Here is an 85285-nt window from a genome sequence, read left to right on the forward strand (position 1 = left end):
GAAATCCATGCCACCGAATGGATCGTGCGAATAGCGGATGGGCAACCGGAATTCATTCCGCCCAGATACGTCGACCCGGACCGAGTCCCCCGACGAAGACCGCACCATCACGTCCAGGCCGCCGCCATCCACACGTCGTGGTAGGTGCCGGCCACGGCTCGTCCTGGTCGAAGGTCGCCCGCATGCGCTACCGGCCTCGGCCGAGCGCGCGGGGCAGCGTGAGCACGACGGCGACGGTGGCGAGGGTGCCGGTGGCGCCGGCGATGATGAAGGTGGTGGGGGCGTCGGTGGCGTCCAGGAGGAGGCCACCGCCGATGTAGGAGATGGCGGCGGCGACACCGATCGCGCCGTAGAGGTTGGCGAAGACGCGCCCGAGGATGTGGTCGGGGACAAGCCGTTGGAGCAGGGTGTTGCTCGCGACGTCCATGGCGGCGAGCCCGATGCCGCGCAGCAACTGGACGGTGAAGGCCGCCGCGACGGCCCAGGCGATTCCGGTGAGCAGGTTCCCGACGCTGCTGATGGCGAACCCGGCGCTGAGCAGGACCGTCATGGACCGGTTGCGGGCTCGGGTGAGCAGCAGGTATCCGGCGAGCAGCCCGATCCCGACCGCGCCCAGCAGCAGCCCGACCGCCGAGTCGCCGGCGTGGAGGGTGTCGGTGGCGAGCACGAGCAGGGCGACGTCGTCGATGCCGTTGGCGGCCACGACGACGCAGAACCCGAGGGCGATGATCCGTACCGGGCGGTGGGCCCAGATGTAGCCGAGGCCTTCCCGCGCCTGCCCGAGCAGCGACGGTCGCGGGCCGGCTCCCGGGTCGGGGTCGAGGCTGGGCGGCAATGCCGGGAGCCTGGTCAGCAGGGCCGCCGAGAGCAGGAACGAGGCCGCGTCGACCAGCAGCACGCCCTGGATCCCGACGAAGGGCAGCAGCGCGGCGGCGACGAGCGGACCGAGTGCCTCGGCGCCGTTGGTGCCGAACCCGAGGGTGGAGTTCGCCGCGGGCAGGTCCTTGGCCGGGACGAGGGCGGGGATGGCGGCGCGGGAGGCGGGTTGGAAGATCTGCCCGGCCACCGCGCGGACCCCGACCAGCGCCAGCAGCAGCGGTAGTGGGGGCAGGGTGAGCGCGATCGCGATCAGCAGCGCGGCCTGGACGAGCTCGCTGATGATCATAACTCGGCGGCGGTCGAAGCGGTCGCTGATGGCACCGCTGATCGGGGCGAGCAGAGCGGGTGCGAAGTCGCCGACCAGGAGCAGCGCGGCGACGGCCAGGGCCTGGCCGGTGGTCTGGGCGACGTGCAGCATGAGCGCGACGAGGCTGAGCGAATCGCCGACGAACGACACGACCCGCGCCACGCTCAACCGGCGGAACCCGGAGTTCGACGCCAGCAGCGCCACCGCACCGGACGCCGGAGCTGCGTCCGCCACTCAGCCCGCCGCTCTGATCATCGAGGACCTGTTGAACGAACGCCGGTACACACCGGGTGCCACTCCGACCGCCTTGACGAACTGCTGGCGCAGACTGCCCGCACTGCCGAAGCCCGCGATCCGGGCGACGCGCCCGATCGGCTCGTCGGTCGTCTCGAGCATCCGCCGGGCGAGCCGGAGGCGTTCGCCGAGCAGCCACTGCACCGGCGTCGTGCCCAGCTTGGCGTGGAACCTCCTCGCCAGCGTCCGCTGGCTCAACCCCGCCACCCTGGCCAGGTCGGTGAGCGCGAGCGGCTGGTCGAGCCGGGCGAGCGCCCACTCCAGCATCCGGTCGAACGTGTCGTCGCGCGGCAGGACCCGTGAGTCGACCAGCTGAGGACGCCCACCAGCGCGTTGTGGCGACGACAGCACGCGGCGCGCGACGGCGTCGGCCGCGGCGGCGCCCTGGTCGTCGTTGACGAGCTGCAGGCACAGGTCGAGTGTGGCCGCCGCGCCGGCGGCCGTGATGAGGCGACCGTCGCGGGTGAACAGCGTCGTGACGTCGAGCTCCACGTCGGGGTGTCGCCGGCGCAGCGTCGCGACATCACGCCAGTGCGCCGTCGCGCGCCGGCCCGCGAGCAGCCCGCTGGCGGCGAGGGCGAACAGTCCGGACCCGATCGCGACGATCCGCGCACCCTGCGCGTCGGCCCTGCGCAACGCGTCGAGCACGGAGGCCGGCGCCGTCACGTCCGGCTCGGCCGCGGGCACGAGCACCGTGTGGGCGCCGCGGAGACCGTGCAGCCCGTGTGTGGCGTCCAGCGTGAACCCCGAAGCGATCCGGGTCGCGCCGGGAGCGGCTGCGCACATCCGCAGCTCGTAGGGCCGGACTCCGCCCGACGCCCGGCCGTCGGCCCCGAAGACCTCGACCAGCATGGCTATGTCGAGAACTGTCGTTGCCGGCAGGATGAGCAATGCGACCACATGTGGGACGGCCCGCGCATGGGCCGCGGATTGCGTCCGCGGTCCTTCTTCCACGATTCCCCCCGACCCATTCTGTGCCACAGATCCCTGCTGGAACCCTCGCGGAGCGCGCTGTCGAGGGTCAAGCGCGACCACTGGACAAGCAGGGGACATCCAGGGGACACCGTCATCATCCGGTGATCAGTCAACGTTCCACAGGAAATGGCGAGGCTCGGCCGCGGTGATCCAACAGCCGGTCGAGCGCCGCACACCGATCGGGCTCGGGATCGACGCGGCCGCAGCGCGCGGCGGCGTCGTGGCGGGTCAGGTCGTGGAACCGGTACCGGCCGGGGGCGTGCTCGTGGAGCAACTGCAGGTCCAGCAGCGGCTCGACCTGCCGTTCGGCAGCGCGTGGAGTGGACCCGGCCAGGGCTGCCACGTCGTCGACGGTGATGTCGGGGCCGGGATGCAGCCCGAGCAGCCGGTAGAGGCGTTGCGCCGCCGCCGGGAGGTGCTGGTAAGAGACGTCGAGCATCGCCGTGATGCTGAGCCCGGGGCCCGCATCGAGCTCGCTCGCGCGGGAGCGGTGCTCGCGCAGCCGCTCGACCAGGTCGGCCACCGTCCAGGAGGGATGGCAACGCATCCGCGCCCCGGCGATCCGCATCGCCATCGGCAGCCGACCGCAGAGCTCCACCAGCTCGTGCAGCCGCTCGGCGGGCTCACCACGCACCCGGTCGTCCCCGACCGACTTGGCGAGCAGCTCCACGGAGTCGGCGGGCGTCATGACGCCGAGCGCGAGGCTGCGAGTGAGGTCGAGACCGACCAGCCGCCGCCGGCCGGTGATCAGCACCAGTCCCCCGGCGGTGCCCGGGAGCAGCGGTGCGATCTGGCGTTCGTCGAGCACGTTGTCGAAGAGGAGCAGCACCCGCCGGCCGGCCAGCCGGCTCCGGTAGAGCGCCGCCCGCTCGTCGAGCCCGCGGGGAACCTCGTCGCTCGCGACGCCGAGCGAGTGCAGAAGCCGTTCGAGTGCCGCGTCGGGTTCGACCGGCCGCATCCCTTCTGCGTGGGCGTGCAGGTCGAGGAAGATCTGCCCGTCCGGGTAGCGGTCGGCGAGCCGTTGGGCGACGCACGTCGCCAGTGCGGTCTTGCCGACCCCGGCCATCCCGTCGATCTGGGCGACGACCATCGCGGCCGGGTCGCCCGCAAGGTCGTCGAGCACCGTCAGCTCGGCCGCCCGACCGGTGAACACCGGCGAGCAGCCGGTGTGCACCGGCGCTCCGCGGGCGACGGCGAGCAGGAGCGCCCGCTCGGACGTGCTGAGCTCCAGCGCCGCCGCCAGCAGGTTCGTCGTAGAGATCTGCAGCCGGTCGCCCGAGTCGCCCGACTCGATCCTGCGGATCGTGCGGACGTTCAACCCCGCCGCCGCCGCGAGCTGGGCCTGCGTCAGCGAGCTGCGCTCCCGCCAGCCCTTGACCATCGACGCGAGCGGGCGTGCGTCTTCGCCTGCCTCCGGCTCCACGTCCCCCACCCATCTCCTGCTATCCGGCAGCCTCAACCTGTGCGGACGAGCGAGAGCGCTCGGCCGGTACAGAACAGCGCGGCGACGCAGGTCAGCGTTCGCGCCACGTTGGCGACCCGCCACGGTGTCTCGAAGCCGGCCCGCATGGCGGCCAGATCGGCGATCCCGCCCGGATCGCCCGCCCCGACCAGCGCGTAGTTCATCGGCAGGTTGATCACCATCGTGATCACCAGCGCGGCGACGTAGAACGCGAGCGCCGCAGCCATCCACCGGGCCGCCGGCCGCGCGCCGCGGCGGTGCGCCACGATCGCCGTGATCGCCGTCGACGCCAAGGCGCCGAACGAGACCAGGAAGAACACCGGGTTCTCGATGGCCACGACGAGGACCTGCATCACGCTCACGAAGGCCCGGTCGTCGAGGAGCGCGAGGCCGGGCATGACCGAGACGTCCCAGGCGAAGAACAGGCCGGCCATCAGCCCGACGGTCACGAACGCGATTTGGAGCGACACCGGCACCGACCGCGCGACGGGCTCACCTCGGACGGGCATCGGGGTCGAGCTGCCTGTGCTCATGCGCCGACCTGCTCGACTGCGGAGTCGCTCCACGCACCTGCGGCCGCGGTCGCGACGGCCCACTCGGCGAAGTCCTTCGGCCGGCGCCCCAGCACCTCGTCGATGCCGTCGGAGAGGTACTCGGAACGGTGGTTGCGGACCACCGCGAACAGGTCGCGCAGCGCCTCCGCATCGGCGCGCGGCACCCCGACGTCGATCATCTCGGCGGCGTGCTCGTCGGGGTCGAGCCGGACGTACTCGACGGGGCGGCCGGTGGCCTCGGTCAGGTCGGCGGCCACCTCCGCGAGCGTGCGCAGTCGCGGCCCCGACAACGCGTAGGTCCGCCCGACGTGCCGGTCGTCGAGCAGCACCTCGACGGCCACGTCGCCGACGTCGTCGGTGTCGACCCACGCCTCGCCGCCGTCTCCCGCGGACAGCCGCAGCTGCCCGCCCAGCACGTAGTCGCGCAGCCACGCCTCGCTGAAGTTCTGCATGAACCAGGCCGGCTGCAGGATCGTCCACTCCAGACCGCTGACCTTGACGGCGTCCTCCAGCTCGAGCTGGCTGTCGTAGACGGCGAACTCCCGCCCGGGGCTGCCGACCCCACGGCCGGAGAGCAGCACCAAGCGCCGCAGCCCGTTCGCCGCGGCCCGCCGGACGAAGCGGCCCGCCGCGGCCAGGCCGTCGGGGTCGACCGGCGGCGCCAGGTAGGCCGTCGTGCCGCCGCGCACCGCGGACGCCCAGGTGGACTCGTCGTACCAGTCGAGTCGCGGTTCGCTGGACCGGGAGACCAGCCGGAAGTCGACGCCGCGAGCGCCCAGCCCGGCCGCTACCCGACGGCCGGTCTTGCCTGCGCCGCCGAGGATGAGGATCGGTGAAATCTGCATGTCCTTAGTCGACCGGAGCCCGGTGAGAAAGACCATGGCCAGATGCCGCATCACCATGTCCAGGCGTCTCAATCCGGCGTAGTGTCTGGCCGCGTGGATGTGCTCGACGACCTGCTCTCCGGCACCCGTGCGCGCGGCGGCGTCTTCAACCTGACCATCGTCGACCGGCCGTGGGGGCTGGACATCGTCGACAAGGCACCGCTGTCGCTGGCGACCATCCTGTCCGGCTCGGGATGGGTGCTGCGCCCCGGCGAGGAGCCGGTCGCGATGAACGAGCGGGACGTCGCGGTGCTGTCCGGGGCCGACTCGTACGTCGTCGCCGACACCCCGCAAACCCGTCCGACAATGCGGATCCACACCGGCGGCAGGTGCGAAGGGCTGCCCGGAGCGCCCGTCGACTACAGCGCCAGCCTCGGGATGCGCACGTTCGGCAGCCGCTCCGACACCGAGACGTGGCTGGTCAGCGGCACCTATCAGCGGATCGGCGACGTCGGTGGCCGGCTGTTCAGCGCCTTGCCGGCCACCGTCGTCGTGCCGGCCGCCGAGGTCGGGCCGGTGATGGACCTGGCGGTCGAGGAGATCCGACGCGACCAGCTGGGCCAGCAGACCGTGCTCGACAGGTGGCTCGACCTCGCCCTGATCACCACACTGCGGGCGTGGTTCGACGGGCTGCAGTCGCACGCCCCCGGGTGGTACCGCGCCCAGCACGACCCCGTCGTCGGGCACGCGCTGCGGCTCATCCACGACGACCCCGCCCGTCCGTGGACGCTCGAATCGCTCGCCGACGCAACCGGCGTCTCCCGGGCCACGCTCTCGCGGAAGTTCACCGGCATCGTCGGCGAACCCCCGATGAGCTACCTCGCCGGTTGGCGGATCACACTCGCCGCCGACCAGCTCAGCGACACGTCCGACACGCTCGACACGATCGCCCGCCGGGTCGGCTACGCCAACGCCTTCGCGCTCAGCGTCGCCTTCAAGCGCCTGCGTGGCATCACCCCGACCGCGCACCGGCACGGCACGGACCGGGCGCCGGCCTCAACCGCGAGCGGCGCCGTCTGAGTACTGAGCCGTCCAGTACCCTCCAGACAGCGAGAGGAGGGACCGATGAGCGAGGTCGCCGACCGGAGCGACGCAGGGCTGAGCGGTCCGGCGCTGAGCCGCTCCGGGCTCAAGCGCCGGTCGATCCTGGAGGCCGCCCGGACCGTGTTCCTGCAGAACGGGTACGCGGGCACGAGCATGGACCAGATCGCCGCGCTCGCCGCGGTGTCGAAGCAGACCGTCTACAAGAACTTCGTGGACAAGGAGCGGCTGTTCACCGAGGTCATCACGGGCAACATCGCCGAGGCGGAGAGCCGGTCGCAGTCGCTGCTCGACGCGCTCCCCGACAGCGACGACCCGCGGCGCGACCTCCAGGAGTTCGCCCGCCAACACATCGTCACCGTCATGCAACCGCACCTCGTGCGGATGCGGCGGATCCTCATCTCGGAGGCCGACCGGTTCCCCGAGCTGGCACGGACGTGGTTCGAGAGCGGCCCGGAACGCGGCCACGCCACGCTCGCGGAGCGGTTCGCCGAGCTCACGGACCGTGGCCACCTGCACATCGACGACCCGCTGCTCGCGGCCCAGCACTTCAACTGGCTGGTCCTCTCCATCCCGTTGAACCAGGCCATGTTCCGGGCCGTCGACGAGGACGTCCCGAAAGCGGAGCTGGAGCGCTACGCGGACGAGGGCGTGCGGGTTTTCCTGGCCGCCTACGGCTGAGCGGCTTCAGGCACTAGGGTCTAGCCCCAGCTGGCGCAGCAGGCCGAGGTCGTCCAACCGTCCCCAGCGTTCCACGATCTTGTCGCCCTCGATGCGGAAGACGTTGATCCCGCGCAGCACGAGCGTCCGGCCGGTTCCGGGCACACCCATCAACTCGCCCTGCTGGATCCCGGTGGCGGTGAACCGCTCGACGACGATGTCGCCCTCGGCGACCAGCTGCTCGACCTCGCTGCGCCAGTCGGGCAGCGCCGCGCGGAACATCGCGCCCGCCTGTCGCATCCCCTCCGGGCCGTCCGCGCCCGGGACCGGCGGGTCGTGGTCGACGAAGTCCGGCGACAGGTAGCGGCCGACGGCGTCGAGGTCACCCTTGGTGAACAGGTCCTGGATGAACCCGATCACCAGCTGCTTGTTGCGTTCGAGCTGATCTGGAGTCATGCGGGAATCGTCGGCCGGCGGCGGGACGGCGACCATCCCAGCAAGTTGGGGTTTCCAGCCGCCCGGAACGGGCTCCACACTCACCTGGTGGCCAGAAGCGCGGCCGCCCGGCAGGCCGAGCACGACATCGTGCGCGCCTGCCACAGCGGTCTCGACCCCGATCGGCTGCGGCACACGGTGCTGCGGTCGCTCCGGCGAGTCATGACCATCGATGCCGCCTTCTTCGCGACAGCCGACCCGGAGACGCTCCTGTTCACCGGCGGGCACGCGGAGGATCCGCTCGGCACGGCGACCGCGCGGTTCCTGCACAACGAGACCGGCGGCGCCGACGTGAACACGTTCACGGCGCTCGCGAAGGCCGCCACGCACGTCGCCTCCCTCGACGGGGCGACCCGGCACGACCGTCCCACGAGCGAGCGCTACCGCGAGATCATGCGACCGCTCGGGCTCGGTGACGAGCTGCGTGCCGCCTTGGTCGCCGGCTCCGATTGTTGGGGCTACCTGTGCCTGCACCGCGAGGACGTCGAGCACGGGTTCACGCGGGCCGAGGTCGACGTCGTCGCCAGGATCGGCCCGCACGTCGCCCACGCGCTGCGTCAGGCGGCGCTGCTGCACCCGACACCCAGCGGCGGCGATCCGCCCAGACCGGGCGTCGTCCTCCTCGACGATCGGCTCGACGTGGTCGCGAGCACGCCGGAGGCCGATGCCGTCCTCTCGCTCATCGACCACCACGACTCCACTTCGCTTCCTCTGCCGGTGGCGGTCTACGCGGTCGCGGCAGCGCTGATGAAAGTCGAGGAGATCGACCCGGCAGCGGTCGCGGCGCTGCCGAGCGCACGTGTGCCGAGCAAGGTGGGAAGCTGGATCACCGTGAGCGCCTCCCGGCTGCAGGGTGACGGCGAGCGCCGGATCGCGGTCGTCGTCGAGGTCGCGGAACCGAGGTCGGCGCTCGGGATCCGGCTCGCCGCGCACGGCCTCAGCGCGCGCGAGCAGGATGTCGCCCGGCTCGTGCTCAGGGGCGAGCCGACCAGGACGATCTCGGACACCCTGCACATCTCGACGCACACCGTGCAGGACCACCTGAAATCCGTCTTCGACAAGGTCGGCGTGCGGAGCCGCCGCGACCTCGTCGCCATGATGCTCGGCGCACACGGCCGCTGAGGCACCCACCGGGCAACCGACACTACGGCTTGCGCCCCACCCCGCCGTACTCGTCGAGGTGCGTCGGCTCCGGCGCGCCGTCCGGCCGCGGGTCCGGCCGCCAGAACGGGACCGAGACGATCCCCGGCTCCACCAGCTCCAGGCCGGCGAAGTAGGACGCGATCTCCTCCGGCTCGCGATCGTGGTAGACGTCGCCGCCGGTGTCGGCGTAGTCCTTCTTCGCCTCCCGCTTCAGCTCCGTCGGTGTGCCGTCGCTGACCGCGAGGCAGCTGCCCGCGGGCAGCCGTTCGAGGTACTGCCCGACCAGCGTCCTGGCGTCGTCGAGGACGGGGATGTGGCCGAGCACGCCGAACATGAGCAGCGCGATCGGTTCGGTGAGGTCGAGGGTCTCGCCGGCGTGCGCGATCACCCCGGCCACGTCGCGGATGTCCGCGTCGAGGTAGCTCGTCGCGCCCTGCGGTGTGCTGGTCAGCAGCGTCTGCGCGTGCGCCAGCACCAGCGGGTCGTTGTCGACGTAGACGATCCGCGCGTCCGGGGCGTGGCGCTGCGCGACCTCGTGGGTGTTGTCCGCCGTCGGCAGCCCGGTCCCGATGTCGAGGAACTGCCGGATGCCCGCACCGACCAGGAAACGCACCGCACGCTGCAGGAACGCCCGCGACTCCCGCGCGTTCAACACGATCTGCGGATACACCGCCACAACGGCGTCGCCGGCTTCCCGATCGACCTCGTAGTTGTCCTTGCCGCCCAGCCAGTAGTTCCATATCCGCGCGGAGTGCGGAATGCTCGTGTCGATACCGGTACCGGCAAAGGGGTCAGTCGACTCATCGCTCACGTGACCATCCTTCCGGGTAACTTCGCTCGTGCCGATCCCCGCAGAGGCACCGAGGAGAACGACCTGACCACGAGCACCCGCGCGCTGGCCGTCGACCGCGTGCGGAAGTCCTTCGCGACCGGCACCGTTGCGCTCACCGACGTGAGCCTCACGCTGGACGCCGGCGAGTTCGTCTCCGTGGTCGGCCCGTCCGGCTGCGGGAAGTCCACCCTGCTCAGGCTCGCCTGCGGCCTGGAGACGCCGACCGCCGGGAAGGTCACGACGTCGGCGGCGTCCACCAGCTACGTCTTCCAGGACGCGACCCTGCTGGAGTGGCGCACCGCGCTGCGCAACGTCGAGCTCGTCGACGAGCTGCGCGGCGCGCCGAAGGCGGAACGGCGCGCCAAAGCGCTCGGGGTGCTCGAACTCGTCGGGCTCGCCGGATTCGAGCACCACCATCCCCGCCAGCTCTCGGCCGGGATGCGCATGCGCGTCTCGCTCGGACGTGCGTTGGTGGCCGAACCGGAGCTCGCCCTGTTCGACGAGCCGTTCGGGGCGCTCGACGAGATCACCCGGCTGCAAATGCAGACGGAGCTGCAGACGCTTTTCCGGCTGAAGCGGTTCGCCGGGCTCTTCATCACGCATTCGGTGTCGGAAGCGGTGTACCTGTCGACCCGGGTGGTGGTGATGAGCGGCCGGCCCGGCCGGATCGTCGCCGACGTCGACATCCCGTGGGACTACCCGCGGGCTCCCGAGCTGCGGTACGAGGCGGAGTTCGCCGCGATCGCCGGCAAGGTGTCGGCGGCATTGGGGCAGCACGCGTGAGCACACCGACCGCCGTCGACTCCGCGCGCCGGCCGTGGCTGCGCACCGCGCTGGCCGGCGCCGCCCCGATCGTCGGTGCCCTCGCCGGGCTCGCCGCGATCTGGTACGGCGTCACCTACCTGGTGCTGAGCCCGCAGCAGCGGTTCCTGCTCCCGCCGCCGCACGAGGCGTTCGGCGCGGCGCTCGGCAACCCGCAGCTGATGGGCCCGATGCTCGACGCGCTCGGCCGGACCATGGCGGTGGCCGTGATCGGGCTGCTGATCGCCGTGGTGCTCGGCGTCGGCTATGCCGTGGTGATGTCGCAGTCGGCGTGGGCGGAACGGCTGCTCTACCCGTACGCGGTGATCCTGCAGACGATCCCGATCCTCGCGCTCGTCCCGCTCATCGGGATCTGGTTGGGCTACTCGTTCCCGGCGCGGGTGGTCGTCTGCGTGATCATCTCGCTGTTCCCCATGATCGCGAACACGCTCTTCGGGCTGCAGTCGGCGAGTGCGGCTGCCCACGACCTCTTCACCCTGAACAAGGCGACGCGGTGGCAGCGGCTGGTCAAGCTGCAGTTCCCGGCCGCGGTGCCGTCGATCTTCACGGGCCTGCGCACCGCAAGCGGCCTCTCGGTGATCGGGGCCATCGTCGGCGACTTCTTCTTCCAGCAGGGCGCACCCGGCATCGGCGGGCTGCTGCGCCTGTACACCCAACGCCTGCAGATGGACGCGCTGTTCACCGCCATCACGCTCACCGCGCTGTTCGGCGTGGTGGTGTTCGCCGTCTTCGCCGCGCTCGACCGCGCGGTAGTGGGCCGGTGGTACGGCCGCTGAGCGTCGACAACGACGTCATGGCTGTTTGTTAGCGCTCACATCAGCCAGGACGTCGTTGTCAACGGGATCCCCGCCGTTCGGGACGAGCGTGATCTTGGTGTCGTTCGGGCCGACCGGGCGGCCGTCGGCCGCGCGGATCTCCAGCTTCGCCAGCGGCCGGCCGGTCTCCTTGTCGACGATGCGGGAGCGTGCCTCGTCCGGCTCGAAGAGGTGCTCCTCGCTCCACTGCCGCAGCGCGACCAGCACGGGGAACAGCCCGCGCCCCTTCTCGGTCAGGACGTACTCCTGGTACGAGCCGGCCGGGACGGTCTCCAGCAACCCGTGCGCGACGAGCGCGTGCAGCCGGGCCGACAGGATGTTCTTGGCCAGGCCGAGGTTCTTCTGGAACTCCCCGAACCGGCGCAGCCCGTCGAACGCGTCCCGGATGATCAGGAACGACCAGCCGTCGCCCAGCACGTCGAGCGGGCGGGCGACGGGGCAGGTCGCGCCCTCATGACTGGTCCGTCGAGGCATTGACGTCCCTCCTCCGGTTTCACTCTGCAACCCTACTGGTTGCAAAGTGAAACCGCCTTGTGCGAATGTGGTTGCACTTTGCAACCACGAGGAGGGTCATGACGACGACGAGGGCGAGCACCCGGCTCCCGCTCCTCTTCTCGCTCGCCTGCGGGCTCGCGGTCGCGAACGTCTACTACTCCCAACCACTCCTGGAGATCATCGGCAGCGAGTTCGGGATGAGCGTTGCGACCGTCGGCATCGTCGGCACCGTCACCCAGGTCGGCTACGGCCTCGGGCTGCTGCTGATCGTCCCGCTGGGCGACCTCCTGGACCGGCGCCGACTGGTCGTCCGGCAGACGCTGCTCTCGGCGGTCGCGCTCGGCGCCGTCGTGCTCGCCCCGACCGGAGCCGTACTGCTCGCGAGCATGGCGGCAGTCGGTGCGCTCGCCGTCGTGACGCAGGTGCTGGTCGCCTACGCCGCCGGCCTCGCGAACCCGGGCGACCGCGGCCGTGACGTCGGCATCGTCACCAGCGGGATCATCGTCGGCATCCTGCTGGCCCGGACCGTGTCGGGGACGCTGGCCGACCTCGCGGGCTGGCGGTCGGTCTACGTCGTCTCCGCCGCCGCGGCGCTCGCCATGGCCGGCCTGCTGCACGTCGCGCTCCCCCGGACCGCCGAACCTCGCGCGCAGATCCCCTACCGCCGCCTGATCGGTTCGGTGTTCAGGCTTTTCGTCGAGGTGCCGATGCTGCGGGTCAGGGCCGTTCTCGCGGCGCTGATCTTCGCGGCGTTCGTCGTGCTGTACACGCCGATGGTGCTGCCGCTCAGCGCGCCGCCGTACTCGCTCTCGACGACGCAGGTCGGCCTGTTCGGGCTGGCCGGAGCCCTCGGCGCGCTCGGCGCCTCGCACGCCGGCCGGTTGACCGACCGCGGACGTGGCCAACGCACCACCGGGATCGGGCTGACGATCATGCTCGGCTCCTGGCTCGCGGTCGCGTTCCTGCCGTTGTCGCTGTGGGGCCTCGTGGTCGGCGTGCTCGCCATCGACTTCGGGCTGCAGTCGGTGCACGTCGCCAACCAGAGCCTGATCTACCGGGTCCGCCCGGAAGCACAGAGCCGGCTCACCGCCGGATACATGATCTTCTACTCGGTCGGCAGCGCAGCGGGCGCGATCGCCTCGACCACCGTCTACGCGCACGCCGGCTGGACCGGCGTCTGCGTGCTCGGCGCCGCCATCAGCCTGGCCGCACTCGTCTTCTGGGCGGTCACCCGCAACCACTCGCAGAAGGAGTCACCTTGACCCACTACCGGACGGCCGACATCGACGGCCTCTCGATCTTCTACCGCGAGGCGGGCGACCCACGCCTGCCGACGATCCTGCTGCTGCACGGCTTCCCGGCGTCGTCGTTCATGTACCGCGAGCTCATCGACCGGCTGGCCGACCGGTTCCACGTGATCGCGCCCGACTACCCCGGCTTCGGGCACAGCGCGGCGCCGTCGCACACCGAGTTCGACTACACCTTCGACCGGCTCGCGGACGTCGTCGACGGGCTCGTCGACCACCTGGACCTGCCGTCGTACGCCCTCTACATGCAGGACTTCGGTGGGCCGGTCGGGTTCCGGGTGGCCACCCGGCGGCCGGAGCGGGTCAGCTTCCTCGTCGTCCAGAACGCGAACGCGTACGAGGAGGGCCTGCCCGACAGCTTCTGGGGAGCGATCCGGGACCTGTGGCACGACCCGTCCGGGACCAACCGGGCCAAGATCGCCGAGGCCGGGATGTCGCCGGCCGCGCTCGAATGGAACTACACCCACGGTGTCGCCGACGTCGAGCGGATCAGCCCGGACAGCCGGCTCCTGCAGGAGGCGTTGCTGAACCGGCCCGGCAACAAGGACGCCATGCTCGACCTGCTCTACGACTACCGGACGAACCCCGCGCTCTACCCCGAATGGCAGGAGTACCTCCGGACGAGCCGGCCGCCGACGCTGCTGGTCTGGGGCAAGAACGACGTGGTGTTCCCGGAGTCCGGCGCGCACCCCTTCAAGCGCGACCTGCCGGACGTCGATTTCAACCTGCTCGACACCGGCCACTTCGCGCTGGAGGACCACTGCGAGCAGATCGCCGCCCACATCCGGAGGTTCGCCGCAGCCCTCCCCGGCTAGACACACCCGAAACTTCCCCACCGTTTTGCCAACTTGCACACCCTGCGGGGCGTGCAGATTGGCAAAACGGTGGGGAAGTTCGGCGTCGTCAGCGTGCGGACGGCGCGCTGTCGGCGGCAGCGGCGGGCTGGTCGGCCGCCGAGATCTGCTCGATCGCCCACTGCGCCCAGCCGTGCACGGCCTCGTACTGGCGCAGGCCGAACTCGGCGGCCAGCAGTCCGAACCCGACGGGGCTCCCGATCGTCGGCGGGCCGTTCTCCGCGCGGATCCGGCGCAGCTCGGTGGCGGACTCGGCGGTCTGGTCGGCGATCCCGCGCAGCAGCTCGAGCGCGTCGTCCCGATCCAACGCCGAGATCAGGAACAGCCGCAGCACCATCTCGTTGCGCACCTTGGCCTGCGGCGGCGGCTCCATCAGCCACCGCCGCAGCTCCGCCCGCCCCTCGGGCGTGGCGGCATACGTCCGGCTGCCGCGCGCGCCTTCGTGCGTGACCTCGACGAGCCCGGCGCCGGCCAGCCGGTTCAGCTCCGGATAGATGCTCGTGTGGCCGGCCTGCCAGGCATAACGGCCGATGTCGTCCTCGAACGCCTTTGTGAGCTCGTAGCCGCAGCTGGGTTGGAGGGTCAGCAGTCCGAGCAGTGCGTGTTGGAGCGACATGCCGGAACTCTACATGACAATCTCGACATGTCGGTATTGACATGTCGAGAGCGGAACGTGCAAGCTTCCTCCTGTGACAACCAGCACCGAACGCCCACTGCACATGACGGGCCACCTGGCCCCGGTCCCGGACGAGATCGACGCCACCGACCTGCCGGTGGAGGGCGCGCTCCCGCCCGAGCTCACCGGCCGCTACTTCCGCAACGGGCCCAACCCGCGCCCCGGCGAGATCTCCCAGCACTGGTTCACCGGCCACGGGATGATCCACGGCATCCGGCTCCGCGACGGCCGCGCCGAGTGGTACCGCAACCGGTGGGTCCGCACGGCGGCGCTGGACGGCAAGCCGACGTTGCGCGCCGACGGCACGATCGACCGCAGCGTGGGCGTCGCCAACACCCACGTCATCGAGCACGCCGGACGGATCATGGCGCTCGTCGAGAGCAGCTTCCCGCACGTCATCACGCCCGACCTGGAGACCGTCGGCACCTACGACTTCGAGGGGCGGCTCACCACGGCGATGACCGCGCACCCCAAGGCCGACCCGGTCACCGGCGAGCTGCACTTCTTCGGCTACAGCGTGGTCGCGCCCTTCCTCACCTACCACCGGCTCGCGGCCGACGGCACGCTCGTGACCAGCGCCGACATCGAGGTTCCCGGCCCGACGATGGTGCACGACTTCGCCATCACCGATCAGCACGCGGTGTTCCTCGACCTGCCGATGACCTTCGACTGGGAGCGGCTCGCGAAGGGGATGCCGTTCGACTGGGACGACGCCTACGGCGCGCGGATCGGCGTCATGCGCCTCGACCGGCCCGGCGTGGTGCACTGGTTCGACGTCGAGCCCAACTACGTCTTCCACGTCGGCAACGCCCACACCGACGCGGCCGGCCGGGTGGTGCTCGACGCCGCCCGCTACGGCCGGGCCGACGCGATCGCCATGTGGCGCGGGCTCGGGCCCGACGTCGCGGGTGACGCTGCCGCCACCGGCCTCGCCCGGCTGCACCGCTGGACGCTCGACCCCACGACCGATGTCGTTACCGAGACGGCCCTGCACGACCGCGGCATCGAGTTCCCGACCGTCGACGACGAGCGGGTCGGCCGGGAGGCGCGCTACCGCTACGCGGTCGCCGACTCCGCCGCCGACGCCGGGATCGTCAAGTTCGACGCCGCACTCGGCACGGTCACCGAGCACCCGATGCCGGCGGATACGGTGGCCGGGGAAGCCGTGTTCGTTCCGTCCGCGGCCACCCACCGGGCGGAGGACGACGGATGGCTGCTCTCGATCACGACCCGCCGCGACGGCAGTGCGTCGCAGTTGCTCGTGCTCGACGCGACCGACGTCGCCGGTGAGCCGGTGGCAAGAGTGACCCTTCCCCGTGGTGTGCCGGCCGGCTTCCACGGGTCCTGGATCGACGACGCCGTCCTGGAGCAGCAGTGATGATCGCGAGCGAACACCGCAGCGAAGCCGTTGCGGGCGAGGAGAAGCCGGTCAACCCCGTGCGGATGATGATGCGCGGATTGGCCTTCGACGTCGGGCTGCCCGTCGTCACCTACTACGCGCTGCACCTGCTCGGCGCCGACGACTGGGTCGCGCTGCTCGCGGCGTCCGGGATCGCCGCGACGCGGATCGTCTGGAGCGCGGTGCAGGAGCGCAAGCTCAACCAGTTCGCGACGGTGATGCTGCTGGTCTACGGGCTGGGGTTCGCGCTCGCCTTCGTCACCGGCGACCCGCGGACGCTGCTGCTCAAGAGCTCGTTCGTGACCGGCGCGGTCGGGCTCCTCTTCCTGGCGTCGGCGATCCACGGCAAGCAGCCGCTGACGCTCAGCGCCGCGCAGAGCTTCATGCCGCGCAAGTCCGCGGAGCTCGCCGAGCTGTACCGCGTCGAGCCGAAGGCCAGGAACCACTTCCGGATCTCGTCCACCGTCTGGGGTGTCGGGCTCCTGACCGAGGCGATCGTGCGGATCCCACTGGTCTACCTGCTCCCGATCGAGATCGCCTACGGCGTTACCGAGGGCATGTTCGTGGCGACGTTCGTGGTGCTGATGGTCTGGAACGGCTGGTACGTCCGGCGCACCGGGTTCAAGCAGGATTGAGCAACACCAACGCGCGGTCCCACTCGAACCCCCCGCCCTCGGGCAGGGGGTCGAGCGTGCTCAGCTCCTGCCCGATCCACTCCTCCGGGCCGCCCATGAACGTGAACGGCTCGATGCCCAGCCGCTCGCTGTAGGCCCGCACCGCGGCCAGCAGCGTCCGCGCGTCGTCGGTGCGGCCGACCCGCGCGAGCGCAACGACCCCGAGGTGCACGGCCGAGAGGCCGAACGGGATGTCCGCCTCCCGCAGGAACCCCGCGGCGGCCTCGCGCAGTGCGGTGAGCGCGATGGCGGCCCGCCTCGTGGCGTCCGCCGACCCCGGCGGGCAGTGCAGGTGGGCCTCGCCGAGGCCGGCCTGCGCCCACACCCCCGTCCAGCCCCTGGCCACGGTATGCACGTCGTGGGCCGCCGCAAGCACCCCCGCGTCGTCCCCGGCCCGCAGTGCCCGCATCACCAGCGCGATGCCCCGAACAGCGCGGGCCGGTCCGCGCACGCCACGCACACCCGTCCGCTCTGCCACGGTGATCGCACGTTCCGCGGCCTCCAGCGCGAGGTCGGGCATGCCGGACATCACCGCGGCGAAGCCGAGCAGGTAGTGCTGGTCGCAGAGCTCCAGGGGGTCGGACTCGGGTAGCGACGCGCAGATCCGCCGCATCTGCGGGATCAGCCAGCTGCCCGCGACCCGGTCGCCCGCCATGAAGAGCGTCGCGTTGACGCTGCAGAGGATGCGACCACGGGCGACCGGATCACCGTCGGGCGCGGCGTCCAGCACCGCCATGCCGAGCCGCGCGGCCTCGGCGTTCGGCATACAGCGGGTCATGAACAACCCCATGGACCCGACGGAGTGCAGTGCCGCAGCCGGATCGTCGGCGAGGTCGTGGGCGACGCCGGCGCGCAGGTTGGGCAGCTCCGACGTGAGGTCGGCGAGGTAGCGGCCGCCGCGACCGGCGCGGACCGCGGTGATGCAACCTTCCGCGAGCCCGCGCACCCATCGGGCGTGGGCGGCGCGGCTCGCGCGCGGATCCGGGTCGATCGATCTGCAGTACGCCCGGATGCTCTCCAGCAGCAGGTACCGGGTGGGCACCGAGCTGGTGTCGGCGGCGACGACGGACCGCGTGACCAGCGCCGAGAGCGCTTCGAGCGGCTCCGCCTGGTCGACGTCCGACATCACCGCGGTGGCGGCGTCGAGCGTGAATCCGCCCTCGAACGGCCACAGCCGCAGCAGCAACGTCCGGTCGCGGACGTCCAGCAGGTCGACGCTCCAGCCGATCGCGGCTTCGAGCGTGGCGTGCGCGGCCACCGAACCGCGAGGCACCGCGCCCAGCAGCGCGAAGCGGTCGTCGAGCCGTTCGGCGATGTCGGCGATGCCGAGCAGGCGCGCACGGGCGGCCGCGAGCTCGATGGCCAGCGGCAGGCCGTCGAGCGATTCGACGATCCGCTGCGCCGCCGCCGTGTCGTCCGCGGTCGGCACCCAGTCGGGGAGGACGGCTTCGACACGGTCGACGAGCAACTCCACTGCGCGGTCGACGGGGAGCGGTCGCACCGGCAGCGTGACCTCGCCGTCGATGCCGAGCGGGCCGCGGCTGGTGGCGAGGATGCGCAGGTCGGGGCAGCCGTCGAGCAGTGCGAGCACCAGCTCCGCCGCCGCGTCGGTCACGTGCTCGCAGTTGTCCAGGACGAGCAATCCGCGCTGGTCGGCGAGCACACGCACGGTCGCGGCCGTGAGGTCGCCGGGCACCGCAGGCAGCCCGACCGCGGCCGCGACGACGGTGGGCACATCGGCCGGCTCACGCACGTCGGCCAGCCGGGCGATCCACAGCCCGGCGGGGCCATCGGTCCGCGCGGCGTGCTCGACGGCGATGCGGGTCTTGCCGACACCGGCCGTCCCGACGAGGTTCACCAGCCGGTGCTCCGCCAGTTGTGCGCGGACGGCCGCGAGCTCGCCGTCGCGGCCGAGGAACGAGGTGAGCGGGCGCCGCAGCGGCGACCGGTGCCGCGCACCGGTTGCCGGGTCGAGGCCCGGATCGTGCGCGAGCACCTGCCGTTCGAGCTCGCGCAGCTCGGCGCCCGGATCGACGCCGAGCTCCTCGGCGAGGACCGCCCGCACCGTCCGCAGCGCGGCCAGCGCCTCGCCCTGCCGGCCGCAGCGGTAGAGCCCGCGGGCCAGCAGCGCCCAGCGGCGCTCCCGCAGCGGCGCGACCCTGGTCAGCTCGGTGAGCTCGGCGACGGCCGCCGCGGGATCCCCGTCGGCGAGACGGGCAGCGGCCCGCTCCTCCTGCGCGACGGCGTGCAGCTCGGCCAACCGGCCGCGGGCCGCGTCGACGACATCCGACGAGGCGAGATCGGCGAACGGCTCACCCCGCCAGGTCTCCAGTGCGGCCGTCAGGCCGGCCGCGGCCCGCCCGGGATCACCGGCGGCGGTGGCGCGGCGCCCTTCCTCCACAGCGGCGGCGAAGGCGGCGGCGTCGACTGCGGCGAGGTCGACGGCCAGCCGGTAACCGCCACGGCCGCGCTCCAGGAGGCTCTCGTCGCCGAGCGTGCCGCGCAGCCGCGACACGTACGACTGCATCGCCGTCCGCGACTTCGGCGGCGGCCGGTCGCCCCACATCGCCTCCGCGAGCCGGTCGTCCGGGACGACCTGGCCCGCCTCCAGCGCCAACGCCGCGAGAAGGCGCCGCGGGAGCATCCCGCCGAGATCCACCGGCACGCCGTCGACCAGCACCTCGACGGGGCCCAGCACCCGGACGGCCAGCACGCGCCCAGGGTCCCCGATCACAGTGCGCGCACGCCTACCGGGGCGCAGCAGTGGCCGTCGACAACGACGTTATGGCGGTTTGTTAGCGCTAACAACAGCCAAAACGTCGTTGTCGACGGGTCAGGCGAGCGCCGCCAGCACGTCGGCCGCCGTCCGGCTTCCTGCGGTCACCAGCTCCATGATCCCGAGCGAGCCCTCATGCATTTCCGGAGTGGCCGCGGCGACGCAGTCGCTCACCGGGTGCACGGTCAGACCCAGGTCGGTCCCGTGTCGTGCGGTCTGCTCGACGGTCAGGTTCGTGGCGACGCCGGTGACGAACACCGTGTCGATCCCGCTGCCGGCGAGACGCGCCGGGAGGTCGTTGCCCGCCAGCCCGGAGAGCTTCTGGTTGTCGACGACGTTCGCGGGGTCCGCGTCGCCGAGCATCTCTCCGATCAGCTGGGTGCCCGCCGCGTCCGGCCGGAACGCCTCCTGCGCGGCGCCTACTGCGGACATGAACCCGGTGTTGCGCACGAGCTGCCCCTCACCGACCGGGATCGCGAACCGCGTGAAGAACACGGGCACCCCCGCGGCGATCATCGACCGGTGGAACTGCGCCGCCCGCGCCACCACCCCGCTCTGCCGCACCGGCTCGGCGAGCATCCCACCGAAGAACCCGTCCGGCTCGATGACGTTGACCTGCCAATGCAGAGCCAGCACGGCAACCCGACGCGGATCGAACTGCATCTCCACTCCGTTCCGTCCCCGAGGGACGGCCTGCCGGCTCCGCCCGAGCCGGATCCTGATCATCATCCCATCGGGGGACTGAGGCGACTGCCAGGAAGGTCAGCGATGCGTGCGGGACGCACACGTGCCAGGAAAGTGGCTTTCCTGGCGCCACAGGACAGGAAAGTGGCTTTCCTGGCACACCCTCGACCCCCGGCGCGCGGCCGCGTTATCTCTTCGGTCTACTTTGCGGTCCGGCCTGCTTTCGAACGGCAGCCCCCCGGCGGATCCTCAGCACATGACCCGCGCCTCGAAGCGATCCGACCGGTGATGGCCGTCCCGGCCGGTGGCGACCCCGTCGCCCACTTCACCCTCGACATCGATGCCGCAGTCAGGCCGATCACCGGCCGGCTCGCGAGCGGCGACCAGTGCTGGCCTTTCTCCGGCTGGGTGGAGCTCGCGGCGGTGCTCCACAACGCGCTCGAGCGGGGCGCCGCGGAGGAGACGGCGGGGGTCGGGCCGACATGATGCGCTGGCGAATGCTGGGAGTCCTGCTGCTGCTCGTACCCGCTTGCGCGTGTGCGGCGGCGCCGCCCGTGGGCGCGCCATCGCGCCCGACAGCGCCGATCGAGCACGTTCCGACCCCGCCGGCGGCCCCGGGCGTTGCCGCTGCCGCATCGACCGGTCTTCAGCTGGAAGGGCACAACTTCCGGCTGGTGCGGTTGAACGCCGACGAGATGGCGCTGCAGTTCGACGTGGTCAACAACGGCACCGAGGACTTCATCCATGTCTCTGACTGGACGAACGGCTTCAACCCCCCGCTGCGGTTGGTGGACCTCCCGCGAGGCGCGGAGTACACGGTGCTCCAGACCGACGTTCCGGGCGGCCTCAACCCCAGGACGAGCGCGATCGACAAGATCCGGCCCGGTGTGCCGGTGACGGTCACGACCGTCTACCGGGCCCCGCCGCCGGAGACCACCCAGATGCTGGTCACGGTGCAGCTCCTGCAGCCGGTGCTGGTCGGGGTCGAACCGGTCGGCGCACCGCTGAAGGACGACCCGGTCCTGCACGAACCGCGTGCCGACGACGGAAGATCCGTGGTGCCGGTGGTGTGCGACGTCGGCGGCGGCAGCTCCGATGGAGGGACGGTCCCGGCGCAGCTGCGGCTCTCGAGCGACCTGCTGTTCGCGTTCGGCAGCGCAGAGCTGACGCCGAGGGCGGCGACCGCGATCAGCGAGCTGGACGAGCAGATCGACGCCAAATCGGGCACGGTCCGGATCGAGGGGCACACCGATGCGATCGGGGACGAGGCGGCCAACCTGCGCCTTTCCGAGCAGCGTGCGGCCGCGGTGCGCGAGGCTCTCGCGGCCAGGCTCGGCCCGGGCTTCACCTTCGAGTCGGTCGGGTTGGGCGAAACCCAGCCGATCGCGGCGAACCAGCGTGCCGACGGCAGCGACGACCCGGACGGACGGGCCCAGAACCGCCGGGTGGTGATCAGGGTCGGTGCGGCCGGCACGACGGCGAAGCCGGTGGGCGCACGGCGGCTCTCGTCGAACTGGCGCGATCCCGGGCTGACGGCGGAGGTGGGATCGGCCCGCCGGATCGGGCCGTACGTGCTGGTCACCGTCCTGGTGCGGAACACGACCAGTTCGACGGTGCAGACCGTCATCGCTCCGCCGTCGTTCCAGGTGATCGGTCCGGAGCCGACCGGGGTCACGCTGGTGGATCGGGTGGGCCAGCGGCGGCACCGGATGTGCTTCGCCACCGGTTGGCTCGGCAACAAGGGCCTCGCCTACACGCACGATTCCGTTTCGGAGATCCCACCCGGCGTGGAGGTTGCCTTCCACGGCCTCTACCAGGCGCCGGGGGCGGACGTCGACTCGGTCGATGTCGAGATCGACGGTTTCGACGCGGTCGTCCCCACTCAGCTGACGCCGATGTGAACCTTCCGGCCGTCCGGATCGGAGAGGAGGTGCTCACCGGGGCCGAGCTGCCCGGCCACCGACCGGTCGACCACGAACCCGAGCCGCAGGTCGCCGGTGATCCGGCCGCCACGGGCCGGGTACAGCTCGACGACCAGCCCGCCGGGCAGCTCCGCCGCGAAGTGGACGGGGCCGGCCCCGTGGCGCTCGCGGACGAACACCAGTCCGAGGCTCCCGTAGAAGTCGCGGCAGGCGTCCAGCCGCTCGGTGTAGATCACCAGCAGCGTTGGTCGCACGGCCGACGAGGTCACGTCCCCAGCATGCCCGCGATCACCGCTTCCACCTTGACAAGAAAAATTGTCGGTGAGACGGTGGCGCAATGCAGACAAAAGGAACGACCTTCAGCGCCACCTTCCGGATGCCGGCCGCACCGGACACCGTGTGGCGGCACCTGCGCGAGCCCGAGCTGCTGCGCCGGTGGTTCGGCTGGCACGGTCCCGAGTTCGAGAGCGAGATCGTGGGACTGTCGGGCGGGTTCAGCACCGTCGAGGACGACGGCCGCAGCGTCGTCATCGGCGACCACCGCATGGCGCTGGCCGAGATCGGGTCGGAGACCGAGCTACACCTCTCCCGGATCACCGAGGCCGAAGCGCACGGCATGGAGATCGACGAAGGCTGGGTGACGTTCCTCGAGCAGCTGCGCTTCGTCGTCGCCGAGCAGCCCGAGGGCCAACGGCACACGTTCATGACGGGGGGCGCGCCGACGACCGAACCGCAGTGGCCGCACGAGGAGTGGGCGCGGTCGGCACATCAGCGCACGGTGATCGTCCGCGGCTCGGGCGACGTCCAGCTGGCGATAGTCGGCTCGGCCGACGGCGGCCCGTCCCCGCACGTCGTGGTCAACAGCTACGGCCGGACCGACAGCGAAGCAGCCGAGCTGCACGCGGAGATCGCCGCGTGGGTGGCCGGCACCCGATGACCGAGCACTCCCTCCTGTTCACCTCGGCCGATATGTCCCGTCTTCCGCTCGTTCCCACGCGCCCGAGCCGGCACTGAAGACGGCCTCCAGCTCCGGCCACCGATCGGTGAGCTCGGTGAGCGTCGCGGTCGCGCGATCCACCGGCGGCATGTCGGCGAGCGAGACGAACCACATCGGCGCTGGCAGATCTGCCGGCTGGGCGCGCACGACACGCTCGGGAGCACGGTCCTCGCTCATGACCCGGGCGTCGATGTGCGCCCACTCCCCCGGCTCGTACCCGATCTCGTCGGCGCCGACATCGGTCGCGATCACGTGCTCCGGTCCGAACTCGACGATGTCGTCGTAGTTCAGCCCGGGCATCACGATCGGGACGTTCGCGAGCCGTCCGCGGTAGCGCCCGTCGGCATCAACGGCCAGCACCTCGACCCACATCCGCTCGGCGTCGAGCGTCTGACCGTCGATGGCGCGAGGGACGCACATGAACAGGAGCTTCACGAGCCGACCGACCTGGAGCGAGCGCCTGGTCTCCGGTGTCGGGATGAAGAACGTGCGCGGGGCTGCGGCGTGCTGCTCCTCTGCGTCGGCGAGCCAGTAGCCCGTGGCATTCACCGCGCCATGATGGCGCACCCCGGCTCGTTGACGCCCCTGGAACACAATAGTACGTTGTTCTTTAGTTCTGGAACACCGTGCTTTCAGGGGGAGAACATGCCGGAAGAGCCAGTACTCCGCAGCTACGACGGGCCGCCCGAGCAGGGGCGCCACGCCGTGGTCATCGGATCCGGAATGGCCGGCCTGCTGGCCGCGCGGGTCGCGACCGAGCACTTCGAGCAGGTGACGGTGATCGATCGCGACCGCTTCCCGGAGCGGCCCGACCACCGCAAGGGCACCCCGCAGTCCCACCACGCGCACGGCCTGCTCCCGCGCGGCCACGAGATCGTCCACGGGCTGTTCCCCGGCATCGGCGACGACCTGCGCGCCGCCGGTGCGACCGTGGCGAAGGGCGTCGGCGCCGTCGTCGTGTCGCCGGCCGGACCGCTGCCGGCGCTCCCCTCGCCCGGCGAGTTCGTGATGTTCAGCCGGTTCCTCCTCGAATGGACCATCCGCCGGCGGCTCGCGGCGCTCCCGCAGGTCCGGTTCCTGCAGGGCGCCGACGTCGTGGGGCTGGAGGCGGACGGGGCCGGCGTGAGCGGCGTTCGGCTGCGGCACCGCGGCGACGCCGACGGCCCCGACGTCGTCCCCGCCGACCTGGTGATCGACTGCAGCGGTCGCAGCTCCAAGGCGCCCGACTGGCTCCGGGAGCTGGGCTGCGGCGACGTCCCCGAGGACGTCGTGAACACCGGACTGAGCTACGCCTCGCGGTTCTTCGAGCGGCCCGCCGGGTTCCCCGACGAGTGGCTGAGCGTGCTCATCAACGGGCGGTCGCCGGACAACCCGCGCGCGGGCCTCCTGCTGTGCGTCGAGAACAATTTGTGGCACGTGACGGTCGGTCAGGTGCTGGGCGACCGGCTACCCGCCGAGGGCGCCGGAGCGCCCGACGACGCGGCGTTCCTCCGAATGGCGGGCGAGCTGGCCGACCCGACCATCTACGAGGCGATCAGGGTGGCCAAGCCGGTTAGCCCGATCCGCGGGTACCGCACGCCGACCAACCGGTTGCGCCGGTTCGAGAAGCTGAAGCGGATGCCGACGGGTTTTGTGGTCACCGGCGACGCCGCCTGCGCGTTCAACCCGATCTACGGGCAAGGCATGACCGTTGCGGCCATGGACGCGTTGGTGCTGGCCGAGGCGCTGCGGCGCAGCGAGGGGGGCCGGTCGGCGGACTTCGCGCAGGCGTTCCAGGCCGACCTCGCGAAGAACGTCGCCGCGCCGTGGTTCGTCGCCACGAGCGAGGACCTGCGCTGGGCGGACGTCCGGATGACCGGGGCCCGGCTCGGCCTCGTCGCGCCGATCGGGCGCCGCTACATGGATCTGCTGCTGCGCGCGGCCGTGCACGACCCCGAGCTCACCGCCGTCTACCTCGGCATCATCTTCATGCTCGCGCCGCCGAAGAGCGCCGTCGCCCCGTGGATCATCGCCAGGATCGTGCGCAGCTTGTTCAGCCGTCGTCTGCGGCAGCCGCTGCAGGAGTACGCGCTGTCCGCCGAGGGTCTTGCCGCGGTGCGCAAACTGCCGGACGCGGTGGTGCCGGCATGACCTGCCCGGTTTGCGTGATTACATGGCATCCGTGCTCGTAACCACCACCCCGGGGTCCCGGGGCGCATGACCCGACACCGCACCCCGACTCTCGAGGTCAGGGAGGCGCTGCTGCGTGCCGCGCGGGAGCTCCTCGACGAGGGCGGCCCCGCGGCGCTCGGCGTCCGCGACATCGCCGCGCGCGCCGGTGTCGCGCCCATGGGCGTCTACAAGCGGTTCGGGTCGAAGAACGGCATCGTCGACGAGCTGTTCCGGCAGGGGTTCGAGGAGCTGGCGGCCGCGGTGGGCCCGGCCGGCAGCGACGACGTGCGGGCCGACATCGCCGCCGGGATGGCCCGCTACCGCGAGTTCGCGCTGGCCAACCCCGCTGTCTACCGCCTCATGTTCGACGCCCCCGTGCCCGACTTCGGGCCGTCGGCGATCGCCATGGAGTCGGCCCGGACGGCGTTCGACCGGCTCGTCGTCGCGATCCGGCTCGGCGTCGCCGAGAACACCTTCGTCCAGGGCGACCCGGTCGAGATGGCGCAGCGGTTCTGGGCGTCGTGCCACGGGGCCCTCAGCGTGCAGCTGCGTGGGATCGGTTTCGTCACCGATTTCGAGGCGCACTACACGGCGCTGGTGGAGACGCTGTTGCGCGGCATCTCGGTCGACCCGACGGCCTAGTACTGCCGTTGTAGATAGTGATCATGTCTCGGGCCGGGTTCTGCAATGGCTGGTTGCGGGCGGGTGGTCCGGTTGGTCTTGGTGCTTGCGGTCTTTTAAGGGCGCCCTCGCCGGGCGGGCAAGTCTCCGGGATGGTCGGGGTCGTGCCATTGGCGCAGACCGGTCTTGGGTGTCGACAACGACGTTTTGGCTGTTGTTAGCGCTCACAAACAGCCATAACGTCGTTGTCGATGGCTGGTGGGTCTGCTCCGTAGACCAGGCCGGCTACTGTCCGGCTGCGATCGCGGCCAGGTCCCACACCATGACGTTGCTGTTGTACGCCCCCGCGACGAGCAGCGAGCGCCCGCCGGACTGCGCGACGGTCAGCCCGGTGATCTGGTCGTCGGCTGCGACCGGGACGGTGACGGGCCTGCCGATGGGCTCGTGGGTGCGCAGGTCCCAGAGCCGGATCGTATTGTCGACGCCCGCCGAGACGATGATCGGTCGACCGTCGAGCTCGGTCGTGGTGAGCTTCGCGAGCCCATTGGGATGCCCGGTGATCGGCTCCCCCAGCAACGCCCCGGTGGCCAGCTCCCACACCTGCACGACGTTGCCGCCCGGCACCGCATCCTGCGGGGACCGGTTCCCGGCGATGATCACCGGCCGGCCGTCCAGCTGCCCGACGGTGAGCGCCCCGATGTCCCCGCTGGGCAGCGCGAGCTGGCGTCCGACGGGTTGCCGGGTGCCCAGGTCCCACACCCCGATCTTGTTGGGGTAGCTCGCCCCGACGACGACCGGTCGGCCGTCGAGCTGCGTCACGACGATGTTGTTCAGACCTTCGCTGATGATCGGCTGGCCGATCTGCTGGTGGGTGGCCAGGTCCCAGACCCGGATCGTGTCGGGGTTGTCGGGCTCGCACCCCGAGCAGCCGCTGGCCGAGACCACCACCGGGCGGTCGCCCAGCTGCGCCGTCGCCACCGCGCTGATGATTCCGATCTCCCCGGTGAACGACTCACCGAGCTGCTGGCCCGTGGCCAGGTCCCACACCCACAGGGTGGTGTCCTGGCTACCCCCGACGATCACCGGCCGGCCGTCGAGCTGGCCGATGGCCAGCCCGTTGAGCCCCTTGGAGGGGCCGCCGATCGGGCTTCCGACAGGCTGGTTCGTGGCGAGGTCGAACACCTGCACCTTGTCGGCGGACTCGCCATACGTGCCGCCTGCGGCAACCACGACGGGGCGGCCCTCCAGCTGCGCGGCCGCGACCGCAGAGACCTGCGGCACGGCACCGGGGACGGTGATGGGCAGGGTGGTCGGCGCGCCCGCGTCGGCCTGCACAGCGGACGCCGGCGCCGCGGACGCCGGCGGGGTCCCGCCGGTCGTCGGCCCTGCGGGCAAGCTGTTGATCGCGACGATGACACCGATGGCCAGCACGAGAGTGCCGCCGATGGCGATGGCGGCGCGTCCGCGGCGAGGGCGCCCGGCCTGCGGGGGCGGGATGTCTTCGACGTACGGCGGCGGGACGACGGCCCGGCGCGGCTCCGCGTGGATCCGGTCGGTGGGGGTCGGCCGGGTGGGCTGCTCCGGCAGGTGCGCCGCCCGTGGCGGGGGATCGGCCCGAAAGGGTTGCTGACCCGTGCCCCTGGGTGGGGACGGGTCGGGCGCCCACGACGGCGGGACCGGATCGGCCTCCCACCGCGGCGGGACCGGATCGTTCGCCCAGGGCGGTGGGGTGTCGGCCTTGCGGGCCGGTTGCGGGGTCGGCGTCCGGGGCGGTGGGGTGTCGGCCCTGCGGGTTTGCGGGGTCGGCGTCCGGGGCGGTGGGGTGTCGACCCGGGCGTCCGTCCCGGCCGGCGCGGGCCGTTCCTGGACCGGCGGGATCACCTGCGGCCCGGCCTGCTCCGACGCCCGGCGGGCGGCGGCGGCAAGCGCGCCGGCACTCGCGTAGCGATTCTCGGGCTGCTTCGCCAGCGCGGTCGCGACGACGTCGTCCAGCTCGGCCGGCAACCCGGGAACGATCTCGCTCGGCCGCGGCGGCACCTGGTTGGCGTGCTGGTAGAGCAGCGCGATGAACTCGTCGGCGGTGAACGGCTTCGTGCCGGTCAGGCACTCGAACAGCATGCAACCCAGCGCGTAGACGTCCACGCGGTGGTCGACGGTGCCCGAGGTGAACCGCTCCGGCGCCATGTACGCGGGCGAGCCGACGGCGTTGCCGGTCAGCGTCAGCCGCCCGGACGTCTCCGGGGAGATGGCGCGGGCGATCCCGAAGTCGGCGAGGTAGACGGCGTCCGGGTCGCCCGGCGCGGTGGTCGCGAGCAGCACGTTGGCCGGCTTCACGTCCCGGTGCATGAGCCCCGCGCGGTGCGCGGCGTCGAGCGCGGCGGCAACCTGCCCGACGATCCCGATCGCACGCGCCGCATCGAGCCGGCCCGTCCTGGCGAGCAGCGCGCCGAGGTCCTCCCCCTCGACGTACCGCATGTCGATGTAGAGGTGGCCGTCGATGTGCCCGTACCGGTGGATCGGGATGGTGTGCTGCTCGGTCAGCCCGGCCGCAACGCGGGCCTCGCGCTCGAACCGGGCCCGGTAGTCGTCGTCGCGAGAGAGCGACTCGAGCAGCAGCTTGATCGCGACCACCCGGTTGTGGCTGGTGTCGTACGCCCGCCAGACCTCACCCATCCCGCCCCGCCCGAGCAACACCTCAAGGCGGTACGGGCCGAACATCCGGTCGGGCACAGGCGTCTCCATCCGCGGGGCCAGCGCATTGTCGGCGTCGCCCCACTCGCGTCGCAATCCCCTCGGGCCCGCGGCGCCTCGACCGGGCGACTACCCCAGCACGGGCATGCGCTGCGCGAGTTGCCCGCCCGGATCCCGCGGCGTCGTGCGGCCGCTGCCGATCAGCAAGCAGTCCTCGTCGGTCCAGGCGTCCGGGAGCGGAGAGCCGGCCAGCGCCTCGACGGTCGCGCGCCCGAGGGCGAGCGACTCGGGGGTCGGGGCCGGGACGTCGAGGTCGCGACCGAGGTCGAGGTGGTGCACCGCGAGCTCGACCGCCCACGTCGCGAGGAAGTCGCCGCCGGCGAGCACGTGACCCTGGAACGACACCGACCCCTCCGGCATCCGCGCGACAGAGGTCCGCACCGCGTCGGCGGCAATGCGCAGGTGCTCCAGCGCGCCGGCCGGGCGCCGGTAGGCCGACGCGGTCCGCCGTGTCCAGAGGATCCGGTCGACCTCGTCGGCGGAGCCGTCCGTCGACGGCAGCTCGATGCTCCAGTACGTGGCAGCATCGCGGTCGGGGGCCCGATCGATCGCGGCGACCACACCGCCGACCATCTCCTGCAGCCCCGTGCGCACGTGGACGACGACGTCGAGCACCGCCCAACCGTGACACCGACTGGCGGCGAGCAGCTCGTGGTCGCTCAGCGCCGCGACGACCTCGACGAACCGGTCGAGCTCACCGAGCAGCGCGGCCCGCGCGATCGCGTGATCAACACTGAGCGCCACCGGCCCATGCTAGGCGGCCGCACGTCGCGTGCCCCGTTCAGTTGAACGGCCAGAGGATGTCCAGGTAGCCGGTGAGGAGTCCGACCACCCACGCCCCCGCGCCGGCGTCGACGAGCAGCCACGCCCCGGCCGCGACGACGAGCACGATCGAGGCCGCCGCCGTGATCCTGACCGCGGAGTAGGTCCAGGGCGCCCGCCCGGCCCGCTCCGGCGCAGCCGGCTTCACGACCGCCTTGATCGCCCGTTCCTCGCTCATCATGTCGGCACCCGGACGCCCGCCCGGCGCAGCAGCCAGGCCACGACGGCACCCGGCGAGCGGTCGGACTCGCCGTCGGCGCTGGTCAGGTAGTAGCGCACCGCCCCGAAGTCGCGTTCCGCGGCGGCGACCAGCGATCGCTGCCCCTGCCGCGCGAGCCAGTCCTGGACGCCCGCGGATCCGGGGGCGGGCCCACGTCCCGGCAGGACGGCGTCGAGCTGGTCGGCCTTGCTGAGAGCGATCGCGAGCGGCAGCTTCCGCAGGTCGACGCCGTCGTCGCGCAACCGGCCGGCGATCGTGCGGTAGGTGATCTCGGGGTCCGCACCCGGTCCGTCACCCAGTTTCGACGCGGGCCGCGGCAGCGCCGTCGCGTCGATGACGAGCACGATCCCGCTCACGTCCCGGAGCAGGTGCAGCCGGGCGAGCTCGACGTCCGACGCCACGACAGCGCCGGGGGCGTCGAGCACGGTGACGACCGCGGCGCGCCTGCCCCATACGAGCCGCGCGGCCGTACACCGGGTCGCAGCCCCGGTGGCACCTGCGGTGCGAGACACCGATCCGCCGCTCGACGTGACCGTCTCCATGACGGCGTGCAGGCCCGCGTCGGCGAGCGTCGACACGCCCGAGCCCGGCGCGCCGGTGACCACGAGACGGACGTTCCGGTCGATCATCGATCCGGGCGGCAGCTCGTCGTTGCACCAGGGGCAGCGCAGGGCGAGCCGGCCGCGCGCGACCGCACCGGCGATGGTCGTCGGCAGCAACGCCCCGCAGACGCACCGCCGCCGGAACGCCCCGAACGCCCCCGGCCGCAACGTGCGGTGGAACCGCCCGCACCGGCACTGCACGATCGGTGTGGTCGTGTGACCGAGGCACTCCGGGTTCACACACGTGGCGCCGGCACCCCGGCGGCGCGTGTCGAGCGTGCTGCCGAGGCGCAGGGCGCCCGCCGCGGCCCGGTGCGCCGTCCACATCGTCCCGGTGACGCCGCCGACGACGACGCCCGATGCCGCCGAGCCGACCGCCGCTCCGGCTGTGGTCGCGACCCCGAACCCGAACGGGACCAGCCACAAGGGCGCCACGACCGCGCTGTCGGGGAACTCGGTGTAGCCGGCGTTGTCGCGCAACTCGCGCACCCCGTCCCACAGCCGCGACGCTGCCCGCTTGACGTGGGTACCCGCGTCGCGGGCGTCGCCGATCGCCTGCGCGCCGAGGTAGCTGCGCCATGCCGGCTCGTCGCCCGGGGTGCCCTCGACGGGGTCGGCGGCAACGGCGTCGTCGACCGGCCGCGGGGTCGGCGCGGCGCCCGTCGCCAGCCGGGCGACGATGATCGCGAGCGAGCCGAACGTGCCGAGCAGCAGGCCGAGCGGGACGACGACGAGCAGCATCGGGACGACCAGCACCGCGGTCACCACGATCGCCACCAGGCCGCCGATGACGTATTCCTGCCCGCCGTTCACGACGGCCGCCACCGGATGAGCTTCCCGAACCGGGACCGCTTCTCGCCCATCGCCCACCAGACCTTCTGCTCGTGCGGTGCGAGCAGGTCGGCGACCGCGGTGGCGTCGGCGACGGTCATCGCCTTGCGCCTCGCGGTCACCGCATCCAGCAGGTTCTCGTTCGGCGGGGTCTGGTGGACGGCCACCAGGAACGCCGTCGCGATGGTCCGGTCGTCCGGCGCGTTCGCGAGCACTTCGGCGAGGCGCGATTGCACGTACCGGCGGCGCGTCTTGTCCATCTCGGTCACCAGCACCGCCGCTGCGGAGGGGTGGGGCGCCCGCAGTGCTTCGACGAGCTCGGGGACAGCGCTCTCCACGACCGGGACGTCCTGCTTCCTGATCTGCGCCGCCACCCCGATGACGACGGCGGCCTCGAGGGCGTCCAGCTCCCCCGGCCATCCGGCGACCTGCGTGACGATCTCCCGCATCCGCTCGATCTGCCGCTGCCAGCCGCGGACCTTGTCGCTCTGCGGCGAGCGGCCGAGCTCCGTCAGCCGGTCCAGCACGAGCACGGCCGGCCGGTCGAGGCGGGCGTGCTCGGCGAGCAGCCGTTCGACCAGCTGCGCGGTCGCGGCGTCGATCCCCGCCTCGGGAGTCGTCATCGTCAACAGCTCGGGCAGGTCGGCGACGGCCGGCAGCCGGTCGGGATGCAGGATCCGCACCGCCTGCATGACCGAGTCGGGCCGCCCCGACCTGCCCAGCGACATCCGCAGGACGTCCCGGGTCCAGCGCGCCGCCTCCGGCTCGCCCGAGCGGATCGCGGCGGTCGCGAGTGCGACGTCGAGCGGGTTGTGCGGGTCGCGGAACGTCTGCAGCAGCCGCGGCCACCAGAGCGTGCCGAGCGCGTCGACCGTCGACGGCGGCGAGGCCAGCACCCGCTGGGTCAGCGCGTCGCGCGTCAGGTCGAGCAGCTCCGCGGCGCAGGGCCACCGGTCGACCTCGATCTGCTGGTCGCCGGTCTCGGCCCACCAGTGCGCGAACCGCTGCAACGCGCCGGGGAACCTGGCCGAGCGCGGCCGCAGGCCGTGGCGCACGGCAAGCGCGAGCACGTCGGCCAGCGTGGTCGGATCGGCGTCGGCGAGCACCTGCTCGACCATCTCGGTGGCCTGCTCGACGCTCGCGGGCGCCGGAAGTCGGCGGCCGGTCGCGTCGGCGAGCGAACGGGCGAACACCTGCCACGTGATCAGCTCGCCGACCGGGCGGCGGCGCGCGCTCGCGGCGATCACGTCGAGCGCCGCGAGGTTCTCCGCGCTGAGGGGCGCGTCCAGCAGGCGCGGCACCAGCTCGCCGAGCAGGTGGTCGTCGAACTCCCGCCAGCGGCTCGACAGCCAGCGCAGAACGGGGTCGGCCCACTCCCGGTGGACCGCCTCGCGCAGCACGACGGCCGCGGCGACGATCCGGGCGATGCCCTCCTGCCCCGGCGGGGTCTCCGGCAGCTGACCGCTCAGCTCGATCGCGTCGAGGACGTCGTAGCTGTCCACCTCCCCCGCCCCCGCGGCGAGGAACCGAGCGGCCCAGAACTCCCCCGCGGCGCCCACGACCAGCGGCGACCGGGTGCCCGCCTCGAGGTCGAACACCACGAACGCCGTCTCGGTGGTGGTGTCGCGGTGCGAGCCCGCCCAGTCCGGGTGCACGGCCACGGCCTCGTGCGAGCCGTACTCAGGGTTCGCCGCGAACACCTTGAACCCGACGCGCAAGGCGTCCCGGCGCGGCATGAGCAGCGTGGCGGCGGCGATCCACGCGATGACCGGCTCCGGATCCGACGACACGAACAGGACGCGCTTGCCCCCGTTGCACGCCGCGACGAGCGCGGTGTGGACGGCCGCCAGCACGGCGTGGCCGTCGGGCTGCGCGGCCGTCCAGGCCTGCAGGTACTCCGGGTTCATCGGTCCGGGCGTCGGGTCGCCGGGCACCCGGCGGCAGCGGGTCGGCCCCGTCCACTCCGCCGGCCCCGGGTCGGTCACCCAGATCTCCGAGCGCCAGAGCTGGGCCGGCCGGACCTGCCCGTACGTGTCGAGGTCGTCGGTGACGATCGCGTGCGTGTGGTGGTTGCCCTCGCGCGATCCCGCGCCTTCCGCGCCGAGGTAGACGCCTGTCGCGGTGGCGAGCCCGCCGCTCGCGGTGTGGGCGAACGACGGCGGATGGTCGCCGGCCGGGATGCGCTGGCGCATCCACTCCTCGGCGGGCTCGTACAGGCAGTTCCGCTCGACCAACGTCATGTGCTGGGGCGTCACCCCGTCGGAGACCGCACGGAACTGCAGGCCGGCGATGCCGAGCAGGCCTTCGCCCGCCCGGCAGCCGGTGTAGTGCAGCGACCCGAAGTCACCCACCGTCGACCTGCTTGATGATCCCCCGCCGGCTCATCAACCAGAGCAGCGGCTCGGCGACGTACCGGGGCTGGACGCCGCGCTCGTCCACCCGCAGCCGCTCGTAGTCGGGCAGCGCGCCGAGCGACGACACCGCGAAGAACCTGAAGTTGGCGTAGTTGTAGGTGAAGTGCGTGACGAGGTCCGCGCCGCCGTACTGGTGCAGCAACGACTTGACGTGGCCGTGCATCTGCTGCCCGAAGTCCTCGTCGTACGCGGGGACCCGGCGCGGTTCGGCACGGCGCAGGAAGTGCCCCTCGCCGAGCAGCTCGTCGAACACGTCGAGCTTGGCCAGCACCACCGCCACGGGCACCGTGATCGGCCGGTCGGGGTGGGTCCTGATGACCTGCGTGACACCGGCGACGACGGTGTCGAGCAGCGGAGCGGGCTCGGCAAGGTCTTCCGGCAGCTTCCCGACGCGGTCGCGCACCTGCGGGAGCTGGTACGGGTCGAGCAGCAGGATGAGGCCGCCCGCGGAACGCATGTAGCGCTGCCGGACCTCCACCACCCGGTCCTCGCCCGCCGCGTCGCAGAAGGGCAGGATCGTCGACGGCGTGCTCTTCCGCGCGATCCACCCCCGGGTCGGGTGGCGCCACTCCAGCAGCAGCGGGACGCGGGCGCGGCCCTGCGGCGGCGGGGTCCGGCCGGGCAGCTTCTTGTCGTCGTAGAGCGCGCGCTCGAACTGCCGGATGTACTCCTCGATGGAGAGCAGGCCGGGCTGGTGCTCCCCGACGACGGCGACGTCGGCCTTGAACCGCTCGCCGACCTCCGCTCGCAGTTCACGCTTCAGCACCGTCAGGTAGACGGTCTTGCCTGCGGCGATGTCGCCCACCATCCCGATGACCGGGCTGGGCCGCCGCACGAGCGTCGGCGGGATGGGGGTGTGGCACTGCCGGCAGGCCCGCTTGCGCGACCACGAGCCGTCGTTCGGGCACATGCCCTCGGCCTGCCGGTTGCGGGTGGTGGCCGCTTGGAAGACCGGCATCGCCGCGCCGCCGAACCCCGTCTCGCGCTGCCGGTCGGCGTCGCTGACCGGGTCGCACCCCGACCGTCCCGGGGCGCCTTGTCCGGTGCAGACGAAGAGCAGCCTGCGCGGGTCCTGCTCATGGTAGCAATAAGGGCAGGTCAGCAGCTTCACCGGATCCTCAACGTCTCTATCGGCGGGTCGATGAGCTCGACGTCGGCGCTGCCGTCGTCGACCAGGAATGCCCGGACGAAGCCGGCTTTCTCGTCCCTGTTCAGGGTGAACTCGACCGACGTCCGATCGTTGATCAAATACGCGGTCTCGAACGTTCTCGTGCACATCTCGGCCGACCACGGCAAGAAGTCCGTCGCAGCGAACCCGCTGATGAATCGGCATTCCGCGGCCACGGGTCGGTCGGCGTGGAACTCGATCCGATATGTCCGGCCCCGCAACCTCGTCACCGTGTAGCCGACGCGGCCGCGCGGGCCGGGGACCATCACCGTCTCGGCCTCCGACCAGGCACGATGCTCCTCGGTGGGGCCGCGGACGGCCACCGTGAACTCGACGGCGATGTCGGCGATCAGCGGGCCGAGCTCGACGCTCCAGCGCCCGGACGTGCGGTACGAGCTCAGGCTCGTGGCGCGGCGGTTGCCATCCCACTCGACGAGCGCCTCCGTCGCCCAGGGCGGCCACAGCCAGGTCAGGACCACCGTTGCGCCCTGGCGTCGCGCCCGGACGTCGAGCCCGCGGTGCGGCACCGCCACCGCGACCGGAGGCGCCAGCTCGGGTTCGGCCGGGGAGTCGGCGATCACCGGCGGCGGGATGGCCGGCGCCTCCTGGTGCGCCGTGTCCGGCGCGGGTGCCCGGTACCTCGCCCAGAACAGCGGCGCCCCGAGGTCGACCGCGGGATCGGCCTCCAGCCGTTCATGGGCGGCGACCAGCTGGGCGTACACGGCGCGCGAATAGTCGTGCCGGTCCAACCGCTCGCGCCAGTAGCCGACAACCGCGGCGAGGTGCGCGCGCAGCGCGTCCCGCTCCGGTTGGCCGGAAATCGCGTACCTGACCCGGAGGTCGTTCGGAATGCGGCGCGGAGTTGCGCGCAGCGGTCGGACGACCGATTCGTGGTAAAGGGCTGGATCGAAGACGTTCTCCGGTGGCTCCCCCGGATCGCCACTGCGCACGTTGCTCTATTCGCAGGAATCCCCGTCAGAGTTACGCTGCGCCGCCCGACACCGTCGACAACGACGTTCTGGCGGTTTGTTAGCGCCAACATCAGCCAAAACGTCGTTGTCGACGCTCAACCTGCTTCGGGGCCCAGCGCTTCCTCGAAGGTCCGGAGGACCTCTACCACCGTTCGGCGCTGCTCCGCGGAGACGCCTTCCAGCGCGCGGGTCCAGGCGCGGGCACTCGTAGCCAGGGACGCGTCGATCATGTCGGCGTGCTCGGGGGCGATGCCGACGATCCGACGCCTGCGGTCGGCCTCGTCCTCGGTGCGGACGAGCACGCCCGCGCGGGAGAGGTCGGCGACCATCAGACTGACCGTCGTGGGCGCGACCTCGAGCCGCTCGGCCAGCTGCGAGACCGTCTGCGGACCGTCGAACTGCAGATAGGCGAGCAACGAGAGGTGGCGGGGCGCCAGGTCGAGCGCACGCAGCTGTTCCGGCAGCGGGAGCCGCTTCGTGCGGCCGACCAGCCGCGGCAGCAACAGCAACATCGCGCGGACGGCGTCGTCGAGCGTCATCGGGCTGGACACGGGCCGCTCCTCCGGATTATCTTTGATCTCAAAGCTAATTTGCGACCAAAGGTAAGCCCAGGTCGCAGGAGGAGGACGCTGTGCCGCACGTGACCCTTCATGTCGTCGAGGAGCAGGTAGCGGGCCGGGAGGCGGCCCTGATCGACGGGCTGACCGACGTCGTCGCGGAAGTCTACGGCGAGTGGGCCCGCGAACTGGCCGTCGTCCAGCTGCTCGCGGTCCCGGCCGGCCGCTGGGCGGTGGGCGGGCAGGTCCGCACCGACCCGCCCCCGATCGTCGACTTCGGCGTCCGCGCCATCGCGCTGTCGCACCCCGACTTCAAGCAGATCATCGAACGCCTCGCGGCCGGCGTCACCGACGTCGTCGCGCGGATCGTCGCCGAGCACCACCGCGATGCCGTCCAGGTCAACTTCCACTTCCACCACGACGAGCACACGGCCGTCGGCGGGCGGCTCGTCTCGGACACTGCCGCGACGCCCGGCTGACCGGACCGACCGGCCTCACAGCACCCGGACCACGTGGTAGGCCACCCCACCCTCCACCAGGTAGCCCGACCCGACGCACACGGCGTCGTTCAACCACGCACAGCCCGGCGCGCCGGTCGCGAACAGCGGGGTGGTGCGGAAGTAGTAGCGGCCGGGGTCGACGAGGTGCCGGGTGGCCGGGTCCGCAAGATCCGCCCGCACCTGCTGGGGGACGGCCCAGCGGCCGCCGTAGGTCATCGAGATGAGCTCGCCGGCGTCGGTGCGCAGCGTCAGCCGGACGTCCAGCTCCATCGTGCCGTCCGGACGGAAAACCGCCGAGTCGCCGCCACCGGCGATCACCTCACCCCGCAGCCGCGGCCCGTCGAACGAGCCACCGGCGGCGCCGAACAACGTGCGGCCACCACCGGTCCGCAGGGGCGGATCCAGGTCGACGACGATGTCGAACAGGTGCTCCGTCGTGATCGCGGCGACGTTGCGGACCCGCGGGTCCGCGGTCATGCCGCCACTCCGAACAGGGTGCGCCGGACCGCGTCGGTCGAGACCCCGGACTGGGCGCACAGCACCGAGAGGTCGAAGTGGAACCGCTCGCGGACGATCAGGTCGTCGCGGAACTCGAAGCGGATGAACACCGGCAGCTCGGCGCGTGCGCCGTTCGGGGCCACGCCGAACCGGTCGCCGGTCATGGTCATCCGCACGGTGCCCCAGCAGACCAGCTCCTCGCCGGCCGCCGCTTGCCCCTCGATCACCACGCTGTAGTCGGGGAACGAGCCGAAGAAGCGGATCAGCGCTCGCTCGTTGGCCTCGGGACCCCGCGCGACCGTCCCGAACGCAGGGGTCTCCAGCACCATGTCGTGGTGCAGGAGGCGCATCGCCGCCGGCACATCCTGCCGGCTCTTCGCATCAGCGAGCAGGCGGGCGAGCTCGACCATCCGGTCACTAAGCATACGTACGACCGTATGTTAACCTCGCGATCGTGGCAACCCCTCCCCCGACCGACCTGCGCCTGCTGCGCGGCGCCCGTTCGCGACACACGGTGCTGCGGCACGCCATCGACATCGCGTCACTCGACGGCCTCACCGCGTTGAGCCTCGGCCGGCTGGCCACCGACCTCGACATCAGCAAGAGCGGGATCCAGACGCTGTTCGGCACGAAGGAGAACCTCCAGGTCGCGACGGTCGCCGCCGCGGGCGAGGCGTTCCACGACGCCGTCGTGGTTCCGGCGCTCGCCGCCGAGCGCGGGGTCGCGCGGCTGCGCGCACTGGTCGAGCGGTGGGTCGACTACGCCAGCACGCCGCTCTTCGCCGGCGGCTGCTTCTGGGCGGCGAACCTCGCCGAGTTCGACAGCCGGCCGGGCCCGGTACGCGACGCGCTCGCCCGCCAGCAGCGGCAGTGGCGCAGCCTGCTCGCCGCGGAGCTGCGGCACGCCACAGAAAAGGGCGAGATCGCCGACCTCGACCCCGAGCTCGCGGCGTTCCAGCTCGACGCCGTGCTCCTCGCAGCAAACACATCTCTGCGCTTGGGCGACGAAACCGCGACCGCCATGGTCGAGCGAACGGTCCAGGGCCTGCTCACGCCGCCCCAGTAGGTCCCAGTTGTTCAGGGCGCTCCTAGGCCGATCAAGGCTTGCGCCAGGGCCACCATCTGGGTCGCGTGGGCTTCTCCGCCACATCCGGCCGTGCGGGCGTGGCCTTCTGCGCGACAGCGGGACGCTCGGCGCGCCAGCGTTCGAGCGCGTCATCGAGGTCCACGCGCCGGATGGGGATCGCCGGCCCCTCCGGCGCCCGCATGAACTCGACGATCCGCCCGTTCAGCTCGTTGACGGCATCCCGCACCGCAGCCTCGCTGCGCAGTCCCTGCAGAGTGGCCGGCAGCCGGTCGATCTCCTTCCGCAGCTGGATGGACATCGGCAGCAGCGCCTCCATCGAGACGCCCTCGCGCTTCATCCAGTCGTTCAGCCACCAGTTGTCGTCGTGCGGCTGGTCCAGGCCGCGCAACGGCTTGCCGTGGCCGGGCAGGTTGTCGAAGGCGCCACGTTCCTGGGCTTCCCGGATGGCCTTGTCGACCGCCGTTTCGTACTTCGGGACGTCCATGCTGCTCCCCCTTCACGCACAGCCGATCATATCAACAACCTCAGTTGTGCACCTAGGAGCGCCCTGAACAACTAGTGCTCGAGCAGGCCGACGACCAGCACCCGCAGCGCGGACGCCACCTGCGCACCCTCGCCCGCGCTGAGCAGCTGGAGCACCGGGTCGCTCTGCAGGCCGGCGAGCAGGACGTGCGCCACGACGTCGGCGGGGAGGTCGGGGCGCTCCGCGCGGATGAGGGCCGCGACGTGGGCGTGCCAGGCGCGGTAGATCGGGTGCGCGTCGTGGGAGTCGTCGTGGCCGACGGTTGTGGTTGTCGCCGCGTGCCCGAGCGCGGCGAGCAGGCCCTTGTTTCGCGCCACCAGCCCCACTACGGCATCGACGAACGCGAGCAGTCGCTCCCCCGGCGGCGCGCCCGGCCCCAGCGGCGGCGGGCCGGTCTCGACGGCGTCGCCGAGCGACTGCGCCCGCTCGCGCATGAGCTCCACCATCAGCCCCATTCGGCTGCCGAAGCGGTGGAACACCGTGCCCTTCCCGACGCCGGCCGCAACAGCGACCGCCTCCATCGAGACCTGCTCGGGCCGATGGGTGGCGAGCAGCTCCTCGGTCGCCGCCAGGATCGCGCGCCGGTTGCGCTGCGCGTCGGCACGCATCCGCTCATGGGGCACGGAACCTCCAGGCTCGACAAGTGGACCGCCAGTCCAGTACGTTCTCAGCAGAACTTGACCGCTACTCCACTTTATCGGAAGGCAGGCGACGTTCGTGCGACGCGTGCGCTACTACCAGTACGGGGGCCCGGACGTCCTGACCGTCGAGGAGGCCGAGATCCCCACACCAGCCGCCGGCCAGGTCCGCATCAAGGTGGAGGCGATCGGGGCGAACTTCGTCGACACCAAGTTCCGCAGGGGCCCTTCGGCCGGGACGATCTTCCAGCGCCCGCTGCCCGGCCTGCTCACCGGCGACGTCGTCGGAACCGTCGAAGGCACCGGTGAGCGCGTCGCCACGCTCGTCGAGGACGCCTTCGCCGAGTACGTCGTCGCCGATGCGGAGTGGCTCGTCCCGGTGCCGGCCGGCGTCGAGGCCGGCCCGGCCAGCATGCTGGCGCTCGCCGGACCGGTTGCGATCGGCACCCTCCGGACGGCGGCGATCGGCAAGGGCGAGACCGTCCTGGTGCATTCGGCCGCGGGCAGCATCGGCCATCTCGCGACGCAGATCGCCAAGGAGCTCGGCGCCGGCACCGTCATCGGCACCGCGGGCTCGGCCGCCAAGCTCGACTTCGTCCGGGAGCACGGCGCGGACGTCGCGATCGACTACAGCGCCGACGACTGGCCCGACCGCGTGCGCGAGGTCGCACCGGCCGGCGTCGACGTCGTGCTGGACGCCGTCGGCGGCGAGACCATGTTGCGCAGCATCGACCTGCTGGCGCCGCGCGGCCGCCTCGTCGCGTACGGGGCGGCGAGCGGCGAGCTGACCAGCATTCCGATCACCAGCGTCTTCGCGCTCCGATCGCTCACCGGGTACTCCACGCTCGCGCTGCGGGGCGCGGACCCGGCCGGCGCCCGCCGCGACATGAACGACGTCAGCCGGCTCATCGCGACCGGACGGTTGAACACCGCCGTGCACGTCGAGCTCCCGCTCGCCGAGGCCGCGCAGGCGCACCGGATCCTGGAGGGGCGCGCCAACCTCGGGCGGGTCGTCCTGCGCCCCTGATCGGCCTCAGGAGCGCAGCTCCCAGCGCAGCCCGCCGAGCGCCGTCCGGTCGTCGTCGTTCCCGGCGTGCGGTCGCTCGAACCAACCCGCGTACTCGGCGATCTCCGAGAGCCGCCAGTCGAGGCGGAACAGTTCGAGCATCGGCTCCCGCGCACCCAACGCCTGGGCGGTCACGGCCCCGATATCGACGAGGTCGACGAGATCACGCTCGCGCGGGGCGAGCGCCAGCGACTCCCAGTCGACCAGCCACAGCCCTTCCGGTGTGACGACCTGGTTGGCGAAGTGCGGCTCGCCGTGGGTGGCGACCCAGATGTCGCCGGCCCGTCGAGCCTCGACCAGCAGCGCAAGGTGCTGGCGGGCCCAGCGCTCGACCTCGTCGATCCGCTCCGCGATGGCGGCGCGGGCCTCCTCGCCGAACGGACCGCTCGTCCACGGTGCGGCGGTCCTGCGTCTGAGCTGATCAGCGAGGTCGGCAGGGACCCGCGACCGCCACCGCGGGATCCGGGGCGGCGGCCGGCGGGAGTGCAGGTCGTCCAGCACGGCCAGCACCTCGACGACGTGCGCGGGCGCCGCCGCCTCCTCCTGACTGGGGGTCCGCCCGTCCAGCCAGCGGGTCGCGCTGATGACTCCCCTGGCGAGCGGGACCGTGAATGCCCCCGACTTCGCCGGCAACGCCGCCCATATCGAGCGCACGCCCTCCGACGCCAGCACCGCCGCACCGGCGTAGGCCGCTTCCAGTGATGACGCCGAATGCCGGTCGCCGAGCACGTCCAGCGTCGCGAACACCGCGCGACCTGCACCGTCGCCGACCTTCCAGTGGTGGGCGCCGAAGCCGACCGGGAGGTTGACCGCCGTTTGCGCGTCAGGCAGCCAGTGCGTCCGCACCGCGTCGCACACCTCGGCGTCGGTCACCCACTCGGGCGGCGTATACATGCGCATGATCCTCGGGGTGGGACCCCGACCGATCAAGCACAATACGGGCGACCATTGCAAGATTTCACAACTTGTCAGCTCTCTTACCCACTGATACTTTGATTCTATTCAGGTGAATCGTGCGTCGAGGAGGCCGCAATGCGAGTAATTGCCTTGATCAGCGACAGGCTGCTGAGCATCGCCGTCCCGGCCGCCACCGCGAGCGCGGACCGGCGCCGATGCAGCGTCGAGTGCAACCGCGACCGCTGCCCCGGGCAGCGCATGGTGGAACGCTGCGTCTACTGCAGCGGCGGCGCCCCGAAGTGCGTGTGCCAGACGTGGTGCATCAAGGAGTGAGCAGGTAGGTCGGGGCCCGGCCGCGGTCCGGCGGCCGGCGCTCGTGCACAGGTTGGCACCTCCGTGCACAAGTTCGAACCTGTGCACGGGGAGGCGAACCTGTGCACGAGCGACCCCCGACCGGCTCACCCCGCCGGCGGGGTTCGGGTCAGGCTGCGGCGGGCGACCGTGCGGCAGCTCGGGCAGCGGATCGCGACGGTCGGTGATCCTGCGGCCTTGAACCGGACACCGCCGGCGTCCCAGACGGAGAACTCGTGGCCGCATTCGCACGACGTGCGCCACTCGCGCGATTCGGCCTCGATCGCGGCCGACCGGGCCGGGAGCAGCGCCGTCACGAGGCGCTGCGTCAACGACAGATCCGCTTTCGACATCGTCCGCCATCCCTCGATCCACGATCCCCGCTGAGCCGGCGCCCAGTATCGCCATCTCAACCCGCGATCGCGATGCCCTGATCGGCACGAAAGGCTGCGAGGGCCGGGCTCACGACATCGTGGCGGAGGATGTCGCAGTTGAGCTGGCGCAACACCGGTGTCGGTTCGAGGCCGAGCTCGGCGGCGAGGAGCCGGCGGTACCGCGCGTAGTGGCGCAGCGCGTCGTTGTGGCAGCCGGTGGCGTAGAGGGCGCGCATCAGCGCGGCGTGGGCACGTTCCCGGAAGGGATGCTCGCGGAGCAGGACCTCCAGTTCGGCGACGGCGTCGGCGGCCCGGCCGCAGGCCTGGAGCGCCTCGGCGCGACGCTCGACGGTGTCGAGCCTGCGCAGTTCGAGCCGCCCGGCCTCCGCGGCCAGCATCGGCAGGTCGAGGAACTCGCTGTAGGCGGGCCCGCGCCACAGCTCCAGTGCCTTGCCGAGCCCGTGCGCGGTCTCGGCCGCGCCCGCCAACGCCGCCTCGAAGTCCGCGGCGTCGGTGTGGGCGCTCAGGGCGTAGCCGCCTGCCGCGCGGGCCAGGGCGTCACCGACGGATCGACGCAGCCGCGCCGCGACGCTGTAGAGCGCCGGGGCCGGGTGCAGTGGCGGCCTGCCGGCGAAGACGTTCTCCGTGAGGGTCTCCGCACGCACGATCTGGCCGCGATGCGCGACCAGAACCGCCACGAGCCTGCGCACGCGCAGCCCCTCCAGCGGGATCGGACGGCCACCGACGTCGCACGCCTCGAGCGTGCCGAGCACGGCGACCGACATCGACGGAACGACGTATGGGGTCACATCAGGTCCTTCGGGTTACTGCCGCGGAGACGCGGTCGGCGGACCGTGGGTCGGTCCGGGGCCGCGGCGCGCAGCGTCGATTCGATGTCGTCCCAGCACAGCCCCGGCGGCAGGCCGACCATGACGAGGTCGGCGACCTCGTCCCATTCCGCGAGCGCGGCGCGGACGTCGTCCTCGGTCCCGCTTGCGGTGAACTCGTCGATCAGCTCCTGCGCCTCGGGTGGGACCACGCAGTTGCGCGGGTGCGGCCGCGGGTTGGCGGCCAGGACGGCTTGCACTGCGGCGCCGTGGCCCTGCCGGGTCGCGGCCGCGGCGTAGTCGGTGCCCATCGCGCAGAGGTACCAGGCGATCGTCGCCGCGGCCGCGGCCCGCGCGGCTCCTGGATCGGACGCGGCGACCGTCGTCGGACCGGCGATCACCTCGATCGGCCGGGTGAACCCGGCGGCGCGTTCGGAGATGGCGGACCGGGACTGGAACACCGGGAACCAACCGTCTGCGAGCTCGGTGGCCACCTCGATCGTGCGGTTGCCGAGTGCCGCGAGCCAGATCCGCAGGTCGGGAGCATCGGGGCTGCCGAGGGCGAGCGGGCGTGCACCCAGCTCCGGGCGGGCGCCGGCCCGCCCACCGCGGACCAGGTTCCTGATCTCGCTGGTCGTCTCGCGCAGCCGCGCGGCAGGACGCTCGAACGGCACGCGGTGGAATCCCTCGACCAGCGCGGCGGTGCTGGCGCCGAGCCCGAGGACGAACCTGCCACCGCAGCTGCGGTGCAGCGTGGTCGCGGTCATCGCGAGCGTGGCAGGTGATCGGCCCCAGATCGACAGGACGCCGGCGACCAGCGTGATCCGGCGTGTGAGCACCCCGATCCGGCTGAGCATGACGGTCGAGTCGAGGCCCCATGCTTCCGGCAGCGAGAACGCCTCATAGCCCAGTTCGTCGGCCAGCTGCGCGGTGCGGACGATGATGTCCTCCCGCGTCTCCATCGGGGTCAGCGCCACCCCGCGACGGCCGGCGGTCACTGAGGACCTGTCGGCGACAGCGCAGCGTCGGCGGACCGGACGGACCGGACGGACCGCTCGCGGACGATGACCCAGACCGTCCGGGCCGCGGCCAACACCTCTCCCGACGACGAGAGCAGCGCCGAGCCCGCCGAGAGCTTGCGCCCGTCGACGGCGATCGGCCAGGCGACAACCTGGTAGGTGTGCCCGGCCACCGGCAGCCGCGCGATCCGAGCGCGCATCCGACCGAGCACCACGATCGAGCCGGTGGGCACCGCGCCGGTCGCGAGGGCGTCCTCCACAGCGGCGAAGCCGGTCGGGCAGTCGAGCGCAGCCCAAACCATCTCCGGCCCGACCGTCCCGTCCACACCCGCGATCGACGGCTGCGGCGCGAACGGTGCGGCCCAGATGCGGCGGCCCGGCAACTTGCCGGCGAAGATCCGCAGTCCGTCGCCGACCACCCGCGCGTTGCCGCAGACGAAGCATTCGGGGAACACCGAACCCGCCGCGCAGCTGGACCGCTGCGCGGCGATCTCCGCCTCGTGCGCGCCGACCACCGCCGGGACCGACAGGTCCGTCTCGGCATCGGGCACGAGCCGCCCGCCGGCCAGCACCTCACCGGAGTCGTCGACAACAACAACCGCGTCGCCGTCGGTGTCGGTGTCGGTGTCGTGGCGGACGTCCAGCGGCCGCCCGACCGGCACCGGCCGGCGCAGACGCACCTGGGCCGATCCGCCGAGCACACCGGCGAGCGCACCACAGGCGATCCCGCCGTTCGCGGCGCCTGGCGGCCCGGTGAAACGTGGATCGATGTACAAGCTCGTCGTGGTCACGGCACCAGCGTGCTGGTGGGCCGTTCAGGAAGCGTTCAGCGCGCGTGTAGCCGGTCGGCGTGCCGGGGTCGGTCGAGGACGGAATCGAGCTCGCCCAGCATGTGGAGGCCGTCCTCCCGGGCCCCGGCCTCGAACAGCTCCGCGGCGCGATCCGCACCCAGCGCCGCGACGGCGGTCGTGCGCAGCGCGGTGATCCGTTCTGCGACGTCCATCCGGTGGGTGGGATCGACTTCAGGGCTCCGCACGAGATGGGCGCCGAGGCAGCGCGCGAGCAATTCCGGGCTCGCGGCGGCGGCGGTCTCGGCCAGCGCCCAGAACCAGGCGACGTACGGCGCCCGGTCGGGGAAGCCCGCAGCGATCGTCCAGGCCTGCCTCAGGATGGCGGCGGCGGCGCGCGGGTGGCCGGTTCCGGCGCGGACGACGGCCAGGTACGACTTCGTGTAGACGGCGAGCTCGTCACGCAGACCGTTGTCGTCGACGAGGCGGTTGGCGGTGGTCAGGAAGTCGTCGGCGGCATCGAACCGGTCCTCACGGATCTCGACGAGCCCGAGCAGCGCCGACGTCCAGGCGCGGCCCCACAGCATGCCGACCTCCGTGTAGAGCTCGTGCGCGCGACGCAGACCGGGCAGTGCGGCCGCGCGGTCCACCGCGGACCCGGCCACCGTGAAGAGCACCATCAGGCACCATGCTGCCCCGCCGGGGTTCCCGTGCGATTCGAACCGGTGCCGGGCGTCGCGCAGCATCTCCTCGGCCAGCCCGGTCTGCCGGCGGTCGGCGGCGATCCGGCCGACCGTGCCGATCGCGTGGGCCTCCAGCCGGGCATCGCCGGCGACGCGGGCGTCCTCGACCGCGGCCTCGGCCTGCGCCGCGGCCTCGGCCGACCGGTCCGCCTGGATCAGCAGCGACGCCAGGCCGATGCGGGCGCGGGCGCTCACCCGCGGCGCGGGGCGGAGCGCGAGCGAGCGGCTCAGGCGGTCGATCCCTTCGGTGCTCGACGCGCGGATCCACCAGTACCAGTAGAGGCCGCCCGCGATCACCGCGGCATCGTCGGCACCGGCGGTGCGCAGCGCCTGGTCGTGCGCGGCACGCAGGTTGGGGAGCTCGTGGTCGGCGCGGGCGAGCCAGGCCGTGGCCGCCGGCCCGGCAGCGTGCCTCCCGATCTCGACCGCCACCGCCCGGTAGTGCCGAAGGTGCCGCTCACGCACCGGCGCGTCGTCCCCGTCGTCGACGAGACGCTCGGCGGCGAACTGCCGCACGGGCTCCAGCAGCCGGTACCGGCTCGGTCCACGCGACGTCTCAGCGATCACCAGCGAGTGGTCGACGAGCCGGCCGAGGGCCACCAGCACACCGGGTCGCTCGCTCTCCTCGGCCGGCACGACGGCCTCTGCGGCAGCGAGGTCGAAGTCGCCGACGAACACGCCCAGCCGGTGGAACACCGTGCGGGTGGCGTCGTCGAGGCGACCGTCGCTCCAGTCGAAGACGGCTGCCATCCGCCGCTGGCGTTCCGGCCGGGCGGGGTCGCCGATCGAGATCAGCTGGTCGAGACGATCCGCGATATCGGCGGTCGAGAGCGTGCGGGTCCAGGGCGCAACCATCTCGATCGCCAGCGGGAGACCACCGAGGCGCCGGGCCAGGCCGACGGTGTGGTGGTCGTTGCGGAAGCCCGGGTTCACCGCGACGGCCCGTTCGACGAGCATCCGCACCGAATCGGACGACTCGTCGTCTGCGGCGAGCGGCGCCACCGACCAGATCCGCTCGCCGGCCATGTCGAGCGGCACCCGGCTCGTGGCCAGCACCGCGCACCCGGGAGCCGCCTCGATGACCGCGTCGACGAGCCGCACCGCGGCGGCGACCACGTGCTCGCAGTTGTCCACGACGAGCAGCAGACGACGCTCCGCCAGCGCCCGCGTGATGGTGTCGAGCGGCGGTCGGATCGGTTCCTCGTCGAGCCCCAGCGCGACCAGCGCCGCGGCCGGGACCGTGCCCTCCTCGACCACCGGTGCAAGATCGACGAACGCGATCCCGTCGGGCCACCGCCCGCGCAGCCGCTCCACCAGCTCGACGGCCAACCGCGTCTTCCCGACCCCGCCGACCCCGGTCAGGGTCAGCAACGTGCCCGCCTCGACCCGCGCGTCAAGCTCCTCCAGGTCGGCCTGCCGACCCACCAACGGGGTCCGGTAGCCGCGGGGCGGACGCGGGCGCAGGACCGGGCCGCCGGCGACCGGCGTGGTGCTCCCGGCACCGGCGCCGGCGGTGGTCGAGCCGCGGAGCAGACCGTGCAGCTCGCGGCGCTGGTCGAGGATCGCCAGCTCCAGCTCGCGCAGCTCGGCGCCGGGTTCGATGCCGATCCGCTCGGCCAGCTCGGACCGGGCACGCTGGTACGAGCGAAGCGCGTCCGCTTGGCGTCCCGACCGGTACTGCGCAACCATCAGCAGCCACCAGTGCCGCTCGCGCAACGGGTCGACGACGAGCCGCTCCTCGAGCGCCGCGATCGCCTCGCCGGTCCGGCCCGCCGCGATCAGCGCCTCCATCTGCAGCTCCAGCGTCGTCGCCCGGAGCTCGTCCAGCCGGGCGACGTGCGGGAGCGCGAACTCGGCGCCGTCCACATCCGCCAGCGCCGCACCCCGCCACAGCGACAGTGCCGTCGTCGTCAGACCGATGACCGCCGTGGGGTCGCGATCGCGGTCGGCTACCCGCGCCAGCGCCGCGAGCTGCTCGAACCGCTCGCTGTCGAGGTCGTCGGCGCTGACGTCGATGCCGTACCCACCGCCGCGCCGGACCAGCACCTCCGGCCCGAGCAGGTCCCGCAGCTGTGAGAGGTAGTTCCGCAGCACGCCCGGCGCCGTCGACGGCTGGTGCTCGCCCCAGAGGTCCTCGACGAGCTGTCGGCTCGACCGGAACTGCGCGCGGTGGATCAGCAGGTCGATCAGCAACGCGCGCAGCTTGGCACCGCTCGGCTCCACCCGACGCCCGTCGCGCAGCACCTCGAGCGGCCCCAGCAGCCGGAACTCCATCCGCGAGCCGTGCGAACTCACAGGACCTGACAATAGGCCGCCGACATACGATCTGCGCTCGTGGTGATCAGCGGCGGGCTCGCCGAGGCCGTGGCGCTGGCCTTGCTGGCATCGGTGCTGGTCTTCGCGGTCATGCAGCCGAAGGGGATGCCCGAGGCGGTTGTCGCGGTGCCGGCAGCGGGGTTGACGGTGCTGCTCGGGCTCATCCCGCCGGCCGAGGCGCTCCAGCAGGCGGCGCAGCTGGGACCGACGGTCGGGTTCCTCGCCGCGATACTCGTCCTCGCGCATCTCGCGGACGCGGAAGGTGTCTTCAGCTGGCTGGGCAGCTGGGTCGCGGTCGGGGCAGCGGGTCGACCGGGCCGGCTGCTGGCGCTGGTGTTCGGGCTCGCGGCGCTGACGACGGCGGTGCTCAGCCTCGACGCGACGGTCGTGCTGCTGACCCCGGTGGTGTTCCGGACGGCGAGCACGCTGCGGCTGCGCGCGAAGCCCCACGTCTACGCCTGCACGCACCTGGCGAACTCGGCGTCCACCTTGCTGCCGATCTCGAACTTGACGAACCTGCTGGCGTTCGCGGCGTCCGGGCTGACGTTCACGACGTTCGCCGCGCTGATGGCGCTGCCGTGGCTGGTCGCGATCGGTGCCGAGTACGTGATCTTCCGCCGGTTCTTCCGCACCGACCTGGCCGGCCGCGGCGAGCCGCACCCGCCGCCGAGCGGTCCGGTCCCGTGGTTCGCGCTGGCGGTGATCGCGGCGAGCCTCGTCGGGTTCGGTCTCTCCGGGTTGGTCGGGGTCGAGCCGGTGTGGGTGGCGGTGCTGGCCGCCGCCGTGCTGGCCGCTCGCGCGCTGCTCCGCCGCGAGATCGGCGTGATCGGGTTGGTGCGGGCGGCCGACCCGTTGTTCTCGCTGTTCGTGGTCGCGCTCGCGATCGTTGTGGCCGGCGTGACCGGGAACGGGCTCGGTGCGGCGCTCGCCGCGCTCGTCCCGACCGCACCCGAGGGCGTGGCTCCGGGCCTGCTCACCCTGCTCGCGGTCGCCGGGCTGGCCGCGCTGCTCGCCAACGTCGTCAACAACCTGCCCGCCACGCTGGTGCTGCTCGGCGCGCTCGGCCCCGGGCTGCATCCCGGCCTCGTGCTGGCCGTCCTGCTCGGGGTGAACATCGGCCCGAACCTGACCTACGTCGGGTCGCTGGCAACACTGCTGTGGCGCCGGGTGCTGGCCGGTGGCGAGGCAGCCCCGACACTGCGCGAGTACCTCCGGCTCGGCGCGCTGACGGTCCCGGTGAGCCTGGGGCTCGCGGTGCTCGCGCTGTGGCTGGCCTTGACGCTCGGCCGAGGATGGTTGGTGTGAGCGCGCGCACAGTGGTCGCCTGGATCATCGAGGGCACCTGGGAGGCCACCGTGGACGCTGCCGCGTGCGCGGCCACACCCGACCGCGGTGAGACCGAGGTGCTGCTGCTGGCCGTCGTCGATGCGGCGGTCTCGGAGGCCGTGCACGGGGCGTTCGGCGGCCTGTTCGGGCGGCGCGGCCACGACCCCGGCGACGCGGTGGCTGCGCAGGGCGTGGAGGGGACGCACGAGCTGCTGGTGCAGGCGGAGCAACGGCTCGACCTCCCCGCCCGGCGGGAGGTCCGGGTCGGCCGGGTCGAGCGTGAGGTCGTCGCCGCCTGCGAGCACGCCGACCTGCTGGTCTGCTCGCGCGACGGCGACCGCTCCCGGCTCGGGCCGCACAGCCTCGGCCGGCACCTGCGGTTCGTCGTCGACCACGCACCCTGCCCGGTGCTGCTCGTGTGGCCCGACACGTCGCCCGACCTGGACTCGATCCCACCGCCCCCGCGCCACCGGTAGCCCGACCGGGCCCCGGAGACCCGGGACGGGTGCGTGGCGAAGCGCCGGGAAAGCCACTTTCCCGGCGCGTGGGGCCGGGAAAGAGGCTTTCCCGGCAACGTGTGCGTCCCGCACCCACTTCCGCGGGCGGGCGGGCGAGCGGGCCGCCGTTTCGACCATGCGAACCGTGTTCCGCTGAGCGAAACGTCTGGGTACCCCACCCGCGACGGTGGGGGTCAGCATCGATCCCATGAGCCCTCCGAAAGTGCCGGCCGCCATCGTCGGTCCAGGCAACATCGGCACCGACCTGCTCGCCAAGCTGCTCCGCAGCGCGGAGGCAGGCGGCGCGATCGACGTGCGGTACGTGGTCGGTGTCGTCGAGTCCGACGGGTTGGCGCGGGCCCGCGAGCTGGGCATCGACGCCTCCGCCGGCGGCGTGGACTGGTTGCTGCGCCAGAGCCCCCTCCCGCAGATCGTCTTCGAGGCGACCTCGGCCGCGGCGCACCTCGCCAACGCGCCGCGCTACGCCGAGGCCGGCATCCAGGCCGTCGACCTGACGCCGGCGCACCTGGGCCCGATGGTGTGCCCGCCGGTGAACCTGCGCGACCACATCGCCGCCCCCAACGTCTCGATGATCACCTGCGGTGGGCAGGCGACGATCCCGATGGTGCATGCGGTCTCGCGCGTCACGCCGGTGCCGTACGCGGAGATCGTCGCGTCGGTGGCCTCGCGCAGCGCCGGCCCGGGGACCAGGGCCAACATCGACGAGTTCACCCACACCACCTCGCGTGCCGTCGCCGAGATCGGCGGGGCAGCGCGGGGGAAGGCGATCATCGTCCTGAACCCCGTCGAGCCGCCGCTGATCATGCGTGACACGGTGTTCTGCATGGTCGGCGCCGACGCCGACCGGCCTGCGATCGCCCGCTCGGTCCACGGGATGGTGGCCACCGTGCAGGAGTACGTGCCCGGCTACACGCTTCGCGCGGAGCCGCAGTTCGACGACCCGCGCCCCGATTGGGGTGGCAACGGCCGCGTCGCGATCTTCCTCGAGGTCAAGGGCAACGGCGACCACCTGCCGCCCTACGCCGGCAACCTCGACATCATGACGGCGGCCGCCACCCGCGTCGGCGAGCTGATGGCCCGCGCGAAGCAGGCGGTGGCGGCATGAGGCCCGCCCTCGCGCACGACGTCCGCATCACCGACACGACGCTGCGCGACGGCAGCCACGCGATGTCCCACCGGTTCACCGAGGCGCAGGTCCGCGACACCGTCCGGGCGCTCGACCGGGCGGGCGTCGAGGTGATCGAGGTGTCGCACGGCGACGGGCTGGGCGGCAGCTCGTTCAACTACGGCTTCTCCGGCACCGACGAGCTCACGCTCATCGCGGCCGCCGCGGACGAGGCCCGGCGAGCCACCGTCGCGGTCCTGCTGGTGCCGGGCATCGGCACTGTCGACGACCTGAAGAAGGCGCACGACGCCGGCGCCCGAATGGTGCGGGTGGCCACCCACTGCACGGAGGCCGACGTCTCGCCGCAGCACTTCGCGGCGGCCCGGGAGCTGGGCATGGAGACCGTCGGGTTCCTGATGATGGCGCACCGGACGTCCCCGGAGGTGCTGGCGAAGCAGGCCCGGATCATGGTCGACGCCGGCTGCCAGGTCCCGTACGTCACGGACTCGGCCGGTGCGCTGCTCATGCACGAGGCGACGCAGCGGTTCGAAGCGGTGGTCGCCGAGGTCGGGGACGAGGCCTGGGTCGGCTACCACGGCCACCAGAACCTCTCGCTCGGCGTCGCCAACTCCGTGCTCGCCCACGAGGCGGGCGTCCGGTACATCGACGGGTCGCTGTGCGCGCTCGGCGCCGGTGCGGGCAACTCGCCGACCGAGGTGCTCGTCGCCGTGTTCGACCGACTGGGCGTCGACACCGGGATCGACGTCGCCGGGGCGCTGGCCGCGGCGGAGGACGTCGTGCGGCCGTACCTGCACCGCTGGCCGAAGCTGGACCGCAACGCGATCGTGCAGGGCTGGGCGGGCGTCTACTCGTCGTTCCTGCTGCACGCCGAGCGCGCGGCGGAGCGCTACGACGTGCCCACGCACGAGATCCTGCGCCGCTGCGGCGCGGAGGGCCTGGTGGGCGGCCAGGAAGACATGATCATCGACATCGCGCTGCAGATCGCGGCCGAGGAGGCGAAATGACCGACTTCGGGCACGTCATCGATGGTGTGGAGCGGGATTCGCTCGACGGCGCCAGGTTCGACTCGGTCGACCCGTTCACGCGCGAGCCGTGGGCGACGGTCGCGTTGGGCGGCGCCGCGGAGGCCGAGCTCGCCGTCACGGCGGCGCGCACGGCGTTCGACGAGGGGCCGTGGCCGCGGATGGGTTTCGCCGAGCGCGGCGCGCTGCTGCACCGGCTGGCCGACCTCATCGGCGAGCACGCCGCCGAGCTGGCCATGGCCGACACCCGGGACATGGGAAAACCCGTCAGCGACGCGCTCGGCAAGGACGTGCCGCGGACTGCGCAGAACTTCCGGTTCTTCGCCGACCACGCCCGCCTCGCGACCGCGGAGGCGTTGCCGATGGACACCGGTCACCACGCCTACACGCGCTACGAGCCGGCCGGGGTCGTCGCCGCGATCGCACCCTGGAACTTCCCGCTGATGCTGGAGTCGTGGAAGGTCGCGCCGGCGTTGGCGTGGGGCAACACGGTGGTGCTCAAACCGGCGGAGGACAGCCCGGCCTCCGCGACCGTGCTCGCGCGGCTCGCGCTGGAGGCCGGCATCCCGCCCGGGGTGTTCAACGTGCTGCACGGCTACGGCCCCGAGTCGGCGGGGGCAGCGCTCACGGCCGACCCGCGGGTCGACCGGATCACCTTCACCGGCGAGTCCGGCACCGGGCGCGTGATCACCGGGGTGGCCGCGCGCAACCTCACACCGGTCAGCCTCGAGCTGGGCGGCAAGGGCGCCAACCTGGTGTTCGCCGACGCCGACCTGGACGTCGCGGTCGACTGGTCGATCAAGGCGATCTTCACCAACGCCGGGCAGGTCTGCCTCGCGGGCTCGCGGCTCTACGTCGAGCGCCCGGTGCTGGACGAGTTCCTCGCGCGGTTCGTCGCCGCGGCCGAGGCCCTGGTGATCGGCGATCCGAAGGACCCGGGCACGCAGGTCGGGCCGCTCGCCTCGCGGACGCACTACGAGAAGGTCCGCGCGTACGTCGACAATGCCGCCGGGAAGCTGCTCACCGGCGGCCTCGGTGAGGGCTGGACGATCCGGCCGACGGTTGTCGTCGACGCGCCCGCCGACTCGCCGATCCAGTGCGAGGAGGTCTTCGGGCCCGTCGTGACCGTCACGCCGTTCGACACCGAGGCGGAGGCCGTGCACGCCGCCAACAACACCCCGTACGGGCTCAACGCGATGCTGTTCACCGAGAACCTCTCGCGCGCACACCGCGTCGCCGCGGCACTGCGCGCCGGGACGGTGTGGGCCAACTGCTTCTTCATCCGCGACCTGCGCGCGCCCTTCGGCGGGTTCGGCGACTCGGGCTGGGGCCGGGAGGGCGGCAACTTCAGCCGGGAGTTCTTCACCGAGCCCAAGGCCGTCGTGATGGCGATCGCGGCGGGCTGAAACTTCCCCACCGTTTTGCCAACCTGCACGCCCTTTTGGGTGTGTAGGTTGGCAAAACGGTGGGGAAGTTGGGGGTCAGGCGCGCTTCGACGCGAGGGTCTCGCCGCCGACGAACCAGTGCGCCGGCTCCACCTCCTGCAGCAGCACCCGCACCGACGCAGCCGGTGCGCCGAGGGAGGCGGCGACCGCCTCGGTGACGGCCTCCCCCAGCGCCTGCAGCTGCTCGGGCGTGCGCCCGCGCGTCAGCGAGATCTGGACCAGCGGCATATCCGTCTCCTTTACTTGCAGCCCAGTTCGAGGGTCCCGAGCCGGTCGATCGACGCCACCACCACGTCCCCCGGCCCGACGGGGACCGCGGCGGTCAGCCCGCCGGAGAGCACGACGTCGCCGGCGCGCAGGCCGTCGCCGTCGGCGGCCATCGTGCGCACCATCCACGCGACGGCGGATGCGGGGTGCCCCAGCGACGCCGCACCGGATGCGGTCGCGACGACCTCGCCGTTCTTCTCGAACACCACCCCGACCAGCCGCAGGTCGATACCCGTCGGCGACACCGGCGTGCCGACGACGAACCGTCCGGCGGAGGTGTTGTCGGCGACCACGTCGGCCATCGTGAAGCGGTAGTCGCGGTAGCGGGAGTCGAGCACCTCGATGCCGACGGCCACTCCGGCCGACGCCGCGAGCACGTCGGTCGCGGTGACGTGCGGGCCGGCCAGGTCGCGGCCCATCACGAAGACGATCTCGGGCTCGCACCGCGGCTGGATCAGCGCGGACGTGTCGAGCGGCGCGCCGACGTCCAGCACGGCCGTCCCGGGCAGGAAGCCGTAGATCGGACTGGTGACGCCGACCTGCGCCTGCTTGGCGCGACTGGTCACGCCGAGCTTCCACCCGACCAGCGGCCCCGCGCCTTCACGCAGCACCCGCTGCACCGCGTACCCGGCGGCCAGGTCCAGACCGGGGAACTCGTCGGACAGCTGCTCGATCGCGGTCCGGTCGGCCACCGACTTGCCCAGGCGGGCGGCCAGCTCTGCTGCGTCGATGTTGATGTCGATGCTCATCTACCCCACCCGCACGGTGATCGGGCCGAGCCGGTCGAACTCGGCGCGGAAGACGTCGCCCGCGGTCATCGGCACCGCGGCGTGCAGCGCGCCGGTCATGATCAGGTGGCCCGGTTCGAGCGCGACCCCGCTCTCGCCGAGCACGTTCGCGATCCACGCGACGACGGCGACCGGGTCACCCAGCGCGGCCGCCCCGGCAGCGGTGTCGACGAGCTCGCCGTTGCGCGTGATCGTCATCCCGATCAGGCGGGTGTCGACGCCGTCGATCGGGACGACCCGGCTCGACGTCGCCATCGCACCGTTCGACGCGAGATCGGCGACGGTGTCGGCCAGCTTGATCCGCCAGTCGGCGATCCGCGAGTCGACGATCTCCATCCCGGCGACGGCCCCGGCGATCGCGGACCGCGCCCGCGTGACCGTCACCCCCGGTCCTTCCAGCCGCTCACCGAGCACCATCACGATCTCGGCCTCGATCTTGGGCGCGATGAACCTGTCGAGCGGGACGACATCGCCGTCGCGGTAGACGGTGGAGGCCAGCACGGGCCCGAAGTCGGGCGAGTCGACGCCGACCATCCGCTGCATCGCCGCGGACGTGAGCCCGACCTTGTGCCCGACCACCCGGTCGCCGTCGGCCAGCAGCAACGCGACCAGCTCCTGCTGCACGGCGTAGCCGTCGGCGAGCCCGAGCGTGGGATCGGCATCGGTGAGCGGCGGGATCGGCACCCGCGTGCGGCGGGCCTCGTAGAGCGCTCGCGCCAGCGCAGGCGCGTCCGTCACAGTCATCACCCGATCCTCGTAGGTGGGGCCGGCCGGGCGGTACGTCGACGTTCCGACCACCGGAACGTGGCGGCCGGCCGGGATATGTGCGTTCCGCACGCGAGGGCAGGAAAGCCACTTTCCGGCCCTCACAGGGCAGGAAAGTGGCTTTCCTGCCCTCCCCAACCCGGCCCCGCGCGCTACTGCAGCGCGCCGGTGAGCGTGCGCGCCGCGGCGTGCACCTGCGGCGCCACGCGGTTGAACGCCAGCCGCCCGCTCCGCCCCGAGACCGAGATCGCGGCGATCACCGCGCCGTCCCGGTCGTGCACGGGGCTCGCCGCGCACACCAGCCCCACCGCGCTCTCCTCCCCGTCGAACGCGACCCCGCGGGCGGCCACCCTGGCCAGCTCGGCGTGCAGCAGGCCGGGCGCGGCGATGGTGCGCGGGGTGAGCCGCTTCAGGCCGCCGGCCACCACCGTCTCGACGGCCGACCGCTTCGTGTGGGCGAGCAACGCCTTCCCGACGCCCGTCGCGTGCGCCGGCATCCGCCCGCCCATCCGCGACGGCAGCGGCGGGCCGGAACGGCTGGGCAGCACGTCGAGGTAGAGCACGTCGGTGCCGTCGAGCACGGCGAGGTGGACGGTCTGGCCCGACCTCTCCCGCAGCTCGCCTAGCACCGGCGCCGCCCGCTCGCGCAGGGTGCGCTGCCCCGGGACGAGGTGCCCGAGCTCGAACAGCCGCATCCCCAGCCGGAACCCGCCCTCGACCGGTTCGAGCAGCCCTTCCTGCACGAGCTCGCCCGCGAGCCGGTGCACGGTCGACTTGGCCAGCCCGGTGCGCCTGGCCAGCTCGGAGACGCCGAGGGTCGCCCGTCCGGGCGTGAAGGCGGCGAGGATCGAGACCGCCCGCCCGAGCATCGACGGCGCGCTCATCGCTCCTCCCCCGCTGCCGGCCCTGCTGCGAGCACGATCGCCTCGCGTGCCCACGCCGCCTGCTGGCGCGCGACTGCCGCCCGCCCGGCGAACACGTGCGCCTTCATCCGCCCGATGCGCTCGTGCTCCGCCTCCGGACGGGCCCGCAACCGCTCGCGCAGCAGCGGGGTGTCGAGCGCGCGCAGCCGTGCGGCGTGCGCCTCGTACTGCTCGGCCACCCGGTCCTGCTCGACGACGAAGGCCTTGAGCACGTTGATCGCCTCCTCCGGCATGACCATGTCGAAGAGCAGCGCCTGCAATGCGAACGGGTCGCGGGGTGCTGGCGGCTCGTGGTACTCCCCGATCCAGGCCAGCAACGCGGCCCGTCCTGCGTCGGTCAGCGAGTAGACCCTGCGTTCGAGCTTGCTACCGCGCACCGTCCGCTCCGCGACGACGAGGCCGTCGGCCTCCATCCGCCGCAGGTGCGGGTAGATCTGGCTCTGCGGGGCCGACCACACCCATCCCGAGCCGGAGTCGAAGAACTGCGCCAGCTCGTAGCCGCTCATCGGGCGGGCGTCGAGCACTCCGAGCAGGGCGTTCTGCAGCGACATGGGAGGACGGTAGCCGCGCGGAAAGCGTTCCGTCTAGCGATACATGTTGGTAGATACCGGTATGCCCATAGGCATATCGTCCCGGACGTGACCCCGACCACAGCGCATTCGACTCCTGGGCACCACGCCCTGGCGCATGCCGGCGCCGTGCTCGCGCGCGCCGATCTCGTCACCGCCTTCGGCCACGTCTCCACCCTGCTCGACGGCGGCCGGATGCTCATCACCCCGCCCGTCCCGCTCGGCAGGGTCGACGCCGCCCGGTGCATCGAGGTCCCCCTGGACGTCGACGCGCTCCCGGCCGGGGTGCCCCTGGAAGCCTGGCTGCACCTGGCCGTCTACCGCGCCCGCCCCGACGTCGGCGCGGTCTGCCGCGCGCAACCGGAACGGCTTACGGCGCTCGCCGCGGCCGGCGTCTGCGTCCCGCCGCTGACCGGCCACGCCGTCGTCGCGGGCGCTCCGGTGCCGATCTCGCGCGACGCCGTGCTCGCCCGCGATCCCGCGACCGCCATCCGAGCCGTCGCGTCGCTCGGCGACGGGCATGCGCTGGTGCTGCGCGGCAACGGTGCGCTCACCGTCGGACGTGACGTCGGCGCCGCGGTCGCGCGGATGTGGCTGCTGGAGCGCGCCGCGCGGTCCACCGTGATCGCCGCGTCGGTCGGCGAGCCCACCGCGCTTCCCGCCGATGCCGTCGCGAGCTGGCGGCAAGCGGCCGACGAGCTGCTCGCCCGGATCTGGACCCACCTCGACGAAGCGGAGGCCATCTCATGATCATGATCGACGACATCGCGTACGTCCGGTCCGGAACCGCCGATCTGGAGACGGCCGTGCGTTTCGCGGTCGACGTCGTCGGTCTCGAAGAGATCGCCCGCGAGGGCGGCACCGCCTACCTGCGCGCCGACCACCGGCACCACTGCCTGGCGTTCGTGGAGGGGGCGGCGGGTGTGCTCGCGTCCGGGTTCGTCGTGCGCGACGAGGCCGTGCTCGCCGCCGCCGAGATCGAGCTGGAGCACGCGGGCTGCCGGGTCGAGCGCGGCGACGCCGACGGCGCTCGGCACCGGCGGGTCAGCGACTACCTCGCCTTCGACGATCCCTGGGGCAACCGGATCGAGCTGGTCTGCGGGCAGACGCAGGTGCACCGGCCGCTGCGGTTCGGCCGGGCCGCCGGCATCGTCGAGTTCGGCCATCTCTGCGTCGACGCCCCCGACGTCCGGGAGGCCTACGCGTTCTGGTCGGCCCACTTCAACATCACGATCTCCGACTGGATCGGCGACGCGGCCGCGCTGATGCGGTTCGACCCGGTGCACCACAAGCTGGCCGTGTTCAAGGGCGTCCGGCCGGGCCTGTGCCACATGAACTTCCAGGTCGAGTCGATCGACGACGTCATGCGCAGCTGGCACGTGCTCGAACGGATGGGCGTCGAGATCGAGATGGGCCCGGGCCGCCACCCGCAGTCGACGGCGGTGTTCCTGTACTTCAAGGGCCCGGAGGGCCTGACGTACGAGTACTCGTGGGGCGTACGGCGCATCGAGCCGGACGAGGACTGGCGCCCGCGCACGTTCGACCCGGCCGAGCCCGACGCGATCGACCTGTGGGCCGGCCCGACGCAGAAGCCGTCGACCCAGTTCCAGGTCGCCGCGACGCAAGCGCGGACCGCGCGATGACCTGCCCCGTCGCGCACGACCTCGACCCGCTGGCCATGGGCTTCCTCGACGACCCCTTCCCCGTCCTGGCGCGCTGGCGGGAGGAGGCGCCGGTCGTCTACGTGCCGGCGATCGACCGGTGGATGGTCACCCGCTACGCCGACGTCGAGCGGATCCTGACCGACCCTGCGACGTTCTCCGCGACCGAGACCCAGCAGCCGGTGCACCCGATGTGCCCGGAGGCCGCCGCGATCCTGGCCACCGCCCCGCTCGTCCCGACGATGTCGAACTGCGACCCGCCCGAGCACCAGCGCTTCCGCTCGGTGATGAGCCGCGCGATGTCGCCCCGCCGGATGGCGGCGCTGCGTCCGGCGATCCACGCCCGCGCGAACGAGCTGGTCGACCGGTTCGCCGGCACCGGGCGCGTCGACATCGTCCGCGCGCTGTTCTACCCGCTGCCGGCGCTGACGATCTTCGACCTGATCGGCTTCCCGGCCGCCGACAGCGACCGGATCAAGACGTGGTGCGCCGGCAAGCTCGAGGTCAACTGGGGCCACCCGGAGCCGGCGCGGCAGGTCGAGTTGGCCCGCAAGATGGTCGAGTTCGTGGACTACTGCGCGGGGTTCGTCGCCGATCGCCGCCGTGCACCGGCCGACGACCTCACGAGCGCGCTCGTGACCGACGAGCGTGTGCTGAGCGACGCCGAGATCACCAGCCTGATCTTCGCGCTGAGCTTCGCCGGCCACGAGACGACCACGAACCTGCTCGGCAACATGCTGCGCCACCTGCTCGCTTCGGGTGCGTGGCAGGAGATCGGCGACGACCGTGCGCTGATCCCCGGCGCCGTCGAGGAGACCCTGCGCTTCGACAGCTCCGTCCCGATGTGGCGGCGGGTCACCACCCGCGCCGTCGAGATCGGCGGGGTCGCGCTGCCCGCGGGCAGCCGGCTGGTGCTCGCCTTTGCGGCTGCCGACCGCGAGCCGACGATGTTCCCCGAACCCGACCGGTTCGACATCCGCCGGCCCAACGCACGCCGCCAGCTCTCCTTCGGCCGGGGCATCCATCTCTGCCTCGGCGCGGGGCTGGCGCGGATGGAATGCGAGATCGTCACCGACCTTCTCGCCGACCGGCTGCCCGGCCTGCGCCTCGCAGCGGACACGCCGGTCGAGTTCTCCCCCAACCTCTCCTTCCGCGGCCCACTCGAACTGCTCGTCGAGTGGGACGCGCCGGCGCCGACGGAGGCGTAGATGACCGACACCGCAAAACCCGACGTGAGGCGGAGCACGCTTGCAGTCATCGTCCTGACCTGCGGCCTGTCGTACATGTTCGACGGCTACGACCTGATCGTCTACGGCACCACGCTGCCGTCGCTGGTGGAGCAATGGGGGATCAGCCCGGCCGCCGCCGGCAGCATCGGCAGCTACGCGCTGGTGGGCATGCTGATCGGGGCGCTCTCCGTCGGCAGCATCACCGACGTCTTCGGCCGGCGGCGCGTCCTGATCGTGGCGGTCACGTGGTTCTCCGTGCTCACCGCGCTGTGCGCGTTCGCACCGAACCCCGAGGTGTTCGGCGTGCTGCGGTTCCTCGCCGGGCTCGGGCTCGGTGGGGTGTTGCCGACGCTCAACGCGCTCGTGATCGAGTACGCGCCGGAGCGCAGCCGCAACCTCACCTACGTCGTGATGGCCGTCGGCTACCCGCTCGGCGGGCTGCTCGCAGCGTCGCTGGCCATCCCGCTCATCCCCGCGCTGGGCTGGCAGGTCATGTACCTCATCGCGGCGGTGCCGCTGGTCGTCGTGCTGCCGCTGGCGATCTGGAAGCTGCCCGAGTCGTTGGAGTCGCTGGTCGCGCGGGGACGCCTCGACGAGGCCCGGGCGCTGGCCGACCGACTCGGCGTGGACGTCCCGGCCGCGGCCGGCGGGACCGAGCGCGCCCGCTGGGGCGGCGTCCGCACGCTGTTCGCGCCGTCGTACGCGCTGCCGACAGTGCTGTTCTGGATCGCGGCGTTCTGCTCGCTGCTGCTGATCTACGGGTTGAACACCTGGCTGCCGCAGCTGATGCGGCAGGCCGGCTACCCGCTCGGATCGGCGCTGAGCTTCCTGCTGGTGTTCAACGCCGGCGCCGTGCTCGGGCTGGCGTTCGGCGGGCGGGCGGCCGACCGGTTCGGGCCGCGCCCGGTGATCGGCATCGGGTTCGCGCTGGCCGCGGCCTCGGTGCTGCTGCTCATCACGACCGACTCGATGTTCGGGCTCTACGTGCTCTTCGCCTTCGGCGGCTACGGCACGATCGGCACGCAGACGCTGCTCAACGCCTACGTCACCGGCTTCTATCCCGGCACGTCCCGGGCGGCCGGCATCGGGTGGGCGCTGGGTGTCGGGCGGCTCGGCGGGATCCTCGGGCCGGTGCTCGGCGGGCTGCTGCTGAGCGCCGGAGCGTCGCTTCCGGTCGTGTTCGCGACGTTCGCGGCGGTCGCGCTCGCCGGCGCGGTCGTGATCACCGCCGTGCGGCGGCGACCGGCCGTCGTCGCGGCGGCAGTCCCCGCCTGACCGGCACCGGGGCCGCCGCGCGTCGCGGGGAGGGCAGGAAAGCCACTTTCAGGCCCTGTGAGGGCAGGAAAGTGGCTTTCCTGCCCTCGCGTGCGCAACGCACACATCCCAGCCCCAGCACGGCCCGGGTCGGCGAGGTCGCCACTGCCGGCTCCGAGCTACCGGCGACGTCCCCGCGGATGCGTGCGCAAGGCACTCCCGACCGCCCGGCGGGCCGGGCCGCGCCCAGCACGGACTCACATCCCTCGTGGCGGCCCGGAGGGTCATGGCGGACTTTCCTGGCACCCGCCGCCCGCCCGGCCCGGGCTTGGCCGCCCCGGGGGCTCGACCGCCCGCCGGAGCGGTCAGCTCGCCCGGTCTGCGATCAGCCGGTCGGCCGCCCAGCGCCCGTTGAAGGCGGCGGCGTCCGACCACGGGAGGCCCAGGTGGTCGCCGGCCAGCAGCACGGCGCTCCCGACGGGCAGCCGCTCGCGGTAGCGCCGCACCGCCGCCGCGAGCCCGACGTGCAGGTACGGCAACGCTTCCGGCCACCGGGCGATGTGGCTGTCGGTCACCCTGCCGGGCAGGCCGGGCAGGACCGGCGCCAGCGCTTCGACGGCGGCCGCGCGGACCGTCTCGTCGTCGGCGGACATCAGCCGCTGCGCGGCATCGTGCCCGAACATCACGGTGATCACCTCGCCGCCGGCGGCGGGGTCGGCCCGCGAGTGGACGGCGAGCGCCGCCAGCGGTGACGACGACTCCGGCGAGACCAGCACCCCGTACGCCCCACCCAGCTCGCCGGCCGCGAGCCGCTCCTCCAATGCCAGCCCCACCAGCACGACGCTGCTGTAGGAGGTGCGCAGGACCGCGGCCTCGTCCGGGGTCGGGTCGGCCAGCATGGCCGTCGACGGCCCGGCCGGCGTGGTGATCACGACCGCGCCCGCGTTCCGCACACCGCGCGAGGTGGTCAGGGTGACGGCCCCGCCGCGCGAGCCGGGTCGCTCGACGCGCTCGACCTGGACGTCGTACTCGACGTCCAGCGTCGCTGCCAGCGCCGACGTCAGCGAGCCGAGCCCGCCGCGCAGCGTGAAGGCCTTGGGGCCGCGGGCCGAGAACGCCACGAGCGAACCGGGCAGCACCGCACTGCCACCCGCAACGTCCTGGAAGAACAAGCCGTTGACCGTCGGCTGCAGCATCCGACGGGTCACGCCGGCGCCGAACCGTTCCCGCATCCACTCCAACCCGTGACAGGGGTCCAGATCGGCGAAATCGAGGAGATCGACCCGGCGGCGCGAGGCCAGCGCGCGGGTCGACCACAGCCCTCGTGCTCCCGGACGATGTCCCTGGCTCGCACCAGACCACCCGTCAGGAACGTCCACGGCCGGTCGGTGTCGAAGCGCCACGACCGACCGTCGGCCACCACCATCGACCGGCCGGAGACCGTGACCTCCTGCCCGGCCAGCCCCGCCGTCCGCACGAGCTCGGGAACGAGCTCGTAGTCGGTCGAGAGGAACTGCGCGCCCAGCTCCATCAGGCCCGCACCAACCGGCCGCGTCGCCATCCGCCCACCCGGCCCGGTCGCTGCCTCGAGCACCGTCACCCGGTACCCGGCGGCGACCAGCCGGTGCCCGGCAGCCAGCCCGGAGATCCCGGCGCCGACCACAACCACGTCGTCCGCACGGTTCCCGGTCATCCGACGGATCCGTCGTCGAAGAGCGCCAACTGCTCACCCGCATCGGGGTGGACGGCGCCGCCGTACTCCAACAGGTCGTACAAGCTCTTCATCGCAGCCATGGCCTCGGCGAGCAGGCCCGCCTCCGCCCACAGCTCCGTCGAGTGCGACTCGGCGCTGGTCGCCCGGTCCAGCGCCCGCAGCGCGAGCACCAGCATCCCGTCCGGCAGGTCGAGTCGCTCGCCGGCCTCGACGAAGTCGGGACCGTAGATCGAGACGAACTTCTCGCCGCCGGGCGAGTGGATGGCCACGACGGCCGCTGCCGCGATCGCTTCGACAGCCGTGCTGTACTCCACGTCACCGTGTGCGCCCGCAGCTCGTTCCAGCGTTGCCCGGACGACCTTGACCCGTTCCGCCTGCGCAGCCTCGTGGAGATCGCCGGCCCAGTCCGCCGCCGTGTCGTTGTCGAAAGGCCCGAAGCCCCAGGTACCCATCCGCCCCTCCCCCTCAGGCCGGCGGCCACCGCCTGCCCGCCTGCAAGTAGTCGTCGTACTCGTTCCCGACGACGCCGGAGTTGACCCACCGTTCGGGGTGCGTGCCGAGTGCCCTCTCGGCGAGCGCAAGGGCGCCCTCGGCCGAGGACGCCGTTCCGACGGCCCGTCCGTCCAGCTCGGCGGCGTCACGGCGCTCGTCGCTCGACTCCGTGTGCTGTTCGCTCAACGAGGGCAGCACTGGCAGGTCCCGAAGCGTGCTGCCGTCGAGATCGGCCCGCTCGAACAGGCTGACCGTGAAGCCCGCCGCCCCCGACCCGATCGAGACCCACCGAATGCCGCGTTCTCCAGCGCCGTCGACGGGGCCGAGGAACTGCTCGATCTCCCTACCGCGCCGGAGCGCCCCGATCGCGAACGGCAAGGCCAGATGCCTCATGGGGGCAAGCTACTTCACCGATCTTCAGAAGCCGGGAGAGGTCGGCGTCCGGGTGATCACCGTGCGTCAGGTCGCGGCCCGCATCGTCGCGACCACCGCCGCGATCCGACGCTCCCGCGTCGCGGCCGTCTTCGCGCCCTCGACGGCGAGCACGTGCCGCTGCCGGTTGCTGTAGGACAGGCTGTCGAAGGCCCGGCGGCAGTCGGCGTCGAGAGCGGCAGCGAGGTCGTCCGGCACCGAGACCTCGCGCGGTGCCGTGTCCAGCTGGAGCTCGACATCGATGACGTCACCCGCCTCGACGCCCGCCTCCGCCCGGTTCGTCGCGCTGACCCCGAGCATGAACGCCCCGCTCATCACCGCGACCGTGCTGCGGTAGCTGTGGGCGTCGTTGATCGTGACGACGACGGCCGGACGCTTCCCGCTGCCGAGCTCGTCGACGACCTCGGGCGGCACCTGGAACCCGGTGGCGGTGCGCCCGTTCAGCTGGAGCGTGGCACGGAACTTCACGAGGCGGATCCTGCCAGGTGCGGCCGTCAGCGGCACTGCTTGCAGCAGGACCACTGGCTTGTGCAGTCGAGCTGCCACCCGCCGCCGGCAGTGAAATCGACGTGTTAACGCGGTGAAACTCCACGTTGGGACTGTGCTCCCGGACCGGTCCGCGGTTCCACGGACGGGGAGGGCGTGCGATGGAGGAACAGTTCGGTCCTTACCGGCTGGAACGGCTCATCGGTCGGGGCGGGATGGGCGAGGTCTTCCGCGCGTTCGACACCACCAAGGAGCGGGTCGTCGCAGTGAAGCGGCTCGCTCCGCACCTCGCTTCGGATGCGGAGTTCCGGACCCGGTTCCGGCGGGAGTCGGAGGTGGCGGCCCGGCTGCGCGAGGCGCACGTGATCCCGATCCACGACTTCGGTGAGATCGACGGCCGCCTCTACATCGACATGCGCTTCGTCGACGGCCTCGACCTCGACACGATCATGACGAAAGAGGGCCGGCTCGCTCCCGAACGCGCGGTCCGGATCATCACCCAGATCGCCAGCGCGCTCGACGCCGCCCACGCCGACGGCCTCGTGCACCGCGACGTCAAGCCGTCCAACGTGTTGCTGGGCGACCGCGACTTCGCCTACCTCGTCGACTTCGGCATCGCCACGCCGATCACCGGCGAGCGCCTGACCGTGACCGGCAGCGCGCTCGGGACGATGTCCTACCTCGCGCCGGAGCTGTTCGGGGGGCACCGCAGGGACAGCCGGATCGACGTCTACTCGCTGACCTGCGTCCTCTACAAGGTCCTCACCGGTCGCCGCCCGTTCGAGGCCGACGGCCTCAACGCCATGATGTACGCCCACGTCAACGTCCCGCCGCCGCAGCCGTCCCGGGCCGCCGGTGTTGCGCCCGCGTTCGACGAGGTGATCGCCCGCGGCATGGCGAAGGACCCCGACCGCCGCTACGCCACCACCGGCGAGCTCGCCGAGGCCGCCCACCGGGCCGCCACCATCGCCAGTCTCACGGTCGAGATGCCCCACCTGTTCCGGCGCGCGCCCGTGCCGGCAGCAGGCCCGGACCTCGGCCGGACCGTGGGCCAGCGGCCGGTCGCTCCGGCACTCCGTCCCGATCCGCCGGTAGCGTCTCCGGCACCTGCGACCCCGACACCAGTGCCACCGACACCGGCGCCCGCTCCGAGCCGCACCCGCCGGACGTTGCTCATCGCGGCCGGTGCCGTGCTGCTCGTCGGATTGACGGCGGGCGGCATCGCCGTCGCTGCGAACGGGTGGCCGGCGGCTGCCCCGTCGACCACGCCGTCGACCACGCCGTCGACCGGCCAACCGCCGGTCCCACCGACGGTCGCGGCTGCGCCGGTCGAGCCCGAGCGGACCGGCACGACGGCGTACACCGACCCGGCGGGCCGCTTCGCGTTCGCCCGGCCGACGAACTGGCTGGACGAACCGCTGCAGGCCGACGAGCTGGTGTCGATCTACAACCCCACGCCCGCGATCGTCTTCCCGAGCCAGGCCTGGTACCACGCCGACCTCAAGGTGCGCGCCGGCAAGGGCCCGCAGTCCCTGGTCACCCGCACGAGTGAGGAACGCACCCGCCTGCTCGGCCTTCCCGGCGCCCGGATCACGCTCGAAGAGCACGTCACGCTGCCCGACGCCACACCGGCCTTCCTGCTCGGAGCGGTGCACATGGACTCGGAGAAGCAGGTCGAGGTGGCCGACCTCGTGCTGGTGGCGGTCGGCGACGGGACGTGGGTCGTGGCTGCCGGGACCGGCCTGTCCTACACCTGGCACGTCGAGAAGCCCGCGCTCGACGCCACGCTGCGCACCTTCACGATCGGAGCCCCGTGATGACCGGGATCAGCGAGCTGACGTTCGGCCACTACGAGCTCGAAGGGCTGGTCGGCAGGGGCGGGATGGGGGAGGTCCACCGCGCTTTCGACACCGTCAAGCGCCGCAGGGTCGCTCTCAAGCTCCTCGCCCCGCACCTCGCCTCCGACGAAACGTTCCAGGAGCGATTCCGACGGGAGTCGGAGCTGGCCGCCAGGCTGCGCGAGCCGCACGTCATCCCGATCCACGACTACGGCGAGATCGAGGGCAGGCTCTTCATCGACATGCGGCTCGTCGACGGCCGCGATCTGCAAACCGTCATCTCGGAGAACGGAGCGCTCGCCCCCATCCGCGCCGCCACGATCATCACCCAGATCGCGGGCGCGCTCGACGCCGCGCACGCCGACGGGCTCGTGCATCGCGACGTCAAACCGTCGAACATCCTGCTCACCGGCTCCGGAGGGACGAGCGACTTCGCCTACCTCGTCGACTTCGGCATCGCCTCGGCAACCAGCGGCGACCGCCTGACCAGGACCGGCACCACGCTCGGGTCCGTCCTCTACATGGCACCGGAGCTGTTCGACGCCGGCGACCGGCGCGACAGCCGCATCGACGTCTACTCGCTGGCCGGCGTGCTGCACACGATCCTGACCGGGCACAGCCCGTTCGACACCGACGGCTACGCGGCGACCGTCTACGCCCACCTCCGATCGGCGCCTCCACGGCCGACGCGGAGCCACCCGCACCTCCCTTCCGCCATCGACGACGTCATCGCACGCGGCATGGCCAAGAACCCCGACGACCGGTACGCCACCGCGGGCGAGCTCGCCGAGGCCGCGCAGGCGGCCCTCGTCGGCAAGCGGGCTCCGCTGCCAGCAGCACCGGCCACGGAGGAGGTCACCATCCAGCATCCGCGCCCGCCGGCGGCAGCGGCGGACCGATCGCCTGCCCTCGCCGCCCCGCGTCGCCGCAAAGCGCTGGTCATCGGGCTTGCGGCGCTCGTGGTCGCCGGGCTCGTCGCGGCCGGCGTCACCATCGTCACCACGAGGCCCACAGCCGATGCGCCGGTCGTCGTGGCGGCGCCGCCGACCACCGTCCCCGCGGATCCCCCCAACACCTACGTCGACAAGCACGGCCGCTTCCGGCTGGTCCCGCCGTCGGGGTGGAAGGAGACGGTCGCCGCACAGGGTCTGCTGACCTTCATCAGCCCGACACCCGCGGCGAATCCCTCGGGTGCACCGTTCGAGGTGGGCATCGCGGTCGCGGTCTTCACGTCCGTCGGGTCGCTCGACCAGGTCGTCGATGCGTCGAGAACCACCTTCCAGGTGGCCCCCGGCATCAAGCTCGGCATGGACGCGCGGATCAAGCTCGAGGACGGCACCCCCGCGCACCTGTTCACCTACACGGTCACGCCGCCGGGGAGCGATCTGACGGTGTGGCGGGCCGAGCTGGTCGCTGTGCGCGACGACACCACCTTGTTCACCGTCTCCGGCACGTCCCTCGCGTCGGAAACGGCCGACAACCAGCAGATCCTCACCGCCGCGCGGACGCTGAGGGTGACCCGCTGATCCGCGTCGGGTTCCCCGGGTTGTGTGCGTTGCGCACGCGAGGGCAGGAAAGCCACTTTCCGGCCCTCACAGGGCAGGAAAGTGGCTTTCCTGCCCTCCATCAGGAGTCGTCGCTGTCCGGCTCGATGACCAGCCCCATCCCTTCCAAGGCGGCCAGCAGGTCGGCTTGCAGATCCGCTTGCGGGTTGCTGGACGAAGGCGCCGCGTCCGGCCCGGGACTCGTCACCGCGGCCACCGCACCGAGGAAGCCGCCTCCGAGGACGGGGCCGGCCGCCGGGGCCGCACGCTCGACGATCCCGCTCGCCCTGGCGAACGCCAGCAGCGCGAGCCCGTCGACCGCGTATCCGGCGAATCCGGAGAGGACCGTCCCGTCGAGGAGCCGACCGCTCCGGTCGCGGCGGCGGACGACCTCCGGGGCCCGCCCGGACAGGAGACCGCGCAGGACGTCGGCGCCACACTCGCAACGGACGCCCACGAGTGCCGCACCCGGTCCCACCCGTGTGACCGGTTGGCTCCCGCCGAGCGTGACGCGGACGTGGTGGACGCCGGTCACGAACCCCACACCACCGGGATCGGGCAGCACCTCGACCGGGACCCGCACCGCGGCCCGCTCGAAGACGGGCAGCGGCATGGGCGAACCGAGCAGGCGCTCGTCGGTGATCCGCAGGATGGCGACGTCGAGGCCGCGCGCGAGCCCGAAGACCACACCGGCGGGCACACCCGCGACGGCACCGGCAGCCCGCAGCTCGGCCGCGAGCTCACTGGAAGCGGGTCGGTCGAGCGTGGTCCCACGGAACTCGCCCTGCGGCAGCACCACCCGCACCTCGGTGCCGGCCTGTCCGGCGATGTCGCGGGTGGTCAGGACGTACGCGGTGCCGTCGGCGACGAGGAGGACCAGTCCCCAACCCCCTCGACCGAGGCGCGCCAACCGGTTCCGCATCGGGTGGTCCGGCCGGTCGGGCGTCGATCCGTTCTGCACCTGGCGCCCGACCGCCGCCCCGAGACCCCGCAGGTCGGGCAGGGGCGCCCGGTCGTGGACGTCGACCTCGGCGTGGTCGGGGTGCTGGATGTGCTCCATCTCGTGCTCGAAGAGCTTGCGCCGCTCCGCCGGGCCGAGCACGCCGCCCACCAGCGCGTCGTAGGTGCGCCGGTCGACGTACAGCCAGCCGTCCGCGTCGGCCCAGACGGCCAGGTCGCCCGGCCCGCCGTGGCGCACGATCTCCTCGTTGAGGTCGTCGACAACACGCAGCCCACGCCCACGACGGCTGGTCATCTCCCATACGTTGAGCCCGGTCAGCTCGCCGAGCGCCGGATCGCCCGCGGGCAGCTCGAACGCCACGGGCATCCACGACACGACCGTTGCGAAGACCGCCAGATCGGCGGGGCTCGCCGGCCGCCCGGAGAACAGTGACGCCCCACCACCACCGGCACCATCGGGGCCATCACCCACGCCGCGCTCCGCGCACTCGCACACGACGTTCCGCAGCGCGGGGTCGAGATCGGGATCGCCCGCGAGCTCGGCGACGGCTGCCGCCAGCTCCGCCCGGGTCGTCGCGACCAGGTCAGCAGGCGGACCGGCAGCCGCGGCCTCCGCCGTCATCAGCGCACGACGCGCCTCCAGCACCATGAGCGCGAGCCCGGCAAGACCGTGGACCTCGACGCCGCGGCGGTGCTCGTACGCCTTGCGGACCTCGACGAGCCGGCGGCGAGCCGGCCCGACGTCGACACCGCCCACGAGCAGTTGCTCGAGCCGTTCGTGCAGGTCCAGCACCCTGTGCACCGGGCCGGAGCGCTCTACCCACCACTCGCCCGGGGCGCGGGCCCACACCCGCTCGAACCGGTCGCGCACCTCGGCCACCGCCAGCTCGACCTTCGCGCGTGCCTCACGGATCCGCTCCCGCTCGCCGGCGGCGGTCGGGTCGTCGTGCGCCGCGTCCACCGCGATCTTGAGGGCGTCGAACGTGTCGATGACGAACGCGACCTCGGCGAGCGGGTCCTCCGTGCGGATCCGGTCCACCTCGTTCATCGGCTCGACGATCGCGCGCTGGACGTCCGCCCACTCCGCTCCGCTCACCGGCCGGCGCGCCGCCTCCGCCACGAGGTCCGTGAACCGGACGGCGGCCGCCCGCAGCCTCGCGAGCACGGCCTGCTCGCGACGCGGGTCGAGCAGATCGATCCTGGAGACCACCTGCTCGGCAGCCGCGACCTGGGCGGCCGCGGCTGCGGCCCGAGCGGCGGCGCTGTCGCGGACCGCCGCCGACAACTCGTCGGCGGCGCGGCCGAGCACGCCGTCGGCGGCACCGCGGAGCAGCAGGATCACGTTGTCCCGTTCGGCCCGGAGCACCGCGAGCTCAGGGACGTCCTGCTGGTCGGCGAGCTGATCCGTGAGGAGTTGCTCGCGCAGCGCGGCCTGCCCGACCTCGCCGAACCACCAGTAGGCCTGTTCGTCGAGCACCGAGCGATCGGGATCGGTGACCGCGCGTACGCCGGCCGTGTCGAGCGCGCTCTGCAGGTCGACCAGCAGCGCCTCACCGACGAGCGGAGCGAGCGTCTCGCCGAGCTCGTCGATGTCACGCAGGTCCTGCAGCCGGCGCAGCTCGATCAGCGGGTCTCCTTCGGGTCCGGCGACCGGCCGTCCGGTCGCGCGGGCCAGCCGCCGCTGGCGCATCGCCACATCGGCGGCATGCACGCGGCGATGCACTGCGGTGCCACGCAGGTGGAACAGCCGCTCGTGCTCGACCACGTCGGTGAGCAGACCGGCCGCGTCCCAGATCGCGTGCCGGTCGTCGGCCATCCCGATCACGCCGACCCGGCGCTCCCGGTCGTTCCAGCCGAGTGCGTCGAAGCGCTCCATGATCTGCGCGGCCTCCTCCGGCGTCGCGCCTCCTGCCACCAGTGCCGCTATCAGCACGTCACGCCGGACGACCAGCAGCTCCTCGCCGCTCTCCAGCAGTCCCGCGCCCTCGGGGTCCGTACTGCGGACGACCCGCACGCCGACACCCTCGGACCGGACGAGCTCGAACGCCTTGCGGACCGTGGTCACGTTCCGGCCGGAGAGCGAGCCGAGCGACCCGGCGACATCCCGATCCAGCTCGACCGCCGCCTTGGCCCACGCGAGCCGGCACCGCGCAGCGCACAGCGAGACGCGGGCGAGCGGCGGGGCGTCGGCGGTGGCCGGCAGCGCCGCACCGACCGCGTCGAGCTCCTCGATGCCTGGCGCATAGGAATCGAGGGCGTCGAGGGCGTTGTCGATCCCCGCCCGGTACGACGGCGGCAGCTGGTCCTTCACCGCGTCGACGGCCGCAACCGCGAGCGTGACGGGGTTGTCGCCGGCCAACGCGACGCTCTCGGGCATGTCGGGATCGGCGACGGGGACGGTCGCCGGCATGCCTGCCATGGCCGCCGCCAGGTGGGTCAGTTCCTCCTGCGCTTGCTCCCGCCAGCCGGGGAGCGCACCGGCCAGCTCCGCCAGCAGCGGCCACGACGTCGGGAAGCCGGCTTCCTCCGCGGCGCTCAGCAGCTGGTGGGCGAGGCCCGGTTCGAGGCCGATCCGCATCTGGCTCACCATCAGCCCGGCGAGCACTGCGTGCGCGAGCGCCACGTCCCGATCCACGGGCGAGCCAGGAGCGGACGGGGCGGGCATCAGCTCGCGCCACCGCACCGCGATGTCGACCAGCTGCTGGAACGCGGCTGTGTAGGTGTCGACGTCGAGCGGCGACTCGCGCAGCGGCCCCAGCTCGACGGCGAGGTCGTGCAGGCGGGACGCAACGGCCGAGAGCACCTCGTCGGCCTTCGGCCGGTCCCCGGCAGCGAGGAGCGCAGCGGCCTCGTCCAGCCGCGGCTCCAACACACCCAGCTCGACGACGATCAGGCCGGCCGCGACGCCGCGCAGCAACCGCCGCTCGGCCGCCGCCTCGGCCGCGGCGATGAACGCCTGACCGGTTTCGACGTCCTTGTCGTGGATCCGCTTGGTGTGGCCGGCACCGCCGAGGTGGAACCGGCGTTCGTGGGTGAACACGACCGGCAGGGCGTCCAGCCGCCGCAGGTGCGCGAAGCGCTCCGCGGTCATGACGATCACGTCGCGCGGACCGGGGCCGGTGGGCCGCCGGAAGGACACGGCGTCGGTCCGGCTGACCGTGCCCGCTCCGTCGGGCGCGCCGCCCCCGTCCAGCACGTCGATCATCACGGCCTCGTCGACGAGCACCAGGACCTCGCCGTCCAGCAGCTCCGCGACGGCCGCCGCTCCCGTGTTGCGCAGCACCTGCCCCGGCAGCGATCCGTCCAGCACACCGGCGGCCACCTGCTCCGCCGCTGTCACGACGAGCTCGGTCTGCTTGTCGTCGAGGATCCCGTGCGGACCGCCCTGCTGCCGGAACCCCTTCCACCACCGCTTCATCGCGGACGAGGCAGCGCGGTGAGCGGTCGGGCCGCCCGGCCACGACTTCCGGGTGCGCTCGATCTTCTCGAGCAGGTCGAGCACTTGCCCGCTGCGCTCGGCCCGCCGCTCGGACCAGCGCGAGACGTTCGTGCCGAGCACGAAGGTCTCGTTGGGCAGGCCGTCCAGCAGCGGCAGCAGCTCGCGGCCCTTGTTGGCGAGCACCCGCGCGTCGGTGTCGACGTCGAGCATCTCGGTGGTGACCCGGCCGCCACCGAGGATCTCGACGAACCACCCGATCCACCGGTCGACGTCGCCGACCTGCGCCTCGGCGGCGATGCCGCGCTGCTTGTAGACCAGGTCGGCGTCGGCCTTGTCGAGCCAGCGGTCGAGCAGCGCGATCAGCTCGTCGGCGGCCGGGCCGCGACCTGCCAGCTTGGCGAGCTTCGCGCGCCGTTTGGCGATGTCCGGCGTGCGCGGAGCATCGTCGAACAGCGGGCCGGACACCTCGGTGATCCGATTCATGGCGGCCTCTGTCCCGGCGATGGCCGCCCGGTTCTTCGTCACGTCGGCGTCGTGGGCGGCGTCGTCGGCGAACCTGCCCTCGATGTGCCCGCGCTCGTGGTCGACCACCCGCGGCAGCTCCCCCAGCCGCGCCAGGTGCTCGTAACGAGCTTCGGTCATCAGGATCACGGCGTCGCCGGTCGCGCCTCGGAAGGTGACCGCGTCGAAGCGCGCGGCGATGTCGGCGGCCCGCTCGGCGCCCACGAGCCACTCCAGCACCGACAGCACGACCGAGCCGTCGACGAGCACGAGGCTCTCGCTGCGGCGCAGCAGGCCCGGCGGCGCAGGCTCGGTGCGCGACACGTCGCCGGCCGGTGGGGCGCCGTTGCGCAGCGTCCGCCCCTTGATCCGACCGGACGCGACGGCCGAGACGATCTTCGTGGTCGCGCTGAACAGCACGTTGAGCTCGTGGGTGTCGAAGATCCCGTGCGCGCCGGATCCGTGATCGAACCGGCGGGGCTTCCTGGCCACGATCGCTGCCGCCAGCACCAGCTCGACCGCCACCGCGGTGCCGGCGACAGCCAGCACCCCGATGACACCGTGGACCCCGGCTGCCGTCGCGGCCCCGATGGCGATGCTCGCCACGAGCGAGCCGAGACCGATCGCCGGCACCCTGGCCGCCACGAACGCCGCGCCGAACTGCTTGTACAGCCTGAACGGCACCGCATCCAGCAGGCTCGACCGCGCAACACCTTCTTGCAGGCCGCTGGCGACCTGGATCGCGACCCGGCTCAGGAACAGCGTCCAGAACACGCTGACCGGCGCGACGAAGGGCAGGACGTTCGCCAGCAGCGGCACCACCAGCGCACCACCGAGCAGCAACGCCGCCGTGCGCAGGCCGGCCAGCTTGGTGAACACCCCGGTGAGGGCCCCCGCGAGGGTCAGGACACCGGCGCCCAGCGCGGCGAACGACAGCAGCGACCGCATGGAGTCCGCCAGCCCCAGCGACTTGATCACCAGCGCCTCCGTGCCGAGCACCGAGCCCAGCACGAACCCGTCGACCGCACCCAGCGCGATGGGCACGATCGCGCCGTGGCGCAGGAAGGCGAGCGTCCGCGCCCCGAACCCGCGGCGCTCCGCACCGGGTTCGCGGTGGAAGAGCGTCCGCAGCCGGCCCACCAGGTTCGCCGCCGCGCGCGGCGCGGCCGCCAGCCGGGCGAGCAGGGTCCGGGCCCGCTTCCGCAGGTCCATGACGGACCCGTCGCTGCGCTCGTCCGGCCGCCAGCCCTTGCCACGCGGGCCGGCCGCCCCGGAGTCCTTCGGCATCAGCACGAGCGCACCGACGGCGAGCAGGACCATCTCGGCGGCGAGCGAGTAGAACGCCGGCTTGTAGTCCGTGACGAAGGCCAGCAGCAGCTGCAGGGCGAGGAACCGGAACAACCAGCGCCCCATCGTCGACGCGCTGCGCATGACCTGCTGGAACTTCTCCCGGTCCTTCTTTGTCGGGAAGACGAGCTCGGTCTCGACCAGGCCCTTGGTCAGTGCGTCCACGACGTTGGTGAAGCCGAGCACCCCGGCCAGCGCGAGCACCGCCCCGAACCATCCGGCGTTCGCCAGCGCGACCAGCACCGCCGCGGTCCCGAGGAGCGCGCCGACCAGCAGCGACCGCTGGCTGTACCGGCCGGCGAGGAAGCCCGACGCCAGCGTCGCGGGCGCCGACGTGCCCTGGTTCACCGTGAAAGGTGCGTTCGCCTCGCCCGGCGACACCCTGAACTTCTCCTGCATGTTCGGCGCGACGTCGGGCAGCACCAGCGCGCTCCCCACGGACGAGGCGCTGGAGAGCAGCCCGCCGAAAACACCCTGGACCCAGCGGAAGCCGTCGAGACCGGCGAGGCGGCGCAGCGCACCCAGGCTCACGTCGGCGCCTGCACCGGTGAGGTGCTCGGCGAGCGCGAGCCGGTCGGCGGGCGACATCCGCTGCACCGTCTTCAGGGTCTTCGTGTCGGTGTAGATGCGCGAAGGCTCGTCGGGGTCGGGGTCGGGGACGAAGAGGACGGCGAACCCGGCATCGCCTCGCGCGATCCGCTTGCCGTCGATCGCGAGGTGCAGGCCGTCGACCGGCACCACGGAGAACCCGGGGACGGCCCGCATGCCGTGCAAACCGAACGCGGACTTCCCGTCCACCGCGGGTGCCGAACGGACGCCCAGGTCGTCGAGCACCTCACCGACGAGCCCGTGCTGGTGCGTCGTGGGGTGCACCGGGGTGCGCGCCTGCAGGTCCATGACCGTGTAGTCGGACACCAACTCCGCCGGCGGCGCCTCCTGGACCGGCAGCAGGCCTACCCTGCCGGTGCCCAACCGCATGCCGAAGCGGGCGCCGGCCCACCACGTCCGCACCGGCGCGGTGACGTCGGTGAGCAGCGCCCCGGCCCAGCCGCCCGCGTACCGGGCTGCGTACCTGGTTGCGGCGACCCACCGGCCGAGCCGGACGGACACCGGCGGGCCACGCCCGGTGGCGACCACCACGACCGCAACCGCCGCCGCAACCACCAGACCGACCACGCCGTGGTCGATCACGATCTGCAGGACGTCGCCGAGTTCGGGCAGCAGGCCCGCGCTCCCACCGTCGCCGATCCCCTGCCCGGGAGCGGCCATCGCCTTGCCCTGTCCGAACCCGCCGCCGATCAGGAGCACCGCGGTACCCGCGATCCCGACGAACATCGGGACGATCCGCTTCAGCCTGTCGAGCCATCGCTTGCTGTCCGAGAGCGCGCTCTCCACGGCCTTGCGGCGGGTGTTCAGCTCCTTGCGCCGGTCGCCCGGCAGGCCCTGCTGGCCGCGCTCCTTGTCGATCTCCGTCAGCTCGGCCGCGAGCGCCTTGCGCTTCGACTCGGCCTCCGCGAGCTCCTTGCTCAAGTAGCGGCCCGGCTCCACCTGCGGGGGACCGATCGCGGCCCGCGCCCGCACGGCGGCGTCGAGCCGGTTCTGCAGATCCTTCCGGCGTGCGTCGAGCGTCCTGATCCGGCCGTCCCGGATGCGCCCGAACCAGGTCGACCGGCCACCGCCGCCGTTCCTGAACGCCTTCGTCCGTTCCCGCGCGAGCTCGGCCTTGACCGCGTCGAGCTTCTTCGTGATCCGGTCGATCTCGGCCGTGGCGCGGTCCTGCATGCGCTTCTGGAACTCGCCGGGAAGCATGGCCAGCCGCTTCCGGATGTCCGCCCTGGCCTTCGCGTTGTACGCGCGGACGGCCTTGCGCTTCTTCTTCCGGCGCTCCGACTTGTCTCCCGGCCGCTTGCTGTCGTGCGCGTCCTCCGCGAGGTGCCGCACGAGCATCCGCTGCGCGTGGTTCACCAGGTGCAGGAACGCCAGTTCCATCCGCTTGACCGGCGAGCGGGCGGCCCACCGCCCGATCCGGCCCGGGATCTTGGTCAGCCCACGCGCCATCCAGAAGAGCAACTTGACCAGCACCCGCTGCGGGCCGGTGAGCAGGTCGAGGGACTTGCGCGCCTTCCCGTCGTAGGCGACGGCGTGGAAGGAGAACCGGCGTTGCCAGATCGGCACCCCGTTGAGGCGGATCTCGCCACCGATCTGCCAGAAGACGTAGTTCTCCCACCGCTTCGACCGGAGGCCCCAGTCGTAGGAGGAGATCCAGTACGTGAGCCGCGCCGACAGCCGCCAACCGACCACCTTCGGCGCCCGGACGTCCGGCATCGGGAGGAAGAGGATCCCGGACACGATGTAGTGCTTGAGGAACGGTCCGAACGCGATCTGCGGGAGGGCCACCAGACCGGCCGCGACCCACGACCACGCCCCACCCATCGAGTACAGCGACGCGATCAACGGGGTGTTGATCACGAACAGGAACGAGAGCTGGTGGTCCGGCGCAAAGGCCAGCGGCACCTTTACGCGTTCCGTCTCGTCCTCGCGGTGCAGCTTGTGCGACATCGACATCGTCAGGTAGCCGGCGATCAGGTATCCGGCACCGACGATCTGCAGGGAGAACGGGCCGACCAGGTCCCACGTCGCCAGCGGCACCGTCCACAGCGTGAACACCGCGGCGATCATCACCGCCCGCTCCCACCGGACGCCCACGAACCACTTCACGAGGCGGCCGGGCCACTGCCAGAACTTCCACCAGACCGCGGCCTTGTCGCGCGCCGGCAGCTTCCAGTGCGGGAACAGCAGCAGGAACGGCAGCACCGTCGCCGTCAGCTCCGCACCGATCGTCTTGACGAGCAGCGGCGTGATGGCGAGCACGGTGAGGCCGTACATCACCCCCGGCAGGTACATCCGGTGCTCGACGTCGAACGTCAGCCGCTTGCGCAGCTGCCCGACCCACCGGAACGCCTTGCCGAGCTTCACGGCGGCCTTCGGCGGCCCGCGGGCCTTCCAGTTCTTGACGAACCGCACGATGACGACAACCGCGGACGCCGTCACACCGAGCCCGATCCAGAGCGCCGGGTCGGACACCACATCGAGCACCGCGGACCAGAAGTCACCGCCGGTCCCACCCCCCGGAGTGCCGGGGTCGGCGACGGCCCGGTTGCCGCCGAACGCCGCCGGCAACACCAACGCGCCCCCGACGAGGAACCCGATGAACGCGATGGTGTTACGCCCCTTCCACCCGCGGCCGGCGTAGATGGCGCGGAGGGTCTTCCGCATCGGATTCCAGTCGGCAGCCGGGAGCGTCTCCTTCAAGGCGTCGATCACGACGAAGCGGTCACTGGCAGGCAGATTGCCCAGTACGAACGACAGCGCCTTTTGGAAGCCCTTACGGTCATTCTCGAACAACCCGGGCGAGCGGCGATCGAGCCGAGCCCAATCGTTGAGGACCGCGTTGAGTTCCGCCGGGCTGAAGCTCGCGGGCAGAACCGCGCCGCCGGCTACCGCACCTGGTCGTGGTGCGCCCGGGCGGGGCAGTACACCGAACCCGCGCTCGCCGCGTGCCTCCTCGATCTCCGCCGCTTCCGCCTCGGTCAGCTCGATCTGGAAGAGGTTCTCCATGATCATTCTGAAGGAACCGATACCTGGCCCGGGCATCCGCTTCAACAGGTCGATCCAACGAGCGCGATCGTTGATCCGGTTCTCGAATATGAAGTCCACCACGACCTGGCGACGAGCCTTCCACGCTTCCTGCTGGCCGACCGCCGCGTCCATCTCGCTGCCCAGCACCGTCGCCTGCTCGGCCAGCCAGGACTGTGAGCTGTCGGTGTCCCCTTCGGTCTGCGGGATCGCCAGCGCACGCCGCATCGCTTCGTACAGGTGTTCGCTGGTCGCCACGACGTAGTGCTCGCCGTCGGCGATCCCGACCTGCTGCGCCCGTTCCAGGTCGGCGTTGCGAACCGGCACCGGGTGCATCTTGCGGAAGGGCCGCTTGATCCCGGTCGCCTGCACGACCCACAGACCGGTCTCGAAATCGAATCCGAGCACGACCCAGCGACGCCCCCCGCTGGTGTCGAAATCACCGACCTCGGCCCCACGCGGCTGGTGCGGGTCGTACACCAGCAGCTGCATCGCCTTGTAGTTCGGGCTCGATGACTTGACGACGCGACGGACGTAGACGCGCAGCCTGGTGAGCGTCGTCCCGTCCGGGTGCACCAGGCTGAACACGAGCGGGAAGGTGTCGGCCGGCCCCGGGTTGACCACTCGGTCGCCGAACTGGTTCAACAGGTGGGTCTGCAGGACCGGACGGATGTGCTGTGTGCCCATGAGCGGCGCGATCTCGATGGATCCCGCGCCGCGCGCCACAACCTCGAACCGCTCGCCGAGCAGCTCGCGGAGCGAGCGGATCACTTCGTCCCGTTTGTCTCGCAGCGCAGGGTGGTCAAGCGTGATCATCGAGGGGAACCAGTCGCCGTTCCGCATCCGATCCCGCAGGTGCGAGGCGAACTTGGAGGGGGCGATGGCCGTCCGGCGTGCACCCTCGACCACCAGCTGGTTGGTCCAACTCAACGTGAACCGGTACTCCCGGAACGGCGGACCGTGAAGACGAGTCGCACCCGCCTCTCCACCGGGTGGGACGGTGCGTCCCAGGTGCACCGGCGGCGCGTTGGACGCGATCGGGATCGTGACGCCCGGTCGGCCGATGCGCACGGCGTCCGGCGTGCCGAGGGGGTCGGTCAGGGCGCCCGGCGCCTGCGTGGTGTTGAGCCCGGTCCGGTCGACCCGGAACCAGGAACCGTCGGTCGTGATCCGCGACCTGCCGCCGGTGTCCTCGTTGGGGGCGTGCAGCCACACGGTGGCGTCCGATGCCACTGCCGGCGCCTGCAGCTCCTGGAACAGCTCGCCCATCGCGACGGGGCAGCTGCCGAGCCCGCAACCCAGGATCACCACGTCCGGGTGGCTGCCGGTCTCGGCCGCGATCTTCGCTGCCCGCACCCGCCAGTCGTCGTAGCCCGGCAGCATCCGGATCAGCTTGCCCGCCTGCTTCGCGGTCAGCCGGATCTTCCCGCCCGGCGTCTGGATGAAGAGCCCGTCGTCGTCGTTCTGGATCACGACCACGTAGGCGTTCGGGTCGGCCACGAGGTGCTGACCGTAGGCGTCGCGGAGATCGCCGCGCATCGCGAGGATCGCGCCGTTGGGGCCGGCCGCGTAACTGAACAGCTCGGCGAGCGAAGGCAGCTCCTCGTCGGTCACCCGCCAGTCCTCGCTCCGCTGCGGGTCGTCGGCCTCCTGCACCTCGCCGTCTCCGGAGTCTTTGCTGTCTCCGGAATCCTTGTCGACGAAGCGCACGTTGAGCAGCTCTTCGAGCTTCGAGATCTCCGCAGGCTGCAGCGCGGAGACGAAGTCGGCCCCGTCGAGCAGCATCGCGCCGCCCGGCAGCTCGGCGCCCTTCGGGAGGACCGTGCCGGCCTGGACGCGGATCGCCTCGGTCAGGACGGTGCCTGCGGGGAGCTGTTGCCCGCCGGGCAGCAACGCACCACCCGGGAGCACCGTGCCCTTGGGCAGTACGGCGCCGCCGGGGAGCACGATCCCGCCCGGAAGCTCGGCGTTCTCGGGCAGGTGGACCTTGTTGGGAGCCGGCACCGCGTCCGGACTGCCGAGCCCGCCCCTGACGATGTCCACCTCAGGATCGGCGTCGTTCTTCGGCCCCGCATCCTTGGGTGCAGCATCCTTGCGTACAGCGCCGAGCAGCTTGGCGATGTACGCGACGCGGGCGGGGTCGACGGGCTGGTCCGGGTTGGTCGGGTCGGTCAGCGGGGTCTTGAGCTGCTGCGCCAGCTGCACGAACTGGACCGGCAGGACCTGCTGGACCGGCTTCTGCTGCTCGTCCGCGTTGGCGGGGTCGGCCACCTCGTAGGGGTTCTTCGCGAGGTGGTCCAAGAGCGCGGGGTCGATCGGGTCGACGAGCTCGTTGAGGTAGTCCACGACCAGCGGGTGATCCATCGTGAGCTGGTTGGACTCGTCGCCGACGAGCCCGATCAGCTTCTCGATCTCCGGGGCGTCCTCCGGGGCGAACGAGAAGTTCTGCAGCTTGGTGATGTGGTGGACGTTCCCCCGATCCGTGATGTTGATCTTCGAGCCGGGGTTGCGGGCGATGTACTGCGTGACTCCGGCGTCGTTGGTGACGGTCCGGTTGCGGTACCAGCCGTTGCCGTCCTCGTCCAACGCGGCATTGACCTCGTCGGGCGAGACACCCAGCCGGCTGGCGACGGCCTCCACCGGAACCTGCTCATTGGGACGCAGCTGCGCGTCGTCGAGCAGCCAATGCACCCGTTCGGTCATGGTGAGGTCATCGCTGCCGGGCAGCTCCTTCGGCAACCAGTTCCGGTCACCGAGGCTGGTCGCCGGGTTGAACGTCGTCCCGAACGGCGCCGCCTTCATGCGGTGGTGAACGACGCGTTCGCCCTTGATCTGGCCACCTTCCAGGAGGAACCAGGTGAAGCCTTCGACACTCGGGTTCCGCGCGACGTCGTAGCCGCTGTTCACCCAGGAGCCGTAGTCGAACACCTCCGCCGCGCCGGCGAAGACGCGAGCCGAGACCTCGAGCCTGCCGTTCGCCCCGGCGGTCGTGGCCGTCTTCGCGAGCCGGCCGAGGCCGCGGGCGGCGCCGGCAGCACCCATCGTGGCGGCATCGAGCCAGTGGCCACGGGCCGCCGCGCTCGTGAACGGGTTGATGCTCTGCGAGTAGTAGAGCCGCTCGCCGAGCTCCCACGCCGCCGAGGCACCCATCCCGGCTGCGACGGTCGTCGTCGCGGTGTTGGTCAAGGCCATCGCACCGGCGGTGGTCCGCACCGCGTTGAACATCGTCGCCGCCCGCGCGACCTGCACGCCGGCCATGGCTCCTCTCGCCGTCCATGCCGCCGCCACGGCCGGTGTCGACATCCCCCAAGTGACGTACAGCGACACGACGGAGAGGACGGTCATCACGACGGTGCCACCGACGTTCACGGTCCGTTCGAAGGGAGTCGTGATCGTCGCGTCCGACGTCCCGAACCTGAGCTGCTCACCCGCCGGGATCGGCGCCGCCGTCCCGTCCGCGTTCACCCTGATCGGCGTCAGGCCGACGAGGTCGTCGGGGAGGACGAATTCCATCTTGGGGCTCGAGAACATGGAGCTGTCCTCGAACATCTCGTTCTCGTCCTGCAGCTCTGCGAACGAATCGAACTTGCCACCCAGCACGAACGTCGGCGTGCCGTCCTTCATCACGAAGAACAGCGTCACCGCGCCGGCGGGCTGGCCGTCCTTGAGCAGCCCTGTCGTGACGAACCTGACCTCGCCGCCGCCGGCTGCGGCCGCGCGCAGGTTCTCCATTTCCTCGTCGACCTTGTCCTTGTCGACATTGCCGCTCGCGTCGGTGTAGTTCGCCTCGATCAGCTTGCGGTTCACCGCCCAATCGCTGCTGACCTGCGGACGGCTGACGGCATCCATGTACTCCGAGACGGTCATCCGGGAGGCGAGCGCAACCTTCTCCGCGCGGCTCAGGTGGGCGACCCGATCCGCGTTCCGCCCGACGTAGTGCTCGAAGCCGGGGAAATTGAGCGCGGCTGTCTGCGCGAAGGAGACGTCGGGCAGCCGGCTGGACGGCGAGCGCATCGTGAAGTCGACACCGGCGGCGCGCTGCCCGAAGTCCTGGGCGATGGAGTTGTAGTTCAGCGTCGCCAGCTGGCCGACCACCCGGGCCTCATCGGCGAGGGCGACCTGGTTCGGGTCACCGGAGGCCGCCAGCGCGTTCACCAGAGCCGTCCACCGGTCGACCCGCTCGCTCCCGGTCCGCAACCGGCCGGCCCACCCCTGGTCGTTCGAGGCGTCGGCGAACAGCATGTCGACCGAACGCAGCTTGGCGTCGTTGTCGGCGAACGCGCCCGATGCCGATCCGAGCAGTCCTTCGAGCCGATCCATCTGCGCTGTGAGCCGGAGCCCGTTCTGCGTCAGCGCCTCCTCTTCCTCCTTCGATCCGCCCACCTCGTTGAACCGCAGGACGTCGGCGTTGTGCAGCTCCCGCTGGTGGATGGTGTCGCGCACCTGCGCCTGCAGGTAGAGCGCCGACACGAGCGTTCGGTTGCGGTCACCGACACCGCGCTGGAGGTCGAGGAGGTTGTCCATCGCGCGCTGCATCGGCGGCTGGTTCTCGATGCGCGACGCCTTGTCCGTCGGCGTCGGCCCGGCGAGCTTGTCGAGCACGGCCGGATTCCTGACCAGCTTCTCTTCCAGCTCGGTCGGTGTCGGGGGCCGGTAGGTGAGCCGGTCGATCGCGTCGATCAACCCGCGATCATCGGCCCACCGCTGCGCGTCGATCTTCATCGGCGCCAGCTTCTTGGTGAGCGCGCTGAGCTCCTGGGCGGTGACCCCGCCCTGCCGAGCCGCGTCGATGTCGCGTTCGAGCGCGTCCAGCGCTTCCGCGCCACCGCCGACCTGCTGGAACGCGAACGACCGGTAACGGTTGCCGCTCTGGGACTCCAGGTGCGCCGCCGACGCGGCGGCCAGGTCGAGGATCGAGTAGGGCGCGGTCTTGTCGTAGCGAGCACGGTCCGCGGGCGAGAGCGCGGCGCGCTCCGCCGGGGTGAGCGCCGGCAGCATGAGGTTGGGGGCGTCGGGGTCGAGCCCGAGGCTGACGGCGGTTTCGCGGTCCTTCGCGGTGTTCAGCGAGGGACGCAGGTAGCTGCCGGGCCCGAACACGTTCTGCGGGCGGTTCGCATCGACCGCCGGCAGCCAGGTGGCGTCCGGGTTGCCCTTCCAGTCGTACCGGTCGACACCATCGAGGCTGCCGGCCTTCCAGTTCGCGTCCGTCCACCCGTTCGCGTTGTTCTTCGACGTCGGGCAGTACGGACCGGCGCAGGAGACGCCGGCGTGCTTGTCGCCGTCACCGGCGTTGCGCAGCAGGAGCCGGACACCGCCCGCCACGAACGTGCCCTTGCCGTCGCCGACGATCGGGTTGCCGGCCGGGTCCACCATGTAGCTGCGGTCCGCACCCCAGTCGCCCTCACGGTTGGCGCCGTTGCACGTGCCGTTCGGTCCGCCCCCGGTCGAGCAGACGATCGTGCCGTTGTTGCCGTTGGCGTCGCGGTTGAAGACGACGAACCAGCAGTCCTTGCCCGCGCAGCTCGCGGTGTCGCCGTCAGGGGTGACGATGGTGACCGGCTTGGCCATGCCGCCCGAGAGACCGGCTTCCGCCTTGAGGTTGGCGAGGAAGTAGCCGTTGGGGGCCACCCGGTTGCCGGGGTCGGCGGAGTACTCCTGCAGCGTGCACAGCACCGGGCAGACCGTGTCGTCGTCCTTCGGCGCGAACGTCAACCCGGCCGGGACCTTGCCATCGCGCGGCCGCGAGCACAGCCCGGTGCACTCGATGAACCCGAGGTTGCCCTTGTCGTCGTTCAGCCGGGCCCGCACGACCTCCCCGCCGAGCGACCGGGGTTCGTCGCCGGCCCGGTTGATCATCCGGCGGCCGTCGGGCAGCGAGATGCTGCCGGTCTGGTTGGCGACCTCGAAGAAGCCCAGCGGGTTGCCGTTCCCCGGCGTGATGACGGTGACGCTCGGGTTCACCGGCTTGAGGGACGGCCCGATGAACGGCTTCCCGTCACCGTTGGCGACAACCGTCCAGCCCTCGTGGCCGTTGACCGTCCCGAGGCCGTTGTCCCACGTGATCCGCGCCGGGTTGCCGGCCAGGTCCCGGGCGACGACCTTCAGGTTGGCGTCGCGCTGCTTGACGACGAACTGATCGCCCTTGATGCCGTTGGTGGCGAAGCCGTAGCAACCGTCGATGCAGCTCGTGGCGAAGGGTGCGCCGGTCCGGTCGGCGAGGTCTGCGACGTGGGATGTGCCGGGGCGCGACGGCGTGTCGTAGACGGTGTACGACCCGCTCTTCCCGTCGTAGGCAGTCCCGGTCCCGGTGATCTTGATCTGGCCGCGCCCGTTGATGTCCCGAGCTGCTTCGAGGCCCTGCGTTCCGGTCGCGCGGTCCCAGTCGGGGCCGCCGACCTCGGTCGGGATCGCGCCGGTGAACGGCACGTCGTTCCTGCGCTCGAACGTGACGGTCTCGCCGCTCGGGGCCGTCAGCGTCGCGCCGGTGCAGACGATCGGGCACTTCTTCTCGACGAGCTGCTTGTCGGCGCCGACCACCCAGAGCGTGACGGTCATGCCGTCGTCCTCGAGCTTCGCGCCCGCCTTGCGCTGGTCGGGGTCGAGCGCGATCCGCACGAGGTTGCCCTGCGCGTCGACGGCGAACCCGGGCGGCGGCGCCAGCTTCGGGCCGATGATCGTGTCGCGGTTGTAGCCGCCGGAGACGAATCCCACGCAGTAGCCGTCGCACCTGGCGCCGCCCCCGCCGCCCGGGCCGGCCACCGCGTAGGCCTGGACACCGCAGCTGCCGCCGGACGAGCTGGAGCCCTGGCAGGTGCCCCACCCGAACGCGTCCCAGCGCTTCTTCTCCACCAGGTAGGTGGCCTCGGTGATCCGCTGGTCGGACGCCTCGGCGTGCGCGTAGAAGCTCGCCTTGCAGTTCGCGGCACCCGTGCAGGTGGCACCGGCGCTCGCCTGGCTGCCCTGCGCGAACGCGTGCGCGGTCACGGCGACCGCGCCGGCGCCCATGCCGCCCTTCGCGGAACCGCTCGCGCTCGCGTTGGCCCGGGTACCCGAACGCCCACCCGCCGCCGCCGAGACCGAAGCGGAGTACTCGTGCTCGCAGTTCGTGCCAGGGCTGCCGTTGCAGGAGGCCGCGGCCTGCGCCCACCCGGGCCCGCCTTCGGCGATGGCCGTGGTGAGTGCCTGCCCGTCGCCGGTCGTCCCCTCGCCCCAGCCGGTCGCGGCTGCGGCAGCGCCGGGTGCGGTGTCGGTGCTCTGCGCGCGGTACGCGTAGCGGCACGTGGAGCCCTCGGTGCCCTGGCAGGCAGCGGCCGCCATGGCGTGCTGCCGGCTGGTCTCCGTGACGACCCTGGTGATGCAGCGGCCGTCGGCCGCCGCGGTGCAGCTGCCGTCGGCCGTGGCCTGGTGCACTGCGCCATCAGCGGCGCTCGTGTTGCGTGCGAGCACCGTGCACGTACCGGATCCGTCGCAACCCGCCATGACCTGCGCTTCACCTGCTGCGGCGAAGCCACCGGCCGTCGAGCTGCAGTACCCGGCGGCTGCGCACTCGGCGGCGGCAACGGCACGCGTGGTGCCCTCGGTGACCGCTGCCGTACGCGTGCGGAGCGACTCCACGACGGCTGCCGGGTTGTCGCCGCTCGCGGTCGAGCTGGTCGTGGTGACCGAGCAGGCGCCGGCACCCGTGCGGCCGGATTCGCAGTCGCCTTCCGCGGCGGCGCTCGTGGTGCCCGCCCCTGCCCCCGTGATCACGGCGGTCGTGCCGGAGCTGCCGATCAGCGCGCTGCACGGGGCGGTGCCGCTGCAGCTCGTCCCGCCCCGTGCGATGGACACGCTGGCCGGGCCGGTCCCGGCGGGGAGCTGCGCGGCGGGATCGCCGGCGAGGCGCGCCAGCTCGGCGGCGCCGCCGTTGGGGCGGGCGGCGGTGACGGTCTCGGTGCTCACCTGACCGCGGCAGCCCTGCGGACAGCTCAGGTCGGCGCCGGCCCGGGTCGAGCCGGAGCGGCCCGGAAGCATCGCCGGGTTCGTCGGATCCGGGCTGGCGGGATCCGCGGCCCCGCTGTTGGTGGTGGTGCTGGCGATCGCGTTCGCGCCGACCGCACAGCCGGCCCCGGTGCCGGTGCACCAACCGTCGGCGCGAGAGGTGCTGGTCGCGGTGTCGCCGAGCCCGTTCGTGCTCGCGACGCTGGTCACGACGGCCGTGCAGCCCTTGCTCGCGCACTGCGCCAGCGAGTTGGTCTGCGACATCGTCGCGGGGGCGCCGGTCACCGGCTTCGCAGCCAGCTCCGCGGCCTTCGTCGCGGCCTCGCCCGCCTGCTTCGCCG

The 85285-nt window shown here is 72.2% G+C and carries 72 protein-coding genes; 30 read left to right on the forward strand and 42 right to left on the reverse strand.

The window, feature by feature from the left end; translation table 11 throughout:
• Nucleotides 1-187: 187 nt before the first annotated feature.
• The 5 genes from LL648_RS34375 to LL648_RS34395 all read right to left on the reverse strand — a co-directional run bounded on the left by LL648_RS34375 (nucleotide 188) and on the right by LL648_RS34395 (nucleotide 5316).
• Nucleotides 188-1420 (reverse strand): MFS transporter, encoded by a 1233-nt coding sequence (locus LL648_RS34375; protein ID WP_232666992.1) that lies wholly within the window; start codon nucleotides 1418-1420, stop codon nucleotides 188-190.
• Complete coding sequence (locus LL648_RS34380) at nucleotides 1421-2380, reverse strand: GlxA family transcriptional regulator (RefSeq protein WP_232666993.1); 960 nt, start codon at nucleotides 2378-2380, stop codon at nucleotides 1421-1423.
• Nucleotides 2381-2564: 184 nt separating this feature from the next.
• Nucleotides 2565-3878: an NB-ARC domain-containing protein gene (locus LL648_RS34385; protein ID WP_232666994.1), complete on the reverse strand. Its 1314-nt coding sequence runs from the start codon at nucleotides 3876-3878 to the stop codon at nucleotides 2565-2567.
• Nucleotides 3879-3910: 32 nt separating this feature from the next.
• On the reverse strand, nucleotides 3911-4450 hold the full coding sequence (locus LL648_RS34390) for an anthrone oxygenase family protein (RefSeq protein WP_232666995.1): 540 nt from the start codon (nucleotides 4448-4450) through the stop codon (nucleotides 3911-3913).
• Complete coding sequence (locus tag LL648_RS34395; protein ID WP_232666996.1) at nucleotides 4447-5316, reverse strand: NAD(P)H-binding protein; 870 nt, start codon at nucleotides 5314-5316, stop codon at nucleotides 4447-4449. Before LL648_RS34395 ends, LL648_RS34390 begins: the two co-directional genes overlap by 4 nt.
• Nucleotides 5317-5409: 93 nt before the next feature.
• Here LL648_RS34395 and LL648_RS34400 point away from each other — a divergent pair, with 93 nt between their 5' ends.
• Both LL648_RS34400 and LL648_RS34405 read left to right on the forward strand, forming a co-directional pair.
• Entirely contained in the window at nucleotides 5410-6375 is a 966-nt protein-coding gene (locus tag LL648_RS34400; RefSeq protein WP_232666997.1) for an AraC family transcriptional regulator, read from the forward strand.
• Nucleotides 6376-6420: 45 nt separating this feature from the next.
• Nucleotides 6421-7077, forward strand: coding sequence for a TetR/AcrR family transcriptional regulator (locus LL648_RS34405; RefSeq protein ID WP_232666998.1), 657 nt, complete (start codon nucleotides 6421-6423; stop codon nucleotides 7075-7077).
• A 6-nt stretch (nucleotides 7078-7083) separates the two neighbouring features.
• Here the strand turns inward: LL648_RS34405 and LL648_RS34410 are convergent, their stop codons facing one another.
• Nucleotides 7084-7512 carry an ester cyclase gene (locus tag LL648_RS34410; protein ID WP_232666999.1) on the reverse strand — a complete coding sequence of 143 codons (429 nt, stop codon included), beginning with the start codon at nucleotides 7510-7512 and terminating at the stop codon, nucleotides 7084-7086.
• An 87-nt stretch (nucleotides 7513-7599) separates the two neighbouring features.
• On the opposite strand from LL648_RS34410, the gene LL648_RS34415 reads away from it, so the two are divergent.
• Nucleotides 7600-8673, forward strand: coding sequence for a LuxR C-terminal-related transcriptional regulator (locus LL648_RS34415; protein ID WP_232667000.1), 1074 nt, complete (start codon nucleotides 7600-7602; stop codon nucleotides 8671-8673).
• A gap of 22 nt (nucleotides 8674-8695) precedes the next feature.
• On the opposite strand, the gene LL648_RS34420 is transcribed toward LL648_RS34415, so the two are convergent.
• Nucleotides 8696-9505: an SAM-dependent methyltransferase gene (locus LL648_RS34420; RefSeq protein WP_232667001.1), complete on the reverse strand. Its 810-nt coding sequence runs from the start codon at nucleotides 9503-9505 to the stop codon at nucleotides 8696-8698.
• Here LL648_RS34420 and LL648_RS34425 point away from each other — a divergent pair, their 5' ends adjacent.
• Together LL648_RS34425 and LL648_RS34430 are read left to right on the forward strand one after the other, a co-directional pair.
• Entirely contained in the window at nucleotides 9506-10309 is an 804-nt protein-coding gene (locus LL648_RS34425; RefSeq protein ID WP_232667002.1) for an ABC transporter ATP-binding protein, read from the forward strand.
• Nucleotides 10306-11124 (forward strand): ABC transporter permease, encoded by an 819-nt coding sequence (locus LL648_RS34430; protein ID WP_232667003.1) that lies wholly within the window; start codon nucleotides 10306-10308, stop codon nucleotides 11122-11124. Before LL648_RS34425 ends, LL648_RS34430 begins: the two co-directional genes overlap by 4 nt.
• Nucleotides 11125-11139: 15 nt before the next feature.
• Here the strand turns inward: LL648_RS34430 and LL648_RS34435 are convergent, their stop codons facing one another.
• Nucleotides 11140-11637: a winged helix-turn-helix transcriptional regulator gene (locus LL648_RS34435; RefSeq protein ID WP_232667004.1), complete on the reverse strand. Its 498-nt coding sequence runs from the start codon at nucleotides 11635-11637 to the stop codon at nucleotides 11140-11142.
• A gap of 98 nt (nucleotides 11638-11735) precedes the next feature.
• On the opposite strand from LL648_RS34435, the gene LL648_RS34440 reads away from it, so the two are divergent.
• Complete coding sequence (locus LL648_RS34440; protein WP_232667005.1) at nucleotides 11736-12920, forward strand: MFS transporter; 1185 nt, start codon at nucleotides 11736-11738, stop codon at nucleotides 12918-12920.
• On the forward strand, nucleotides 12917-13780 hold the full coding sequence (locus LL648_RS34445; protein ID WP_232667006.1) for an alpha/beta fold hydrolase: 864 nt from the start codon (nucleotides 12917-12919) through the stop codon (nucleotides 13778-13780). Before LL648_RS34440 ends, LL648_RS34445 begins: the two co-directional genes overlap by 4 nt.
• 88 nt (nucleotides 13781-13868) lie before the next feature.
• Here the strand turns inward: LL648_RS34445 and LL648_RS34450 are convergent, their stop codons facing one another.
• Complete coding sequence (locus LL648_RS34450; protein WP_232667007.1) at nucleotides 13869-14435, reverse strand: PadR family transcriptional regulator; 567 nt, start codon at nucleotides 14433-14435, stop codon at nucleotides 13869-13871.
• A 73-nt stretch (nucleotides 14436-14508) separates the two neighbouring features.
• Between LL648_RS34450 and LL648_RS34455 the strand changes: the two genes are divergently transcribed.
• The gene (locus LL648_RS34455; RefSeq protein ID WP_232667008.1) at nucleotides 14509-15873 is read left to right on the forward strand and encodes a carotenoid oxygenase family protein; all 1365 of its coding nucleotides are present in this window, start codon (nucleotides 14509-14511) and stop codon (nucleotides 15871-15873) included.
• On the forward strand, nucleotides 15873-16529 hold the full coding sequence (locus tag LL648_RS34460; protein WP_232667009.1) for a VC0807 family protein: 657 nt from the start codon (nucleotides 15873-15875) through the stop codon (nucleotides 16527-16529). The genes LL648_RS34455 and LL648_RS34460 overlap by 1 nt, the downstream gene beginning before the upstream one ends.
• Here the strand turns inward: LL648_RS34460 and LL648_RS34465 are convergent.
• Nucleotides 16516-19281: a BTAD domain-containing putative transcriptional regulator gene (locus tag LL648_RS34465; protein ID WP_232667010.1), complete on the reverse strand. Its 2766-nt coding sequence runs from the start codon at nucleotides 19279-19281 to the stop codon at nucleotides 16516-16518. The two genes, LL648_RS34460 and LL648_RS34465, sit on opposite strands and share 14 nt — an antisense overlap.
• Nucleotides 19282-19401: 120 nt before the next feature.
• Entirely contained in the window at nucleotides 19402-20007 is a 606-nt protein-coding gene (locus LL648_RS34470; RefSeq protein ID WP_232667011.1) for a cysteine hydrolase, read from the reverse strand.
• Between the two features lie 306 nt (nucleotides 20008-20313).
• Between LL648_RS34470 and LL648_RS34475 the strand changes: the two genes are divergently transcribed.
• Nucleotides 20314-20514, forward strand: coding sequence for a hypothetical protein (locus LL648_RS34475; RefSeq protein ID WP_232667012.1), 201 nt, complete (start codon nucleotides 20314-20316; stop codon nucleotides 20512-20514).
• Entirely contained in the window at nucleotides 20511-21929 is a 1419-nt protein-coding gene (locus tag LL648_RS34480) for an OmpA family protein (protein ID WP_232667013.1), read from the forward strand. The genes LL648_RS34475 and LL648_RS34480 overlap by 4 nt, the downstream gene beginning before the upstream one ends.
• Here LL648_RS34480 and LL648_RS34485 read toward each other — a convergent pair.
• Complete coding sequence (locus LL648_RS34485) at nucleotides 21911-22219, reverse strand: VOC family protein (RefSeq protein WP_232667014.1); 309 nt, start codon at nucleotides 22217-22219, stop codon at nucleotides 21911-21913. The genes LL648_RS34480 and LL648_RS34485 overlap by 19 nt on opposite strands.
• Before the next feature lie 68 nt (nucleotides 22220-22287).
• Between LL648_RS34485 and LL648_RS34490 the strand changes: the two genes are divergently transcribed.
• Nucleotides 22288-22887, forward strand: a complete 600-nt coding sequence (locus tag LL648_RS34490) for a hypothetical protein (RefSeq protein ID WP_232667015.1) — start codon at nucleotides 22288-22290, stop codon at nucleotides 22885-22887.
• 18 nt (nucleotides 22888-22905) lie between these two features.
• Here the strand turns inward: LL648_RS34490 and LL648_RS34495 are convergent, their stop codons facing one another.
• Nucleotides 22906-23496 carry a hypothetical protein gene (locus tag LL648_RS34495; RefSeq protein ID WP_232667016.1) on the reverse strand — a complete coding sequence of 197 codons (591 nt, stop codon included), beginning with the start codon at nucleotides 23494-23496 and terminating at the stop codon, nucleotides 22906-22908.
• A gap of 96 nt (nucleotides 23497-23592) precedes the next feature.
• On the opposite strand from LL648_RS34495, the gene LL648_RS34500 reads away from it, so the two are divergent.
• Nucleotides 23593-25077 carry an FAD-dependent oxidoreductase gene (locus LL648_RS34500; protein WP_232667017.1) on the forward strand — a complete coding sequence of 495 codons (1485 nt, stop codon included), beginning with the start codon at nucleotides 23593-23595 and terminating at the stop codon, nucleotides 25075-25077.
• Between the two features lie 66 nt (nucleotides 25078-25143).
• Nucleotides 25144-25740 carry a TetR/AcrR family transcriptional regulator gene (locus LL648_RS34505; RefSeq protein WP_232667018.1) on the forward strand — a complete coding sequence of 199 codons (597 nt, stop codon included), beginning with the start codon at nucleotides 25144-25146 and terminating at the stop codon, nucleotides 25738-25740.
• A gap of 264 nt (nucleotides 25741-26004) precedes the next feature.
• On the opposite strand, the gene LL648_RS34510 is transcribed toward LL648_RS34505, so the two are convergent.
• The 8 genes from LL648_RS34510 to LL648_RS34545 all read right to left on the reverse strand — a co-directional run bounded on the left by LL648_RS34510 (nucleotide 26005) and on the right by LL648_RS34545 (nucleotide 36037).
• Nucleotides 26005-28449, reverse strand: coding sequence for a protein kinase domain-containing protein (locus LL648_RS34510; protein WP_232667019.1), 2445 nt, complete (start codon nucleotides 28447-28449; stop codon nucleotides 26005-26007).
• A 90-nt stretch (nucleotides 28450-28539) separates the two neighbouring features.
• Nucleotides 28540-29214 (reverse strand): maleylpyruvate isomerase N-terminal domain-containing protein, encoded by a 675-nt coding sequence (locus tag LL648_RS34515; RefSeq protein WP_232667020.1) that lies wholly within the window; start codon nucleotides 29212-29214, stop codon nucleotides 28540-28542.
• A gap of 37 nt (nucleotides 29215-29251) precedes the next feature.
• Complete coding sequence (locus LL648_RS34520; RefSeq protein ID WP_232667021.1) at nucleotides 29252-29473, reverse strand: hypothetical protein; 222 nt, start codon at nucleotides 29471-29473, stop codon at nucleotides 29252-29254.
• Nucleotides 29470-30939 (reverse strand): GTPase domain-containing protein, encoded by a 1470-nt coding sequence (locus LL648_RS34525; RefSeq protein WP_232667022.1) that lies wholly within the window; start codon nucleotides 30937-30939, stop codon nucleotides 29470-29472. The genes LL648_RS34520 and LL648_RS34525 overlap by 4 nt, the downstream gene beginning before the upstream one ends.
• Nucleotides 30924-33296, reverse strand: coding sequence for a GTPase-associated protein 1-related protein (locus LL648_RS34530; RefSeq protein ID WP_232667023.1), 2373 nt, complete (start codon nucleotides 33294-33296; stop codon nucleotides 30924-30926). Before LL648_RS34530 ends, LL648_RS34525 begins: the two co-directional genes overlap by 16 nt.
• Nucleotides 33289-34470, reverse strand: coding sequence for a zinc ribbon domain-containing protein (locus tag LL648_RS34535; protein ID WP_232667024.1), 1182 nt, complete (start codon nucleotides 34468-34470; stop codon nucleotides 33289-33291). Before LL648_RS34535 ends, LL648_RS34530 begins: the two co-directional genes overlap by 8 nt.
• Nucleotides 34467-35477, reverse strand: coding sequence for a hypothetical protein (locus LL648_RS34540; protein WP_232667025.1), 1011 nt, complete (start codon nucleotides 35475-35477; stop codon nucleotides 34467-34469). Before LL648_RS34540 ends, LL648_RS34535 begins: the two co-directional genes overlap by 4 nt.
• Before the next feature lie 116 nt (nucleotides 35478-35593).
• Nucleotides 35594-36037, reverse strand: coding sequence for a MarR family winged helix-turn-helix transcriptional regulator (locus tag LL648_RS34545; RefSeq protein WP_232667062.1), 444 nt, complete (start codon nucleotides 36035-36037; stop codon nucleotides 35594-35596).
• Between the two features lie 92 nt (nucleotides 36038-36129).
• Between LL648_RS34545 and LL648_RS34550 the strand changes: the two genes are divergently transcribed.
• On the forward strand, nucleotides 36130-36534 hold the full coding sequence (locus tag LL648_RS34550) for a tautomerase family protein (RefSeq protein ID WP_232667026.1): 405 nt from the start codon (nucleotides 36130-36132) through the stop codon (nucleotides 36532-36534).
• 15 nt (nucleotides 36535-36549) lie between these two features.
• Here LL648_RS34550 and LL648_RS34555 read toward each other — a convergent pair whose 3' ends face one another.
• Together LL648_RS34555 and LL648_RS34560 are read right to left on the reverse strand one after the other, a co-directional pair.
• On the reverse strand, nucleotides 36550-37032 hold the full coding sequence (locus LL648_RS34555; RefSeq protein ID WP_232667027.1) for a DUF3237 domain-containing protein: 483 nt from the start codon (nucleotides 37030-37032) through the stop codon (nucleotides 36550-36552).
• Nucleotides 37029-37478, reverse strand: a complete 450-nt coding sequence (locus LL648_RS34560) for an ester cyclase (RefSeq protein ID WP_232667028.1) — start codon at nucleotides 37476-37478, stop codon at nucleotides 37029-37031. The genes LL648_RS34555 and LL648_RS34560 overlap by 4 nt, the downstream gene beginning before the upstream one ends.
• 29 nt (nucleotides 37479-37507) lie before the next feature.
• On the opposite strand from LL648_RS34560, the gene LL648_RS34565 reads away from it, so the two are divergent.
• A complete protein-coding gene (locus LL648_RS34565) occupies nucleotides 37508-38119 on the forward strand; it encodes a TetR/AcrR family transcriptional regulator (RefSeq protein WP_232667029.1) in 612 nt (203 codons plus the stop codon).
• A gap of 31 nt (nucleotides 38120-38150) precedes the next feature.
• Here LL648_RS34565 and LL648_RS34570 read toward each other — a convergent pair whose 3' ends face one another.
• Nucleotides 38151-38624: a J-domain-containing protein gene (locus tag LL648_RS34570; protein WP_232667030.1), complete on the reverse strand. Its 474-nt coding sequence runs from the start codon at nucleotides 38622-38624 to the stop codon at nucleotides 38151-38153.
• Between the two features lie 71 nt (nucleotides 38625-38695).
• Entirely contained in the window at nucleotides 38696-39286 is a 591-nt protein-coding gene (locus LL648_RS34575; RefSeq protein WP_232667031.1) for a TetR/AcrR family transcriptional regulator, read from the reverse strand.
• 94 nt (nucleotides 39287-39380) lie between these two features.
• Between LL648_RS34575 and LL648_RS34580 the strand changes: the two genes are divergently transcribed.
• Entirely contained in the window at nucleotides 39381-40328 is a 948-nt protein-coding gene (locus LL648_RS34580) for a quinone oxidoreductase family protein (protein WP_232667032.1), read from the forward strand.
• A 6-nt stretch (nucleotides 40329-40334) separates the two neighbouring features.
• On the opposite strand, the gene LL648_RS34585 is transcribed toward LL648_RS34580, so the two are convergent.
• Nucleotides 40335-41261 carry a phosphotransferase family protein gene (locus LL648_RS34585; RefSeq protein WP_232667033.1) on the reverse strand — a complete coding sequence of 309 codons (927 nt, stop codon included), beginning with the start codon at nucleotides 41259-41261 and terminating at the stop codon, nucleotides 40335-40337.
• 138 nt (nucleotides 41262-41399) lie between these two features.
• On the opposite strand from LL648_RS34585, the gene LL648_RS34590 reads away from it, so the two are divergent.
• Nucleotides 41400-41597, forward strand: a complete 198-nt coding sequence (locus LL648_RS34590; RefSeq protein ID WP_232667034.1) for a hypothetical protein — start codon at nucleotides 41400-41402, stop codon at nucleotides 41595-41597.
• Nucleotides 41598-41722: 125 nt separating this feature from the next.
• Here LL648_RS34590 and LL648_RS34595 read toward each other — a convergent pair whose 3' ends face one another.
• The 5 genes from LL648_RS34595 to LL648_RS34615 are packed head-to-tail and all read right to left on the reverse strand — an operon-like array spanning nucleotide 41723 to nucleotide 47661.
• A complete protein-coding gene (locus LL648_RS34595; protein WP_232667035.1) occupies nucleotides 41723-41968 on the reverse strand; it encodes a hypothetical protein in 246 nt (81 codons plus the stop codon).
• A 56-nt stretch (nucleotides 41969-42024) separates the two neighbouring features.
• Nucleotides 42025-42798, reverse strand: a complete 774-nt coding sequence (locus LL648_RS34600; RefSeq protein ID WP_232667036.1) for an AfsR/SARP family transcriptional regulator — start codon at nucleotides 42796-42798, stop codon at nucleotides 42025-42027.
• Nucleotides 42795-43814 carry an LLM class flavin-dependent oxidoreductase gene (locus LL648_RS34605; protein ID WP_232667037.1) on the reverse strand — a complete coding sequence of 340 codons (1020 nt, stop codon included), beginning with the start codon at nucleotides 43812-43814 and terminating at the stop codon, nucleotides 42795-42797. Before LL648_RS34605 ends, LL648_RS34600 begins: the two co-directional genes overlap by 4 nt.
• Complete coding sequence (locus LL648_RS45530) at nucleotides 43811-44626, reverse strand: hypothetical protein (protein ID WP_232667038.1); 816 nt, start codon at nucleotides 44624-44626, stop codon at nucleotides 43811-43813. Before LL648_RS45530 ends, LL648_RS34605 begins: the two co-directional genes overlap by 4 nt.
• Nucleotides 44627-44661: 35 nt before the next feature.
• Complete coding sequence (locus LL648_RS34615; protein WP_232667039.1) at nucleotides 44662-47661, reverse strand: AfsR/SARP family transcriptional regulator; 3000 nt, start codon at nucleotides 47659-47661, stop codon at nucleotides 44662-44664.
• Nucleotides 47662-47706: 45 nt separating this feature from the next.
• On the opposite strand from LL648_RS34615, the gene LL648_RS34620 reads away from it, so the two are divergent.
• The 5 genes from LL648_RS34620 to LL648_RS34640 all read left to right on the forward strand — a co-directional run bounded on the left by LL648_RS34620 (nucleotide 47707) and on the right by LL648_RS34640 (nucleotide 53080).
• Entirely contained in the window at nucleotides 47707-48987 is a 1281-nt protein-coding gene (locus tag LL648_RS34620; RefSeq protein ID WP_374112149.1) for an SLC13 family permease, read from the forward strand.
• Nucleotides 48984-49484 (forward strand): universal stress protein, encoded by a 501-nt coding sequence (locus LL648_RS34625; protein ID WP_232667040.1) that lies wholly within the window; start codon nucleotides 48984-48986, stop codon nucleotides 49482-49484. The genes LL648_RS34620 and LL648_RS34625 overlap by 4 nt, the downstream gene beginning before the upstream one ends.
• 229 nt (nucleotides 49485-49713) lie before the next feature.
• On the forward strand, nucleotides 49714-50631 hold the full coding sequence (locus LL648_RS34630; protein WP_232667041.1) for an acetaldehyde dehydrogenase (acetylating): 918 nt from the start codon (nucleotides 49714-49716) through the stop codon (nucleotides 50629-50631).
• On the forward strand, nucleotides 50628-51656 hold the full coding sequence (dmpG, locus tag LL648_RS34635; RefSeq protein ID WP_232667042.1) for a 4-hydroxy-2-oxovalerate aldolase: 1029 nt from the start codon (nucleotides 50628-50630) through the stop codon (nucleotides 51654-51656). Before LL648_RS34630 ends, dmpG begins: the two co-directional genes overlap by 4 nt.
• On the forward strand, nucleotides 51653-53080 hold the full coding sequence (locus LL648_RS34640; protein ID WP_232667043.1) for an aldehyde dehydrogenase: 1428 nt from the start codon (nucleotides 51653-51655) through the stop codon (nucleotides 53078-53080). Before dmpG ends, LL648_RS34640 begins: the two co-directional genes overlap by 4 nt.
• A 75-nt stretch (nucleotides 53081-53155) precedes the next feature.
• Here LL648_RS34640 and LL648_RS34645 read toward each other — a convergent pair whose 3' ends face one another.
• The 5 genes from LL648_RS34645 to LL648_RS34665 form a co-directional block, all read right to left on the reverse strand.
• Entirely contained in the window at nucleotides 53156-53347 is a 192-nt protein-coding gene (locus LL648_RS34645; RefSeq protein ID WP_232667044.1) for a 2-hydroxymuconate tautomerase, read from the reverse strand.
• 11 nt (nucleotides 53348-53358) lie between these two features.
• A complete protein-coding gene (locus LL648_RS34650) occupies nucleotides 53359-54135 on the reverse strand; it encodes a 2-keto-4-pentenoate hydratase (RefSeq protein ID WP_232667045.1) in 777 nt (258 codons plus the stop codon).
• The gene (locus LL648_RS34655; RefSeq protein ID WP_232667046.1) at nucleotides 54136-54918 is read right to left on the reverse strand and encodes a 2-keto-4-pentenoate hydratase; all 783 of its coding nucleotides are present in this window, start codon (nucleotides 54916-54918) and stop codon (nucleotides 54136-54138) included.
• A gap of 173 nt (nucleotides 54919-55091) precedes the next feature.
• On the reverse strand, nucleotides 55092-55823 hold the full coding sequence (locus LL648_RS34660) for an IclR family transcriptional regulator (protein WP_232667047.1): 732 nt from the start codon (nucleotides 55821-55823) through the stop codon (nucleotides 55092-55094).
• Entirely contained in the window at nucleotides 55820-56413 is a 594-nt protein-coding gene (locus LL648_RS34665) for a PadR family transcriptional regulator (RefSeq protein WP_232667048.1), read from the reverse strand. The genes LL648_RS34660 and LL648_RS34665 overlap by 4 nt, the downstream gene beginning before the upstream one ends.
• Before the next feature lie 87 nt (nucleotides 56414-56500).
• Here LL648_RS34665 and LL648_RS34670 point away from each other — a divergent pair, with 87 nt between their 5' ends.
• The 4 genes from LL648_RS34670 to LL648_RS34685 are packed head-to-tail and all read left to right on the forward strand — an operon-like array spanning nucleotide 56501 to nucleotide 60596.
• Nucleotides 56501-57181, forward strand: coding sequence for a class II aldolase/adducin family protein (locus tag LL648_RS34670; RefSeq protein WP_232667049.1), 681 nt, complete (start codon nucleotides 56501-56503; stop codon nucleotides 57179-57181).
• Nucleotides 57178-58074 (forward strand): VOC family protein, encoded by an 897-nt coding sequence (locus tag LL648_RS34675; protein WP_232667050.1) that lies wholly within the window; start codon nucleotides 57178-57180, stop codon nucleotides 58072-58074. Before LL648_RS34670 ends, LL648_RS34675 begins: the two co-directional genes overlap by 4 nt.
• Nucleotides 58071-59300 carry a cytochrome P450 gene (locus tag LL648_RS34680; RefSeq protein ID WP_232667051.1) on the forward strand — a complete coding sequence of 410 codons (1230 nt, stop codon included), beginning with the start codon at nucleotides 58071-58073 and terminating at the stop codon, nucleotides 59298-59300. Before LL648_RS34675 ends, LL648_RS34680 begins: the two co-directional genes overlap by 4 nt.
• Nucleotides 59301-60596: an MFS transporter gene (locus tag LL648_RS34685; protein WP_232667052.1), complete on the forward strand. Its 1296-nt coding sequence runs from the start codon at nucleotides 59301-59303 to the stop codon at nucleotides 60594-60596.
• A 344-nt stretch (nucleotides 60597-60940) separates the two neighbouring features.
• Here the strand turns inward: LL648_RS34685 and LL648_RS34690 are convergent, their stop codons facing one another.
• From LL648_RS34690 to LL648_RS34710, 5 genes are all read right to left on the reverse strand, one after another.
• The gene (locus tag LL648_RS34690) at nucleotides 60941-61894 is read right to left on the reverse strand and encodes a protoporphyrinogen/coproporphyrinogen oxidase (protein WP_374112150.1); all 954 of its coding nucleotides are present in this window, start codon (nucleotides 61892-61894) and stop codon (nucleotides 60941-60943) included.
• Complete coding sequence (locus LL648_RS34695; RefSeq protein WP_232667054.1) at nucleotides 61780-62268, reverse strand: FAD-dependent oxidoreductase; 489 nt, start codon at nucleotides 62266-62268, stop codon at nucleotides 61780-61782. The genes LL648_RS34690 and LL648_RS34695 overlap by 115 nt, the downstream gene beginning before the upstream one ends.
• Nucleotides 62265-62741 carry a DUF4259 domain-containing protein gene (locus LL648_RS34700; protein WP_232667055.1) on the reverse strand — a complete coding sequence of 159 codons (477 nt, stop codon included), beginning with the start codon at nucleotides 62739-62741 and terminating at the stop codon, nucleotides 62265-62267. The genes LL648_RS34695 and LL648_RS34700 overlap by 4 nt, the downstream gene beginning before the upstream one ends.
• A 13-nt stretch (nucleotides 62742-62754) precedes the next feature.
• Entirely contained in the window at nucleotides 62755-63174 is a 420-nt protein-coding gene (locus LL648_RS34705) for a hypothetical protein (RefSeq protein WP_232667056.1), read from the reverse strand.
• Between the two features lie 66 nt (nucleotides 63175-63240).
• Complete coding sequence (locus tag LL648_RS34710) at nucleotides 63241-63681, reverse strand: YdeI/OmpD-associated family protein (RefSeq protein WP_232667057.1); 441 nt, start codon at nucleotides 63679-63681, stop codon at nucleotides 63241-63243.
• A gap of 179 nt (nucleotides 63682-63860) precedes the next feature.
• On the opposite strand from LL648_RS34710, the gene LL648_RS34715 reads away from it, so the two are divergent.
• Entirely contained in the window at nucleotides 63861-65516 is a 1656-nt protein-coding gene (locus LL648_RS34715; protein WP_232667058.1) for a serine/threonine-protein kinase, read from the forward strand.
• The gene (locus tag LL648_RS34720; protein WP_232667059.1) at nucleotides 65516-67063 is read left to right on the forward strand and encodes a serine/threonine-protein kinase; all 1548 of its coding nucleotides are present in this window, start codon (nucleotides 65516-65518) and stop codon (nucleotides 67061-67063) included. The genes LL648_RS34715 and LL648_RS34720 overlap by 1 nt, the downstream gene beginning before the upstream one ends.
• 100 nt (nucleotides 67064-67163) lie before the next feature.
• Here LL648_RS34720 and LL648_RS34725 read toward each other — a convergent pair whose 3' ends face one another.
• Nucleotides 67164-84977 (reverse strand): hypothetical protein, encoded by a 17814-nt coding sequence (locus LL648_RS34725; protein WP_232667060.1) that lies wholly within the window; start codon nucleotides 84975-84977, stop codon nucleotides 67164-67166.
• Between the two features lie 52 nt (nucleotides 84978-85029).
• On the opposite strand from LL648_RS34725, the gene LL648_RS34730 reads away from it, so the two are divergent.
• A partial coding sequence (locus tag LL648_RS34730) for a hypothetical protein (protein ID WP_232667061.1) occupies nucleotides 85030-85285 on the forward strand: 256 nt, incomplete at its 3' end.

The organism is Pseudonocardia sp. TRM90224 (genome assembly GCF_021245725.1).
In the GTDB taxonomy this organism is placed as follows: domain Bacteria; phylum Actinomycetota; class Actinomycetes; order Mycobacteriales; family Pseudonocardiaceae; genus Pseudonocardia.

Excerpts from the sequence above, each read along its gene's own strand:
- LL648_RS34390 (WP_232666995.1), bottom strand. The coding sequence starts at position 4,450 with ATGAGCACAGGCAGCTCGACCCCGATGCCCGTCCGAGGTGAGCCCGTC.
- LL648_RS34395 (WP_232666996.1), bottom strand. The coding sequence starts at position 5,316 with ATGCAGATTTCACCGATCCTCATCCTCGGCGGCGCAGGCAAGACCGGC.
- LL648_RS34405 (WP_232666998.1), top strand. The coding sequence starts at position 6,421 with ATGAGCGAGGTCGCCGACCGGAGCGACGCAGGGCTGAGCGGTCCGGCG.
- LL648_RS34410 (WP_232666999.1), bottom strand. The coding sequence starts at position 7,512 with ATGACTCCAGATCAGCTCGAACGCAACAAGCAGCTGGTGATCGGGTTC.
- LL648_RS34435 (WP_232667004.1), bottom strand. The coding sequence starts at position 11,637 with ATGCCTCGACGGACCAGTCATGAGGGCGCGACCTGCCCCGTCGCCCGC.
- LL648_RS34440 (WP_232667005.1), top strand. The coding sequence starts at position 11,736 with ATGACGACGACGAGGGCGAGCACCCGGCTCCCGCTCCTCTTCTCGCTC.
- LL648_RS34450 (WP_232667007.1), bottom strand. The coding sequence starts at position 14,435 with ATGTCGCTCCAACACGCACTGCTCGGACTGCTGACCCTCCAACCCAGC.
- LL648_RS34460 (WP_232667009.1), top strand. The coding sequence starts at position 15,873 with ATGATCGCGAGCGAACACCGCAGCGAAGCCGTTGCGGGCGAGGAGAAG.
- LL648_RS34470 (WP_232667011.1), bottom strand. The coding sequence starts at position 20,007 with ATGCAGTTCGATCCGCGTCGGGTTGCCGTGCTGGCTCTGCATTGGCAG.
- LL648_RS34480 (WP_232667013.1), top strand. The coding sequence starts at position 20,511 with ATGATGCGCTGGCGAATGCTGGGAGTCCTGCTGCTGCTCGTACCCGCT.
- LL648_RS34490 (WP_232667015.1), top strand. The coding sequence starts at position 22,288 with ATGCAGACAAAAGGAACGACCTTCAGCGCCACCTTCCGGATGCCGGCC.
- LL648_RS34500 (WP_232667017.1), top strand. The coding sequence starts at position 23,593 with ATGCCGGAAGAGCCAGTACTCCGCAGCTACGACGGGCCGCCCGAGCAG.
- LL648_RS34505 (WP_232667018.1), top strand. The coding sequence starts at position 25,144 with ATGACCCGACACCGCACCCCGACTCTCGAGGTCAGGGAGGCGCTGCTG.
- LL648_RS34520 (WP_232667021.1), bottom strand. The coding sequence starts at position 29,473 with ATGATGAGCGAGGAACGGGCGATCAAGGCGGTCGTGAAGCCGGCTGCG.
- LL648_RS34545 (WP_232667062.1), bottom strand. The coding sequence starts at position 36,037 with ATGACGCTCGACGACGCCGTCCGCGCGATGTTGCTGTTGCTGCCGCGG.
- LL648_RS34555 (WP_232667027.1), bottom strand. The coding sequence starts at position 37,032 with ATGACCGCGGACCCGCGGGTCCGCAACGTCGCCGCGATCACGACGGAG.
- LL648_RS34560 (WP_232667028.1), bottom strand. The coding sequence starts at position 37,478 with ATGCTTAGTGACCGGATGGTCGAGCTCGCCCGCCTGCTCGCTGATGCG.
- LL648_RS34570 (WP_232667030.1), bottom strand. The coding sequence starts at position 38,624 with ATGGACGTCCCGAAGTACGAAACGGCGGTCGACAAGGCCATCCGGGAA.
- LL648_RS34585 (WP_232667033.1), bottom strand. The coding sequence starts at position 41,261 with ATGTATACGCCGCCCGAGTGGGTGACCGACGCCGAGGTGTGCGACGCG.
- LL648_RS34590 (WP_232667034.1), top strand. The coding sequence starts at position 41,400 with ATGCGAGTAATTGCCTTGATCAGCGACAGGCTGCTGAGCATCGCCGTC.
- LL648_RS34595 (WP_232667035.1), bottom strand. The coding sequence starts at position 41,968 with ATGTCGAAAGCGGATCTGTCGTTGACGCAGCGCCTCGTGACGGCGCTG.
- LL648_RS34630 (WP_232667041.1), top strand. The coding sequence starts at position 49,714 with ATGAGCCCTCCGAAAGTGCCGGCCGCCATCGTCGGTCCAGGCAACATC.
- dmpG (WP_232667042.1), top strand. The coding sequence starts at position 50,628 with ATGAGGCCCGCCCTCGCGCACGACGTCCGCATCACCGACACGACGCTG.
- LL648_RS34640 (WP_232667043.1), top strand. The coding sequence starts at position 51,653 with ATGACCGACTTCGGGCACGTCATCGATGGTGTGGAGCGGGATTCGCTC.
- LL648_RS34645 (WP_232667044.1), bottom strand. The coding sequence starts at position 53,347 with ATGCCGCTGGTCCAGATCTCGCTGACGCGCGGGCGCACGCCCGAGCAG.
- LL648_RS34650 (WP_232667045.1), bottom strand. The coding sequence starts at position 54,135 with ATGAGCATCGACATCAACATCGACGCAGCAGAGCTGGCCGCCCGCCTG.
- LL648_RS34655 (WP_232667046.1), bottom strand. The coding sequence starts at position 54,918 with ATGACTGTGACGGACGCGCCTGCGCTGGCGCGAGCGCTCTACGAGGCC.
- LL648_RS34660 (WP_232667047.1), bottom strand. The coding sequence starts at position 55,823 with ATGAGCGCGCCGTCGATGCTCGGGCGGGCGGTCTCGATCCTCGCCGCC.
- LL648_RS34665 (WP_232667048.1), bottom strand. The coding sequence starts at position 56,413 with ATGTCGCTGCAGAACGCCCTGCTCGGAGTGCTCGACGCCCGCCCGATG.
- LL648_RS34675 (WP_232667050.1), top strand. The coding sequence starts at position 57,178 with ATGATCATGATCGACGACATCGCGTACGTCCGGTCCGGAACCGCCGAT.
- LL648_RS34680 (WP_232667051.1), top strand. The coding sequence starts at position 58,071 with ATGACCTGCCCCGTCGCGCACGACCTCGACCCGCTGGCCATGGGCTTC.
- LL648_RS34685 (WP_232667052.1), top strand. The coding sequence starts at position 59,301 with ATGACCGACACCGCAAAACCCGACGTGAGGCGGAGCACGCTTGCAGTC.
- LL648_RS34695 (WP_232667054.1), bottom strand. The coding sequence starts at position 62,268 with ATGACCGGGAACCGTGCGGACGACGTGGTTGTGGTCGGCGCCGGGATC.
- LL648_RS34700 (WP_232667055.1), bottom strand. The coding sequence starts at position 62,741 with ATGGGTACCTGGGGCTTCGGGCCTTTCGACAACGACACGGCGGCGGAC.
- LL648_RS34705 (WP_232667056.1), bottom strand. The coding sequence starts at position 63,174 with ATGAGGCATCTGGCCTTGCCGTTCGCGATCGGGGCGCTCCGGCGCGGT.
- LL648_RS34715 (WP_232667058.1), top strand. The coding sequence starts at position 63,861 with ATGGAGGAACAGTTCGGTCCTTACCGGCTGGAACGGCTCATCGGTCGG.
- LL648_RS34720 (WP_232667059.1), top strand. The coding sequence starts at position 65,516 with ATGACCGGGATCAGCGAGCTGACGTTCGGCCACTACGAGCTCGAAGGG.
- LL648_RS34725 (WP_232667060.1), bottom strand. The coding sequence starts at position 84,977 with ATGCTTCCGGGCCGCTCCGGCTCGACCCGGGCCGGCGCCGACCTGAGC.